At 62.3% G+C, this 114,339-nt stretch carries 104 protein-coding genes and 2 pseudogenes (2 of these 106 cut by a window edge); 48 read left to right on the forward strand and 58 right to left on the reverse strand.

Features of this window, described 5'->3' with window-relative positions; all coding sequences use genetic code 11:
• The 6 genes from exbB to ACODSK_RS00820 all read left to right on the forward strand — a co-directional run.
• Positions 1–434, forward strand: the final stretch of a protein-coding gene (gene exbB, locus ACODSK_RS00795) for a tonB-system energizer ExbB (protein ID WP_489013112.1). Its footprint begins 577 nt before the window's first position; the window shows 434 of its 1,011 coding nt (coding positions 578–1,011); its start codon lies beyond the left edge, outside the window; the stop codon is at positions 432–434.
• 3 nt (positions 435–437) lie between these two features.
• A complete protein-coding gene (exbD, locus tag ACODSK_RS00800) occupies positions 438–866 on the forward strand; it encodes a TonB system transport protein ExbD (protein ID WP_489013114.1) in 429 nt (142 codons plus the stop codon).
• Positions 863–1,603 carry an energy transducer TonB gene (locus ACODSK_RS00805; RefSeq protein ID WP_489013115.1) on the forward strand — a complete coding sequence of 247 codons (741 nt, stop codon included), beginning with the start codon at positions 863–865 and terminating at the stop codon, positions 1,601–1,603. Before exbD ends, ACODSK_RS00805 begins: the two co-directional genes overlap by 4 nt.
• A 139-nt stretch (positions 1,604–1,742) precedes the next feature.
• The gene (locus tag ACODSK_RS00810) at positions 1,743–2,663 is read left to right on the forward strand and encodes a hydrogen peroxide-inducible genes activator (RefSeq protein WP_489013116.1); all 921 of its coding nucleotides are present in this window, start codon (positions 1,743–1,745) and stop codon (positions 2,661–2,663) included.
• A 9-nt stretch (positions 2,664–2,672) separates the two neighbouring features.
• On the forward strand, positions 2,673–4,751 hold the full coding sequence (recG, locus tag ACODSK_RS00815; protein WP_489013117.1) for an ATP-dependent DNA helicase RecG: 2,079 nt from the start codon (positions 2,673–2,675) through the stop codon (positions 4,749–4,751).
• Positions 4,752–4,830: 79 nt separating this feature from the next.
• Positions 4,831–6,231: an aminoacyl-tRNA deacylase and HDOD domain-containing protein gene (locus tag ACODSK_RS00820; RefSeq protein WP_489013118.1), complete on the forward strand. Its 1,401-nt coding sequence runs from the start codon at positions 4,831–4,833 to the stop codon at positions 6,229–6,231.
• Between the two features lie 101 nt (positions 6,232–6,332).
• On the opposite strand, the gene ACODSK_RS00825 is transcribed toward ACODSK_RS00820, so the two are convergent.
• The 4 genes from ACODSK_RS00825 to ACODSK_RS00840 form a co-directional block, all read right to left on the reverse strand.
• Positions 6,333–6,704 (reverse strand): helicase, encoded by a 372-nt coding sequence (locus ACODSK_RS00825; protein WP_489013120.1) that lies wholly within the window; start codon positions 6,702–6,704, stop codon positions 6,333–6,335.
• 153 nt (positions 6,705–6,857) lie between these two features.
• Positions 6,858–7,130: an HU family DNA-binding protein gene (locus ACODSK_RS00830; protein ID WP_489013121.1), complete on the reverse strand. Its 273-nt coding sequence runs from the start codon at positions 7,128–7,130 to the stop codon at positions 6,858–6,860.
• Positions 7,131–7,317: 187 nt separating this feature from the next.
• Entirely contained in the window at positions 7,318–8,466 is a 1,149-nt protein-coding gene (locus tag ACODSK_RS00835) for an NAD(P)/FAD-dependent oxidoreductase (protein WP_489013122.1), read from the reverse strand.
• Positions 8,467–8,499: 33 nt separating this feature from the next.
• Positions 8,500–8,667, reverse strand: coding sequence for a rubredoxin (locus ACODSK_RS00840; protein WP_009394419.1), 168 nt, complete (start codon positions 8,665–8,667; stop codon positions 8,500–8,502).
• Between the two features lie 117 nt (positions 8,668–8,784).
• Here ACODSK_RS00840 and ACODSK_RS00845 point away from each other — a divergent pair, with 117 nt between their 5' ends.
• Both ACODSK_RS00845 and ubiA read left to right on the forward strand, forming a co-directional pair.
• Positions 8,785–9,396: a chorismate--pyruvate lyase family protein gene (locus tag ACODSK_RS00845; protein WP_489013123.1), complete on the forward strand. Its 612-nt coding sequence runs from the start codon at positions 8,785–8,787 to the stop codon at positions 9,394–9,396.
• Positions 9,396–10,286 (forward strand): 4-hydroxybenzoate octaprenyltransferase, encoded by an 891-nt coding sequence (gene ubiA, locus ACODSK_RS00850; protein ID WP_489013124.1) that lies wholly within the window; start codon positions 9,396–9,398, stop codon positions 10,284–10,286. Before ACODSK_RS00845 ends, ubiA begins: the two co-directional genes overlap by 1 nt.
• 107 nt (positions 10,287–10,393) lie before the next feature.
• On the opposite strand, the gene ACODSK_RS00855 is transcribed toward ubiA, so the two are convergent.
• Positions 10,394–10,762 carry a COG4315 family predicted lipoprotein gene (locus ACODSK_RS00855; RefSeq protein WP_489013125.1) on the reverse strand — a complete coding sequence of 123 codons (369 nt, stop codon included), beginning with the start codon at positions 10,760–10,762 and terminating at the stop codon, positions 10,394–10,396.
• 151 nt (positions 10,763–10,913) lie between these two features.
• Here ACODSK_RS00855 and phoB point away from each other — a divergent pair, with 151 nt between their 5' ends.
• The 3 genes from phoB (at position 10,914) to ACODSK_RS00870 (ending at position 14,452) form a co-directional block, all read left to right on the forward strand.
• The gene (gene phoB, locus ACODSK_RS00860; RefSeq protein WP_489013126.1) at positions 10,914–11,603 is read left to right on the forward strand and encodes a phosphate regulon transcriptional regulator PhoB; all 690 of its coding nucleotides are present in this window, start codon (positions 10,914–10,916) and stop codon (positions 11,601–11,603) included.
• A gap of 119 nt (positions 11,604–11,722) precedes the next feature.
• A complete protein-coding gene (gene phoR, locus ACODSK_RS00865; RefSeq protein WP_489013327.1) occupies positions 11,723–12,997 on the forward strand; it encodes a phosphate regulon sensor histidine kinase PhoR in 1,275 nt (424 codons plus the stop codon).
• A 114-nt stretch (positions 12,998–13,111) separates the two neighbouring features.
• Positions 13,112–14,452 (forward strand): hemolysin family protein, encoded by a 1,341-nt coding sequence (locus ACODSK_RS00870; protein ID WP_489013127.1) that lies wholly within the window; start codon positions 13,112–13,114, stop codon positions 14,450–14,452.
• A 6-nt stretch (positions 14,453–14,458) separates the two neighbouring features.
• Here the strand turns inward: ACODSK_RS00870 and ACODSK_RS00875 are convergent, their stop codons facing one another.
• The 11 genes from ACODSK_RS00875 to ACODSK_RS00925 form a co-directional block, all read right to left on the reverse strand.
• A complete protein-coding gene (locus tag ACODSK_RS00875) occupies positions 14,459–15,355 on the reverse strand; it encodes a peptidoglycan DD-metalloendopeptidase family protein (protein WP_489013128.1) in 897 nt (298 codons plus the stop codon).
• 249 nt (positions 15,356–15,604) lie between these two features.
• Positions 15,605–16,492, reverse strand: a complete 888-nt coding sequence (locus ACODSK_RS00880; RefSeq protein ID WP_489013129.1) for a response regulator — start codon at positions 16,490–16,492, stop codon at positions 15,605–15,607.
• A 164-nt stretch (positions 16,493–16,656) separates the two neighbouring features.
• The gene (gene phoU / locus ACODSK_RS00885) at positions 16,657–17,412 is read right to left on the reverse strand and encodes a phosphate signaling complex protein PhoU (protein WP_489013130.1); all 756 of its coding nucleotides are present in this window, start codon (positions 17,410–17,412) and stop codon (positions 16,657–16,659) included.
• Positions 17,413–17,501: 89 nt separating this feature from the next.
• The gene (gene pstB / locus ACODSK_RS00890; protein WP_075805823.1) at positions 17,502–18,335 is read right to left on the reverse strand and encodes a phosphate ABC transporter ATP-binding protein PstB; all 834 of its coding nucleotides are present in this window, start codon (positions 18,333–18,335) and stop codon (positions 17,502–17,504) included.
• Between the two features lie 84 nt (positions 18,336–18,419).
• Positions 18,420–20,090: a phosphate ABC transporter permease PstA gene (gene pstA / locus ACODSK_RS00895; RefSeq protein WP_489013132.1), complete on the reverse strand. Its 1,671-nt coding sequence runs from the start codon at positions 20,088–20,090 to the stop codon at positions 18,420–18,422.
• A 17-nt stretch (positions 20,091–20,107) separates the two neighbouring features.
• Positions 20,108–22,396 (reverse strand): ABC transporter permease subunit, encoded by a 2,289-nt coding sequence (locus tag ACODSK_RS00900; RefSeq protein WP_489013133.1) that lies wholly within the window; start codon positions 22,394–22,396, stop codon positions 20,108–20,110.
• Positions 22,397–22,533: 137 nt separating this feature from the next.
• Positions 22,534–23,532 (reverse strand): phosphate ABC transporter substrate-binding protein PstS, encoded by a 999-nt coding sequence (locus ACODSK_RS00905; protein ID WP_489013134.1) that lies wholly within the window; start codon positions 23,530–23,532, stop codon positions 22,534–22,536.
• A gap of 171 nt (positions 23,533–23,703) precedes the next feature.
• Positions 23,704–25,230 (reverse strand): S-type pyocin domain-containing protein, encoded by a 1,527-nt coding sequence (locus tag ACODSK_RS00910; protein ID WP_489013135.1) that lies wholly within the window; start codon positions 25,228–25,230, stop codon positions 23,704–23,706.
• A gap of 62 nt (positions 25,231–25,292) precedes the next feature.
• A complete protein-coding gene (locus tag ACODSK_RS00915) occupies positions 25,293–25,754 on the reverse strand; it encodes a DUF6392 family protein (RefSeq protein ID WP_489013137.1) in 462 nt (153 codons plus the stop codon).
• Complete coding sequence (locus ACODSK_RS00920) at positions 25,751–28,372, reverse strand: S-type pyocin domain-containing protein (protein WP_489013138.1); 2,622 nt, start codon at positions 28,370–28,372, stop codon at positions 25,751–25,753. Before ACODSK_RS00920 ends, ACODSK_RS00915 begins: the two co-directional genes overlap by 4 nt.
• Positions 28,373–28,518: 146 nt before the next feature.
• Complete coding sequence (locus ACODSK_RS00925) at positions 28,519–29,808, reverse strand: MFS transporter (protein ID WP_489013139.1); 1,290 nt, start codon at positions 29,806–29,808, stop codon at positions 28,519–28,521.
• A gap of 348 nt (positions 29,809–30,156) precedes the next feature.
• On the opposite strand from ACODSK_RS00925, the gene ACODSK_RS00930 reads away from it, so the two are divergent.
• Both ACODSK_RS00930 and ACODSK_RS00935 read left to right on the forward strand, forming a co-directional pair.
• Positions 30,157–30,558, forward strand: a complete 402-nt coding sequence (locus ACODSK_RS00930; RefSeq protein ID WP_009402429.1) for an acyl-CoA thioesterase — start codon at positions 30,157–30,159, stop codon at positions 30,556–30,558.
• A 72-nt stretch (positions 30,559–30,630) separates the two neighbouring features.
• A complete protein-coding gene (locus tag ACODSK_RS00935; protein WP_489013141.1) occupies positions 30,631–31,527 on the forward strand; it encodes a D-hexose-6-phosphate mutarotase in 897 nt (298 codons plus the stop codon).
• A 106-nt stretch (positions 31,528–31,633) separates the two neighbouring features.
• Here ACODSK_RS00935 and ACODSK_RS00940 read toward each other — a convergent pair whose 3' ends face one another.
• The 4 genes from ACODSK_RS00940 to purE all read right to left on the reverse strand — a co-directional run bounded on the left by ACODSK_RS00940 (position 31,634) and on the right by purE (position 34,134).
• Positions 31,634–32,167: a DUF3299 domain-containing protein gene (locus tag ACODSK_RS00940; protein ID WP_489013143.1), complete on the reverse strand. Its 534-nt coding sequence runs from the start codon at positions 32,165–32,167 to the stop codon at positions 31,634–31,636.
• A gap of 50 nt (positions 32,168–32,217) precedes the next feature.
• Complete coding sequence (locus ACODSK_RS00945; protein ID WP_489013145.1) at positions 32,218–32,463, reverse strand: GlsB/YeaQ/YmgE family stress response membrane protein; 246 nt, start codon at positions 32,461–32,463, stop codon at positions 32,218–32,220.
• 86 nt (positions 32,464–32,549) lie between these two features.
• Complete coding sequence (locus tag ACODSK_RS00950) at positions 32,550–33,632, reverse strand: 5-(carboxyamino)imidazole ribonucleotide synthase (RefSeq protein ID WP_489013146.1); 1,083 nt, start codon at positions 33,630–33,632, stop codon at positions 32,550–32,552.
• Positions 33,633–33,642: 10 nt separating this feature from the next.
• Positions 33,643–34,134, reverse strand: a complete 492-nt coding sequence (gene purE, locus ACODSK_RS00955) for a 5-(carboxyamino)imidazole ribonucleotide mutase (RefSeq protein WP_009402441.1) — start codon at positions 34,132–34,134, stop codon at positions 33,643–33,645.
• Between the two features lie 259 nt (positions 34,135–34,393).
• Between purE and ACODSK_RS00960 the strand changes: the two genes are divergently transcribed.
• Positions 34,394–35,026: a zinc metalloprotease gene (locus tag ACODSK_RS00960; protein WP_489013147.1), complete on the forward strand. Its 633-nt coding sequence runs from the start codon at positions 34,394–34,396 to the stop codon at positions 35,024–35,026.
• Here the strand turns inward: ACODSK_RS00960 and ACODSK_RS00965 are convergent.
• A complete protein-coding gene (locus ACODSK_RS00965; protein ID WP_489013149.1) occupies positions 35,007–35,936 on the reverse strand; it encodes a LysR substrate-binding domain-containing protein in 930 nt (309 codons plus the stop codon). The genes ACODSK_RS00960 and ACODSK_RS00965 overlap by 20 nt on opposite strands.
• Before the next feature lie 182 nt (positions 35,937–36,118).
• Between ACODSK_RS00965 and aspA the strand changes: the two genes are divergently transcribed.
• The 5 genes from aspA (at position 36,119) to ACODSK_RS00990 (ending at position 42,092) form a co-directional block, all read left to right on the forward strand.
• Positions 36,119–37,543: an aspartate ammonia-lyase gene (gene aspA, locus ACODSK_RS00970; protein ID WP_489013151.1), complete on the forward strand. Its 1,425-nt coding sequence runs from the start codon at positions 36,119–36,121 to the stop codon at positions 37,541–37,543.
• Positions 37,544–37,722: 179 nt separating this feature from the next.
• On the forward strand, positions 37,723–38,706 hold the full coding sequence (locus ACODSK_RS00975) for an asparaginase (protein ID WP_489013152.1): 984 nt from the start codon (positions 37,723–37,725) through the stop codon (positions 38,704–38,706).
• A 52-nt stretch (positions 38,707–38,758) separates the two neighbouring features.
• Complete coding sequence (locus ACODSK_RS00980; protein WP_489013154.1) at positions 38,759–39,736, forward strand: AraC family transcriptional regulator; 978 nt, start codon at positions 38,759–38,761, stop codon at positions 39,734–39,736.
• 209 nt (positions 39,737–39,945) lie between these two features.
• Positions 39,946–40,992: a histone deacetylase family protein gene (locus tag ACODSK_RS00985; protein ID WP_489013156.1), complete on the forward strand. Its 1,047-nt coding sequence runs from the start codon at positions 39,946–39,948 to the stop codon at positions 40,990–40,992.
• A complete protein-coding gene (locus ACODSK_RS00990; protein WP_489013157.1) occupies positions 40,989–42,092 on the forward strand; it encodes a polyamine ABC transporter substrate-binding protein in 1,104 nt (367 codons plus the stop codon). The genes ACODSK_RS00985 and ACODSK_RS00990 overlap by 4 nt, the downstream gene beginning before the upstream one ends.
• 111 nt (positions 42,093–42,203) lie before the next feature.
• On the opposite strand, the gene pdxR is transcribed toward ACODSK_RS00990, so the two are convergent.
• Positions 42,204–43,733, reverse strand: a complete 1,530-nt coding sequence (pdxR, locus tag ACODSK_RS00995; RefSeq protein ID WP_489013159.1) for a MocR-like pyridoxine biosynthesis transcription factor PdxR — start codon at positions 43,731–43,733, stop codon at positions 42,204–42,206.
• A gap of 93 nt (positions 43,734–43,826) precedes the next feature.
• Here pdxR and ACODSK_RS01000 point away from each other — a divergent pair, with 93 nt between their 5' ends.
• Genes ACODSK_RS01000 through ACODSK_RS01010 form a run of 3 tightly spaced genes read left to right on the forward strand, consistent with a single transcriptional unit; the run spans position 43,827 to position 45,602 of the window.
• Positions 43,827–44,456, forward strand: coding sequence for an FMN-binding negative transcriptional regulator (locus tag ACODSK_RS01000; protein WP_489013161.1), 630 nt, complete (start codon positions 43,827–43,829; stop codon positions 44,454–44,456).
• 13 nt (positions 44,457–44,469) lie between these two features.
• Complete coding sequence (locus tag ACODSK_RS01005; protein ID WP_489013163.1) at positions 44,470–44,919, forward strand: GNAT family N-acetyltransferase; 450 nt, start codon at positions 44,470–44,472, stop codon at positions 44,917–44,919.
• A gap of 14 nt (positions 44,920–44,933) precedes the next feature.
• The gene (locus tag ACODSK_RS01010; protein ID WP_489013164.1) at positions 44,934–45,602 is read left to right on the forward strand and encodes a GNAT family N-acetyltransferase; all 669 of its coding nucleotides are present in this window, start codon (positions 44,934–44,936) and stop codon (positions 45,600–45,602) included.
• Between the two features lie 138 nt (positions 45,603–45,740).
• Here ACODSK_RS01010 and ACODSK_RS01015 read toward each other — a convergent pair whose 3' ends face one another.
• On the reverse strand, positions 45,741–46,640 hold the full coding sequence (locus ACODSK_RS01015) for a homocysteine S-methyltransferase family protein (protein WP_489013166.1): 900 nt from the start codon (positions 46,638–46,640) through the stop codon (positions 45,741–45,743).
• Between the two features lie 106 nt (positions 46,641–46,746).
• Here ACODSK_RS01015 and ACODSK_RS01020 point away from each other — a divergent pair, with 106 nt between their 5' ends.
• The gene (locus tag ACODSK_RS01020) at positions 46,747–47,568 is read left to right on the forward strand and encodes an ABC transporter substrate-binding protein (protein WP_489013168.1); all 822 of its coding nucleotides are present in this window, start codon (positions 46,747–46,749) and stop codon (positions 47,566–47,568) included.
• Positions 47,565–48,386 carry an amino acid ABC transporter permease gene (locus ACODSK_RS01025; RefSeq protein WP_489013169.1) on the forward strand — a complete coding sequence of 274 codons (822 nt, stop codon included), beginning with the start codon at positions 47,565–47,567 and terminating at the stop codon, positions 48,384–48,386. The genes ACODSK_RS01020 and ACODSK_RS01025 overlap by 4 nt, the downstream gene beginning before the upstream one ends.
• 106 nt (positions 48,387–48,492) lie before the next feature.
• On the opposite strand, the gene ACODSK_RS01030 is transcribed toward ACODSK_RS01025, so the two are convergent.
• From ACODSK_RS01030 to ACODSK_RS01045, 4 genes are all read right to left on the reverse strand, one after another.
• The gene (locus ACODSK_RS01030) at positions 48,493–48,771 is read right to left on the reverse strand and encodes a helix-turn-helix domain-containing protein (RefSeq protein WP_489013171.1); all 279 of its coding nucleotides are present in this window, start codon (positions 48,769–48,771) and stop codon (positions 48,493–48,495) included.
• Positions 48,768–50,093, reverse strand: coding sequence for a type II toxin-antitoxin system HipA family toxin (locus tag ACODSK_RS01035; RefSeq protein ID WP_489013173.1), 1,326 nt, complete (start codon positions 50,091–50,093; stop codon positions 48,768–48,770). Before ACODSK_RS01035 ends, ACODSK_RS01030 begins: the two co-directional genes overlap by 4 nt.
• A 191-nt stretch (positions 50,094–50,284) precedes the next feature.
• Complete coding sequence (gene oadA / locus ACODSK_RS01040; RefSeq protein WP_075805799.1) at positions 50,285–52,093, reverse strand: sodium-extruding oxaloacetate decarboxylase subunit alpha; 1,809 nt, start codon at positions 52,091–52,093, stop codon at positions 50,285–50,287.
• Positions 52,094–52,103: 10 nt separating this feature from the next.
• The gene (locus ACODSK_RS01045; RefSeq protein ID WP_009402468.1) at positions 52,104–53,519 is read right to left on the reverse strand and encodes an acetyl-CoA carboxylase biotin carboxylase subunit; all 1,416 of its coding nucleotides are present in this window, start codon (positions 53,517–53,519) and stop codon (positions 52,104–52,106) included.
• 204 nt (positions 53,520–53,723) lie between these two features.
• On the opposite strand from ACODSK_RS01045, the gene ACODSK_RS01050 reads away from it, so the two are divergent.
• Entirely contained in the window at positions 53,724–54,671 is a 948-nt protein-coding gene (locus tag ACODSK_RS01050) for a LysR family transcriptional regulator (protein WP_489013174.1), read from the forward strand.
• Here ACODSK_RS01050 and ACODSK_RS01055 read toward each other — a convergent pair.
• Both ACODSK_RS01055 and hexR read right to left on the reverse strand, forming a co-directional pair.
• Complete coding sequence (locus ACODSK_RS01055) at positions 54,613–54,831, reverse strand: PA3496 family putative envelope integrity protein (RefSeq protein WP_489013175.1); 219 nt, start codon at positions 54,829–54,831, stop codon at positions 54,613–54,615. The genes ACODSK_RS01050 and ACODSK_RS01055 overlap by 59 nt on opposite strands.
• A gap of 214 nt (positions 54,832–55,045) precedes the next feature.
• On the reverse strand, positions 55,046–55,912 hold the full coding sequence (gene hexR / locus ACODSK_RS01060) for a transcriptional regulator HexR (RefSeq protein WP_489013177.1): 867 nt from the start codon (positions 55,910–55,912) through the stop codon (positions 55,046–55,048).
• Between the two features lie 103 nt (positions 55,913–56,015).
• Here hexR and zwf point away from each other — a divergent pair, with 103 nt between their 5' ends.
• Positions 56,016–57,458, forward strand: a complete 1,443-nt coding sequence (gene zwf / locus ACODSK_RS01065; protein ID WP_489013179.1) for a glucose-6-phosphate dehydrogenase — start codon at positions 56,016–56,018, stop codon at positions 57,456–57,458.
• A gap of 3 nt (positions 57,459–57,461) precedes the next feature.
• Here zwf and ACODSK_RS01070 read toward each other — a convergent pair whose 3' ends face one another.
• Positions 57,462–60,332 (reverse strand): putative bifunctional diguanylate cyclase/phosphodiesterase, encoded by a 2,871-nt coding sequence (locus ACODSK_RS01070; RefSeq protein ID WP_489013180.1) that lies wholly within the window; start codon positions 60,330–60,332, stop codon positions 57,462–57,464.
• Between the two features lie 236 nt (positions 60,333–60,568).
• Between ACODSK_RS01070 and uvrD the strand changes: the two genes are divergently transcribed.
• The 4 genes from uvrD (at position 60,569) to ACODSK_RS01090 (ending at position 65,399) form a co-directional block, all read left to right on the forward strand.
• Positions 60,569–62,749 carry a DNA helicase II gene (gene uvrD / locus ACODSK_RS01075; protein WP_489013182.1) on the forward strand — a complete coding sequence of 727 codons (2,181 nt, stop codon included), beginning with the start codon at positions 60,569–60,571 and terminating at the stop codon, positions 62,747–62,749.
• A gap of 189 nt (positions 62,750–62,938) precedes the next feature.
• The gene (locus tag ACODSK_RS01080; RefSeq protein WP_489013184.1) at positions 62,939–63,787 is read left to right on the forward strand and encodes a Tim44 domain-containing protein; all 849 of its coding nucleotides are present in this window, start codon (positions 62,939–62,941) and stop codon (positions 63,785–63,787) included.
• 119 nt (positions 63,788–63,906) lie between these two features.
• Positions 63,907–64,314: an SMI1/KNR4 family protein gene (locus ACODSK_RS01085; protein ID WP_075805790.1), complete on the forward strand. Its 408-nt coding sequence runs from the start codon at positions 63,907–63,909 to the stop codon at positions 64,312–64,314.
• Positions 64,315–64,613: 299 nt separating this feature from the next.
• Positions 64,614–65,399 (forward strand): alpha/beta hydrolase, encoded by a 786-nt coding sequence (locus ACODSK_RS01090; protein WP_489013186.1) that lies wholly within the window; start codon positions 64,614–64,616, stop codon positions 65,397–65,399.
• Here ACODSK_RS01090 and ACODSK_RS01095 read toward each other — a convergent pair.
• Positions 65,390–67,150, reverse strand: a complete 1,761-nt coding sequence (locus ACODSK_RS01095) for a cation:proton antiporter (RefSeq protein ID WP_489013188.1) — start codon at positions 67,148–67,150, stop codon at positions 65,390–65,392. The genes ACODSK_RS01090 and ACODSK_RS01095 overlap by 10 nt on opposite strands.
• A 319-nt stretch (positions 67,151–67,469) precedes the next feature.
• On the opposite strand from ACODSK_RS01095, the gene ACODSK_RS01100 reads away from it, so the two are divergent.
• A complete protein-coding gene (locus ACODSK_RS01100; RefSeq protein WP_489013190.1) occupies positions 67,470–67,961 on the forward strand; it encodes an acyl-CoA thioesterase in 492 nt (163 codons plus the stop codon).
• A 120-nt stretch (positions 67,962–68,081) separates the two neighbouring features.
• On the opposite strand, the gene pdxY is transcribed toward ACODSK_RS01100, so the two are convergent.
• The gene (gene pdxY, locus ACODSK_RS01105) at positions 68,082–68,948 is read right to left on the reverse strand and encodes a pyridoxal kinase PdxY (RefSeq protein WP_489013191.1); all 867 of its coding nucleotides are present in this window, start codon (positions 68,946–68,948) and stop codon (positions 68,082–68,084) included.
• Positions 68,949–69,065: 117 nt separating this feature from the next.
• Between pdxY and ACODSK_RS01110 the strand changes: the two genes are divergently transcribed.
• Positions 69,066–69,458, forward strand: coding sequence for a DUF3301 domain-containing protein (locus ACODSK_RS01110; RefSeq protein ID WP_489013192.1), 393 nt, complete (start codon positions 69,066–69,068; stop codon positions 69,456–69,458).
• Here the strand turns inward: ACODSK_RS01110 and ACODSK_RS01115 are convergent.
• Genes ACODSK_RS01115 through zigA form a run of 3 tightly spaced genes read right to left on the reverse strand, consistent with a single transcriptional unit; the run spans position 69,452 to position 72,323 of the window.
• Positions 69,452–70,429: a CobW family GTP-binding protein gene (locus tag ACODSK_RS01115; RefSeq protein ID WP_489013194.1), complete on the reverse strand. Its 978-nt coding sequence runs from the start codon at positions 70,427–70,429 to the stop codon at positions 69,452–69,454. The two genes, ACODSK_RS01110 and ACODSK_RS01115, sit on opposite strands and share 7 nt — an antisense overlap.
• Positions 70,430–70,473: 44 nt before the next feature.
• Complete coding sequence (locus ACODSK_RS01120) at positions 70,474–71,109, reverse strand: DUF1826 domain-containing protein (RefSeq protein WP_489013196.1); 636 nt, start codon at positions 71,107–71,109, stop codon at positions 70,474–70,476.
• Positions 71,109–72,323: a zinc metallochaperone GTPase ZigA gene (gene zigA, locus ACODSK_RS01125; protein WP_489013197.1), complete on the reverse strand. Its 1,215-nt coding sequence runs from the start codon at positions 72,321–72,323 to the stop codon at positions 71,109–71,111. The genes ACODSK_RS01120 and zigA overlap by 1 nt, the downstream gene beginning before the upstream one ends.
• Positions 72,324–72,441: 118 nt before the next feature.
• On the opposite strand from zigA, the gene ACODSK_RS01130 reads away from it, so the two are divergent.
• The 3 genes from ACODSK_RS01130 to ACODSK_RS01140 all read left to right on the forward strand — a co-directional run bounded on the left by ACODSK_RS01130 (position 72,442) and on the right by ACODSK_RS01140 (position 74,363).
• A complete protein-coding gene (locus ACODSK_RS01130; RefSeq protein WP_489013198.1) occupies positions 72,442–72,822 on the forward strand; it encodes a glutamine synthetase in 381 nt (126 codons plus the stop codon).
• Positions 72,823–72,896: 74 nt separating this feature from the next.
• The gene (gene folE2, locus ACODSK_RS01135) at positions 72,897–73,784 is read left to right on the forward strand and encodes a GTP cyclohydrolase FolE2 (protein ID WP_489013200.1); all 888 of its coding nucleotides are present in this window, start codon (positions 72,897–72,899) and stop codon (positions 73,782–73,784) included.
• Between the two features lie 18 nt (positions 73,785–73,802).
• Positions 73,803–74,363: a gamma carbonic anhydrase family protein gene (locus tag ACODSK_RS01140; RefSeq protein WP_489013202.1), complete on the forward strand. Its 561-nt coding sequence runs from the start codon at positions 73,803–73,805 to the stop codon at positions 74,361–74,363.
• On the opposite strand, the gene ACODSK_RS01145 is transcribed toward ACODSK_RS01140, so the two are convergent.
• Positions 74,360–74,887, reverse strand: a complete 528-nt coding sequence (locus ACODSK_RS01145; RefSeq protein WP_489013203.1) for a DUF3617 domain-containing protein — start codon at positions 74,885–74,887, stop codon at positions 74,360–74,362. The genes ACODSK_RS01140 and ACODSK_RS01145 overlap by 4 nt on opposite strands.
• Positions 74,888–75,159: 272 nt before the next feature.
• Between ACODSK_RS01145 and cls the strand changes: the two genes are divergently transcribed.
• The gene (gene cls / locus ACODSK_RS01150) at positions 75,160–76,599 is read left to right on the forward strand and encodes a cardiolipin synthase (protein ID WP_489013205.1); all 1,440 of its coding nucleotides are present in this window, start codon (positions 75,160–75,162) and stop codon (positions 76,597–76,599) included.
• On the opposite strand, the gene cfaB is transcribed toward cls, so the two are convergent.
• Positions 76,600–77,781: a C17 cyclopropane fatty acid synthase CfaB gene (cfaB, locus tag ACODSK_RS01155; protein ID WP_489013207.1), complete on the reverse strand. Its 1,182-nt coding sequence runs from the start codon at positions 77,779–77,781 to the stop codon at positions 76,600–76,602.
• Between the two features lie 196 nt (positions 77,782–77,977).
• On the opposite strand from cfaB, the gene lpdA reads away from it, so the two are divergent.
• Positions 77,978–79,378: a dihydrolipoyl dehydrogenase gene (gene lpdA, locus ACODSK_RS01160; RefSeq protein WP_489013209.1), complete on the forward strand. Its 1,401-nt coding sequence runs from the start codon at positions 77,978–77,980 to the stop codon at positions 79,376–79,378.
• A 123-nt stretch (positions 79,379–79,501) separates the two neighbouring features.
• On the opposite strand, the pseudogene ACODSK_RS01165 reads toward lpdA, so the two are convergent.
• Both ACODSK_RS01165 and ACODSK_RS01170 read right to left on the reverse strand, forming a co-directional pair.
• A pseudogene (locus ACODSK_RS01165) lies at positions 79,502–80,041 on the reverse strand (methyl-accepting chemotaxis protein); the annotation flags it as partial.
• A gap of 318 nt (positions 80,042–80,359) precedes the next feature.
• Positions 80,360–81,469, reverse strand: a pseudogene (locus ACODSK_RS01170) (cache domain-containing sensor histidine kinase); the annotation flags it as partial.
• A 416-nt stretch (positions 81,470–81,885) separates the two neighbouring features.
• Between ACODSK_RS01170 and ACODSK_RS01175 the strand changes: the two are divergent.
• From ACODSK_RS01175 to ACODSK_RS01185, 3 genes are read left to right on the forward strand one after another with little or no spacing between them, the layout of a single operon-like run.
• Positions 81,886–83,475: an MFS transporter gene (locus ACODSK_RS01175; RefSeq protein WP_489013211.1), complete on the forward strand. Its 1,590-nt coding sequence runs from the start codon at positions 81,886–81,888 to the stop codon at positions 83,473–83,475.
• 34 nt (positions 83,476–83,509) lie between these two features.
• Positions 83,510–84,133, forward strand: coding sequence for a DedA family protein (locus ACODSK_RS01180; RefSeq protein WP_489013212.1), 624 nt, complete (start codon positions 83,510–83,512; stop codon positions 84,131–84,133).
• 39 nt (positions 84,134–84,172) lie between these two features.
• Positions 84,173–84,577, forward strand: coding sequence for a DoxX family protein (locus tag ACODSK_RS01185; protein WP_489013214.1), 405 nt, complete (start codon positions 84,173–84,175; stop codon positions 84,575–84,577).
• 76 nt (positions 84,578–84,653) lie between these two features.
• Here ACODSK_RS01185 and ACODSK_RS01190 read toward each other — a convergent pair whose 3' ends face one another.
• Entirely contained in the window at positions 84,654–85,763 is a 1,110-nt protein-coding gene (locus ACODSK_RS01190) for a DmpA family aminopeptidase (RefSeq protein ID WP_489013216.1), read from the reverse strand.
• A 12-nt stretch (positions 85,764–85,775) separates the two neighbouring features.
• Positions 85,776–87,137 carry an APC family permease gene (locus ACODSK_RS01195; protein WP_489013218.1) on the reverse strand — a complete coding sequence of 454 codons (1,362 nt, stop codon included), beginning with the start codon at positions 87,135–87,137 and terminating at the stop codon, positions 85,776–85,778.
• Positions 87,138–87,332: 195 nt separating this feature from the next.
• Here ACODSK_RS01195 and ACODSK_RS01200 point away from each other — a divergent pair, with 195 nt between their 5' ends.
• Together ACODSK_RS01200 and ACODSK_RS01205 are read left to right on the forward strand one after the other, a co-directional pair.
• Positions 87,333–88,106 (forward strand): helix-turn-helix transcriptional regulator, encoded by a 774-nt coding sequence (locus ACODSK_RS01200; RefSeq protein ID WP_489013220.1) that lies wholly within the window; start codon positions 87,333–87,335, stop codon positions 88,104–88,106.
• 83 nt (positions 88,107–88,189) lie between these two features.
• Positions 88,190–88,711 carry a hypothetical protein gene (locus ACODSK_RS01205; RefSeq protein WP_489013222.1) on the forward strand — a complete coding sequence of 174 codons (522 nt, stop codon included), beginning with the start codon at positions 88,190–88,192 and terminating at the stop codon, positions 88,709–88,711.
• 274 nt (positions 88,712–88,985) lie between these two features.
• On the opposite strand, the gene ACODSK_RS01210 is transcribed toward ACODSK_RS01205, so the two are convergent.
• Positions 88,986–89,729, reverse strand: a complete 744-nt coding sequence (locus ACODSK_RS01210; protein ID WP_489013223.1) for a helix-turn-helix domain-containing protein — start codon at positions 89,727–89,729, stop codon at positions 88,986–88,988.
• 528 nt (positions 89,730–90,257) lie between these two features.
• Between ACODSK_RS01210 and ACODSK_RS01215 the strand changes: the two genes are divergently transcribed.
• Complete coding sequence (locus ACODSK_RS01215) at positions 90,258–91,538, forward strand: hypothetical protein (RefSeq protein ID WP_489013224.1); 1,281 nt, start codon at positions 90,258–90,260, stop codon at positions 91,536–91,538.
• A gap of 144 nt (positions 91,539–91,682) precedes the next feature.
• Positions 91,683–92,669, forward strand: a complete 987-nt coding sequence (locus ACODSK_RS01220; protein ID WP_489013226.1) for a hypothetical protein — start codon at positions 91,683–91,685, stop codon at positions 92,667–92,669.
• A 311-nt stretch (positions 92,670–92,980) separates the two neighbouring features.
• On the opposite strand, the gene ACODSK_RS01225 is transcribed toward ACODSK_RS01220, so the two are convergent.
• The 16 genes from ACODSK_RS01225 to ACODSK_RS01300 form a co-directional block, all read right to left on the reverse strand.
• Positions 92,981–94,408, reverse strand: coding sequence for a UvrD-helicase domain-containing protein (locus tag ACODSK_RS01225; RefSeq protein ID WP_489013227.1), 1,428 nt, complete (start codon positions 94,406–94,408; stop codon positions 92,981–92,983).
• Entirely contained in the window at positions 94,401–96,107 is a 1,707-nt protein-coding gene (locus ACODSK_RS01230) for an ATP-dependent nuclease (RefSeq protein ID WP_489013229.1), read from the reverse strand. Before ACODSK_RS01230 ends, ACODSK_RS01225 begins: the two co-directional genes overlap by 8 nt.
• Positions 96,108–96,366: 259 nt before the next feature.
• Positions 96,367–96,915 (reverse strand): arsinothricin resistance N-acetyltransferase ArsN1 family B, encoded by a 549-nt coding sequence (locus ACODSK_RS01235; RefSeq protein ID WP_489013230.1) that lies wholly within the window; start codon positions 96,913–96,915, stop codon positions 96,367–96,369.
• Positions 96,908–97,990 (reverse strand): ArsO family NAD(P)H-dependent flavin-containing monooxygenase, encoded by a 1,083-nt coding sequence (locus ACODSK_RS01240; protein WP_489013232.1) that lies wholly within the window; start codon positions 97,988–97,990, stop codon positions 96,908–96,910. The genes ACODSK_RS01235 and ACODSK_RS01240 overlap by 8 nt, the downstream gene beginning before the upstream one ends.
• 25 nt (positions 97,991–98,015) lie before the next feature.
• Complete coding sequence (locus tag ACODSK_RS01245; protein ID WP_489013234.1) at positions 98,016–98,519, reverse strand: cyclin-dependent kinase inhibitor 3 family protein; 504 nt, start codon at positions 98,517–98,519, stop codon at positions 98,016–98,018.
• Positions 98,520–98,523: 4 nt separating this feature from the next.
• Positions 98,524–99,237 carry an arsenical resistance protein ArsH gene (gene arsH / locus ACODSK_RS01250; protein ID WP_489013236.1) on the reverse strand — a complete coding sequence of 238 codons (714 nt, stop codon included), beginning with the start codon at positions 99,235–99,237 and terminating at the stop codon, positions 98,524–98,526.
• A gap of 23 nt (positions 99,238–99,260) precedes the next feature.
• Entirely contained in the window at positions 99,261–99,731 is a 471-nt protein-coding gene (locus tag ACODSK_RS01255) for an arsenate reductase ArsC (RefSeq protein ID WP_489013238.1), read from the reverse strand.
• A 14-nt stretch (positions 99,732–99,745) separates the two neighbouring features.
• Positions 99,746–101,029 carry an arsenic transporter gene (locus ACODSK_RS01260; RefSeq protein WP_489013239.1) on the reverse strand — a complete coding sequence of 428 codons (1,284 nt, stop codon included), beginning with the start codon at positions 101,027–101,029 and terminating at the stop codon, positions 99,746–99,748.
• A 29-nt stretch (positions 101,030–101,058) separates the two neighbouring features.
• Complete coding sequence (locus ACODSK_RS01265; RefSeq protein WP_489013241.1) at positions 101,059–101,415, reverse strand: metalloregulator ArsR/SmtB family transcription factor; 357 nt, start codon at positions 101,413–101,415, stop codon at positions 101,059–101,061.
• A gap of 108 nt (positions 101,416–101,523) precedes the next feature.
• Entirely contained in the window at positions 101,524–102,768 is a 1,245-nt protein-coding gene (locus ACODSK_RS01270; protein ID WP_489013243.1) for a hypothetical protein, read from the reverse strand.
• A gap of 9 nt (positions 102,769–102,777) precedes the next feature.
• Positions 102,778–105,909 (reverse strand): outer membrane lipoprotein-sorting protein, encoded by a 3,132-nt coding sequence (locus tag ACODSK_RS01275; RefSeq protein ID WP_489013244.1) that lies wholly within the window; start codon positions 105,907–105,909, stop codon positions 102,778–102,780.
• A gap of 84 nt (positions 105,910–105,993) precedes the next feature.
• The gene (locus ACODSK_RS01280; RefSeq protein ID WP_489013246.1) at positions 105,994–107,517 is read right to left on the reverse strand and encodes an AMP-binding protein; all 1,524 of its coding nucleotides are present in this window, start codon (positions 107,515–107,517) and stop codon (positions 105,994–105,996) included.
• 125 nt (positions 107,518–107,642) lie between these two features.
• Complete coding sequence (locus ACODSK_RS01285; protein WP_489013247.1) at positions 107,643–108,494, reverse strand: phosphate ABC transporter ATP-binding protein; 852 nt, start codon at positions 108,492–108,494, stop codon at positions 107,643–107,645.
• A 2-nt stretch (positions 108,495–108,496) separates the two neighbouring features.
• On the reverse strand, positions 108,497–109,366 hold the full coding sequence (gene pstA, locus ACODSK_RS01290; RefSeq protein ID WP_489013249.1) for a phosphate ABC transporter permease PstA: 870 nt from the start codon (positions 109,364–109,366) through the stop codon (positions 108,497–108,499).
• The gene (pstC, locus tag ACODSK_RS01295) at positions 109,363–110,256 is read right to left on the reverse strand and encodes a phosphate ABC transporter permease subunit PstC (protein ID WP_489013251.1); all 894 of its coding nucleotides are present in this window, start codon (positions 110,254–110,256) and stop codon (positions 109,363–109,365) included. Before pstC ends, pstA (ACODSK_RS01290) begins: the two co-directional genes overlap by 4 nt.
• Positions 110,257–110,285: 29 nt before the next feature.
• Positions 110,286–111,146: a phosphate ABC transporter substrate-binding protein gene (locus ACODSK_RS01300; protein WP_081430285.1), complete on the reverse strand. Its 861-nt coding sequence runs from the start codon at positions 111,144–111,146 to the stop codon at positions 110,286–110,288.
• Between the two features lie 181 nt (positions 111,147–111,327).
• Here ACODSK_RS01300 and ACODSK_RS01305 point away from each other — a divergent pair, with 181 nt between their 5' ends.
• The 4 genes in view from ACODSK_RS01305 to ACODSK_RS01320 are tightly spaced (at most 40 nt apart) and all read left to right on the forward strand, a layout consistent with a single transcriptional unit that may run on beyond the window.
• Positions 111,328–112,176 (forward strand): ferritin-like fold-containing protein, encoded by an 849-nt coding sequence (locus ACODSK_RS01305; RefSeq protein ID WP_489013252.1) that lies wholly within the window; start codon positions 111,328–111,330, stop codon positions 112,174–112,176.
• 40 nt (positions 112,177–112,216) lie between these two features.
• Positions 112,217–113,146, forward strand: a complete 930-nt coding sequence (locus tag ACODSK_RS01310; RefSeq protein ID WP_330076112.1) for a permease — start codon at positions 112,217–112,219, stop codon at positions 113,144–113,146.
• A 24-nt stretch (positions 113,147–113,170) separates the two neighbouring features.
• Positions 113,171–113,599, forward strand: coding sequence for a hypothetical protein (locus tag ACODSK_RS01315; protein ID WP_489013253.1), 429 nt, complete (start codon positions 113,171–113,173; stop codon positions 113,597–113,599).
• Positions 113,596–114,339 carry the 5' portion of an SDR family oxidoreductase gene (locus ACODSK_RS01320; RefSeq protein ID WP_489013254.1) on the forward strand. The gene runs 465 nt beyond the window's last position, so 744 of the gene's 1,209 nt are visible here — the first part of the coding sequence; the start codon lies at positions 113,596–113,598; its stop codon lies beyond the right edge, outside the window. Before ACODSK_RS01315 ends, ACODSK_RS01320 begins: the two co-directional genes overlap by 4 nt.

A 114,339-nucleotide genomic window follows, 5' to 3' on the forward strand; every position in this document is an offset into this window, starting at 1 on the left:
CGGCCAACGCCCGCGAGAAGGAAGGCATCAAGGAGCGTGTCAGCTTCCGTCTGGAGCGCCTGGTCGCCGCCAGCGGCCGCAACATGTCCAGCGGCACCGGCGTACTGGCTACCATCGGTTCCACCGCGCCGTTCGTCGGTCTGTTCGGTACCGTGTGGGGCATCATGAACAGCTTCATCGGCATCGCCAAAACCCAGACCACCAACCTCGCCGTCGTTGCTCCCGGCATCGCCGAAGCCCTGCTGGCCACCGCACTGGGTCTGGTCGCCGCGATTCCTGCCGTAGTGATCTACAACGTCTTCGCCCGCTCCATCGCCGGCTACAAGGCCCAGGTGTCCGACGCCTCGGCGCAGGTTCTGCTGCTGGTCAGCCGCGACCTGGACCATCAGCCAGGCGAGCGCGCTGCTCAGCCGCACATGGTGAAAGTGGGGTAAGCCATGGGCCTGCATCTTAACGAGGGTGGCGACGATCTCGCCGAGAACCACGAAATCAACGTAACGCCGTTCATCGACGTGATGCTGGTGCTGCTGATCATCTTCATGGTCGCGGCACCGCTGGCAACGGTCGACATCAAGGTCGACCTGCCCGCCTCGACGGCGAAACCCGCGCCGAGGCCGGAGAAACCGGTGTTCCTCAGCGTCAAGGCCGACCAGAAGCTTTACCTCGGTGACGATCTGGTCCCGCAGAGCGACCAGTTGGGCGCACTGCTGGATGCCAAGACCAAGGGCGACAAGGAAACCACGATCTTCTTCCAGGCCGACAAGGGCGTGGACTACGGCGATCTGATGGAAGTCATGAACATTCTGCGCGCAGCCGGCTACCTCAAGGTCGGCCTGGTCGGGCTTGAGACGGCAGCGAAGAAATGATCGAGACCCGGGACACACTGTTGCGTTACTGCGGTGGTCTGGTCTTCGTACTGGCGGTGCATGCCTTGGCTATCTGGGTCGCGCTGAACTGGTCAAGGACGGAGGCAATCGAATTGCCGCCCGCGGCCATGATGATCGCGATGCCACCGATGCCGGAGCCAGCGCCGCCGCCACCGCCCAAGGTAGTGACGCCGCCACAGCCGCCGGCACCGGTGGAGGAGCCGCCACTGCCGAAGCTGGTCGAAGCACCGAAGCCCAAGATCGCCATTCCCAAGCCCGCCAAGCCCAAGGCCAAGCCTCAGCCGCCGAAGCCGGTGCAGAAGGAAGAGCCGAAGGAAACGCCGGTCGATCAGGAAGTCGCCGATGCACCGCCAAGCCCGGCCCCGGCAACGCCAGCAGCCGCACCGGCGCCGAGCGTGCCGAGCAACAGCGAAGCGAAAGCGACCTGGCAGAGCGAACTGCTGAATCACCTGGCGAAGTTCAAGCGCTACCCGGAAGACGCGCGTCGCCGTGGCCAGACCGGTATTACCCAACTGCGCTTCGTGGTCGATACCGAAGGTCGGGTGGTTTCGTACGAGCTGGTAGGCAAGTCCGGCAGCGCCTCGCTGGACCGTGCGACCCTGGAGATGATCCGCAAGGCTCAACCGCTGCCCAAGCCGCCCAAGGAGATCCTTTCCAACGGCGTCATCGACCTGAAGGCACCGTTCGTCTTCTCGCTCGAAAAGAGCAGGCGCTAACCACGCACCAAGAAAGCCGGCCGCTGATGCGGCCGTTTTTCTTGCAATCATCGTTTCTGTCGTACGCACGCAAGTCTGATAACGTGCGTCTATCGGTTGCAGCCGCTATGCTGGGGCCGCTACTTCATGGACGCACGTTATGACCCTTACAGAATTGCGCTACATCGTCACTCTTGCCCAGGAACAGCATTTCGGCCATGCCGCCGAACGCTGCCATGTCAGCCAGCCGACCCTGTCGGTGGGCGTGAAAAAGCTCGAGGACGAACTCGGCGTACTGATCTTCGAACGCAGCAAGAGCGCGGTGCGCCTGACCCCGGTCGGCGAAAGCATCGTCGCCCAGGCACAGAAGGTCCTTGAACAGGCCCAGGGCATCCGCGAGCTGGCCCAGGCCGGCAAGAACCAGCTGACCGCGCCACTCAAGGTCGGCGCGATCTACACCGTCGGCCCCTACCTGTTCCCGCACCTGATCCCGCAACTGCACCGGGTCGCCCCGCAGATGCCGTTGTACATCGAAGAAAACTTCACCCACGTGCTGCGCGACAAACTGCGCAACGGCGAGCTGGACGCGGTGATCATCGCCCTGCCCTTCAACGAAGCCGACGTGCTGACCCTGCCGCTCTACGACGAGCCGTTCTACGTGCTGATGCCCAGCGGCCATCCGTGGACCCAGCAGGAGACCATCGACGCCAGCCTGCTCAACGACAAGAGCCTGCTGCTGCTCGGCGAGGGCCACTGCTTCCGCGACCAGGTCCTGGAAGCCTGTCCGACCCTGGGCAAGGGCAGCGACAGCGCCAAGCACACCACGGTGGAGTCCAGCTCCCTGGAAACCATCCGGCACATGGTTGCCTCCGGCCTGGGTGTTTCGATCCTGCCGCTGTCGGCGGTGCACAGCCATCACTACGCTCCGGGCGTCATCGAAGTACGGCCGTTGAGCCCACCGACACCCTTCCGCACCGTCGCCATCGCCTGGCGTGCCAGCTTCCCGCGGCCCAAGGCCATCGAGATCCTCGCTGACTCGATTCGCCTCTGCTCCGTGGCCAAGCCGCCTGCGAGCGAGTAGGTCGTCGTCATGACCGAGTTGTCCCATGTGTCGGTTACGGCACTGAAAGGCGTAGGTGAAGCCCTGGCCGAGAAACTGGCCAAGGTCGGCCTGGAAAACCTCCAGGACGTGCTGTTCCACCTGCCCCTGCGCTATCAGGACCGCACTCGCGTGGTGCCCATAGGTGCCCTGCGCCCGGGCCAGGATGCGGTGATCGAAGGCGTGGTCAGCGGCGCCGACGTGGTCATGGGCAAGCGCCGCAGCCTGGTGGTGCGCCTGGGTGACGGCAGCGGCGTGCTCAGCCTGCGCTTCTATCACTTCAGCATGGCGCAGAAGGACGCGCTCAAGCGCGGCACCCATGTGCGCTGCTACGGCGAGGCACGCCCTGGCGCCTCCGGCCTGGAGATCTACCACCCGGAATACCGCACCCTCAACGGCAACGAACCGCCGCCCCCGGTGGACCAGACCCTGACACCGATCTACCCGACCACCGAAGGCCTGACCCAGCAACGCCTGCGCCAGCTGAGCCAGCAGACCCTGACCCTGCTCGGCCCGCGCAGCCTGCCGGACTGGCTGCCGGAAGAGCTGGCCCGGGACTACCACCTCGGGCCGCTGGACGAAGCCATCCGCTACCTGCACCAGCCGCCGGCGGATGCCGATGTCGACGAGCTCGCCGAGGGCCAGCACTGGGCCCAGCACCGCCTGGCGTTCGAAGAACTGCTGACCCACCAGCTCTCGCAACAGCGCCTGCGCGAAAGCATGCGCTCCCTGCGCGCGCCGGTACTGCCCAAGGCCAAGCGCCTGCCCCAGCAATTCCTTGCCAACCTGGGCTTCCCGCCGACCGGTGCGCAGCAGCGGGTGGGCAACGAGATCGCCTACGACCTGAGCCAGCAGGAACCCATGCTGCGCCTGGTGCAGGGCGATGTCGGCGCCGGCAAGACCGTGGTCGCCGCCCTGGCCGCCCTGCAGGCCCTGGAAGCCGGCTACCAGGTGGCGCTGATGGCGCCGACCGAGATTCTCGCCGAACAGCACTACCTCACCTTCAAGCGCTGGCTCGAACCGCTGGGCATCGAAGTCGCCTGGCTGGCCGGCAAGCTCAAGGGCAAGGCCCGCACGGCGGCACTGGAGCAGATCGCCACCGGCACGCCGATGGTGGTCGGTACCCATGCGCTGTTCCAGGAGGAGGTGAAGTTCCACAACCTCGCCCTGGCGATCATCGACGAGCAGCACCGCTTCGGCGTGCAGCAACGCCTGGCCCTGCGCCAGAAAGGCGTCGGCGGCCGCTTCTGCCCGCATCAGTTGATCATGACCGCGACGCCGATCCCGCGGACGCTGGCCATGAGCGCCTACGCCGACCTCGACACCTCGATCCTCGACGAACTGCCGCCCGGCCGGACCCCGGTGAACACCGTGCTGGTCGCCGACAGCCGGCGCTTCGAAGTGGTCGAACGGGTCCGCGCCGCCTGCGCCGAAGGGCGCCAGGCCTACTGGGTGTGCACCCTGATCGAAGAATCCGAGGAACTGACCTGCCAGGCAGCCGAGACCACCTTCGAAGAGTTGTCGATGGCCCTGGGCGAACTGCGCGTGGGCCTGATCCACGGGCGCATGAAGCCTGCGGAAAAAGCCGCGATCATGGCTGAATTCAAGGAAGGCCGCCTGCAATTGCTGGTGGCGACGACGGTGATCGAGGTCGGCGTGGACGTACCCAACGCCAGCCTGATGATCATCGAAAACCCCGAGCGTCTGGGCCTGGCCCAGTTGCACCAGTTACGCGGCCGGGTCGGACGCGGCAGCGCAGTGAGTCACTGCGTGCTGCTCTACCATCCGCCACTGTCGCAGATCGGTCGCGAACGCCTGGGAATCATGCGCGAAACCAATGACGGTTTCGTCATCGCCGAAAAAGACCTGGAGCTGCGCGGCCCCGGGGAAATGCTCGGCACCCGCCAGACCGGCCTGCTGCAATTCAAGGTCGCCGACCTGATGCGCGACGCCGACCTGCTGCCCGCAGTGCGCGACGCAGCCCAGGCCCTGCTGGCACGCTGGCCCGATCATGTCAGCCCGCTATTGGAACGCTGGCTGCGTCACGGCCAACAATACGGCCAGGTGTGACGTGTTCGGCGGAATTGGATCCAGGCCGCCAGTCAAGCTGGTTATACTCTCGCCACTGTAAAGAATTTGGATACAGACCATGATTGAAGTTGCCCTCGATACCGCAACCCCACAGGTTCCGTCTGTTATCCGGCTGCTGCTCGACAAGCTGGGCGTCGCCTACCGCGAAGTGGCCGACCACCCGCAGCTGCCGCCCGAAACCCGCGTCCAGGCCGTGCTGCTCGATGACACGGTCGGCGCCCTCATGGTGCTGTTGCCGCAGAGCCAGTTGCTCGACCTCAGCCGCCTCACCGAGCTGACCGGACGCAAGCTCGCCGCCGTACCGCTGGAGCGCCTGCAACTGATGCTCGACAAGCATGGGCTGAAGATTCTCCCCGGTATCCCGGCGCTGACCAGTTCGCCATGCCTGTACGAAGACAGCGTGCTCAAGCCCGACGCCCTGCTGGTGCAGTCGGGAGAAGCGGGCCTGCTGCTGGAGATCGAGCGCGACGACTTCCGCAAGATGCTCAGCAAGGCCAGCGCCGGCCAGTTCGGCGAGCTGCTGAGCAAGATCCACCCCAACCTCGACCGCCCGCTGGACGACCGTGACGAGATCACCCAGGCGGTCCAGGCCTTCACCGCACGGCGCATCCAGCAGCGTCTGGAGTCGACCATCGAGATTCCGCCGCTGGCCGAGACCGCGCAGAAGATCATCAAGCTGCGGGTCGACCCCAACGCCACCATCGACGACATCACCGGCGTTGTGGAAACCGACCCGGCGCTGGCGGCCCAGGTGGTCAGTTGGGCGGCGTCGCCCTACTACGCCTCGCCCGGCAAGATCCGCTCGGTGGAAGACGCGATCGTCCGCGTGCTTGGCTTCGACCTGGTGATCAACCTGGCACTGGGCCTGGCTCTGGGCAAGACCCTCAGCCTGCCTAAGGACCACCCGCAACACACCACGCCGTACTGGCAGCAATCGATCTACACCGCCGCGGTAATCGAGGGCCTGACCCGCGCCATGCCGCGCGCCGAGCGCCCCGAAGCCGGCCTGACCTACCTGGCGGGCCTGCTGCACAACTTCGGCTACCTGCTGCTGGCCCACGTCTTCCCGCCGCATTTCTCGCTGATCTGCCGGCACCTGGAGGTCAACCCGCATGTCTGCCACAGCTATGTCGAGCAGCACCTGCTGGGTATCAGCCGCGAGCAGATCGGTGCCTGGCTGATGCGCTTCTGGGACATGCCGGAAGAACTGGCCACCGCCCTGCGCTTCCAGAACGACCCGCACTACGCCGGCGACTATGCGCCGTTCGCCAATCTGGTCTGCCTCTCGGTGCGCCTGCTGCGCGCCCGTGGCATCGGCTCGGGCCCGGACGAGGCGATTCCGGACGAGCTGCTCGACCGCCTGAGCATCAGCCGCGAGAAGGCAGAGGACGTGGTGAACAAGGTGCTGGAAGCGGAAGTGATGTTGCGCGAGCTGGCGTCGCAGTTCAGCCAGCACTAAAGGGATTTACGGCCTCATCGCTGGCAAGCCAGCTCCCACACCCCCTGTGGGAGCTGGCTTGCCAGCGATGAGGCCAGCTGCATCAGCACTGTACTGATGCCCTACTTCTTCTTCGGCTTCAAATACTTCATCAAGCCCTGAAACCAGATCACCAGCGCCGGGTTGCCCTTGATCTGGATGGTCTTGTCCTGAATCCCCTGCATGAACGCCAGTTGCTTGTTCTTCGCCTGCAGCGTCTCGAAGCCGAAGGCCGCGTCCTTGAAGGCGATGGCGAAGGCCGGCGCCGGATGGGTGCCGCCACTGCTGCTGATGCGGCTGTCCTTGACGACAAAGTGACGTGCCGCCTTGCCGTCCAGGGTCTGCAACTGGAACACCAGGTCCTTGTCCTTCAGCTGTTGCTGGAACGCCGGATTCTTGCGACTGGCCCGGGCCATCAACAGCCCCATGGCCCAAAGGAGAAAGCGGAACTTCATGAATGCGCCTCGGTGAAAAAGTGACTGGCGCGCGCAGTTTATCCTTTTAATGAACGAAAGCTACTGATCCAGCGGTATTTCTTGCACGTTCGCCACAAAACAAAACGGGCATCCCCAGATGCCCGTTTTGCCTGCACTCGATGGATCACACCATCAGTTGACGCTTTCCTTGAGGGCCTTGCCTGGCTTGAACGCCACGGTATTGCTGGCCTTGATTTTCACCGGCTCGCCGGTTTGCGGGTTCTTGCCGGTACGAGCGCCCCGGTGACGCTTCTCGAAGGTGCCGAAACCGACCAGTGTCACGGGGTCCGCATTGCCCAGCGACTTGCTGATTTCTTCCAGGATGACATTCAGTACCTGGCCGGCCTTGTCTTTGGTGAGGTCGGCCTTTTCAGCGATGGCTGCGGCGAGATCGGATTTGCGCATGGTGAAGCCTCTTTGACGGGATTTTTGTTGTTATGCCGTGCTGCCCTCGAAGGCAGCGCCCAAGGCACCGCAGGCTCTAGTCTGCGGCAGACGGGAGTGAGGATGGCACGCCGTCCGGGGCCGCGCCAGTCTCTGCGCGGCCATTGAGCGGGCAATGGAAGGGTAAATCCGACAGAACGACCGGTATTTACGCCAGCAAGGCCGGAAGCTGGCGATTCAAGGCCAACTTCTCCATCACCGCACTGCCGGTAAGGGCATAGCCGAGCAACTGGCCCTGAGCATCGTGGCAGAGCACTTTCAGGTCGCCGCCCTGGCCTTCCACACTCCAGCTTCCTTCGCTTCCAAGGGGCGGTGGCGACACCACCAGCGGGCAGACCGGGGTCTTGACCGTGATCGGCATCGGCCCGTAGCCGACCGCCGTCGGCTTGCCAGCCAGGGTCTGCGCCAGTGCCCGGGCGCCGCTCATCAAAGGCATCACGTAGAGCAGATTGAGGCCATCGACCTCGGCGCAGTCGCCCAGGGCGAAGATATTGGCGTGGGAGGTGCGCAGTTCCCGGTCCACCACCACGCCGCGATTGATGCGCAGCCCCGCTGCGGCGGCAAGATCGGTGCGCGGGCGCAAGCCGACCGCCGACACCACCAGGTCACAGGCGATCAGCGTACCGTCCGACAGGTGCGCCTCCAGGCCGTCTCCAACCCGTTGCAGACGGGTCAGCACCGGCCCCAGGTGGAAACGCACGCCAAGCCCTTGCAGACCCGCCTGCACCGCCGCAGCCGCCGCCGGATGCAGCAAGGTCGGCATGACCTGTTCGCACGGCGCCACGACCTCCACCTCGAAACCACCCAGGCTCATATCGTTGGCGAACTCGCAGCCAATCAGCCCGGCACCTAGGATCAGCACCCGGCGCTTGCCCGCCGCTGCTGCACGAAAGCGCGCGTAATCCTCCAGGTCATTGATCGGGAACACCGCGTCGCTGGCGTCGCCTTCCATCGGTACCCGCACGGTCTCCGCCCCCCAGGCCAGCACCAGGTCGCGATAACGCACCTGTTCCTCGCCGATCCACAGGCGCTTGTGGCCCGGGTCGATGCCGCTGATGCGCGTGTGGGTGCGGATCTCGGCCTTGAGCTGCTCGGCCATGGCGCCCGGCTCGGCCATGCTCAGGCCGTCGGCGTCCTTGTTCTTGGCAAAACCGGTGGAGAGCATCGGCTTGGAATAGGAGCGGCCGTCGTCCGCAGTGATCAGCAGCAACGGCGTCTCGCCATCGAGCTTGCGAAATTCGCGGGCGAGGTTGTAGCCCGCCAGTCCGGTGCCGATTATCACTACGGGATCGGTCATGCCTTGAGAGTCCTTGTCAGGGTTAAAAACGGATCAGCCGATGGCGATCATTTCGAAATCGGTCTTGCCTACGCCGCAATCCGGGCACAGCCAGTCTTCCGGGACGTCTTCCCAACGGGTGCCGGGGGCGATGCCGTCATCCGGCCAGCCCTCGGCCTCGTCATAGATCAGGCCACACACCACGCACTGCCACTTTTTCATTGCTGCATCTCCTCGGGTTCAGGCCAGGCACGATCATGGAATTATGGAAATGGCGATCGGCCGTCAGCGGGCTTTGTACTGAGCCCGGCCTGGCGATGCAAGTCGCCCGGGGCAAACATGTTAAGCTTCGCCGCTTCACTGGCCTGTAACCCCATACCTACCGTGCCAAACGAATCCCCGCAATATCCCGCCGTGCACTGGGCGCCGCATGACGCGCGGCTCGCCGCCAGGACCCAGGCGCTGACCCTCGACTGGCTGTTCGACCAGGGCTCCCTGACCCGCCGCCTGATCCGTCTGTCCGCCGATCATTTTTCCGTTACTCCACTGTTCGAAGGCTGGCAGCCCCTGCGCGATGACGAGTGCCTGGCCCTGGGCCTGGCAGCCGGCAGCGAAGGCTGGGTGCGCGAAGTCTATCTGCGTGGTCACGGTGAGCCCTGGGTATTCGCCCGCAGCGTCGCCGGCCGCCAGGCCCTGCGCAACGACGGCCTGGACCTGGAAGCCCTGGGCAGCCGCTCGCTGGGCGAACTGCTGTTCTGCGACCAGGGCTTCGTCCGCCAGGCCATCGAAGTCTGCCATTACCCCTCGGCCTGGCTGCCTGCCGAACAGGCCGCCGATAACCTGTGGGGCCGGCGCTCGCGCTTCGATCGCGGCGCCCTCGGGGTGCTGGTGGCGGAAGTGTTCCTGCCCGGCCTGTGGCACGCCACCGAAGCGTTCAAGGAGGTCCGCTGATGTACCTGAACCTGCTCAAGTCGCTCAACCGCCTGCATCCGCGGGCCTGGGACTTCATCCAGCTGAGCCGCATGGACAAGCCGATCGGCATCTACCTGCTGCTGTGGCCGACCCTGTCTGCGGTGTGGATCGCCGGCAACGGCTCGCCGAGCGTCGCCAACGTGCTGATCTTCCTGTTCGGCGTGGTCCTGATGCGCGCCGCAGGCTGTGCGATCAACGATTTCGCCGATCGTAAGGTCGACGGCCACGTCAAGCGTACCGCCGAGCGCCCGCTGGCCGCCGGACGGATCAGCGCCCGCGAAGCCCTGGCGCTGTTCGCCCTGCTGGTGGGTATCAGCTTCCTGCTGGTGCTGTGCACCAACCAGAAGACCGTGCTGCTGTCATTCGGCGCGGTGGCGCTGGCGGCCTGCTACCCGTTCATGAAGCGCTACACCTACTACCCGCAGGTGGTGCTCGGCGCGGCGTACTCCTGGGGCATTCCCATGGCCTTTACCGCGGCCAACGGCGAGCTTCCGGCGATCGCCTGGCTGCTGTACATCGCCAACCTGCTGTGGACGGTGGGTTATGACACCTACTACGCCATGGTCGACCGCGACGACGACCTGAAGATCGGCGTGAAATCCACCGCGATCCTGTTCGGCGAGGCCGACCGCATCATCATCCTGTCGTTGCAGGGCGCATCGTTGCTGTGCCTGCTGCTGGCGGGCAACCAGTTCGGCCTGGGGGGCTGGTTCCACCTGGGGCTGCTGGGTGCGGCGCTGTGCTTCGCCTGGGAGTACTGGTCGACGCGAGGGCTGGAGCGGGAAGCCTGCTTCAAGGCGTTCCTGCATAACCATTGGGCGGGGTTCATCATCTTCGTCAGCATCGTGATCGATTACGCCACCCGCTGATTCTGTGTTGTTGCTGATGGCCTCATCGCTGGCAAGCCAGCTCCCACAGTTACGGTGTGCGCCGATCCTGTGGGAGCCGGCGTTGCCGGCGATGAGGCCAGTGAAGCCTACGGCTTGGCCACGTGCCAGACGTCCTTCATGCCGTCACCGGTCATCTCGCCGGCCTTCTTGTCCTTGACGAAGGTGTACAGCGGCTTGCCGTCATAGGCCCACTGCATGCTGCCATCGTCGCGCTTGATCTGCGTCCACTTGCCCTCGGCCTTGTCGCCGGCCGTGGCCATCAACGGCGGCCAGTTCTTGGCACATTCACCGGCACACATCGACTTGCCACCACTGTCCTTGTCGAAGGTGTAGAGGGTCATCCCGGCATGGTCCACCAGCATGCCGTCCTTCTCCATGGCCGGCGCGGCCAGTGCCACTCCCGGCAGGGCCAGGGCTGCGCAAAGCGCCATCCAGTTCAGCGTATGTCGTGTCATTGGATTCACCGTCTTGTTGTTGAAGTGCGGGATTTAAAGCCTAGCTCAGTAACAGAATGTTGCTGCAACGGCCCCCGACTTGTCACACAGCTGCAATAATTCCGTTATCTAATGCGGGCCAAGACACCTGAAGCTGGGAAGAGGTTTGAGCATGGTTGGCAGGAACATTCTGATCGTCGACGACGAAGCGCCCATTCGCGAAATGATCGCCGTTGCCTTGGAAATGGCCGGCTATGACTGCCTGGAGGCGGAGAACTCCCAGCAGGCCCACGCCATCATCGTCGACCGCAAGCCGGACCTGATCCTGCTCGACTGGATGCTCCCGGGCACCTCGGGCATCGAGCTGGCCCGCCGCCTGAAGCGCGACGAGCTGACCAGCGACGTACCGATCATCATGCTCACCGCCAAGGGTGAGGAAGACAACAAGATCCAGGGCCTGGAAGTCGGCGCCGACGACTACATCACCAAGCCGTTCTCGCCGCGCGAGCTGGTCGCCCGCCTCAAGGCGGTACTGCGCCGCGCCGGTCCTACCGATGGCGAGGCCCCGATCGAAGTAGGCGGCCTGCTGCTCGACCCGATCAGCCACCGCGTCACCATCGACGGCAAGCCGGCCGAGATGGGCCCCACCGAATACCGCCTGCTGCAGTTCTTCATGACCCACCAGGAACGCGCCTACACCCGTGGCCAGTTGCTCGACCAGGTCTGGGGCGGCAACGTCTACGTCGAGGAACGCACCGTCGACGTGCATATCCGTCGCCTGCGCAAGGCGCTGGGTGAGGCCTACGAAAATCTGGTACAAACCGTTCGCGGTACCGGCTACCGTTTCTCGACCAAGAGCTGAGCCGCCCAGCGCAAGGCTTCAAGCAAGAGCACAAGGAGATCGGCTCCAGCCCCTGACCTGGAGCTGATCCGCAAGGATTCCAATTGAACCAGAACTGGCACGGCACCCTGATTCGCCACATGCTGCTGCTGATCACCGCCTGCCTGCTGGTCGGGCTGGTCAGCGGTTACTACGGCTGGGCCCTGGCCCTCGGTCTGGCGGTCTACCTGGGCTGGACCCTCAAGCAGATGCTGCGCCTGCACCACTGGCTGCAGGAGCACAAACCCGACGAACCGCCACCGGACGGCTACGGCCTGTGGGGCGAGGTGTTCGACAGCATCTATCACCTGCAACGCCGCGACCAACGCGTGCGCGGGCGCCTGCAAGCGGTGATCGACCGTGTCCAGGAGTCCACCGCCGCGTTGAAGGACGCGGTGATCATGCTCGACAGCGAAGGCAACCTGGAGTGGTGGAACCGCGCCGCCGAAACCCTGCTGGGCCTGAAGACCCCGCAGGACAGCGGCCAGCCGGTGACCAACCTGGTCCGCCATCCGCGCTTCAAGGAATACTTCGAGCAGGAAAACTACCTGGAGCCGCTGGAAATCCCCTCGCCAACCAGCGACCGCGTGCGCATCCAGTTCCATATCACCCGCTACGGCAACAACGAGCACCTGATGCTGGTGCGTGACGTGACCCGCATCCACCAGCTGGAGCAGATGCGCAAGGACTTCGTCGCCAACGTCTCCCACGAGCTGCGCACCCCGCTGACGGTGATTGCCGGCTACCTGGAGACCCTGCTGGACAACGTCGAGGACGTGAACCCGCGCTGGACCCGCGCCCTGCAGCAGATGCAACAACAGGGCGGGCGCATGCAGACCCTGCTCAACGACCTGCTGCTGCTGGCCAAGCTGGAAGCCACCGACTACCCCTCGGACAATCACCCGGTGACCATCGACAGCCTGCTGACCTCGATCAAGGGCGATGCCCTGGCGCTGTCCGGCCAGCGCAACCAGCGCATCAGCCTGGAGGCCGAGCCTGGCCTGCGCCTCAAGGGCAGCGAGGCGGAGCTGCGCAGCGCATTCTCCAACCTGGTGTTCAACGCGGTGAAGTACACCCAGGACGGTGGCAATATCCGTATCCGCTGGTGGGCCGACGAACAGGGCGCGCACCTCAGCGTGCAGGACTCCGGGATCGGCATCGACGCCAAGCACCTGCCGCGCCTGACCGAACGCTTCTACCGGGTCGACTCCAGCCGCGCTTCCAATACCGGCGGCACCGGCCTGGGCCTGGCCATCGTCAAGCATGTGCTGCTGCGCCACCGCGGCCGCCTCGAAATCAGCAGCGTGCCCGGCCACGGCAGCACTTTTACCTGCCATTTCCCGACGGCCCAACTCGCTGCTGCAAAGGCTTACTGATCCAGCGGACTTTGCATTTGCGCGACCAGCCGCTACATTGGCGGACCGTGCCAGCACAAGCTGGCACCTATTTCTTCCTATTTCAAAAAAGACGGAACCCCGTAAAACCCCATCATGGATCCTTCCTCTAGTATTTCCCTCGCCTCGCTTTTCGCCGATTTCGGCATGATTCTTTTCGCTCTGCTGCTGGTCCTGCTCAACGGCTTCTTCGTTGCCGCCGAGTTCGCCATGGTCAAGCTGCGCTCGACCCGGGTCGAAGCGATTGCCGAGCAACACGGCTGGCGCGGCAGCATCCTGCGCACCGTGCACAGTCAACTCGACGCCTACCTGTCCGCCTGCCAGCTGGGTATTACCCTGGCCTCGCTGGGCCTGGGCTGGGTCGGCGAACCGGCCTTCGCCCACCTGCTCGAACCGCTGCTGGCTGCCGTTGGCGTGCAGTCGCCGGAGATCATCAAGGCGGTGTCGTTCTTCAGCGCCTTCTTCGTGATTTCCTACCTGCATATCGTGGTCGGCGAGCTGGCGCCAAAATCCTGGGCGATCCGCAAGCCGGAACTGCTGTCGCTGTGGACGGCCGTGCCGCTGTACCTGTTCTACTGGCTGATGTACCCGGCCATCTACCTGCTCAACGCCAGCGCCAACGCCATCCTGCGCATCGCCGGCCAGGGCGAGCCGGGCCCGCACCACGAGCACCATTACAGCCGCGAGGAGCTGAAGCTGATCCTCCACTCCAGCCGCGGCCAGGATCCGAGCGACCAGGGCATGCGCGTGCTGGCCTCGGCGGTGGAGATGGGCGAGCTGGAGGTGGTCGACTGGGCCAACTCCCGCGAAGACATGATCAGCCTCGACGTCAATGCGCCGCTGAAAGAGATCCTGGCGATGTTCCGCCGGCACAAGTTCAGCCGCTATCCGGTGTACGACGCCGAGCGCGGCGAGTTCGTCGGCCTGCTGCACATCAAGGACCTGCTGCTGGAACTGGCCGCCCTGGATCACGTTCCGGAGTCGTTCAACCTGCTGGAGCTGACCCGGCCGCTGGAGCGCGTGTCCCGGCACATGCCGCTGTCGCAGCTGCTGGAGCAGTTCCGCAAGGGCGGCGCGCACTTCGCCCTGGTCGAGGAAGCCGACGGCAAGGTGATCGGCTACCTGACCATGGAAGACGTGCTGGAAGTGCTGGTCGGCGATATCCAGGACGAACACCGCAAGACCGAGCGCGGCATCCTCGCCTACCAGCCGGGCAAGCTGCTGGTGCGGGGTGATACGCCGCTGTTCAAGGTCGAGCGCCTGCTGGGCATCGACCTCGACCATATCGAGGCGGAAACCCTCGCCGGCCTGGTCTACGAGACCCTCAAGCGGGTTCCGGAAGAGGAAGAAGTGCTGGAAGTCGAAGGCTTGCGCATCATCATCAAGAAGATGAAAGGGCCGAAGATCGTTCTGGCCAAGGTGCTCAAGCTGGATTGAGCCGCGTCAGGGGTTGCCGGCGGTGAAGTTCGGCAACCCGCCGATGGGCTGGCTGAACTGGTAGGGAATCGACTCCACCGCCAGCCCGACATTGCGCTGCACCACGAAATGCAGGTGCGGCGCAGTACTCCTCCCGGTATTGCCGGACCGCGCCAGCGGCGTGCCGTAGACCACCTGCTGGCCCTGGCGCACCAGCACCGAGCCGCGCATCAGGTGCAGGTACACGCCCATGGTGCCGTCGTTGTGCAGGATCCTCACGAAGTTGCCCGAGGGCTGGGTACCCCGCCCGCTCTGCTGGTTTTCCACCTTGACCACCACACCGGCCCGCGCGGCGATGATCGGCGTGCCCTCGGGCATGGCGATGTCCATGGCATAGCGGCCTTTCGGACCAAAATGGCTGAAGCGACCGTTGGGCCCCTGGGTCAGGCGGAAGGGCCCGCCACGCCAGGGCAGCGGATAACGATAGGCCTGGGGCCGCAATGACGGATCGCCAAGGGCGGTGCGCAAGGTTTCCTTGTAGCTGACCTTCTGCCCCGGCCGAAGCGCCGTAAGGCCGGTCAGGGCCACCGTGGCACGGGGCGCGATCACCCGTCGCACCACCCGCGGCCCGGCCTCCCGGGCATTGCCCAGGCGCTCCAGGCGCAGCTCGACCTCCACCGGGGCGTACAGCTCGTTGTACACGGAGAAATGCACGCCGCCGGGATGGGGCGTGGCCTGCAGATGGACCTGGCTGTCGAGTTTCTCGTCCATGCGATCGCGGAAGATGAACGGACGTGCGCCGACGATCGGCCGATCGGAGTAGGTGACGACGCCATAGGCGTCCCTGCTCTGGTAGATGGTCATGGCCAGCGCCGGTCCGGCGGATAACAGCAGTGCACAGAACAGCAGCAGGCGAGCGGGCATGACGGACGGCCCTCTGACGACGGTGTTTTTCAGGTATGTCGTCGAAGCCTAGCAGCGCGAACGGGCGCCAGAAGCCGTGGAAACCGCTTGAGACGGTTGCAGCCGATCAGCGGTGGCAATTTGCCGCTAAACGGCCATATATCGCTGGCAAGCCAGCTCCCACAGGGTCCGCAGCGACACCGAACCCTGTGGGAGCCGGCTTGCCGGCGATAGGGCCAGCAGCAACGACACACAAGGTCCGGAAAGCGATCACGCGCCCGGAATGTACTGCTTCTGCGCAGTCCCGCGAGCAATCAGTCGCGACAGGTAGTCGAGCTTCTGCGCGTCCTGGTCGACGAAACGGAAGATCAGTTGCAGCCAGTCGCTGTCCGGCTTCGGCTCCATGGCCGCGACCGAGTGCAGGTAGCCGTTGAGGCGGGCGATTTCCGAGTTCTCGCCCTGTTCCAGGTCGAGCACGGCGCCCTCCAGCACTTGCGGCAGGGCATCGCTGCGACGCACCACCAGCGAGGCTTCCTTGAGGGTCAGGGCCTTGATGATGCACGGCTGGTTGCCACTGGACAGGCGCAACTGGCCCTGGCCACGGCCAGTCGGCGATGCCGGCGCGGCAGGTGCCGGCGTCGGGGCGTTGATCAAGGGCTTGGCGGCAGGAGCAGCGGCAGCAGGCTTGGCGGCATTGGCAGTCAGCGCCGACAGCGAGTCATTGGCAAAGCCGGTGGAAGAACGTGCCGGACCACCCGCCATGGCGGCGTCCAGCTTGCCGACCTTGTGCAGGGCTTTCTTCACCTTGGTCAGCAACTGCTCGTTGGTGAACGGCTTGCCGACATAGTCCGAAACGCCGGCATGGATCGCCTGGACCACGTTCTCCTTGTCGCCACGGCTGGTCACCATGATGAACGGCAGGGCCTTGAGCGCGTCCTGCTGGCGGCACCAGGTGAGCAACTCGAGACCGGACATCTCCGGCATCTCCCAGTCGCACAGGACCATGTCGAAGACATCCTTGGTCATCAGGGTCTGGGCCTTGCGCCCGTTGACCGCATCTTCGATGACCATGCCGGGGAAATAGTTACGCAGGCATTTCTTTACCAGGTCACGGATGAACGGCGCATCATCCACAACAAGCACACTGACTTTACTCATCGCCACTCCTTCCTGATCCCGACTAGCATAACGTCGACTGATGGCCATTTGCCAAAACTTCGGCCACGCCGGGACAACAACACATTCGTTCGCGGGTGCCTTCTATTGCGCTGCCGCAAACGAAAACGCCCGGTCAAGGCCGGGCGTCAGTTCTCGGGGCAGTCTTATTTATCGTCAGTTTCGGCCGGAACATTAGCCTTTTCGACACCCTGGACTTCTTCTTTCATGCGCTTGAGGCCCATGTGCCGCACGTCGGTGCCACGCACCAGGTAGATCACCAATTCGGAGATGTTGCGCGCGTGGTCGCCGATCCGCTCCAGCGAGCGCAGGGCCCAGATCACGCTGAGCACCCGCGAGATCGAGCGCGGGTCTTCCATCATGTAGGTGACCAGCTCGCGCAGGGCGGTCTTGTACTCGCGGTCGATGGTCTTGTCGTACTGGGCCACGGACAGGGCCAGCTCGGCGTCGAAGCGGGCGAAAGCGTCCAGCGCATCGCGGACCATGTTGCGCACCTGGTCGCCGATATGGCGGACTTCAACGTATCCACGCGGCGACTCGCCTTCCTCGCACAACTGGATGGCGCGGCGGGCGATCTTGGTCGATTCGTCACCGATCCGCTCAAGGTCGATCACCGACTTGGAAATGCTGATGATCAGGCGCAGGTCGGAAGCGGCCGGCTGGCGGCGGGCGAGGATGCGCACGCATTCCTCGTCGATGTTGCGTTCCATCTGGTTGATCTGCTCGTCGACTTCACGCACCTGCTGGGCCAGGCCGGAGTCGGCCTCGATCAGCGCGGTGACGGCGTCGTTGACCTGCTTCTCGACCAGCCCGCCCATGGCCAGGAGATGGCTGCGCACCTCTTCGAGCTCGGCGTTGAACTGCTGGGAGATGTGATGGGTAAGGCTGTCTTTATCGATCATGCTTTCGCTCCGCAAAGCTGCCGGCTCCGAGCCGCAAGCTTCAAGTCATTCGTATCTGTCCCGGGCACCGCCTGCGCTGACGCCTGTTCCTAGCCGTAGCGACCGGTGATGTAGTCTTCGGTCTGCTTCTTGGCCGGGTTGGTGAACAGGGTGTCGGTGTCGCCGAATTCCACCAGTTTGCCCATGTACATGAACGCGGTGTAGTCCGAGACGCGCGCCGCCTGCTGCATGTTGTGGGTAACGATGACGATGGTGTACTTGGACTTCAGCTCGTAGATCAGCTCTTCGACCTTGAGGGTCGAGATCGGGTCGAGTGCCGAGCAGGGTTCGTCGAGGAGCAGGACTTCCGGCTCGACGGCGATGGTCCGGGCGATCACCAGACGCTGCTGCTGACCACCGGAAAGGCCCAGGGCCGAGTCGTGCAGGCGGTCCTTCACTTCGTCCCACAGGGCGGCGCCCTTCAGGGCCCACTCGACCGCTTCGTCGAGTACGCGCTTCTTGTTGATGCCCTGGATGCGCAGGCCGTAGACCACGTTTTCATAGATGGTCTTGGGGAACGGGTTGGGCTTCTGGAACACCATGCCGACGCGGCGACGCAGCTCGGCAACGTCTTCGCCCTTGCGGTAGATGTTGTTGCCGTAGAGGTTGATGGCGCCCTCGACGCGGCAGCCGTCGACCAGGTCGTTCATGCGGTTGAAGGTGCGCAGCAGGGTCGACTTGCCGCAGCCGGACGGGCCGATAAAGGCGGTCACGCGCTGTTTCGGGATATTCATGCTGACGTCGAACAGGGCTTGCTTGTCGCCGTAGAACAGGCTCAGGCCCGGCACTTCGATGGCCACGGTTTCTTCGGCCAGGCGCAGGCTCTGCTTGTCGCGACCCAGGGCCGACATGTCGATGCCGTGGGAGTGGGATTCATGCTGCATGGTCAGACTCCATACGCTATCAATTTCGTTTCATCGAACCGCCCGGCGCTTGGCGCGGGCGGTACTTGCAAATAAGGGGGCGGATCAGCTGTCCAGCGCCTTGTACTTCTCGCGCAGGTGGTTGCGGATCCACACGGCCGACAGGTTCAGGGTGGCGATCACCAGTACCAGCAGCAGCGCGGTGGCGTACACCAGCGGGCGGGCCGCTTCGACGTTCGGGCTCTGGAAGCCGACGTCGTAGATGTGGAAGCCCAGGTGCATGATCTTCTGGTCCAGGTGCAGGTACGGGTAGTTGCCGTCCACCGGCAACGACGGCGCCAGCTTGACCACGCCCACCAGCATCAGCGGCGCCACTTCACCGGCGGCACGGGCCACCGCGAGGATCATGCCGGTCATCATCGCCGGGCTGGCCATCGGCAGGACGATCTTCCACAGCGTCTCGGCCTTGGTCGCGCCGAGGGCCAGGGAGCCTTCGCGCACGGTCCGCGGAATCCGCGCCAGGCCTTCCTCGGTGGCCACGATCACCACCGGCACGGCCAGCAGCGCCAGGGTCAGCGAGGCCCAGAGCAGGCCCGGGGTACCCAGGGTCGGCGCCGGCAACGCTTCGGGAAAGAACAGGCGGTCGAGGGAGCCACCCAGCACGTAGACGAAGAAGCCCAGGCCGAACACGCCGTAGACGATCGCCGGAACACCGGCCAGGTTGTTCACCGCGATGCGGATCAGCCGGGTCACCGTGCCCTGGCGCGCATATTCGCGCAGGTACACCGCCGCCAGCACGCCGAACGGGGTGACGATCACGGCCATGATCAGGGTCATCATCACGGTACCGAAGATGGCCGGGAAGATACCGCCCTCGGTGTTGGCTTCACGCGGGTCGTCGCTGAGGAATTCCCAGACCTTGGCGAAGTACACGCCGAGCTTGGTGAACAAGCCCATGCCGTTGGGCTGGTAGGCGTGGACGATCTTGCTCAGGTTGATCTCGACTTCGCGACCGTTGCCGTCACGGGCCACCATGGCATCACGGGCGAAGTCCTGGTGCAGGGTGCCGAGACGATCCTCGATGGCCTTGTAGCGGTTGTTCAGTTCAGCGCGCTCGGCTTCGATGTCGGCCTGGGCGGCAGCATCGAGCTTGCCTTCCAGTTCCAGCTTGCGGCTGTGCAGGCGCAGGCGTTCAAGGCCATGGTTGATGGCACCGATGTCTTTCTTTTCCAGGGTCTGCAGGTCGCTGGCCAGCTTGTCGGCACGGGCCAGGCGGCTTTGCAGTTCGTTCCAGGCCGCCGCGCCTTCGGCGACCACCTTGCCGTTTTCCTTGACGCTGACCAGGTAGCCGTAGAAGTTGCCCCACTCGCGGCGCTCCAGGGCGATCAGGTCAGCCGGACGCTGCTCGTCGGCCAGCCACTCACCGACCACCCAGGTGAAGTCGCTGCCGTTGAGATCACGGTTGCCGACCTTGATCAGCTCGCGGGTCATGAATTCCGGGCCGTCATCCGGCACCGGCAGGCCGGCACCTCTCAGACGGGCGCGGGGGACTTCTTCCTGCTGTACCACCTCGCCAACCACTACATGGGCGGGCTGGCCCGGTACGTTGTAGCTGGCCTGGATCAGGTCGGCGGGCCAGAAGTGCCCCAGGCCGCGCACGGCAATGACGGCGAGCAGGCCGATGGTCATGATCACCGCGATGGCCACCGAGCCACCGCTGATCCACACACCCGGGGCGCCGCTCTTGAACCAGCTTTTGAGGGAATCCTTTTTCACGGATCTCTACCTTTCTATCAAAGCGACGAGTATTTCTTGCGCAGACGCTGGCGAATCAGCTCGGCCAAGGTGTTCATGACGAAAGTGAACATCAGCAATACCAGCGCAGCGAGGAACAGCACGCGGTAGTGGCTGCCGCCGACTTCCGATTCGGGCATTTCCACCGCGACGTTGGCCGCCAGGGTGCGCATCCCTTCGAACAGGTTCATTTCCATCACCGGGGTGTTGCCGGTCGCCATCAGCACGATCATGGTTTCGCCCACGGCGCGGCCCATGCCGATCATCAGCGCCGAGAAGATGCCCGGGCTGGCGGTGAGGATGACCACCCGGGTCAGGGTCTGCCAGGGCGTTGCGCCGAGCGCCAGCGAGCCCAGGGTCAGGCTGCGCGGCACGCTGAACACGGCGTCCTCGGCGATCGAGTAGATGTTCGGGATCACCGCGAAGCCCATGGCGATACCAACTACCAGGGCATTGCGCTGGTCGTAGGTGATGCCCAGGTCGTTGGTGATCCACAGGCGCATGTCGCCGCCGAAGAACCAGGTCTCCATGAACGGGCTCATGTACAGGGCGAACCAGCCGGTGAAGAGGATCACCGGGATCAGGATCGCCGCCTCCCAGCCATCCGGCACGCGCAGGCGGATCGACTCGGGCAGGCGGCTCCAGGTGAAGCCGGCGACCAGGATGCCCAGCGGCAGGAGCAGCAACAGGCTGAACACGCCCGGCAGGTGACCTTCCAGGTACGGCGCCAGGAACAGGCCGGCGAAGAAGCCGAGGATCACCGTCGGCATCGCCTCCATCAGTTCGATCACCGGCTTGACCTTGCGGCGCATGCCCGGGGCCATGAAGTAGGCGGTGTAGATCGCTGCGGCGATGGCCAGCGGTGCGGCCAGGATCATCGCGTAGAAGGCTGCCTTCAAGGTGCCGAAGGTCAGCGGCGACAGGCTCAGCTTGGGTTCGAAGTCGGTGTTCGAGGCGGTCGACTGCCAGACATATTTAGGCTCGTCGTAGTTCTCGTACCAGACCTTGCTCCACAGCGCACTCCAGGAAACCTCGGGGTGCGGGTTCTTCAGGGTCAGCGGCTGCAGCTTGTTGCCGGCCTCGATGAACACGCGGTTGGCCCGTGGCGACAGGGCCAGGATGCCCGGGCCGTCGACGGCCTGTTCGATCAGCAGGGTACGGTGCGCGGTGCTATGGAACACGCCGAGCTGGCCGCTGGCGTCCAGGGCGATGAAGCCCTTGCGGCGCTCTTCGGCATCGATCTGCACGATCGGCGCGCTACCCATCTTGAAGTCGCGGATCAGCTTGAGGCGGTGCTCGCCATCCGGGTCTCGGGCCATGAACCATTGCGAAAGCACGCCCCGGGAATCACCGATGATCAGGGAGATACCGCCGACCAGCTGGGCGCTGGCGGTGATCTCGGTGCTGCCGTCCTCGGCCAGCTTGTAGCGACCGTTGAGGCTCTTTTCACGCAGGTTGAACACGTCGGCCTGGGCGCGCCCGTTGATCACGTACAACCACTGCTGGCGCGGGTCGACGAAGATCTGCTTCACCGGCTCGGTCATCTGCGGCAGGTCGATGCGGTTCTGCTCGTTGGTGACTTCGCCGGTCATCATGTTTTCCGAGCGGCTCAGTTCCAGCACTTGCAGGTGCGCGCCGACGGAGCCGGTCAGCAGCAGGGTGTCGCCGTTGACGTTGAGGCTCACGTGTTCCAGCGCACGCCCCTGCTCGTCCAGGGCGATGGGCTCCTGGCCGTAAGGGAAGTCGATGGCGGGGGTGATGGTTTTCTTGTTGTCCGGGTAGGTGATCTTGTAGGTGTGGTGGAACACCAGCACCTGGCCATTGGACAGGCCCAGCGCGATCAGCGGGCTGCCCGGCTGGTCGGCACCGATCGAGGCCACCTGGACGCCGGCCGGCAGGGGCAGGTCGACGCGCTTGATCTCGGCGCCGCTCTTGGTATCGAAGAACAGGGCCTGGCCTTTGTCGGAGACGCGCATGCCGACCAGGTTCTGTTCTTCCAGGGCGATCATCAGCGGCTTGCCCGCATCCTGCTGCAACCAGGTCGGCTCCAGGGCTGGCTTGCTGGTCAGGCTGGCGCCCTGGAACAGCGGCACCACCACATAGGCCAGATAGAAGAAGATCAGGGTAATGGCCGCCAGCACGGCGAGCCCGCCCACCAGTACATACCAGCGGGTCAGGCGATCCTTGAGGGCGCGCAGGCGGCGCTTGCGTTGCAGCTCGGGCGTATTGAAATCAATCCGCACCGGGGGGGAATTTGGGGTCATTGTGGAATTGGCCAGATCATTCATGCGCACACCCTAGCGGTCCCGTATGACAGAAACATGACAATACAGTGACGCAAAAAAGCCCGCCGCGCAGAAGCTTCTGGCAGCAGACTGGAAATTTGCGGCGGGGCCCGGATCCTCCGGGCCCCGCCTGGTCACACTTAGTTCTTGGCGACGCCGGCGGTGTGGGTCAGACCCAGGTCAGCCAGGGCTTTCTCGGCCACCTTGGCTGGCAGCGGGATGTAACCGTCCTTCACCACGACCTGCTGACCGGCCTGGGACAGGACCAGCTTGACGAACTCGGCTTCCAGCGGGGCCAGAGGCTTGTTCGGCGCCTTGTTGACGTAGACGTACAGGAAGCGCGACAGCGGGTAGGTACCGTTCAGGGCGTTGGCTTCGTTGTCTTCAACGAACTCGCCGCCTTCTTTCTTGGCCAGGGCTACGGTCTTGACGCTGGCGGTCTTGTAGCCGATGCCGGAGTAGCCGATGCCGTTCAGCGACGAGCTGATCGACTGGACCACGGAAGCCGAACCTGGCTGCTCGTTGACGTTAGGCTTGAAGTCGCCTTTGCACAGGGCTTCTTCCTTGAAGTAGCCGTAGGTGCCGGATACCGAGTTGCGGCCGAACAGCTGCACTGGCTTGTTGGCCAGGTCGCCGGTCACGCCCAGGTCGCCCCAGGTCTTGACGTCGGCTTTGCCACCGCACAGACGGGTCGACGAGAAGATCGCGTCAACCTGGGCCATGGTCAGGCCTTTGATCGGGTTGTCCTTGTGCACGAACACGGCCAGGGCGTCGACGGCAACCGGGATGGCGGTTGGCTTGTAGCCGTATTTCTGCTCGAAGGCCTGCAGCTCGACGTCCTTCATCTTGCGGCTCATCGGGCCCAGGTTGGCGGTGCCTTCGGTCAGTGCGGGCGGCGCGGTGGAGGAGCCGGCGGCCTGAATCTGGATGTTTACGTTCGGGTATTCCTTTTTGTACGCCTCAGCCCACAGCGTCATCAGGTTGGCCAGGGTGTCGGAACCAACGCTGGACAGGTTGCCCGACACACCGGTGGTCTTGGTGTAGGTCGGAATAGCTGGGTCAACAGCGGCAACCGCATTGGCGGTGGCAACGCCAGCGGCGACAAAGGTCAGGGCCGCCATCAAACGCTTCAGTTTCATGCCTTGCTCCTAGCAGGAATTCGGGGGTGAGATGGATCGGGCCCCAGTATCTGTAGGCCGGATGACTAATCTATGACTCGATTATGACAATTAGATGAAAGGCCATCAGTCGCCAGGTGCGCAAATTGATTTGCGCGCCAATCATCCGGATCGGCTCGTTTCAGCGTCCTTTTATAGCGGCAGTCCCCTGCCCCGCTTGAACATGAGGTACAGCGGCGCGAGCCCGCTGTCTGCCGGGAAGACCAGAATGCAGTCGTCGAAACTCACTGGGTCAATCGCTGCAAGGGATTCCAGCAAGGGCGTTTCGGGCAGATCGACCACGCCGCCCACCTGGCGCCGGGCGGGCGGTGCGGGAGTCAGGGAAAACGTCGATGCCGTGCTCCAGCGTAATTCGATGGAGGGAGAACCGGACGCCACGTAACCGAGTGCTGGCTGCGCGGCCACGACCTTGACCTTCGCCGACAAACCGTTGCCGTTCGTCGGGGTCAGGCATATCTGCTGCATCGCAGTGATCTCCTGCAATCCGACGGATATCTTCCGACGCTCGACCGGAGCGGTTCGAGAGAACAGACGATACGGCAGATCGATCTCGCCACCTGACCGGGCCAGCCCCTGCCAGTCATGACCGTCGGTGGGCATCAGATCAACCAGCGGTACGCTGGCGACATACCAGCTGCGCGCCTTCCAGTGTTCGAAGAAGAAGCTGGCGACGCCTATGAAGGAGCCCGGATGCTCATCCTTCAATGAAGTCGCTTGCCAACTGAATTCGGCCACGGCCGAGCGGATCGTTTTTTTCATGGCGATCAGGCTTCGAGGGTCGGCGACCGCGATCGGGTCGGCGAACATCAGGCCCGGGCGCAACTGGGATGCGCGCGCTGAGAGCGAGACAAGGGTAGCCGGCCTGCCGGACGCGGCACCGGGGGCAGACAAGCGGCGGACAAGGTGTTCCTCTGCTGCCGCGAACAGCGCAGTGCAGCGTTCGTGGACCTGCCGATGGCGTTGTTCGGCATCGGCTACGGCGGCCAGATAGTCGTTGTTGCCTTGGGTGATGATGCCGAGGACACGGGCCTGTACGGTGGGGTCGCGGAAAGGACTGGAGAGGTTTCGCTGCGCACCGGACATGGCGAACTCGACCTTCAACTTCAGGGGTCCCAGCGCCTTTACTGTCCGGACCATTTTGGATTGCGCTGTTTCCAGCGCACTCATTTCTTCGATATGCCCGTCGATGGTCCGCGAATCCAGCGGTTGGGCCTGCCATTTGTCCAGCAACAGGCCGACCTGGAGCAGGCCGTCGCTTGCCGACTTCGCGGCGGCACTGATCTGGTCGACGAGTTGATTGACCTTTTCCAGCTCCTTGTTCGACTCGGCGACCTTGCGCTCCTGTTGGCTCAGGCGGGCCGGTGGCTTGGACGGTGGTACTGGTGCTGGGACCGGCTCGTCGTGGAAGGCAGCCTGACCCTTGGCGTTGTGCCACCGCTTGACGTGAAACACGACACTGTCGACGGAGTGGGCGTTGCCTGTCGCGAGGTCGGGTGGATAGAACAGTAGGTCGGCGCCGATAGGGTCGCCGATGATCCGGTCGAAGTGGTCGATCAACTGGGTGTGGGTCGAGTTGTCGAGGTCGGCGCTCCAGATGGCCGAGACCAGGGATTTGAATTCTTCCTGGGTGTAATCACGTAGTGTTGATTTGAATTCCATTTCAAAGCTCCTGCCATTTTTAAAAAGCCACCATGCTGCAAGTACACGGTGGCTAGAACCTACTATTTCAATGCAAAAACAACAGCTTTTACCTGCATATCGGCGGCGTACTGGAATTGCAAATAAACGCCCGGAAATAGTTCCTCGTCGTACAAGTAGAATGCCCATCCTCCCGTTTGTCCGATAGGCGCAGGCAGTAATACCGGTGCCCCAGAGGAGACCGGTTCACCGAACAAATCGAGAACCATCTCCTGATCCATACCCGGGAAAAATATTTCGGGGAGTTCACCCTTGTATACGGAAGTACCTTCGTATGTTTTTTTCAGCGTTATGTTCAATGCCGTCAGCACTTTATTCTCCGCCAGGAAGTCTAACTCAAGGCCTTCCTCCGGAAGCATGTAAACGCTGTCGGACCCAGGGTAAATTTCGATGAATTCTCTCTCTGGAAAAATGTTCTCCGCAGCGAAATCTGCGTAGGATCGACCAAGATATCCAACGATTTTATCGATATCTTCCATCTTCATTTTATCCACCCCTGCTGCCTTTGAAGATCATGTATTTTTTGTCTGGCCTGTTCTATCTTTGATTCTTCAAGTCCATATTCAATAAGCCCAGGCTTTATAGCATCAAAATTTCTGTCGACAGCGGCGTTCAAATCCAGAGCATCCGCATGCTGCTGTTCTTTGGTATTTCGTCCACCATAGGTTTCGCTGAATTTCCTGTGAACTTCGGCTGGGATCGCAATACCAGGAGCCTTGGAGAGAACCGCTTTTATATCCGCATCAGCCATGCCCGGGAACGTCCGGGATAGATACAGCTGCAGCGCTTTCTTCGAAACAATATGATCGATATCCAAACCGTCCTTGTTACTGTCTCTCTGTAATTGATCAGCAGGCCCGACATCCAACGGCTCCGAGAACACCAACCCCGGCGACGGCAAATCACGTCCATCTCCATACCCTGGAAGCCTGGACCCGATCTCGCCTTCTTCCAGCCCTGGAAGTGTTTCGATTTGCGGCCGGTAGGGATCCAGCTCCGCGCCCGGGATCGTTCCTGGCAGCGTCGGCCCTTGGGGCAGTTCCGTCGAGCCAAGGAGATCGCTACCCGGCGGCACCAGCGGCGTCCAGGTCCGCCGCCCACCAGAGGAATGCGCGAGCGACTTGGCTTCGGCGAGGGAGATCGGCTCGCCCAGTTTCAGCCAGGGTGCGAAGGGCTCGGTCTGTGGCCGTACGCCAAAGGCGCTGGCCGGACTGTGCAGGCTGAGGCGATCCAGATCATACGGCGCAGTGCCTAGCGCGGCGCTTTGCGAGTAACGCACCTCGAATTCGCGGCGCGTTCCCACCCAGGTGCTTTTCGGCGCAAAGGGCGCAAGTCCATCGGCGATACGCCGCTGGTTGATCTCGCTGAATGCGCCACCGAGTGCCGCCTCCTCCCCAATGGAGCGCCACAGCGCCTGCTCGAAGCCGGCGAACGACGCGAATTCCCGCCCCCGCAAGGTGCTCGCCGCCTGCGCCGGAATCGCGGCCCCGCTTGCCTGGGTGCTGGCCTGCCACCAGCCCGCAGCGGCAACCTGCCCGCCACCGCTGACAACTCCGCTCCCGGCAGGTGGTACATCGAACGAAAAATAGAGAGGCGCCCTACCGGGGATACAGACGATGCAGTCGTTAATCCGAGTGTCTGCACCTGCAGGAATCGCGAATACCTCCGGCTCGGCAGAAAGCAGTCCCGAGGCCGTTGGTGTTTCCGGGCTGGGCATCTGCGCAAGCGCGGCATCGGACGTGAACACCAGGTCACGATCCATGGCCGTCTGTCCTTCGGCCCGATAGGTATTGGTCGTTGCATCGAAAACCGCGTTTCTCACCGGGACACGGGTTGAAATCTCATCACCGGTACCGGCAACGATGACGGCGGTGCTATTACCCTGCGCTTCCAGCCTGACCCGGTAATCGACCTCGGCCATTTCTCCGCGCTCGGCAAGGGCCTGGAAATCCTGCCCAGGCTGACCGCCCAGTACATCAACAGGAAAACCGACGCCCTGGATGCGCTGGCGCTGCTCCGCACTCAGTTCGCCATTGCCGAGTTCGGAGGAATAGAAAAAGGCGACTACTGCGGGATGCCTGAGTGCGACCGTCAGCGGCAACGCTCTAGCTCGGGTCATCACCAAGGCCGCGCTGCCAACAAGCCGCCCGATATCCTTGGCCAGCCGCTCGGCAACCTCTGTTCCACCCCACGTCAGCACCCCTCCGCCAACGGTGGCCGACATCGGCATCGTCAGCGAATTGGCCTCGCGGATCCGCATCAGCCGCAGGTTTTCATCCGCCAGTTGCTTGAACCGGACCCGCGCCTCACGCAATTCCTTGTACTGCTTTTGCCGCTCCCACTCCTCCTCGCGCGCCTTCCAGACCACTTTCTGCTCGGCATGACGGGCCGCCAGGGCAGTGGATCGTTCAGTCAACTGGCGAATGGCTTCGGACAGCAGCTGCGCGTCCTGCGCCGCGAGGTAGGCGGCCTCCCAGGCCTGGTGAAGTTGCTGGAACGCCTCGCTGGTGCCCTGTTGGGCAAGACGTTGTGCGTAGTCCTGCGCAGTGCGCTGGAGCGGGTCCTGTCCGTCGAAGGCCCGGGCCATCTGGGTCTGGCGCTGAAGCTCGGCGGTCTTCGCCGCGATCATCGCCTCGACCACCTGCCTTTCCCGGGTGATCAGATGCAGTTGCCAGCGCTCGCTGCCGTCATAGGCGGGATATTGGCGCACCGCGTCCAGCTCGGTCTTCAGCGCTTGCCCGACGTTCTGCCGTTGGGCGGTGTAATGCCGGTCGATGGTGGCCTGGGTGGCCTGCTGGGTCTGCGAGAAGTGCGCCACCCATTGCCGGTGGGCCTCGGCCCGGGCTGCCGCCTGGGCAGCGAGCTGTTGCTGATAGGCCGCTTCGGCTGCGGCCTGTTGTTCGGCGCGGCGCTTGGCGATGGCTTCTGCCCGGGCCCTGGCGCGCTTCTTCGCCCGCTTGCGGCTCGATCCACCGAAACCACCGGAAAATCCGCTGCCCCCGCCGATGTCGAAAAACCCGGCGTCCCTCGGTCCTTGCGTCTCGACAGTGCCATCGCGGATAACCACGTCGCCCGTCGATTTATCGGGAAATAACTTGTCCATACAGAGTCTCCTTGTCTGTATGGCGCAGGGTGTCGGGTGGGGCGGAGGCGGCTGAGGTAGATCTTTATGGCCGGGTGATGGCCAACTGAATCAGCATGTTACGAAGGTGCCGCCACCGGATTGCCCGGCAGCGGCGAGCAGTCAGGTCAGCGTTTGGTCGCCAGCAGGTACAGGCCGACCAGGAAGCCGATGGTGCAGATCCCGGCGACGTACAGTGCCGGCGCCATGGGGCTGAACTTGAGCAGTGCGGTCACCGCCATCGGGGTCAGGCCGCCGAAGATGGCGTAGGCGACGTTGTAGGAGAACGACAGGCCGCTGAAGCGCACCACCGGCGGGAAGGCGCGGACCATGACGAAAGGCACGGCGCCGACGATGCCGACGCACAGGCCGGTCAGGGCGTACATCGGGAACAGCAGGTCCTTGTGCTCGGCCAGGGTGTGGTAGAAGGTCCACGAGCTGACCAGCAGCGCCAGGCTGCCGACCACGAACACCCGGCCGGCGCCGAAGCGGTCGACCAGCTTGCCGGCGCCGATGCAGCCCAGGGTCAGCAGGACGATGGCCAGGCTGTTGGCCTGCAGCGCCACGCTCGGGGTGAAGCCGTAGACGGTCTGCAGCACGGTCGGGGTCATCAGGATGACCACGATGATGCCGGCGGAGAGCAGCCAGGTCAGCAGCATCGACAGGACGATGGCGCCACGGTGGTCACGCAGGACGGCGCGCAGCGGCACTTCTTCGGCCAGGGCCTTGCGCTGTTGCAGTTCGGCGAATACCGGGGTCTCGTGCAACCAGCGGCGCAGATAGACCGAGAACAGGCCAAACACCCCGCCCAGCAGGAACGGGATGCGCCAGGCGTAATCGGCCACTTCTTCGGCGCTGTAGACGCTGTTGATCAGGGTCGCCACCAGCGAGCCAAGCAGAATGCCCGCCGTCAGGCCGGCGGTCAGGGTGCCGCAGGCAAAGCCGGTATTGCGCGCCGGCACGTGCTCGGACACGAAGACCCACGCCCCCGGTACCTCGCCGCCAATGGCCGCGCCCTGGATCACCCGCATCAGCAGGAGCAGGATCGGTGCCGCCATGCCGATCTGCGCGTAGGTGGGCAGCAGGCCCATGATCAGGGTCGGCACGGCCATCATGAAGATGCTCAGGGTGAACATCTTCTTGCGCCCCAGCAGGTCGCCGAAGTGGGCCATGACGATGCCGCCCAGCGGCCGCGCCAGGTAGCCCGCGGCGAAGATGCCGAAGGTCTGCATCAGGCGCAGCCACTCCGGCATGTCCGCCGGGAAGAACAGCTTGCCGACCACCGTGGCGAAGAACACGAAGATGATGAAATCGTAGAACTCCAGCGCACCGCCAAGGGCGGACAGTGACAGGGTCTTGTAGTCGTTGCGGGTCAGCGGCCGGGCGGGCTGCTCGATACTGGAGGGCACGGAGGTCATGGATGTTCTCTTATTGGCCAGGCAGCCAGATTGTCATGGGCCTGAAATGAACTCCGAACGATAACAAATTGTCCGAAAGCGACACAGATCTACATATTCCGCGCAGATAATCATGACTGCATGGTCGTCGCTGTCTGCGAGGCTCTATATACTGGGCCCCTCGTCGAAACCGGTTGCGTCCAAGGTGGGATATTGTGCGAAAACGCTGCCAAGTAAACTTGGTCGGTTTCGCAGAGTTTCCCTCCGCCGCCCTTCGAAGCGAAATCAGTGTTGTGAGTGAGCTGGATCGTTTTTTGCGGCGTTATTGCGTCAACCAACGAAGCGTTACGGGTCAGAGGCACCCCCGGCATGATTGAACTCGAACAAGAAGATCCCATCCCGCAAGGCGACCTGGCCTTGCAAATCACCGCACTACCCCGTGAAACCAACGGTTTCGGCGATATCTTCGGCGGCTGGCTGGTCGCCCAGATGGACCTGGCCGGCACGGCCATGGCCAGCCGCGTCGCCGGCGGCCGCGTCGCTACCGTGGCGATCGACCGCATGGCCTTCCTGGTGCCGGTCGCCGTGGGTGCGCAATTGTCCTTCTATACCCAGACCCTGGAAATCGGCCGCAGCTCGATCCAGATGATGGTCGAAGTGTGGAGCGACGATCCGCTGTCCAGCGAATGGCGCAAGGTCACCGAAGCGGTCTTCGTCTTCGTCGCCATCGACGGCAGTGGCCGCACCCGTTCGGTCCCGCCTCGTCGCTGATCCGGCTGCGCGGTAAACTCGCGGGTCTGTAGAGGGTCGAAGACCTTACGGCACACCCAACGAGATCAGCGCATGTCCACACCCAAGGTCGAATCGGAACAACACGGCGAACTCAACTGCTGGCGCATCACCAGCGACCACGCCGAGCTGCTGGTAGCGCAGCAGGGTGCCCAGGTGCTGAGCTACCAGCGACTGGGCGAACCACCCCTCCTCTGGCTGAGCGACCAGGCCCTGTTCAATCACGGCAAGTCGGTACGCGCCGGCGTGCCGGTGTGCTGGCCGTGGTTCGGCAACCTGCAGCGCAACCCGCAATCCGTTCAGCAGCAATTCCAGGGCAGCGAAGCCCCGGCCCACGGGCTGGTGCGCGGTCGTGACTGGCAGTTGCTCGGTATCGACAGCAGCGGCGCCGAGGTGCAACTGGCGTTCAGCCTGCCGGAAACCCAGGGCGACTTGCCTGGCTGGCCCCATCAGGTCGAACTGGTCCTCGAAATCCGCATGGGCGAGCAACTGAGCCTCAACCTCACCAGCCGCAACCTGGGCGATGAGAAGGTCACCCTGAGCCAGGCGCTGCACAGCTACTTCGCGGTGAGCGATGTGCGTTCGGTGCAGGTGGAAGGGGTCAAGGGCCGGGACTACATCGAGACCCTGGCGGACTGGGAGCAGCGTACCCAGCAGACCGACCTGGGCTTCAGCGGCGAAACCGACCGGATCTACCTGGATACACCGGCAGAACTGAGCATTGTCGATCAGGCCTGGGAACGGCGTATCCGCATCAGCAGCAGCGGCTCGCGCTCGGCGGTGATCTGGAATCCCTGGACCGAGCGCGCCGCACAATTGCCGGACATGGCGGATGACGGCTGGCAGCGCATGCTGTGCATCGAGACGGCGAATGTGTGGGATGACATCGTCGAGCTGGCGCCAGGGGCCAGCCATACCCTGGGCCTGACCCTCTCCAGCGAACGTCTCTGACCAAGAGCAACACTGCCCCCTGTGGGAGCTGGCTTGCCAGCGATAGCTATAGTGAATTCACCATTGCAATCGCTGGCAAGCCAGCTCCCACAGGGGGCAGTGTCGTTTATAGATCCGCGTCCTCCACCACCCGCACCTTCACCGCATCCATCGCATACGCCGCATCAGCCATGTCATTGCTGACCGTCTCGATCTTCAAAGGCCCGCTGACCCACAGCGGCGTATAGATATCCGCCAGCTTCACGCCCTTCGGATAGCGCACCAGCACCAGCTGGTTCGGCGGTGGCGGCGGCACGTGGATGCAGGCGCCCGGATAGGGTACGAGGAAGAACAGCGTGCTGTTGCCCTTGGCATCGGCTTCCAGCGGCACCGGGTAACCGCCAAGGCGGATGGACTTGCCGTTCATGGCCGCCACGGTCTTGCTCGAATACATCACCGCCGGCAAGCCTTTGCTCTGCTTCAGGCCGCCCTTGGCGGTGAAGGTGCCCTGGGCTTCCGGGGAGTTGTGGTCGATTTCGGGCATCGCTTCCAGGGCCTTCTGGTCCGACTTGGGCATCAGCTCCAGCCAGTCGGTTTCAGGCAGCTCGGCCCGGGCGAGGGTGCTGCACAGCAGCAGGGGAACAAGGAAAAGCGCGCGCATGAAAAAGCTCGGCAACCGTAGGAAAAGTTGCCGAGCATTCTATCCCGCAATCAGCTTTTTTTGATGAATCCGTAGATCACCAGCAGGATGATCGCGCCCACCACCGCGCCGATGAAACCGGCTGCCTGACCGGCCTGGTAGATGCCCAGGGCCTGGCCACCGTAGGTCGCCGCGAGCGAGCCGCCGATGCCCAGCAGAATGGTCATGATCCAGCCCATGCTGTCGTCACCGGGCTTGAGAAAGCGCGCGATGAGTCCGACGATCAGGCCGATGAAGATGGTTCCGATGATTCCCATGGCAATCCCTCTGAGTGAGTGCACCACCAAAAGCCTAGTCAGCGCTTCGGTGTCCTGCCATCAGAGGGTTGCCGGGGGAGAGAGGTTCAACCCGCGATCAGGGCTTCGACCTGCTGGATCTTCTGCTCCAGCGTGGCCGCGTCGGCGCAACGCAGGGTGGCGTGGCCAACCTTGCGACCGATCTTGAAGGCCTTGCCGTAGTGGTGCAGGTGGCAGTCATCGATGGCGACGACCTTGTCCACCGCCGGCACTTCGCCGATGAAGTTGAGCATGGCGCTTTCGCCGACCTTGGCGGTCGAACCCAGCGGCAGGCCGGCCACGGCACGCAGGTGGTTCTCGAACTGGCTGCACTCGGCGCCTTCGATGGTCCAGTGCCCCGAGTTATGCACTCGCGGGGCGATCTCGTTGGCCTTCAGGCCGCCATCGACTTCGAAGAACTCGAAGGCCAGCACGCCAACGTAATCCAGCTTCTCCAGCACGCGGCCGGCATAGTCCTCGGCCAGGGCCTGCAGCGGGTGATCGCTGCTGGCCACCGACAGGCGCAGGATGCCGCTCTCGTGGGTGTTGTGCACCAGCGGGTAGAAACGGGTTTCACCATCGCGGGCACGCACGGCGACCAGCGAGACTTCGCCGGTGAAGGGCACGAAGCCTTCCAGCAGGCATGGCACGCTGCCCAGCTCGGCGAAGGTGTCGACCACATCGGCAGCGCTGCGCAGGACCTTCTGGCCCTTGCCGTCGTAACCCAGGGTGCGGGTCTTCAGCACGGCCGGCAGGCCGATGCTGGCCACGGCGGCGTCCAGGTCGGCTTGCGACTGGATGTCGGCAAAGGCCGGGGTGGGGATGCCCAGGTCCTTGAACATGCTCTTTTCGAACCAGCGATCACGGGCGATGCGCAGGGCTTCGGCGCTCGGGTAGACCGGGACGAACTGCGACAGGAAGGCGACGGTTTCCGCCGGCACGCTTTCGAACTCGAAGGTCACCAGGTCGACTTCGTCGGCCAGTTGGCGCAGGTGGTCCTGGTCGCCGTAGTCGGCCCGCAGGTGCTCGCCCAGCGGGGCGGCGCAGGCGTCTGGCGCAGGGTCGAGGAAGGCGAAGTTCATGCCCAGCGGAGTGCCCGCCAGGGCCAGCATGCGGCCGAGCTGGCCGCCACCGATTACACCGATCTTCATGGCTGCGACCTCAGGCCTGGCGCGGGTCTGGATTGTCCAGAACGCTGTCTGTCTGCTCTGCGCGGAACTGCTTCAGCACAGTGTGGAACTGCGGATGCTTGGCGCCGAGGATGCTCGCCGACAGCAGCGCGGCGTTGATCGCGCCGGCCTTGCCGATGGCCAGGGTCGCCACCGGGATACCGGCAGGCATCTGCACGATGGACAGCAGCGAGTCGACACCGGACAGCATCGACGACTGCACCGGCACGCCCAGTACCGGCAGGTGGGTCTTGGCGGCGCACATGCCCGGCAGGTGGGCAGCGCCACCGGCTCCGGCGATGATCACCTCGATCCCGCGGCCTTCCGCCTCTTCGGCGTACTGGAACAGCAAGTCCGGTGTGCGGTGGGCGGAAACCACCTTCACTTCGTAGGGAATGCCGAGTTTTTCCAGCATATCGGCGGTGTGGCTAAGGGTGGACCAATCGGACTTGGAGCCCATGATCACGCCAACCAGTGCACTCATCGTCGAGCCTCTCCTGCAAGCGTCTTGTGACGCGCCAAAAGCAACGAGCCACGCAGGGGACCTGCGTGGCTCGTCATACGGATTCTGAATCGGCCTGACCGGCCGAAGGCGCGGGATTATAGCGCAGTCAAGGTAAATGCGCCCAGCCCCGTTGGTAAGGTCGGGGGATGGCCCACTGAGAGGCTTCCAGATGCTTTGCCGCGTGCCTTGGGGACTACTGTCAGGGCGCAATCCGCAGCCGAACGTCAAGGAAGACCTTATGCGCAAACGACTCCGCACCACCCTGCCCCTGGCCATTGCCGCGCTCTACCACGCCGCCTTCGTCAATGCCGCCAGCGGCCTGACCGTCTGGATATTCCCCCACGACGAACTGGCCGACATCTCCAACGAACAACTGCAACTGGACTACTTCGATTTCTGGCTGATAGAGATGCGCGAGATCATCGATCTGCCCGTGCATATCCGCTTTCAGCGCAACATCCCGGGGCTCACCGACCTCGATTATCGCCGCGACGATCCCTCCAAGACCCTGGCCGCCTGGTCCGACGCCGCCTGGACCTGGCGCCGGCAACAGAACGCACCCGGCGGCATCATCGACAACAAGTACCTGCTGCTGACCCGCCAGCAACTGGACACCTCCGGCGAGACCCTGGGCCTGGCCCACCAGACCGGGCATGCGGCGATCGCGTCGATCTACTCCTACGCCACCCCCGGCCACGAACTGGGCCACACCCTGAGCGCGACCCACGAAGCGTCCGAAGTCAATTTCAATGGCTGGTTCTGCGAAACCTACATGTTCCCGACCCGCCTGAACGTGCGCTCGAACTGCTATCGCTACTCCGAGGAAAACCGCGCCAACATCGCCCGCTACCTCAGGCGAGCGGGGAACTGAGCGGTGCCGGCTCCTGCATGCCCGACTCCAGCTTGCGCCAGAGCAGGCGCACATTGGCCTTGCGCACCAAGGCACACCGATAGAGGCGGATCTCCAGTGGCACATGCCACTGGGGGCCGCCGCAGATCACCAACTCGCCCCGCTCCAGCTCGGCCCGCGCCGAAAGCCGCGGCACCCAGGCGATCCCCAGGCCTTCCAGGGCCATGCTCTTCAGGCTATCGGCCATGGCGGTCTCGTACACCGTGGTAAAGCGCAGATTGCGCTGACGCAGCAGCAGGTTCACCGAACGCCCAAGGAACGCACCGGCACTGTAGGCCAGCAGCGGCACGCTGCCCTCGCCTTCCAGGTCGAACAACGGCTTGCCATCGGGACCTGCGGCACACACCGGGAGCATTTCGGTGTGGCCCATATGCAAGGAAGGGAAGATCTCCGCATCCATCTGCAACGCGGCATCCGGATCGTAGAAGGCCAGCATCAGGTCGCAGCCGCCTTCGCGCAGGGCATGCACGGCATCGCCGACGTTGGTCGCCACCAGCCGCGTGGCGATATTCAGGCCGTCGTTGCGCAACTGGGCGATCCAGCGCGGGAAGAATCCCAAGGCCAGGGAGTGCGCTGCGGCAACCTGGATGACTTCTCCCTGCCCGCCCTCAAGATGATGCAAATGGCGGAGAACTTCGCTCAATTGGTCGACAACGGTACGGGCCGTAACCAGAAACAATTGCCCGGCAGCGGTGAGTTCGATAGGGGTCCGCGAGCGGTTGACCAGGGTCAGCCCCAGTGCCGCCTCAAGGCTGCGAATGCGCCGGCTGAAGGCCGGCTGGGTGACGAAACGGCGCTCGGCGGCCTGGGAAAAGCTGCGGGTCGCGGCCAGCGCACTGAAGTCTTCCAGCCACTTGCTTTCAAGGTTCATGAAAATCTCTCCGAAAGCATGCACCAAAATGGAACACGCTCGATCAATGCAAAACGTCACATGGGGCGTTATGCCGTTTGTGCATAGGTTAGCGTGCAACAGCATTGGCCGCCAAAGGGCTTGCGCCCCTAGGATTGGCGCCATTCCGGCATGTGCCGGGTTAATTCGAGATGATACTCATCATGTCCGCTGCTGCATCGTTCCGCGTCGAAAAAGACCTGCTTGGTACCCTGGAAGTCCCTGCTGATGCCTACTACGGCATCCAGACCCTGCGCGCTGCCAACAACTTCCACCTCTCCGGTGTTCCGCTGTCGCACTACCCGAAGCTGGTCGTGGCCCTGGCCATGGTCAAGCAGGCCGCTGCCGACGCCAACCGTGAGCTGGGTCACCTGAGCGATGCCAAACATGCCGCCATCAGCGAGGCCTGCGCCCGCCTGATCCGTGGCGACTACCACGAGCAGTTCGTGGTGGACATGATCCAGGGCGGTGCTGGTACTTCTACCAACATGAACGCCAACGAAGTCATCGCCAACATCGCGCTGGAGGCCATGGGCCACCAGAAGGGCGAGTACAAATACCTGCACCCGAACAACGACGTGAACATGGCGCAGTCGACCAACGACGCCTACCCGACCGCGATCCGCCTGGGTCTGCTGCTGGGTCACGACGCGCTGCTGGCCAGCCTCGACAGCCTGATCCAGGCCTTCGCGGCCAAGGGTGAAGAATTCAACCACGTACTGAAGATGGGCCGTACCCAGCTGCAGGACGCGGTACCGATGACCCTGGGCCAGGAATTCCGCGCCTTCGCCACCACCCTGACCGAAGACCTGAACCGCCTGCGCACCCTGGCTCCGGAAGTACTGACCGAAGTGAACCTGGGCGGTACCGCCATCGGTACCGGCATCAACGCCGACCCGGGCTACCAGGCCCTGGCCGTTCAGCGCCTGGCCACCATCAGCGGCCAGCCGCTGGTACCGGCTGCCGACCTGATCGAAGCTACCTCGGACATGGGCGCCTTCGTCCTGTTCTCCGGCATGCTCAAGCGTACCGCGGTCAAGCTGTCGAAGATCTGCAACGACCTGCGCCTGCTGTCCAGCGGCCCGCGCACCGGCATCAACGAGATCAACCTGCCGGCACGCCAGCCAGGCAGCTCGATCATGCCAGGCAAGGTCAACCCGGTAATTCCGGAAGCCGTCAACCAGGTGGCCTTCGCCATCATGGGCAACGACCTGGCCCTGACCGTCGCCGCCGAAGGTGGCCAGCTGCAGCTGAACGTCATGGAACCGCTGATCGCCTACAAGATCTTCGACTCCATCCGCCTGCTGCAACGCGCCATGGACATGCTGCGCGAGCACTGCATCGTCGGCATCACCGCCAACGAACAGCGCTGCCGTGAACTGGTCGAACACTCGATCGGCCTGGTCACCGCCCTGAACCCGTACATCGGCTACGAAAACGCCACCCGTATCGCCCGCGTTGCCCTGGAAACCGGCCGCGGCGTACTGGAACTGGTGCGTGAAGAACAGCTGCTGGACGAAGCGATGCTCAACGACATCCTGCGTCCGGAAAACATGATTGCTCCGCGTCTGGTTCCGCTGAAGGCGTAACCCCACGCAACACCCGTCTCACCAGGTCGAGGGACTAGACACCTCTCACCTTTGAGGGCCCAGGGCTTACACCCCGGGCCCTTTTTTTATGCGCGCCATTCGGCGCCAGGCCTGACAGACCGCCAGCGGATGTCGTAGTGTGCCCGGCTACGAACAAGATCGACCATGGAGAATGGCGCATGAATCCGGCGTCCCCCCGCCCCGCCCGCAGCATCATGGTGCTGTACACCGGTGGCACCATCGGCATGCAGGCCAGTGCCGACGGCCTGACCCCCGCTTCCGGCTTCGAGCAGCGCATGCGCGCGGAGTTATCCACACGCACCGACCTGGCGCCGTGGCGCTTCCGTGAAATGACCCCGCTGATCGACAGCGCCAACATGACCCCGGCGTACTGGCTGAGCCTGCGCGCGGCAATCATCGAAGCCGTGGACGCCGGCTGCGATGCGGTGCTGGTGCTGCATGGCACCGATACCCTGGCCTACAGTGCGGCGGCCATGAGCTTCCAGCTGCTCGGATTGGACGCACCGGTACTGTTCACCGGCTCGATGCTGCCGGCGGGCGCGGAACACAGCGACGCCTGGGAAAACCTGAGCGGCGCCCTGCAAGCGCTGACCGTCGGCCAGCCGGCCGGGGTACAGCTGTACTTCCATGGCGAATTGCTGCCGCCCCGGCGCACTGCCAAGGTGCGCAGTTCTGGCCGCAATCCCTTCATCGCCCTGACGCGCAATGCCCTGCCGGAAAACACCTCTCCCCTGCCCGCCGCGCTGGACTATCGGCAACCGCAGCAGCCTGTGGATATCGCCGTGCTGCCGCTGGTCCCGGGCATTTCCGCGGACTTCCTGCGCGCAGTTGTCCGCAGCGGCACCCGGGGCCTGATCCTCGAATGCTTCGGCAGTGGCACCGGCCCGAGCGACAATCCGGACTTTATCCACAGCCTCAAACAGGCCCGCTCCCTCGACCTGGTGGTGGTGGCGATCACCCAATGCCATGAGGGCGGCGTCGAGTTCGATATCTACGAGGCCGGCAGCCGCTTGCGCCGAGCGGGCGTGGTGTCCGGTGGCGGCATGACCCGCGAAGCAGCCTTGGGCAAATTGCAGTGGCTGCTCGGCAGCGGCCTGGCGGTCGATGAGGTACGCCGCCTGGTTGGACTGGAACTGGCCTGAAGGCATGCAATTTGCTCGTTTTCCGCACCGTCCTTCAGCCCGGTAACCGAGCATGCTGCATTCGCACCTGACCACGCTGCACGCGGTGTCCCTGGTCCTGCAGACCTTCCGCGACGAGGCCCTGCTCCAGGGCAGCGGCATCAGCGCGGCCGACCTTGACCGCGCCGATTCGCGCATCACCACCCGCCAGGAGATGCTGGTCTGCGCCAACGCCGTGGCCCGACGCCGGGATATCGGCCTGGAACTGGGACGGCGCATGCACGTGTCGTCCTACGGCATGCTCGGCTATGCCCTGCTCTCCAGTGCCACTTTGGGTGACGCCCTGCACCTGGCGCTGCGCTACCCCGCGCTGCTGGGAACACTTTTCCGCCTGCGCCTGATCGAGGATGGCCAGCGCATCTGGTTCAGCGCCAGCGACTATCGCGAAGAACCGGCACTGGCGGCGTTCAATGCCGAATTCTGCCTGGTCTCGCTCAAGGTGATCTGCGACGACCTTCTAGGGCGGCCATTGCCGCTGCTCGGCGCACGTTTCGCCCATGGCGAGCCGGATTACCGTCAGCAATACACGGAAACCTTCACCTGCCCGCTGCAGTTCGAGGCCGAGGACAACGCCTTCGCCTTTGACCGCGCCTGGCTGGAGCAGCCATTGCCGCTGGCGGACCAGGTGACCCACGGGACCATGGCCGAACGTTGTCGGCAACTGAACCTGGAGTTCACCGGGCGTCAGGCGTGGCTGGGGCGGATTCGCCAGCTACTCGCCGATCAACTCGCAGCACCGCCCGGGCTGGAGGGGCTGGCGCGGCAGATGAACTGCTCGTCGCGCACCCTGCGTCGGCACCTGGGCGAAATGGGCAGCAGCTACCAGCAACTGCTGGACGAGCTACGCTTCGAGCGGGCCAAGCAGTTGCTCGGTGAAGGGCAGATGCCGATCTACCGGATCGCCGAAGTGCTGGGGTTCAGTGAAACCGCAAGTTTCAGGCATGCGTTCATGCGCTGGAGTGGGGTCGCCCCGAGCCATTTCAGAGTCTGAACGGGCCTCATCGCTGGCAAGCCAGCTCCCACAAGGGCCACGGTGCACGCAATCCCTGTGGGAGCTGGCTTGTCGGACCGCCGCACCGCAGCGATTGAGGACACCACCCTTGGCCATATCGATCCCCTTTTGGCCATTTGTGCCGTTCAGCCAGATCGCAATGCCCCGCAACATCCGGGAAAAAACGCCAGTGCTCCGGAGAACAACAAATGCTGACGATCTATTCCGATGACCACCGCCTGCATCACGGCCGCTGCGAGCTGATCGACGGGCAGCTCAAGCCCTGCTTCGAGATGCCGTCCCGCGCCGACCACGTCCTCGATCGGGTCAAGGCCCGCAATATCGGCCCCATCAGCGGCCCCACCGACTTCGGCCGCGAGCCGCTGCGCCGGGTCCACAGCGACGACTACTTGAATTTCTTCGAAGGCGCCTGGGCGCGCTGGGCCGAACTGGAGCGCGACGGCGACCTGCTGCCGTTCACCTGGCCGGCCCGCACCCTGCGCCAGGTCAAACCTACCAGCCTGCTGGGCGAGCTGGGTTACTACAGCTTCGATGCCGGCGCGCCGATCACCGCCGGCACCTGGCAGGCCGCCTATAGCGCGGCGCAGGTCGCCCTGACCGGCCAGGCCGCGATCCAGGCCGGCGCCCATAGCGCCTTCGCCCTGTGCCGCCCGCCGGGACACCACGCCGCCAGCGACGTGATGGGCGGCTACTGCTACCTGAACAACGCCGCCATCGCCGCCCAGGCCTTCCTCGACCAGGGCCACCAGCGCGTGGCCATCCTCGATGTCGACTACCACCACGGCAACGGCACCCAGGAAATCTTCTACACCCGCAGCGACGTGCTGTTCGCTTCGATCCACGGCGACCCGCAGGCGGAGTTCCCGTTCTTCCTCGGCTATGCCGACGAGCACGGCGAAGGCGATGGCGAGGGCTACAACGTCAATTACCCGTTGCCCGCCGGCAGCGACTGGGCCACCTGGAACGCCGCCCTGGAACAGGCCTGCGCGCGGATCGACGCCTACGCCCCGGACGTAGTGATCGTGTCCCTCGGCGTGGACACCTTCAAGGACGATCCGATCTCCCAGTTCAAGCTCGACAGCCCCGACTACCTGGCCATGGGCGAGCGCATCGCACGCCTGGGCAAGCCGACCCTGTTCGTGATGGAAGGCGGCTACGCGGTGGAAGAAATCGGCATCAACGCCGTCAACGTTCTCGAAGGTTTCGAACGCGTCCAACAGGAAGCCCAAGCATGACAACACTCAAGCGCCTGCTCGCCCCCCTGCTGTGTACCACCCTGCTTGCCGGCAGCCTCCAGGCCGTCGCCGAGCAGCGTACCCTGCGGGTCTACAACTGGTTCGACTACATCACCCCGCAAACCCTCACCGATTTCCAGAAGGACGGCCAGGTCAAGCTGGTCTACGACATCTTCGACACCAACGAGGCGCTTGAGGCCAAGCTGCTCACCGGCAACTCCGGCTATGACGTGGTGGTGCCATCCAACGTGTTCCTCGCCAAGCAGATCGAGGCCGGGGTGTTCCAGCCGCTGGACCGCAGCAAGCTGCCGAACTGGCAGCACCTCGACCCGGCGCTGATGAAACTGATCGAAGCCAACGACCCGGGCAACAAGTTCGCCGTGCCGTACATGTACGGCACCGTGCTGATCGGCTTCAACCCGGCCAAGGTCAAGGCGGCGCTGGGCGACAACGCGCCGGTGGACAGTTGGGACCTGATCTTCAAGGAAGAGAACATCGCCAAGCTCAAGCAGTGCGGCGTGGCGCTGCTCGATTCGCCGTCGGAGATCATGCCGCTGGCCCTGCAGTACCTCGGCCTGCCGCCGAACAGCAGCAAGCCGGCGGACTACAAGAAAGCCGAAGAGCTGATGCTGAAGATCCGTCCGCACATCACCTACTTCCACTCCTCCAAGTACATGGCCGACATCGCCAACGGCGATATCTGCGTGGCGGTGGGCTATTCCGGCAGCTTCTCGCAGGCGGCCAACCGTGCGCTCGAAGCGAAGAACGGCGTGGTGGTGGACATGCGCCTGCCCAAGGAGGGCGCGCCGATCTGGTTCGACATGCTGGCGATTCCGAAAGGCGCGGCGAACCCGGAGGACGCCCATGCCTTCATCAACTACCTTCTGCAGCCCAAGGTGATTGCGCCGATCAGCGACTTCGTCGGCTACCCCAACCCGAACAAGGACGCCACCGACCTGGTCGCCCCGGCGATCCGCAACAACCCCAACCTGTACCCGACGGCGGAGGCGATGACCAAGCTGTATACCTTGCAGCCTCTGGGCCGGGATGCGGAAAGGGCGCGGACCCGGGCCTGGACCAAGATCAAGGAGGGGACCTGAATCTTCGTTGTTGCTGATGGCCTCATCGCGGGTAAACCCGCTCCCACAGGTTCCGCAATCTCTGTGGGAGCTGGCTTGCCAGCGATAGGGCCCTAAAGAACAGCAGAGAATTCAACCCTTCCAGGCCTTCTTCAACTTGCCGAGAGCCTCGGTAATCCCCGCCTCCCCCACCGCCGCAAACCCCAGCACCAGCCCCGCCTTCTTATCCACAGCCGCGGGCGTATCCGGCAACCAGTAATCCCCCAAGCCGTTCAGCTCTACCCCCACTTCCAGAGCCTTCTCCACCAGCCAGCGCTCCCGCGCAAAGTTATCCACATCCACTTTGACATGCAGCCCGGCGACCATCTCCGGCAAGCTGCCGACCCCGGGAATATCCACAGGCCAGCCCGCCATCAACGCATTGCGCCGGCTCAGTGCCGCGCGGCGCATACGGCGGATATGCCGCTGGAAATGCCCCTGGGCCATGAATTGCGCCATTACCGTCTGGGTGCCTACTTCCGAGTGCCGCACCATCAGCGCCCGCCCGCGGGAGAACGGTTCCACCAGCTGCCGGGGCAAGACCAGGTAACCCAGGCGCAATGCCGGGAATGCCACTTTGCTGAAGGTACCGACGTACAACACCCGGCCGTTGCGATCCAGCGCGGCCAAAGGCGCCAGGGGCGCGCCGCTGTAGCGGTACTCGCTGTCGTAGTCGTCTTCGACGATCCAGCCATCATTGCGTTCGGCCCAGGCCAGCAGCTCCAGGCGCCGGGCCAGGCTCATCACCACGCCGGTAGGGTACTGGTGCGACGGCGTGACATAGGCCATGCGGCAATCCGGCAAAGCCGCCAGCGCCGCACAATCCAGTCCGTCGTTATCCACCGCCACGCCATGCACCGTCGCCCCGGTCACACCAAAGGCACAACCGGCCGCGCGATACCCGGGGTTTTCCACAGCCACGCCCACCCCAGGCTCCAGCAGCAACTGTGCACAAAGGCTGATGGCCTGCTGTGCGCCGGTGGTGATCACAATTTGCTCAGGCGTGCAGGAAAGCCCCCGCGAACGTCGCAAATAGGCGGCAATCAGTTCCCGCAGCAGCGGTTCGCCAGCCGGATCGCCATAACCGAGCATCGCCGCCTGCGGATTTCGCCAGAAACCCGCCTGCAGCTTGGCCCAGACCTCGAACGGGAACAGATCGAAGGCCGGTACACCGACGCGAAATGCCCGGGGTGGACCGGTTCTTGGCGTAGGCAAATGGTGGTTTTCCAGACGAAAAAGCGGACCGGTGTGGATAACTTTACTGGATGAATTGCCAGTATTTTCTGACGAAAATGTGGATAAGCCTGTTGATAAACCCCCGGATAACCCTGTGGATACTTTTGTGGATAGTTTCGGCAGCTGGCTGACATAGGTCCCGTCGCCCACCCGGCTTTCGATGAAGCCCTCGGCGTAGAGCTGGTCGTAGGCGCGCACCACACTGTTGCGCGACAACCCGAGGATCGCCGCCATGTCGCGGCTGGCCGGCAGGCGCGTGCCGCTACCGAGGCGGCCATCCAGCACCCGCGTCCGCAGGGCCTGGTAAAGCTGGCGGGTCAGGCCCTGGCGGCGGTCGAGGACGATACCGGAGGGATCGAAAGGCAGGGAAACGGAAGGCTCGACCATGGCGATTGGACCCAGAAAATTGGCCTGAAATGGCTCTTACACTGAGCCAATAGCCTGCCTAGGATGAGGCCATTCGCCAAGGAAAAATTCTCCATGTACACACCCAGCGCCTTCAAGGTCGACGACCTGCCGTTTCTCCACGAGCACATCGCCAATACCCGACTGGCCGTATTGATCAGCCAGGGTGAGCAGGGCTTGCAGGCGACCCACGTCCCCCTGCTGCTCGATCCGCACGCCGGCGCCAAGGGCACGCTGTACGGCCATATGGCACGGGGCAACAAGCAATGGCGCGAGCTGGAGAGCGGCGCCGAAGTACTGCTGGTGTTCCCAGGCGCCGACGCCTATGTCAGCCCCGGCTTCTACCCGAGCAAGGCCGACGACCCGCGCACCGTGCCGACCTGGAACTACGTTGCCGTGCATGCCTGGGGCGTGCCGAAAGTTATCCACAGCGCCGGGCCGCTGCTGGACATCGTCCGCCGCCTGAGCGACCGCCATGAGCAGGGTCGCGAGCGTCCCTGGTCGGTGGATGACGCTCCGGCGGACTACCTGGACGGCATGCTCAAGGCCATCGTCGGCTTCGAGATTCCCATCGAGCGCCTGCAATGCAACCGCAAGCTGAGCCAGAACCGCTCGGCCATCGACCACGAAGGCGTGCGCAGCGGCCTGGCCGCCAGTGCCGACCCGCTGGACAACCACCTCGCTGCGCTGATGCAGCAACCCTGAAGGAACGCTTCACATGTCCAACGTTCAGATCCTCCCGGTTACCGCCGCCAGCCACGATGCCTGGTACCCGCTGTGGCAGGCCTACCTGCGCTTCTACCAAACCTCGCTGGCCGACGCGGTCAGCGAGGTGACCTGGCAGCGTTTCCTCGATCCGGCCGAGCCAACCAATGCCGCCCTGGCCTGGGTCGATGGCGAGGCGGTGGGCATGGTCCATTGGATCTACCATCGTTCCAACTGGTCTGTGGAAAACTCCTGCTACCTGCAGGACCTCTACGTCGACGGCCAGCAGCGCGGACTGGGCATTGGCCGCAAGCTGATCGAACATGTCTACGCCGTGGCGGCCGAGGCCGGCTGCGTCAAGGTCCACTGGCTGACCCACGAAACCAACGCCACCGCGATTTCCCTGTACGAGCAGGTCGCCGAGCGTCCAGGCTTCATCCAGTTCCGCAAACAGATTCCTTGAGCCGAGGTGCATCGATGAGCAGCAATCTGAACTGGCATCCTGCCAGGGAACCCCAGGCCGAGCCGTTGACCGGCCGCTTCATTCGCCTGGAAAAACTCGATCCGCGCCAGCATGGCGACGATCTCTGGGAAGTCCTGCAAGGTCGCGACGCCGACGCCGCGCTGTGGGATTACCTGCCTTACGGCCCGTTCACCGAACGTGCGCCCTTCGATCAATGGCTGGAAGGCAATGCCGCCAGCCGTGATCCACTGTTCTACAGCGTGATCGACTTGGCCAGCGGGCAGGTCCAGGGGATTCTCAGCCTGATGTCCATCGTCCCGGCCCAGGGCCGCATCGAGGTCGGACATATCGCCTTCGGCGCGGCCATGCAGCGCACGCCCAAGGGCACCGAGGCGGTGTATCTGCTGGGCAAGCTGTCGTTCGAGCTGGGCAACCGCCGCCTGGAGTGGAAGTGCAACAACGCCAACGCGCGCTCCAAGCGGGCCGCGGAGCGGTTCGGCTTCAGCTACGAGGGGGTGTTCCGCAAGCATATGGTGGTCAAGGACCAGAACCGCGATACCGCCTGGTACTCGATTACCGATGATGAGTGGCCGGCGATTGCGGCTGGCTTCGAGCGTTGGTTGAGCGAGGAGAACCAGCGGCCCGAGGGTCAGCTCAGGACGCTGGAGGAGTGCCGCGTCTAGTATTTAGGACCAACAAGGTCCACAAGAGCGGCGCGGCCCCTGTGGGAGCTGGCTTGCCAGCGATGAGGTCGGTGAGTTCACTACCGCTATCGCTGCGGTTCGGCGCCCCGACAAGCCAGCTCCCACAATGAGGAAGACTTACTTCAGTTGCTTGGCCAGAAGCTCGATATGCTCCGGCCCGATACCACAGCAACCACCCAGCAGACTGGCGCCGCGTTGGCGCCAGTTCTGCGTCCAGTGCAGGTAACCCGGCGGATCCAGGTCTTCGCGCAGTTCGTCCAGGCCATCGTTGGCAGTGGCGTCCTTCGGCTGCGGCGGGAAGGCGTTGGCATAGGCGCCGACAGAGATATCCACAGCCAGGCGCTGGAAGGTCGCCAAGGCTGCATCGATGGCGTCGCCAATCACTTCCGGCTGGCTGCAATTGAACAGCAAGGTCTGCACGCCCAGCGCCGCAACGGCTTCGGCCGCTTCGCTGACCGGTTCGCCGGAACGCAGGCGCGGCACGTTATCCACATCCTCGTCCTGCAAGGTGAACGACACCCAGAACGGCTTGCCGTCCTGCGGCAGACCGGCGCGAATCGCCCGGACTTCAGCGATGGCACTCTGGGTTTCCGCCAGCCACAGATCGACATGCTCGGAAAGACCTTCCACCAGCGGGGTCAGCACTTCGGCAACGCGCTCGGGCTGATAGAGGTCCGGGCGATAGGAGCCGAACAGCGGCGGCAGCGACCCGGCGACCCGGACCTGCTGCGGGCCGGCATCCGCTGCGGCACGGGCCAGTTGCCCGGCGGTGCTGGCCAGGGCGCGGCCTTCGGCCTTGAAACGCTCTTCACCAATATGGAAAGGCACCACCGCATAGCTGTTGCTGGTGATCACCTGCGCACCCGCCTCGATATACGCGCGATGCACTGCCACCACCGCCTCCGGCGCCTCGCTCAACGCGAGCGCCGACCACTCCGGCTGACGGAATGGCGCACCACGGCGCGCCAGCTCCCGTCCCATGCCGCCATCGAGAATGACCAACGACTTTTCGCCCATATAACACTCGCTTCTATAAATATAAATAAAACGTATTAGTGCCTTATTACTTATAACTATTTAATACCTGTCACGTTTTGTCTTACAACTTTTTCCGGTGATTCCCATGCAACTTTCCTCCCTGTTGGGCGCGGGCCTGCTGGCCCTGACCGCCGCTACCCAAGCCTTCGCCGGCGCCACCCTGGACCGTGTGGAATCGCGCAAGGAACTGGTCAACGTGTTGATGGAAAGTTATCCACCGTTCTCCTTCCTCAACGAGCAGAACCAACTGGATGGTTTCGACGTCGACGTAGCCAAGGCCGTGGCCGACAAGCTGGGCGTCAAGTTGCGCCTGGAAACGCCGTCCTGGGACGTGATCGCCGCCGGCCGCTGGAGCGGTCGCTACGACATCTGCATCTGCTCGATGACCCCGAGCAAGGCCCGCGCCGAGGTCTTCGACTTCCCGGTGGAGTACTACGCTTCGCCAGCGGTCATCGTGGTCAACGCCAAGGATGATCGCATCCACTCGGCCAAGGACCTGAACGGCCTCAAGGTCGGCCTGACCAGCGCCTCCAGCTACGAGAGCTACCTGAACAAGAACCTGGTGATCGAGGGCGCCGAGGACCAGAAGATCGACTACCCGTTCGAGGCCGTGCAGATCGCCCCGTACGACACCGACAACGTCGCCTTCCAGGACCTCGGCCTGGGCGCCGGCAAGCGCCTGGATGCCATCCTCACCAACCTGGTTACCGCCCAGCCGCGCCTCGATCAGGACCAGCGCTTCAAGCTGGCCGGCGCGCCGCTGTACGAAGAGCCGAACTCGGTGGCCATCGAAAAAGGCGACGCCGAATGGGATGCCAAGGTCCGCGAGGTCTTCGCCCAGCTCAAGGCCGACGGCACCCTGGCGAAGCTGTCGAACAAATGGATCGGCGCCGACATCAGTAAATGAGTGCTCACGAACCCTCGCCAAAGCCCGCCGCCACCGGCGCGGGCCTGCCGCTACCGGGCTTCCGGACGCGGCTCTACCTGACCTGGCTGGTGCTGCTGGCGATCTTCGTCGGCTTCTTCCTGAGTTTTGATCTGAAGTTTTCGATCATCGTCGAGAAGTTTCCCAACCTGGCCGGCTTCAAACTGGGCCCCAATGGCTTCCTCCAGGGCGCGGCGCTGACCCTGTTCCTCTGCCTGTGCTCGATGGTCTGCTCGGTGGCGCTGGGCTTTGCCGCAGCGCTGGCGCGCCTGTCGAAGAGCGCGGTGCTGCTGGGTGTGGCCAGCTTCTACACCTCGTTCTTCCGCGGTACGCCGCTGCTGATCCAGATCCTGTTGATCTACCTTGGCCTGCCGCAGATCGGCCTGGTGCCGGGGGCAATCAGCGCCGGGATCATCGCCCTGTCGCTGAACTACGGCGCCTACCTCAGCGAAATCTTTCGCGCCGGCATCCTCGGCGTCGCCCCAGGCCAGCGCCAGGCGGCCCTGGCGCTGGGCATGAAGCCGGCGACCATCTTCTGGCACATCACCCTGCCCCAGGCCATGCGCACCATCATCCCGCCGGGCGCCAACCAGTTCATATCGATGCTCAAGGACTCGTCGCTGATTTCGGTGATGGGGGTGTGGGAAGTGATGTTCCTCGCCCAGTCGTATGGGCGTTCGAGCTATCGCTACCTGGAAATGCTGACTACGGCGGCGCTGATCTACTGGCTGCTGTCGGTGGCGCTGGAGTTGGTGCAGGCGCGGTTGGAAGGGTATTTCGGCAAGGGCTTCGAGCGGTAACCGCGCCGCCTGCATCGCTGCGGTGCGGCGGTCCGACAAGCCAGCTCCCACAGGGACTGCATGCACCGTACCTGTGGGAGCTGGCTTGCCAGCGAAGATCTCAAGATCACCTCAATCTGTCAGGCCGCCGCAAAACGCCCATCTGCAACCCGAACGGCCGGAACACCGCATTCAACGAATTGAGCGTCGGATTACCCTCGCCCTGCTCAATCTGGATCAGGGTGCGAACGGAAATCTTGCACATCCGCGCAAACTGGGTCTGTTGCAGCTTCGCCACTTCAACCCGTAACTTGCGCACCGCGGCCCCCAGTTCCATCGAACCATCGGCGATTCCCTGCAAGACACCTTCGATCAGCAAGGCACGGATCTCGATCGAAAGCGTCATAGCAATCCCCAGTCCTTCATACGTTGTTCAAGGTTCTTCAAAGCGATGGCCGGGTGGTTCATGACCGCATCCGGCAAGCCTGAATCCGCCAACAGGTCCGGCAGCGCCAGCAGACCGCGAGCATCCTGGCGCAAACGCTCAAATGCCTGCTGCGGGTCCATCAACGGCTCCAGCAGGTTACAAGCCGCTCGCCAGTCGACCTCTCCCCCACGCTCCACGGGTGAAGCCCATTTGGTCGTACGGGTGATGCCCTCCGCGTCCATGACCATAGGTGCCAGGTCATAGATCGGCGCCAGCCGCAGTTGCTCGTCACTGCGAATGATCGCGGTGTTGCGGCCATGGTTGTCGGAGTTGCCGAGGATCTTGTTGATCAGGTCACGTCGCAGGTATTCCGCCACCAGGTCTGGCACCTGATCCTTCTGCCCGGCATTTATCCACAGCCCGGCGAGTGCCTGGATAACCTCCAGGTGATCCATGCGGCTGCCCGGTTCAGTCACGCCAGCCAGTGAATACACCGATTCCACTGCCAGTCGCTCGACACCCGCAGCACCGATTCGTCGGTCGAAGCGCTTCATCCACAGGCTCGGTTTATCGCCCTCTTTCAGCGCCAGCTCAGCACTGGCAACCGTGTCGATGCCGAGGATTTCCAGCGCTTTGTAGTACAGATACTCGGCCCGCAGGATCGTCTGGTCGTTACCCAGTGCCTGATTGCGAGCGAACTTCACGAACCAGTGGCGGGTAGCCCGGTCATCCGTCAAGACTGCGTCGGGATAGAGTTGCCCGTCTCCCGCTTCGGTCAACAGCAGCTTGGGCGCTTCACCGCCAGCCCCAGTCGCACCGCCGATGGCTGCGCCTTGCTCGTAGGCGTATTCAAGGAAGCGTTGATCGCGGCTGACGACATCCTCGAAGCTGAATCCCATGGGGGCCGAGGTGTCCAGGGTGTCCATCGACTCCTTGATCCGCAGATTGCCGATCGGCGCCGGTGTGCTGCGGGCAAGCAGGAAGATATCGTCGGCTACCCCCTCCGGTTTTTCCCGTCCCATGTACTTGAGCAGGAAACGCTTGGCAGCTCCGGAGGGGGCGATGTCATATAGAAAGGCCGGCGCCTTGCTCGACCGTTGGGGATCGAAATCGACCGGTAGCCTGACGCTGACAGCCTTTTCGAACGTGCTTTCGTAAGCATCCAGATTGCCCCCCACGTAAGCCGAGATATAGCCGAACTGGCAAGCGCCTAGAAAGCCATTTTCAGGCTCGGCAAAGTTCAAGGTCATGGCGTCCTGCCATTTGCCTTGGGCGTAGAGCTGGAGGGTCAACGGATACATGGCGGCCTCTATCAGCTGTAAACAGACTGATCTGCAATATAGTGCAACTTAGCCAGACAAGCACATGAGAAATCTGCATTAAAGTGCAGAAAATCAAGGGAATCAGCAGAAAAACTGCACTTTAATGCAGATAAAAAAAGGGGAGCAATCCGCTCCCCAATGAGGTTAACCGTTTACAGTCGAGGGCTTTTTCAGCCCTCGATCTCGATCAGGATCTCGCCCGGGTTGACCCGGTCGCCCTTGGCGATGTGGATGGCGGCAACCTTGCCGGCGATCGGCGATTGCACTTCGGTTTCCATCTTCATCGCTTCGGTGATGAGCACCGCCTGACCGGCCTTGACCACGTCGCCTTCCTTGACCAGCACATCGACGATGTTGCCCGGCATGGAGGTGCTGATATGGCCCGGCTCGCTGGCCTGCTTGCGCTTGCTGCCGCCACCGCCGACGAATTCGTTGAGCGGCTCGAACACCACTTCTTCCGGCATGCCGTCGATGGACAGGTAGAAGTGACGCTTGCCTTCAGCCTTGACGCCGACACCAGTGATGTCGACGCGGTAGGTTTCGCCGTGGACGTCGATGACGAACTCGGTCGGTACGCCTTCGCCACCGGCCGAGGCCACTGCACCGGCTTCCGGGATCGGCAGCAGCACTTCAGGGGTCAGGGTGCCGGCTTCGCGTTCTTCGAGGAACTTGCGCCCGATGTCCGGGAACATGGCGAAGGTCAGTACGTCTTCTTCCGACTTGGCCAGGCTGCCGATATCGGCGCGCAGCTTGGTCATTTCCGGCTTGAGCAGGTCGGCCGGGCGTACGTCGATCACCTCTTCGCTGCCGATGGCCTGACGCCGCAGTTGTTCGTTGACCACGCCTGGCGCCTTGCCGTACCCACCTTGCAGGTACAGCTTCACTTCGTTGGTGATGGTCTTGTAGCGCTCGCCGGCGAGCACGTTGAAGAAGGCCTGGGTGCCGACGATCTGCGAGGTCGGGGTAACCAGCGGCGGGAAGCCGAGGTCTTCGCGGACCCGCGGGATTTCCGCCAGCACTTCGTTCATGCGGTTCAGCGCACCCTGCTCCTTGAGCTGGTTGGCCAGGTTGGAAATCATGCCGCCCGGGACCTGGTTGACCTGAACGCGGGTATCGACCGAGGTGAATTCGCTTTCGAACTGGTGGTACTTCTTGCGCACGGCGTAGAAGTACAGGCCGATTTCCTGCAGCAGTTCCAGGTCCAGGCCGGTGTCGAACTCGCTGCCCTTGAGGGCGGCGACCATCGATTCGGTACCCGGGTGGCTGGTGCCCCAGGCGAAGCTGGAGATAGCGGTGTCGATGTGGTCGGCACCGTTCTCGACGGCTTTCAGCTGGCACATGGCGGCCAGGCCGGCAGTGTCGTGGGAGTGGATGAACACTGGCAGCGATTGCTCGGCTTTCAGCGCCTTGACCAGCTCGCCGGTGGCGAACGGGGTCAGCAGTCCGGCCATGTCCTTGATCGCCACCGAGTCGCAACCCATGGCTTCCATCTGCTTGGCCTGGGCAACGAAGGCGTCGATGGTGTGCACCGGGCTGGTGGTGTAGGCGATGGTGCCCTGGGCGTGCTTGCCGGCGGCCTTCACCGCTTCGATGGCAACGCGCAGGTTACGCACGTCGTTCATGGCGTCGAAGATGCGGAATACGTCGATGCCGTTGACCGCCGCCTTGGCGACGAAGGCCTTGACCACGTCATCGCTGTAGTGGCGGTAGCCCAGCAGGTTCTGACCGCGCAGGAGCATTTGCAGGCGGGTGTTGGGCAGCGCGGCGCGCAGTTTGCGCAGGCGCTCCCACGGGTCTTCCTTGAGGAAGCGCACGCAGGCGTCGAAGGTGGCGCCGCCCCAGACTTCCAGCGACCAGTAGCCGACTTTGTCGAGCTTGTCGCAGATCGGCAGCATGTCTTCGGTGCGCATGCGGGTGGCCAGCAGGGACTGGTGGGCGTCGCGCAGGATCGTGTCGGTTACGAAAATTTTCTTGGACATTATGGGTTCCTCACAGGCCTGCATGCGCGGCAATGGCGGCGGCGATGGCCAGCGCCAGCTCTTCGGGTTTGCGCTTGATCGAGTAGTTGGTCAGTTCCGGATGGCTTTCCACGAAGCTGGTGTTGAACTGGCCACTGCGGAATTCCGGATTGCGCAGGATTTCCTGGTAGTACGCGGCGGTGGTCTTCACCCCTTGCACGCGCATGTCGTCCAGGGCGCGCAGGCCGCGGTCCATGGCTTCTTCCCAGGTCAGCGCCCAGACCACCAGTTTCAGACACATGGAGTCGTAGAACGGTGGAATGGTGTAGCCGGTGTAGATCGCCGTGTCGGTACGCACGCCGGGGCCGCCGGGAGCGTAGTAACGGGTGATCTTGCCGAAGCTGGGCAGGAAGTTGTTCTTCGGGTCTTCGGCGTTGATGCGGAACTGCAGGGCGAAACCGCGGTGCTGGATATCTTCCTGCTTGACCGACAGCGGCAGGCCAGAGGCGATGCGGATCTGCTCGCGAACGATGTCGATACCGGTGATTTCCTCGGTGATGGTGTGTTCCACCTGCACCCGGGTGTTCATTTCCATGAAGTACACCTCGCCCTCGGCGAGCAGGAACTCCACGGTACCGGCGTTTTCATAACCGACCGCCTTGGCCGCACGCACCGCCAGGTCGCCGATGTAGGCGCGCTGTTCCGGGGTGAGCTGCGGGCTCGGGGCGATCTCGATCAGCTTCTGGTTGCGGCGCTGGATCGAGCAGTCGCGCTCGAACAGGTGCACCACGTTGCCAAAGCTGTCGCCAATGATCTGGGCTTCGATGTGCTTCGGATTGACGATGCACTTTTCCAGGAAGACTTCCGCCGAACCGAAGGCCTTGGTGGCCTCGGAAATCACCCGCGGGAACGCTTGTTCCAGTTCTTCGCGGCTGTTGCAGCGACGGATACCCCGGCCGCCACCGCCGGAGGTGGCCTTGAGCATTACCGGGTAACCGATGCGGTCGCCCTCGTTCAGGGCCTCGTGGATATCGGCGACGTTGCCTTCGGTACCGGGGGTAACCGGAACGCCGGCCTTGATCATGCTGCGGCGGGCTTCGGTCTTGTCGCCCATGCGGCGAATGACTTCAGCGGCCGGGCCGATGAACTTGATCCCACGTTCAGCGCAGATATCCGCCAGTTCGGCGTTTTCCGAGAGGAAACCATAACCGGGGTGCAGGGCGTCGCAACCGGTTTCCACGGCAAGATTCACCAGCTTGCGCGGGTTCAGGTAGCCGGCCAGGGGCTCGGCACCGATGCTGTGGGCCTCGTCGGCGCGCTTGACGTGCAGGGCGTGACGGTCGGCGTCGGAATAGATCGCCACGGAGCGAATGCCCATCTCGGCGCAGGCCCGCACGATCCGAACTGCGATTTCACCCCTGTTGGCGATCAGGATTTTTTTTATCACTGGAGTCTTCCCAAAGCCGCTGGACAAACGACCCGGAAATGCGGGTCGGCGCGTGACCAGAATCAACTGGCCAGTCGTGTAATCACCCTAGCGCCGTGTGTGAATAAACAAAAATCAATAATTATTAGGGGCTCCATTAGCAATTGCTTATAGTGCCGTAACAAGGTTTTTCACAGGGCTGGGGATAACGTGCGTAAGTCATTGATGCGTATGACATTGCGTCAATTGCAGATCTTCAATGAAGTGTGTGATTTGCGGTCTTACAGTCGGGCAGCGGAGGAGATGGCGCTGACGCAACCCGCCGTTAGTCTACAGATCCGCCAGCTGGAAGAACTGGTCGGCCAGCCACTTTTTGAATACGTCGGCAAAAAGCTCTACCTCACCGAGGCTGCAGAAGCCTTGCAACGGGCCAGCCGGGACATCTTCGGTCGCCTTGAAAGCCTCGACATGCAGCTCTCGGACATGCAGGGCTCGCTACAGGGCCAGTTGAAGCTGGCGGTGGAGTCCAGCGCCAAGTACTTCGTGCCGCATCTGTTCGCGGCGTTCAAGAAGCTTCACCCGGAGGTCAACCTGACCCTGACGGTGGTCAACCGTGCCCAGGCGATCCGCCGTCTCTCGGACAACCGCGACGATCTGATCATCATGTCCATGGTCCCGCAGGACATGGGCCTGGAGTTCTTGCCGTTCCTCAACAATCCGATCGTCGCCGTCGCTCCGCCGGATCATCCGCTGTGCCGCCTGGAACGTCTGCGCCTGCAGGACCTGGAGCCACACACGCTGCTGGTCCGCGAGCAGGGCTCGGGCACGCGCAAGGCCTGCGAGGAATACTTCAAGGAGAAGCGCGTGCACTTCACCCAGACGCTGGAAGTGGCGTCGGCCGATGCTCAGCGCGAGTGCGTGATTGCCGGGCTGGGCATTGCCCTGCTGACCCGTCATGCGCTGAACCTGGAACTGGCCACCGGGGTGTTGCGCGAGTTGCCGGTCGAGGAATTGCCGCTGTATCGCAGCTGGTGCGTGGTGCAGTCCAAGGCCAAGCGGCAATCGCCGGTGGCCTTGGCGTTTCTTGCATTCATTCGCAGCGAACGTGCGCAGATCAGCGGGCTTGTTGAGCGCTTCTCCGGGGTTCTGCCGCCGACACCTGCCATACGTTGAAGCTCTGCAGATCGCCGAAATCGGTGATCTCCTGGAGCAGGCGGCGCTGTTCGGAATAGCTTTCGATCGCGCGGCGGTATTCCATGCGGCGCTGGTCCTTTTCCTGCTGCTTGCGGGATTTGGCGCTGGGTTGGTACGTACCTTCGTAGTCACGAGCCATTGCATGTCTCCCTGATCGATTGCGGGAGCTTCAGACTGAATCGCGAAGTTGACGGTTTGACTGCGGCAGGGTGACAGGGGTGTTAAGGGTGATGAAATGCTGATGGCCTCATCGCCGGCAATGCCGGCTCCCACAGATTTCGCGGCGCCCGCTGGACCTTGTGGGAGCTGGCATTGCCAGCGATGAGGCCATCAGGAACAACACTGGATGACGATCAGTCTTCCATGTTCTTCAAGGACTTCGGAGAGAGTCGCAGACTGCGCAAACTGCGCTTCACACTCTTGAGGTGATTGACCAGGCTCGGACCGCGGGCCATGGCCACGCCCATCGCCAGCACGTCGATCACTACCAGGTGGGCGATACGCGAGGTCAGTGGGGTGTAGATCTCGGTGTCTTCATGCACGTCGATGGCCAGGTTGACCGTCGACAGTTCGGCCAGCGGGGTCTGGCTCGGGCACAGGGTGATCAGGTTGGCGCCGCTTTCCCGGACGATGTTGGCGGTGATCAGCAGGTCCTTGGAACGGCCGGACTGGGAGATGCACACCGCCACGTCGCCAGGCTTGAGGGTGACCGCCGACATCGCCTGCATGTGCGGGTCGGAATAGGCCGCCGCGCTGAGCAGCAGGCGGAAGAACTTGTGCTGGGCATCCGCCGCCACTGCACCAGAGGCACCGAAGCCGTAGAACTCGACGCGCTGGGCCTGGGCCATGGCGGTCACTGCGCGTTGCAGGGCGACGGGATCCAGATGCTCGCGCACTTCCATCAGGGTATGCAGGGTGGTGTCGAAGATCTTCAGGCTGTAGTCGGCGACCGAGTCGTCTTCATGGATCGCGAACTGGCCGAAACTGGCACCGGCGGCCAGGCTCTGCGCCAGTTTGAGTTTCAGGTCCTGGAAGCCCGAGCAACCGATGGCCCGGCAGAAACGCACGATGGTCGGCTCGCTGATGCCGACGCTGTGGGCCAGGTCGGCCATGGAGCTATGCATGACCGCCGCGGGGTCAAGCAATACGTGGTCGGCGACCTTGAGTTCCGACTTGCGTAGCAGATGCCGCGACTGGGCGATGTGTTGCAACAGATTCAATGGCAGGACTCGGTTATGATCGGCTGGCCGGTTGTAGCAATCTTGTAGTTATACTACATGACTGGCGAACCGCCCAGCTAAACGAGACAGGAGTGTGGTGGGTTTGACTATTCCTTGTGACATTCTGGTCTTCGGCGGCACCGGTGATCTGGCCCTGCACAAACTGCTTCCGGCGCTCTACCACCTGTATCGCGAGGGTCGTCTGCACCCGGCGGTACGCATCGTCGCCCTGGCCCGCAGCCCGATGCCGCGCAATAGTTTTCAAAAGCTTGCAGAACGTCGCTGCCGCGCCCAGATCGCCCGCAACGACTTCGACGACGACACCTGGGACCGCTTCGCCACCCGCCTCGACTACTTCTCCATGGACGCCTCGCAGAGCGCCGACTTCGGCCGTCTCTCGCACTTTCTCGGCGAGCCTGGAGGCCTGGCGCGGATCTACTACCTGGCCACCGCGCCGAACCTCTTCGTGCCCATCGTTACCCACCTGAATATCGCCGGGCTGGTGGACAGCGAGTCGCGCATCGTCCTGGAAAAACCCATCGGCCATTCCCTGGAATCCGCCACCGCGATCAACAGCGCCATCGGCGCGGTGTTCGACGAGTCCCAGGTGTTCCGCATCGACCACTACCTGGGCAAGGAAACCGTGCAGAACCTCATGGCCCTGCGCTTCGCCAACGCCCTGCTGGAGCCGGTATGGCGCGCCAGCCAGATCGATCATGTGCAGATCAGCGTCTGCGAGACCCTTGGCGTGGAAAACCGCGGCGCCTACTACGACCGCGCCGGCGCCACCCGCGACATGCTGCAGAACCACCTGCTGCAACTGCTCTGCCTGGTGGCCATGGAGCCGCCGGCACAGTTCGACGCCGAGGCCGTGCGCGACGAAAAGGTGAAGATCCTCCGCGCCCTCAAGCCGATCACCGACCAGGACGTGCAGGACAAGACGGTGCGCGGCCAGTACAGCGCCGGCAAGATCGGCGGCCAGGAAGTGCCGGCCTACTACTTCGAGAAGGATGTGGACAACGACAGCGACACCGAGACCTTCGTCGCCGTCGAAGCCCATATCAACAACTGGCGCTGGGCCGGCGTGCCCTTCTACCTGCGCACCGGCAAACGCCTGGCCAAGCGCTCGTCGCAGATCGTCATCCAGTTCAAGCCGGTGCCGCACCGCCTGTTCGAGGGCGACCGGGCCAACCAGCTGCTGATCCAGCTACAACCGGATGAACGCATCAGCCTGCAGATGATGACCAAGAGCCCGGGCAAGGGCATGCGCCTGGAGCCGGTGGAGCTCAACCTGAACCTGGCCCAGGTATTCGGCCAGACCCGCCGCTGGGAAGCCTACGAGCGCCTGCTGCTGGATGTCCTGGATGGCGACTCGACGCTGTTCATGCGCCGCGACGAAGTGGAAGCAGCCTGGGCCTGGATCGACCCGATCCTCAATGGCTGGCTGGAGCACTTCCAGACTCCGCGCCCCTACCACGCCGGCACCAACGGCCCGGACCAGGCCCATAGCCTGCTGGCGCGCCACGGCCGCGAGTGGCACGGCTGAGGTCTACCAGACCATCTCCTCGCGCAACAGCCGCGCCAGTGCATCGGCCTGCACCGGCCGGCTGATCAGGTAGCCCTGCACTTCATCGCAGTCCTGCTCGCGCAGGAAGCGCAGCTGATCCTCGGTTTCCACCCCTTCGGCGACCACCATCAGGTCGAGGCTGTGGGCCATGATGATGATCGCCCGGGTGATCGCGGCATCTTCGCTGCCTTCCTTCAGACCGCGGATAAAGGCCTGGTCGATCTTTACGTAGTCCACCGGCAGGCGCTTCAGATAACTGAGCGAGGAATAGCCGGTACCGAAGTCGTCTATCGCCAGCTTCACCCCCAGTTCGTGCAGTTGCTTGAAGGTCGCAATGATGTGCTCGACGCTGTCCAGCAACTGGCTTTCGGTCAGCTCCAGTTCCAGCAGGTGCGGGGTCAACCCGCTTTCCTCCAGGACCTGACGCACCAGGCTGACCAGCTTGCCCTGGCGCAACTGATAGACCGACAGGTTCACCGATACCCGGATCGGCTCCAGTCCCTGGCGCTGCCATTCGCAGGCCTGCCAGCACGCCTGGCGCAGGACGAATTCGCCCATGGGCGCGATCAGGCCGGTTTCTTCCGCCAAGCCGATGAAATCCCCCGGCGGCACCATGCCCATGGTTGGATGGTTCCAGCGCACCAGCGCCTCGGCGGCGTCCATGCGCCCCGTCGCCAGGCATACCTTGGGCTGGTAGTAGACCTCCAGCTGACCTTCGTCGATGGCCTTGCGCAGCTGGTTTTCCAGTTGCAGGCGGTCGAGGGTGCTGGCCTGCAGGCTCTCGGTATAGAACTGGAAGTTGTCGCCGCCCAGGTGCTTGGCGTGCTGCATGGCCATGTTGGCCTGGTTGACCAGCAGGTTGAGGTCGAGGCTCATGTCCGACAGCAGGGCGATGCCTACCGAGGCGCTGATCACCAGTTCGTGATTGTCGAAGCGCACCGGCACCCGCAGTTTTTCCAGCAGACGGGTGGCCACCCGGACCAGGCTGGACAGGTTGCTGTAGCCATCGAACAGCACCACGAATTCATCGCCGGACAGGCGCGCCACGGTATCCGCCTCGGGCATGGCATTGCCGACGCGCATGGCGATCTGCTTGAGCAACTGGTCGGCAACTTCATGCCCGAGGCTGTCGTTGAGCAGCTTGAAGCGGTCCAGGTCGATATGCATCAACGCCAGGCTGCGTCCGCTGGTGCGCAGGCGCTGGCCGGCTTCCAGCAGGCGCAGGCGGAACAGCGCACGGTTGGCCAGGCCGGTCAGTTCGTCGTAATGGGCGAGGTAGCGCAGCCGCTCCTCGGATTCGCGGCGCTCCGACAGATCGCTGAAGAAGCCCACCACATTGCTGATCTTGCCCCGGCCATCGAATACACCATTGAGTTGCAGCCACTGGGGATAAAGCGTGCCGTCCTTGCGCGCCTCGACCAGTTCGCCCTGCCAGCGACCGTTCTGCTCCAGCGCCTGGTCGATCGCCCCGTAATGCCGCCGGGCATCGAGGCTGCACGGCAACTCCAGGGCATTGCGGCCGAGCAGTTCGTCGCGGCCGTAGCCGGTCATGCGGCAGAACGCCTGGTTCAAGGCGAGCAGTTCATAGTCGGGGCCGAGGATGGCGATGCCTTCGCTGGCCGCCTCGAAGACCGTCGCCGCCAGTCTTTGCTGCTCTTCCTGGGCGCGTCGCGCGCTGATATCACGGCGGGTACCGATCATCCGCAGCACCCGGCCCTCTGCGTCGCGCTCCACCGCCCGCCCGCGGTCCTCGATCCAGCACCAGTGGCCGTCGTTGTGACGGAAGCGGTATTCGATACGGTAGTCCTCGGTGCGACCCTTGAGGTGTTCGACCAGGGTGCGCTTGAGCGGCAGGACATCGTCCGGGTGCAACCGCGGCTTGAGGTGCACCAGCATGGCCTTGACCGCATCCGGGTTGAGGCCGAACAGCTCGCGCAGTTGGGTGTGGTGGACTTCGTCGGTTTGCAGGTTCCAGTCCCACAGGCCCAACTCACTGGCCTCCAGGGCCAGGGCCAGACGCTGTTCGCTCTTGCTCAGGGCCTGATTGGCCGCGTCCAGCTCGGCGCTGCGCTGGGCGACCCGGGTTTCCAGGCCGATCTGGGCCTGGCGCAACTGCTCCTCGGCGCCACGGCGCTGCTCGACTTCATCGGCCAGCGCCCGGTTGAGTTGCTCGCTGCGGGCGTGGGCCGCCTGCAAGTGCTCGATCAGCGCCTGGTTCTGAAAGCGCCGCAGCAGGCTGTTCTCGATCAGCCGGTTGACCTGCCAGGCCACGACCAGCAAGGCACCCAGCAATAAAAGACCGAGCAGGCCCCAGCCCTGATGTTGTGGATCGCCGCTCCAGAACAGGAAGGCGATCGGCGGCAGCAGGCAGGGCAGGACGAAACTGAGGAAGGCCGGAAGGCTCACGGCATAGGCGACGCTGGCGGAGAGCGCCGCAGCCCCGAGCAGGCCGAAGACCCAGGCCTGCTGCACGAAGTTATCCACAGGGACCAGGGCAATTGCCGCGCTGGCCAGGGTCAGGCCGCTGAACGCCGAGCCGAGCAGGAACATGCGCCGCCAGTGCGGCTTGGCCTGGCGCTCGGGCATCGCCGCATCGAACGCCGCAACCTGGATCACCCGCAGCGATACTAGGGCCATCAGCCACACCACCCAGACACTGACCAGCAAGTAACGCTGCGGACTCCACAGCAGCCAGGCACAGACCAGGCCGTTCAACAGCATGAACAGGGTCGGCAGCAGGGAGCCTTGGTACAGCAGACGGGTACGCTCAACCGCCAGCTGCGTGGCAAATTGCTTGCGAATGCCGCGGCGTGCCTCGATTGGCACGCCGACGGGTCCAGATGCGAGTGTCATGGGCAGTGTTCTTGTAATGGTTAGCCGCAAACGTGGACGGAGCATACACAAGCAAGGCGCGGTGCCAAACTGCTCTGTGTCATAAATTCGTGCCCCGGATTTCTCATTCCTTCGTACAAGCCGACCGCTCAAGCACGCGGGCCAAGGACTCCAGCCGATGACCGGCCGGTCGCAGCGCCGGGACTTTTTTCCGAGCGGGTTTGCCCAGGGATCCGTTGCCCCCATAGAATGGGCGGATGCACGATGACCTCTCTCTCCTTCTGAATTCCCTCAACGATGCCCAGCGCCAGGCAGTAGCCGCGCCGGTCGGGCGTCAGTTGGTCCTGGCCGGTGCCGGCTCCGGCAAGACCCGTGTGCTGGTGCACCGCATCGCCTGGTTGATCCAGGTCGAGCAGGCCTCGCCGCACTCGATCCTGTCGGTGACCTTTACCAACAAGGCCGCCGCCGAGATGCGCCACCGCATCGAGCAACTGCTGGGCATCAGCCCGGCGGGCATGTGGGTCGGCACCTTCCACGGCCTGGCCCACCGCCTGCTGCGCGCGCACTGGCAGGAAGCCGGGCTGAACCAGAATTTCCAGATCCTCGACAGCGATGACCAGCAGCGCCTGGTCAAGCGGGTGATCCGCGACCTCGGCCTCGACGAACAACGCTGGCCGGCGCGCCAGGCGACGTGGTTCATCAACGGGCAGAAGGACGAAGGCCTGCGGCCGCAGCATATCCAGGTCAATGGCGACCTGTTCCTCGGCACCATGCGCAGCATTTATGAGGCCTACGAGGCCGCCTGCCAGCGTGCCGGTGTCATCGATTTCTCCGAACTGCTGCTGCGCGCCCTGGACCTGTGGCGCGACCACCCGGGCCTGCTGCAGCATTATTCGCGGCGTTTCCGCCACCTGCTGGTGGACGAGTTCCAGGACACCAACGCCGTGCAGTACGCCTGGCTGCGCCTGCTCGCCCAGGGTGGCGACAGCCTCATGGTGGTGGGCGACGACGACCAGTCGATCTACGGCTGGCGCGGCGCGCGGATCGAAAACATCCAGCAATTCTCCAGCGACTTCCCGGACGCCGAGCTGATCCGCCTGGAACAGAACTACCGCTCCACCGCCGGCATCCTCAAGGCCGCCAACGCCCTGATCGCGAACAACAGCGGACGCCTGGGCAAGGAGCTGTGGACCGAAGGCGGCGACGGCGAACCGCTCAACCTGTACGCGGCCTTCAACGAACACGACGAAGCCCGCTACGTGGTGGAAACCATCGAGAGCGCGCTGAAAACCGGCCTGGCGCGCAGCGACATCGCCATCCTGTACCGCTCCAACGCCCAATCGCGGGTACTTGAAGAAGCCTTGCTGCGCGAACGCATCCCGTACCGCATCTATGGCGGCCAGCGCTTCTTCGAGCGCGCCGAGATCAAGAACGCCATGGCCTACCTGCGGTTACTGGAAGGCCGTGGCAACGATGCCGCGCTGGAGCGGGTGATCAACGTGCCGCCCCGCGGGATTGGCGAAAAAACCGTCGAAAGCATCCGCGAGCATGCCCGGCACGCCCAGCTGTCGATGTGGGAAGCCATGCTCCAGCTGCTGGCCAACAAGGCTCTGAAAGGCCGCGCCGCCAGCGCCCTGGCTGCCTTTATCGAACTGATCGAGAACCTCTCGGCCAAGACCCTCGACATGCCACTGCACCTGATGACCCAGACGGTCATCGAGCAGTCCGGGCTGATCGTCTATCACCAGGAAGAAAAGGGTGAAAAGGGTCAGGCACGGGTAGAAAACCTTGAAGAACTGGTCAGCGCCGCGCGCAACTTCGAGACCAGCGAGGAAGATGCCGACCTGTCACCGCTGTCCGCTTTCCTCGGGCATGCTTCGCTGGAAGCCGGCGATGCCCAGGCCGACGAGCATGAAGACAGCATCCAGCTGATGACCCTGCACAGCGCCAAGGGCCTGGAGTTCCCCTACGTGTTCCTGGTGGGCATGGAAGAGGGCCTGTTCCCGCACAAGATGAGCCTGGAAGAGCCCGGCCGCCTCGAAGAGGAACGCCGCCTGGCCTATGTGGGCGTGACCCGGGCCATGCAGCATCTGGTCATGACCTACGCGGAAACCCGCCGGCTGTACGGCAGCGAGACCTACAACAAGGTGTCGCGCTTCGTCCGCGAGATTCCTGCCGGGCTGGTTCATGAAGTACGCCTGTCCAACAGCGTCAGCCGCCCGTTCGCCGGAGCCAAGCAGACCGTGAGCAGCCTGTTCGCCAATGCCAGCATCCCGCAGACCAGCTTCAACCTTGGCCAGCGCGTGCAACACGCCGTGTTTGGCGAGGGCGTCATCCTCAACTTCGAAGGCTCCGGCGCTCAGGCCCGGGTCCAGGTGAATTTCTCCGAGGGCAGCAAGTGGCTGATGCTCGGGTACGCCAAGCTCGAAGCTATCTAGTCTAACCAGTCGAATAATCCGACCACCGGAGTAGGCCTTTCCTTCACCCAGTGAAGAAAGGGCCTACATCCCATTTCATGGGTCGTCGGAATTTTCAGGCAAAAGATGGAAACATCTTGTCGCTGTCATGCGTCCCTGAACTTGTGCAACATGGCGCGCGTGTAATCCACAAAACGGGAATACCCTTCTATGCAACGTTTTCTCAGCATCGCCCTGGCGCTGTGCATCGGTCTCACCATGAGCCTCGACGCCAACGCCAAGCGCTTCGGCGGCGGCAAAAGCTCTGGCGCCGCGCCGACGCACCAGGCCCGTCAGGCCACTCCTGCCAACCCTGCCGCGACACCGAACGTGCCAGGCCGTGCTCCTGCCGCTGCCAGCGGCGCCTCGAAGTGGCTCGGCCCACTGGCCGGCATCGCTGCCGGTGGCCTGCTGGCCTCGATGCTGATGGGTGATGGCTTCGAAGGCATGCAGATCTTCGACATCCTGATCATGGCGCTGATCGCCTTCCTGGTGTTCCGCTTCATTGCCGCACGCCGTCGCAAGCAGCAGCCACAAATGGCCGCCGCTGGCCACCCGGCCTACCAGCGTGAAACCTTCCAGCAGCCAGCCCAGCCTTCGATCTTCGGTGGTTCCGCTGCGCCTGCAGCCCGTCCGGTGATCAACGCTCCGGCCTGGTTCAACGAGCAGAACTTCCTGGCTGCCGCGCGCAACCACTTCCAGACGCTGCAACAGCACTGGGATGCCAATGAAATGGACAAGATCGCCGAGTTCGTGACGCCGCAACTGCTTGAGTTCCTCAAGCGCGAGCGTGCCGACCTGGGTGACGGCTTCCAGTCCACCTACATCGACAATCTCGATGTGCAACTGGAAGGTGTCGACGATCGCGCCGACAAGACCATCGCTACCCTGACCTTCAGCGGTGTGTCGAAAACCTCCCGGTTCGACCAGGGCGAAGTGTTCAGCGAGAGCTGGAACATGGAACGCGCCCAGGGCGAAAACCAGCCTTGGCTGGTCGCGGGGATCCGCCAGAACGGCTGATCTTGAGGCGTTTGCAGAAAAAACCCCGGGCTTGCCCGGGGTTTTGCTTTTAGCGCACCGTCCTACTAGGGTATAACGCGCAACATTTGCACAAGGTCAGGACAGAGAGGACGCGAACCGTGGAAGAAGTCATTGAACAGCTTCGTGAAGCCAACGAGCCGGTACCGGTACCGCTCGAACTGCCAGACGAAGACACGCTGGTCGAGATCGAAGAGCAGTTGTTCATCAACATCCCGTTCGTCTTCAAGGAATTCCTCCTCACCGTCAGCGACGTGGTCTACGGCAGCCTGGAGCCGGTCACCGTCACCGACCCGCAATCCCACACCTACCTGCCGGAAGTGGCCGCCAACGCCTGGGACGCCGGTGTACCGCGCGACCTGATTCCACTGTGCCAGGACGGCGACGATTACTACTGCGTCGAGGAAGACGGCACCGTGGTGCTGTGGTCCGGCGAGGAAGAAATCGTCACCGAGGAAAGCTGGGAATCGGTCTGGCACTGGGCACGGGATGTCTGGCTGGAAAGCTGAATCGATATCCTTCGCAAAAATAATGGCCTAGAGCCATCAATGTTCGTAGAATCGCCACGCCTTCCTGTGCGTGGCGGGCCGCTACCGCTCCATCCCCTCGGACATATGTCCCGCTCGCACAAGAAGCCTATCCACCCTGTGGGAGATCCTTGGTGGCAGGCAACAGAATTGATGCTGTCAGTAATCGCCTCATCGCTGGCAAGCGAGCTCCCATAGCCACTCCGCTGTCCTCGAGAGCGACGCGGTCCCTGTGGGAGCTGGCTTGCCAGCGATGGCGTCTTCCCGCTTTATTGATCCCGATGTTGCTTACCGGCTGCCAGTCACCACTGACCCAGCTCGAGCAACTCAGCAACCAGAATGCCCACCAGGTCAGCATCCAGCCCACCCGGCCGTTCCCCCTGGCCCTGAGCGAACCGACCGTCAAACCCGGCAGCGCCCGCCTGCGGGTCTACCTGGAAGGCGACGGCCACGCTTGGGCCACCGCGTCGCAACCAAGCCTGGACCCCAGCCCGCGCACTCTGCTGATGGCCCGCCTTGCAGTCACTGATCCACAGCCCAGCCTCTACCTCGCCCGTCCCTGCCAGTTCGTCGGCGCGCCCGCCTGCAACCCGCAGGTGTGGACCGACCAGCGCTTCAGCCAGGCCGTGGTCGACAGCCTCGACCAGGCCCTGAACCGGATCCGCAAGGCGTATGGCAATCGGGATTTCGAACTGATCGGCTACTCCGGCGGCGGCGCCCTGGCCCTGCTGCTGGCCGCGCAACGCAACGATATCGCCGAGGTGCAGACCCTCGCCGGCAATCTCAGCCCGCGGCAGTGGGCGCAGTCGCTGAACCTGACGCCGCTGAGCGGATCACTGGAGCCATTGGACCGCGCCGAACGCCTGCGCCATGTGGCCCAGCGGCACTTCATCGGCGACGACGACCGCACCGTGCCGCCCATCCTGTACCAGCACTACCGGCGCACCCTGGGACCGACTGACTGCCTGGAAGTGGTCCGGCTACCCGGGGTCGACCATGCCGACGGCTGGATCGAAGCCTGGGCGCAGTGGCGTTACAAGCCACTGCGCTGCACACCTCAGTGGTGATGTTCCTTCTGGTTTTCCAGGGTCTCCAGCAATGCGATCTGCATCCGCGTATGCACCCGGATGAACCAGCGCCATAGCAGCGCCACCACGCCGGCCGCCACGACGGCAATCAGCAGCAGCAGCTCGCTGGTCGGCAGGATGCTCGCCGACAGCGCCGAGAGCAGCAGGAAGATCACCAGCAGCGAGATCAGCGGGATCACTTCGGCGATCACCCGGCGTACCCGCTGGGTATGCCGCCCGGCCATTTCCGGCTTGACCCCCATCTCCGCCAGCAGCATCGACAGCGCCTTGAGCTTGCGGTACGCGGCAATCAGGAACGGCAGCGACAGCAACAGCGCCAGGCCCCAGATCAGCGCCTTCTGCTGGCCGATGTCGGCGATCCAGTCGCTCAGGTAGGCGCCGATCTGCGCCGCGAAATAACCACCGCTGAAGAAGATCGCCACCACCAGCGCCAGGTTGACGCCCACTTGCAGCAGGATGCGCCGGATCATCGAGGCCAGCATCGCCCCTTCGCCCTGCGGCTGGATACTGCGCAACCACTCGCCGTACAGCGACAGCACCCGTGACAGACGGCTCGGTACCACCTTCGCCAGCTTCAGCGACAGCGGATCGGCGGCGCGGATCAGGTAAGGAGTGAGCAAGGTGGTGATAGCGGAAACGGCCACTGCCACCGGATAAAGGAAGTCGCTGGTGACCTGCAGGGTCATGCCCAGGGCCGCGATGATGAAGGAGAATTCGCCAATCTGCGAAAGACCCATCCCCACCCGCAGCGAGGTGCGTCCGTCGTTGCCGGCGATAAAGGCGCCCATGCCGCAGGACAGCATCTTGCCCAGCACCACGGCGATGGTGATCACCACGATCGGCCAGATGTACTCCACCAGCACGCCCGGATCGATCATCAGGCCGATGGCGACGAAGAAGATCGCGCTGAACATGTCGCGCACCGGCTCGATCAGGCGCTCGATCTTCATCAACTGGCGCGACTCGGCCATGATCGCGCCGATCAGGAAGGCGCCAAGCACCATGCTGTATTCCAGCTTGACCACCAGCAGGCAGAAGCCGAAGCACAGGCCGAGCACAGTGATCAGCAGCATTTCATTGCTTTCGAACTTGGCCACGTAGGCCAGCAGCCGCGGCACCAGGAGAATGCCCACCACCAGCGCGACGATCATGAACAGCGACAGCTTGCCCACCGTGGAAAACACTTCGCCGGAGCTGACCGTGCCGCTGACGGCGATACCCGACAGCAGCGCGATGATGCCGATGCCGAGGATGTCCTCGACGATCAACACACCGAAGATCAGCTGGGCGAAGCGCTCGTTCTTCATCTTCAGGTCGTTGAGCGCCTTGACGATGATGGTGGTCGAGGAAATCGCCAGGATCGCGCCGAGGAATAGCGAATCCATGGTGCTCCAGCCGAACCAGCGGCCGATCTCGAAACCGATCCAGATCATCAGGACGATTTCCAGGAACGCGGCGATAAAGGCCGTCGCGCCGACCTTGAACAACTTGCCGAGGCTGAACTCCAGGCCCAGGCAGAACATCAGGAAGATCACCCCGAGCTCGGCCAGGGTCTTGATGGTGTCTTCGTCGTGGATCAGGCCGAACGGCGGGGTGTGCGGGCCAATGATGAAGCCGGCGACGATGTAGCCGAGCACCACGGGCTGCTTGAGGCGGTGGAAGAGAATGGTGACCACACCGGCAACCAGCATGATCACCGCCAGATCCTGGATAAAGCTGATGGCATGCACGGCGGGACGCTCCTTACTCCACGACGAAGACAAAAGCGCAGCCCGGTCGTCAGGTGTGACCGGGCCGCGGAAATTTCTGATTTAAATGTAGGAAACGGCCTCACTTCCGGGCCGCTTCCGCAGGTTAACATCGACGCTTCGTGCAAAATGGCCGTGCAATATGTAGAAACAGATCGGCACTTTCCTCGCCGCGAATGGCATGAACCACGTGACGAGCAACCCGCTGTCAGCGTCCCGTTTTGAACATGGCAACCCACATGGGGAAGAAGCGCGAGCACCGCGCCGCCCCGCCTTAGCGCAATCTCACCGTGAGTACACTATGGAACCCGGAAACGCCCAGCTGTCGATGACCGTCCTGATGACACCGGATATGGCCAACTTCTCCGGCAATGTCCATGGCGGCACCTTGCTCAAGTATCTCGATGAAGTGGCTTATGCCTGCGCCAGCCGCTATGCCGGTCGCTACGTGGTGACCCTGTCGGTGGACCAGGTGGTGTTCCGCGAGCCGGTGCATGTCGGCGAACTGGTGACCTTCCTGGCGTCGGTCAACTACACCGGCAATACCTCGATGGAGGTGGGTATCAAGGTGGTGACGGAGAACATCCGCGAGCGCTCGGTGCGCCACAGCAACAGCTGTTTCTTCACCATGGTGGCGGTGGACGACGACCGCAAACCGGTAGCGGTACCGCCGCGCCAGCCGCAGACCAGCGAGGAGAAGCGCCGCTTCCTGCAAGGCAAGCAGCGCCGACTGATCCGTCAGGAGCTGGAGAAGCGCTACCAGGAACTCAAGACCGAGACCGACACGATCTAGGGCTGACATACAACCCTGTGGGAGCCGGCGTTGCCGGCGATGGCGTCAGACCAGACAACATCGTTGCCAGTGCCGGCCCCATCGCTGGCAACGCCAGCTCCCACAAGGATTTCGTGGTACCTAGAGCTTGTGCGCCTCGAAGCGCAGCCGCGGATGCACGATACGATCCTGCGCCCGCACCACTTCCAGCTCGTAGCTGCCGCAGGCCTGGGTTTCCAGCAGCACTTCATGCACGGCCGCAGCGGTGAACTCGAAGGCCGCGACTGGTTCATCCCCCAGCAGCAACCGAGCCAGGAACAGCCCCGCCGTCAGGTCGCCAACGCCCACCGGCTGACGCGGAAACGCCAGCAGCGGGCGCTTCAGGTGCCAGTTGCCATCTGCGGTCACCAGCAGCATTTCGAAGTCATCCGGGTTTTTCCCGGCATAGGCCAGGTGCTTCACCAGCACCATCTTCGGCCCGCGCACCAACAGCTCCCGGGCCATGCCGACACAGTCCTCCAGCGACTGCGCGCGACGCCCGGCAAAGCTGTCCAGCTCCAGCTGGTTCGGGCACAACAGGTCCGCCGCCGCCACAGCCTCCTCCAGCAGGAATTCACTGACCTGCGGCGGCACGATGCAACCCTTCTCCGGATGGCCCATCACCGGGTCGCACAAGTACAGCGCCCGCGGGTTGGCCTGCTTGATCCGTTGCACCACGCCAAGGATCTCCCGACCCTGCTCGGCGCTGCCGAGATAGCCGGATAGAACTGCGTCGCAATTGCCCAACTCACCGATATTGCTAATCCCTTCCACCAACGCGGGAATTTGCCCGGGAGCAAGCACTTCGCCATTCCACTGGCCATACTGAGTGTGATTGGAAAACTGCACGGTATTGAGTGGCCAGACATTCACCCCGACCCGCTGCATGGGGAACACTGCGGCGCTGTTGCCGGCGTGGCCAAACACGACGTGGGACTGGATCGCAAGCAGGTGCGGTGTGCGTTTCATGCGGGACGTCCAAACCAAAGGAATGACAAACAAGGCGCGCAGTATGGCGCCAAATGCCACCTGTACGACAGACCGCAGTGGCAGTTAAGCTGGCACACCTCGTTGGAGCACGTGTAGATGGTTACCCTCGAAAACATCCTGGTGTTGATGGTCCTGGCCACGGCAGGCGCCTGGCTGTGGCACAACCATGGATTGCGGGAAAAGGCCCTGGACCGGGTCAAGCAGCATTGCGCCAAGCTCGACCTCGAACTGCTCGACGGCGCCGTGGCCCTGAAGAAGATCGCCTTCGTCCGCGATGCCAACGGCCGCAAACGCCTGGCGCGGATCTACAACTTCGAATTCACCGTGACCGGCGAGCAACGCCATCCCGGCACCGTCACCCAGTTTGGCGCCCACAGCGTGCAGATCGAACTGGCGCCCTACCCCTTCGAGATCAAGCCGCCGGTGCATGCCGACAACGTGATCGAGATGAAGCAGTGGCGCCAGGAGCACAACCGCTGGCGTCAGTGATTCTCTTGTATGCGGCAGGCCAGCATCCCTTGCTCCAATACCGCATGATCCTGGGCAGTGGCGAAGATCAATTCGATCCGTGAATCCCGCCGCCAGGCACTGTCTTCCCATACCAACGCCTGCCCCGCCAAGGCATTGGCCGATTGCCAGCCGTGCGCCGTGTGCACCACCATCTTGGCCCGCCGCCACTCCAGACCTTGTAGAAATGCCTGTAATAGCGCGCTGTCGAGGCGCTGCCGGGGATGAAAACGCCAGCCGATGCTCCAGCCTTCAGCAGCCTGTTGATAACTACACAGGGGCAAGGTCGGATCTGTCCACAGGGCCGAAATAGCCGGGTTTCCGCTTGGAATGGAATTATCCACAGCGGATTTATCCACTGATGAGGGTGGACCAACAGGCAAGTCACTTAGCGAAATTCGCCCCTGATCGACCCAATACAACGGCACCCGGGGTAGTTGCGAGGTTATCCACAGGCGCTTTTCTTCATCCACAGCGGACGCTTTGTTCAGGACTAGCAGGCCCGCACTATCCAGCGCTTGTTGCTGTGCGTCGGGCAACACGACACCCGCCGCCATGGCCTCGGCATCCAGCACCAACACCGCCGGCTGTACCGCCAGCACCCCGCGCCACGGCGGCAGTTGCAGTTGCGCCAGCAATTGCGCCGGATGACCCAGGCCGGACGGTTCGATAAACAGCCGGTCCGGTCGCGCCTTGCGCAGCAGGCGGCCAAGCCCCACCTGGAACGGCGCGCCATTCACGCAACACAGGCAACCGCCCGCCACTTCGCCCAGACTGATGCCATCGTCGTCGGTACTGAGCAGCGCCGCGTCCAGGCCGATCTGGCCGAATTCATTGATCAGCACTGCCCAACGTTCATTGGCCGGGCGCTGGCCGAGCAGATGACGGATCAGGCTGGTCTTGCCGGCCCCGAGCGGGCCGCCAATCAGGTGGGTCGGAATGTTCTGCAGCATAGGGCGCCATATTGCCTGGGAAACTTCGCCACTATGCTCCGGGCTCACGCCAGCCAGTCAAGCGTCAGTATCAGCCGGCGCTCACCGTTGGCGGGCGAAGGCGAGCGATGGACCAGGCCGGCGCCCTCGTTGCCCAGCCATTTCTCGCCCTTGAGCAGCGCCACGTCACCGCAGGCCAGGCGCTGGACATGGGCCTCATCGACCACCTCGTGCGCCAGGCGACGGCGATCAATCACACCTTCCTCCAGCCACTCGCTGGCCGGGCCGGCATAGGTGGTGATCAGCCGCAGCGGCACATGATCGACATGAAAACGCGGGCACATGGCATTTTCCAGCACCCGCAGGCGCAGACCCACGCTGCGCGCATCGAGCAGGCAGGCGTAGGCGCCAACCAGCCAGCTCAGGTCGGCGATAAAGCCTTCGTAACCGGCCAGGTCGGCGTAGGCGCTGGCGATCCCGTCCAGCACCGGCACCTCGCCATCCTTGCCGATCGCCAAGGTGCGGGCATCAGCCAGCGGCTCGCCGAGCGACAGCAGCAGCCGGGCGAAGTCCTCGATATGCAGTGGCAACCGACGCTGCCAGACCGCCAGGTTGACGCCATCTTGCAGCGCTTCGGTCAGTACCGCCGGCGTCTGGCCAAAGGCCTGGTGCACCGGGGTCAGCAACTCGGCTACGTGCATCAGGCCACCTCGTCTTCGTCGCCGTGCCAGGAGCCGAACGGATCCGGCAGCCGCCGCCAATTGGCGGCGCCCAAGGCCATTTCTTCGTCGTCGAGCAAGCAGGCGTCCAACTCGGCATGCAGCCGCGGCACGTCGATATGCTGACCGATAAACACCAGTTCCTGGCGGCAGTCACCGCATTCCGGGTCCCACTGCTGGAGGATCGCCGCAGTGCTCTGCGGATCCTGCGGCCAGTGCGCCTTGGGCACGAAACGCCACCAGCGTCCGGCAAAACCATGACGCATCATGCCGCCGGCCTGGGACCAGCTACCGGCTTCCTGATATTTGCTGGCCAGCCAGAAGAAACCCTTGGAGCGCAGCAGGCGGCCGTTCTCCCAGGGCTTGTGGATAAAGTCGAAGAAGCGCTGCGGATGCAGCGGCCGGCGGGCCTGCCAGACGCTGGCGGCGATGCCGTATTCCTCGGTTTCCGGTACATGTTCGCCGCGCAGCTCCTGCAACCAGCCCGGAGCGCTGGCGGCACGCTCGAAATCGAACAGGCCGGTGTCGAGGATGTCCTTGAGGTCCACCTGGCCCATCACCATCGGCACGATGCGGGCGTGGGCGTTGAGGCGGCGGAGGATGGCGGTCAGTTCTTCACGTTCGTGGCTGCTGATCAGGTCGATCTTGCTCAGCAGAATGACGTCGGCGAATTCGACCTGGTCGATGAGCAGATCGCTGATCGAACGCTCGTCGTCTTCGCCGAGGGTCTCGCCACGGGACGAGAGGCTTTCGGCGGCCTGGTAGTCGCGCAGGAAATTCAAGCCATCGACCACCGTGACCATGGTGTCGAGGCGCGCCATCTCGGCCAGGCTGCGGCCCTGGTCGTCGCGGAAGGTGAAGGTTTCGGCCACCGGCAACGGCTCGGCGATACCGGTGGACTCGATCAGCAGGTAGTCGAAACGGCCTTCGCCGGCGAGACGGGTGACCTCTTCCAGCAGGTCTTCGCGCAGGGTGCAGCAGATGCAGCCGTTGCTCATCTCCACCAGTTTTTCTTCGGTACGGTTGAGGCTGACGTTGCGCTGCACCTCGGTGGCGTCGATATTGATCACGCTCATGTCGTTGACGATGACCGCCACCCGCAGATTGTCGCGGTTGCGCAGCACATGATTGAGCACCGTGCTCTTGCCAGCACCTAGAAAGCCGGAGAGCACGGTTACGGGAAGACGATCGGGCATGGCGCGGTTCCTCATCAGGGCGGCAAAGTGCATTCGAACGATGCATCGACGAAATGTTACATTATAACAATGCACTTTAGTCAACCGACTGTCCGCACCCTGAGGTGAAGAGATGTTCATGAAGTCATTGAAACGAGGGCTGTGGATAACCCTGCTGTGTGCCCTCGGCAATGCCCAGGCCATGCCCCGCGCCGAATTGGCCAACTGCACGCGCAGCGCCAACCTGCTGGCCTGCGCTGATCGCCAGGGCAGTTACTACAGCGTGCAGACCTCGGGCTCGACCATTTATCTGCGCGGCTACGACGCACCCAGTGCACGGCGCTGGGCGCAAACCAACAGCCGCTACGGCCAGCTGAATTTCTATACCGGTATCGCCAGCGACGGCGAAGCCTGGGTGGGATACAGCCGCAAAGTGGGTTGGACCACCCTCAACCGCGTCTCCAGTTCCAGCGGCCAACGCTTCAGCCTGCGCTGCAATCGGCTGAACGGTTGCCAGTGAGCAACGGAAAAAGTGCTGGCAATCGAATTGTTATAATGTAACGTATTGCGACTTCATTGCTGATGGTTCGCAACATGACCGCCCTGACCCTACCCGATATCGCTGCCCAAGCCAGCGGGCAATCCCTGCCCCTGGACTGGGTCGGCATGTGCGCTATCGCCCTGCCGATCCGCCTCGACCAGCAGCATCTCCACGCCATGGCAGATGCCGGCGTCGATCTGGCTGATGGCAATTCCCGTGGCATCCATATGTCGCGCCTGTATCTGGCGCTGGCTGCGTTCAAAGAGGAAGGACTGTCGGTGCCATTGATCCGTCGGGTGCTGCGGCAATTTCTGGATAGCCATGCCGGGCTGTCCACCACGGCCCACCTGACCCTGCGCTTCGATATGCAACTGGAGCGCCCCGCCCTGGTCAGCACCGAGTCTGGCTACAAGCGCTACCCCGTGGTCATCGAAGCCAGGCTTTCCGACGAAATGTTCCACGTGGAACTATCCACGGACGTGGTCTATTCCTCGACCTGCCCTTGCTCGGCCGCCCTCGCCAGGCAGTTGATCCAGCAGCAGTTCCTCAGCGATTTCGCCAACCGCAGCCTGACCCACGAAGAGGTCCTCGGTTGGCTCGGCAGTCCTCAGGGCATCGTCGCCACCCCTCACAGCCAGCGCAGTACTGCGAAACTACGGATACGCTTGAGGAAGGACTGCAATGAGCTACCCATTCGGGACTTGATCGATCAGGCCGAAGCCGCATTGGGCACCGCCGTGCAAACGGCGGTGAAGCGCGCCGACGAACAGGCGTTCGCCCTGGCCAACGGGCAGAACCTGATGTTCTGCGAGGACGCCGCACGGCGCCTGAACCTGGCATTGCGACGCCTGCCTGCGGTGGCCGGCTTCCAGTTGCGTGTGGAACACGCCGAAAGCCTGCATGCCCACGACGCTGTCGCGCAAAGCCAGTGGAACTGGTAACCGAACGGAGAGACCTCGATGATCCGCAAGAACCCGACCGGCGACCTGCCGGTGATTGCCGAATCCGCCTACATCGATCACACCGCGATCATCTGCGGCAAGGTGGTGATTGGCGAGAATGTATTCGTTGGCCCCTATGCGGTCATCCGCGCCGATGAGGTGGATGACAGCGGCTCGATGCAACCGATCACCATCGGTTGCAACTCGAATATCCAGGATGGTGTGGTGATCCACTCCAAGTCCGGCGCGGCAGTCACCATTGGCGAGTTCACCTCCATCGCCCACCGCTCCATCGTCCATGGGCCCTGTGTGGTCGGCGACCGGGTGTTCATCGGTTTCAACAGCGTGCTGTTCAACTGCGTGGTCGGCAATGGCAGCGTGGTCCGGCACAACTCGGTGGTGGACGGCCGCGACCTGCCGGAAAACTTCTACGTCCCCTCCACCACCCGCATCGGGCCGCAGACCGACCTGTCCCAGTACCCGCCGGTGAGCGTCAGCGCCTCGGAGTTTTCCGAGGACGTCGCCCATACCAATATCGACCTGGTGAAGGGCTACAAGGCGCTGCAGAACGAGTTCTAGGTTCGCGGCTTGACCGTGCCACAATCGGCCCCCAGCCACACCGCCCGGGTGTTCATGCTGCCCTGCTGCTGAACCCCGGAGGCGTTAAACGTGCCCTGGACCTTGGTCAGGAACTCGCGATCGCTGAGGAACTGCGCCTGGCCGGTCCCCTGGGCCTTGGGACAACTGAACTCGAAGTTCCACACCTTGCCGTTGCGCGCGGTAATGCGCTGGGTGCAGCCGGACTGCGGGTCCTGCAGGGGAATGTCATCGGTCTTCACCTGCTCCGGGGTCAGGCACGAGCGCACACCTTTGCCGGCGACGCTGATACCCTGCTTGGCCAGCACTCCTTCCATCATCGCCCGCTGTTCCGGTGGCAGGTTCTTCAGTTGGCCGAGCATGAACTCCATGTCCGGCAGCGGTTTGCCATCGACCTGCATATTGCTGGTGGTCAGTTCCCACAGGCCTGGTTGCAGCATCTGCGCTTGCACCAGGGGGCTCGACAGGCCAAGCAGCAGCGCCAGCGCCGACACACGAATGTTCATCTAATGACTCCTGAAATGTCCGGCCCATTGCCGGCCTGTGGCTTAGACGTCGAAATGCCGTCCGGGTTGCAAGACGGGTGCTGAACATGCTCTGTTAGGTTCTGTATGAAAAGCCTTGAGACGAAGGTCAGGCAAGGCGAAAACAGCCGAGGAAGCGGAGTTTACTGGTTGTAAATGAGCATTCCGAGGCTGTTTTCAACGCAGCATCACCGAGTATCAAGGCTTTTCATACAGAACCTAGGCAACTGCTCGGCGGACGGCACAGGACGTGTATGGATTATCACAGCCCCCAGTTCTTCGCTTACCTGATCGGCGCGACCCACTTCATCGGCGCCATCGCGGCCCTGCATGCGGTGTTCACCGTGCGCACGGCGCAAGGCTCGATCGCCTGGGCGCTGTCGCTGCTGTTCATCCCCTACCTGACCCTGATCCCCTACCTGGTGTTCGGCAGCCGCACCTTCGACGCCTACATCCAGGCACGCCGCCAGGCCAACCAGGAAATGCACGTGGCCATGGCCGACCTCAACTGGCGCCCGTGGGTCGAGGAAGCCCTGGCCGCCAGCAACTCCCCTGCCTACGCCGGCCTGCGCGCCCTGCCCAAGCTCGGGCGCATGCCTTGCCTGGCGAACAACCGGGTCAGCCTGCTGGTCGACGGCAAGGCCACCTTCGACGCGATCTTCAAGGCCATCGAGCAGGCCCGCGATACGGTGCTGGTGCAATTCTTCATCATCCATGACGACGCCCTCGGCCGGCAGATGCATACCCTGCTGCTGAGGAAGGCCGCCGAAGGCGTGAAGGTCTATGTGCTCTACGACAGCGTCGGCAGCCACGCCCTGCCCGCCCGCTACAGCCAGAGCCTGCGCGAGGGCGGCGTGGAGATTCGCGCTTTCGCCACCAAGCGCGGCTGGTTCAATCGTTTCCAGGTCAACTTCCGCAACCATCGCAAGATCGTGGTGGTGGATGGCGTTGTGGGATTCCTCGGCGGGCACAACGTCGGCGACGAGTACCTGGGCAGCAAGCCGCCGCTATCGCCCTGGCGCGATACCCACGTCCAGGTGACGGGCCCGGTACTGGCCTGCCTGCAGGAGTCCTTCGCCGAGGACTGGTACTGGGCTGCGCGGAAACTGCCGCCGTTGATCCTGCCGGAAACCTACCCGGACAACGGCGTGCTCTGTCAGGTACTCGCCAGTGGTCCGGCCGACCCGCAGGAAACCTGCTCGCTGTTTTTCGTCGATGCCATCCAGGCGGCCCAGCACCGGGTGTGGATAACCAGCCCCTACTTCATCCCCGACGAGGCGGTATTCGCCTCGCTGCGCCTGGCGGTGATGCGCGGGGTGGATGTGCGCATCCTCATCCCCTCGCGCCCCGACCACCGCATCGTCTATGCCGCGTCCAGCCTGTTCGCCTTCGAGGCGGTGCGCGCCGGGGTGCGCATGTTCCGCTACCAGCCCGGCTTCCTGCACCAGAAGGTCATGCTGGTAGACGACGACGTCGCAGCGATCGGCAGCGCCAACCTGGACAACCGCTCGTTCCGCCTCAACTTCGAGATCACCCTGGTGACCATCGACGCCGAGTTTGCCGCGACGGTAGAGAGCATGCTGAGCAATGACTTCGAACAGGCGCGGGAAATCACCGCGGAAGACAGCCGCGATACGCACCGCCTGCAGCAGCTGGGGATGCGTATCGCGCGTTTGATTTCGCCGATTCTCTGATCAGCGATAGAGGTCTTCGCGGGTCAGCGGCAGGTCATGGCTGCCATCGGCCTTGGGTTTGACCGCGAGGATCTGGTGCAGATTGATCCAGCCGCGGGAGAACGCATAGGAGCAGCCGGCCAGGTACAGGCGCCAGATGCGCAGGGCCTTTTCCGGGACCATGGTGGCCGCCTTGGCGAGGTTGCCTTCGAGGTTGTCGCTCCAGAATTTCAGGGTCCGCGCGTAGTGCAGGCGCAGGCTTTCGACATCCACCACTTCCAGCCCGGCCTCGCTGAGGAAGCCGCTGATCATCGACATATGCGGCAGCTCGCCGTGGGGGAAGACATAGCGCTCGATGAAGTTGCCGGCGCCACGCCCTACCGGACGACCGTCGGTGTGCTTGGCGGTGATGCCGTGGTTCATTACCAGGCCACCCTCACGCACGGCGCCGAACAGACGCTGGCTGTACAGCTCCAGATTGGCGTGGCCGACATGTTCGAACATGCCGACGCTGACCACCTTGTCGAAACGACCATCCTGGGGCAGATCGCGGTAATCGAGGATCTGCAGGTCGACCTGCTTCTGAAGTCCTTCGGCTTTTACCCGCTCACGACCCAGCTTGAGCTGTTCCTTGCTCAGGGTGATACCGAACACCTTGGCGCCGTATTCACGCGCGGCAAACCGCGCCAGCCCGCCCCAGCCACAACCGACATCCAGCAGGTAGTCACCCGCTTGCAGGCGCAGCTTGCGGCAAAGGTGATCGAATTTATTCTGCTGGGCCTGATCGAGGCTATCGTCAGGTGTCTTGAAGTAGGCGCAGGAGTACGCCATGTCGCGGTCAAGCCACAGCTGGTAGAAGGCATTGGAGAGATCGTAGTGGTAGGAGATCGCCGCCGCATCGGTGGCCTTGTCATGCTTGCTGCGTACCGGCAGCGCCTCCTCTTCATCCTTGAGCAGCGCCTCGCTGAGCTCGTCGCACAGGCGGATGACCTCGCTCATGGTGCCTTCCAGTTCCAGCTTGCCTTCGACGAAGGCCGCGCCAAGCTCGTCCAGGCCCGGATGGGTCAACTGGGAGATCAGGCTCGGGTCCTTGAGCATGATGGTGACCTGTGGCTGCGGGCCCAGATCGAACTCATGGCCGTCCCACAGACGCAGACGGAGCGGAAGATGCAGGCTTTGCAGAACCGAAAGTTGCGCAAGCATGAAGTGAGCCTCCCCATTTATAAGATGGACGTCAAAAAATGAGGGTAGTTCATACGTAGGATCTTTCCGGCTATCGAGACCATAGTCGAGGGCTATCACCAAAACTTGAAACAGAAAGGCTCTTGAATTGTATACAACCAAAGACCCGACCCATTAATCTTGGCGCCATTCGATTCTTCATCCGGGAGCACAAACAATGAAAAGCTACGACGTCATCATCATCGGCGGCGGTCCCGGCGGCTACAACGCCGCCATTCGCGCCGGCCAGCTGGGCCTGAGCGTGGCCTGCGTCGAAGGCCGTTCGACCCTCGGCGGCACCTGCCTGAACGTCGGCTGCATGCCGTCCAAGGCGCTGCTGCATGCGTCGGAGCTGTATGAAGCGGCAGCCAGTGGTGAGCTCGGTCATCTGGGCATCGAGGTCAAGCCAAGCCTGAACCTGGCGCAGATGATGAAACAGAAGGATGAGAGCGTGACCGGCCTGACCAAGGGCATCGAGTTCCTCTTCCGCAAGAACAAGGTCGACTGGATCAAGGGCTGGGGCAAGCTGGACGGTGTCGGCAAGGTCAAGGTGACCGATGCCGAGGGCAACGTCAGCGACTACCAGGCCAAGGACATCGTCATCGCCACCGGCTCCGAGCCTACGCCACTGCCCGGTGTGACCATCGACAACCAGCGCATTATCGATTCCACCGGTGCCTTGTCGCTGCCGGAAGTCCCCAAGCACCTGGTAGTGATCGGTGCTGGCGTGATCGGCCTGGAGCTGGGCTCGGTGTGGCGCCGCCTGGGTGCCGAAGTGACGGTGATCGAATACCTCGACCGCATCTGCCCGGGCATCGACGAAGAAACCGCCAAGACCCTGCAACGCTCCCTGGCCAAGCAAGGCATGACGTTCAAGCTGGGCAGCAAGGTGACCCAGGCCACGCCATCGGCCGACAGCGTCAGCCTGACCCTGGAGCCGGCTGCCGGCGGCGAAGCGCAAACCCTGCAAGCGGACTATGTGCTGGTCGCCATCGGCCGCCGTCCCTACACCCAGGGTCTGGGCCTGGAAAGCGTCGGCTTGAACACCGATAAGCGCGGCATGCTGGAAAACAACGGCCACGCCACCGGCGTGCCGGGCGTTTGGGTCATCGGCGACGTCACCTCCGGGCCGATGCTGGCGCACAAGGCCGAGGACGAAGGCATCGCCTGCATCGAGCTGATCCACGGCAAGCCGCACCAGGTGAACTACGGCCTGATTCCGGGGGTGATCTACACCAAGCCGGAACTGGCCACGGTGGGCAAGACCGAGGAGCAACTGAAGGCCGAAGGCCGCGCCTACAAGGTCGGCAAGTTCCCCTTCCTGGCCAACAGCCGGGCCAAGATCAACCACGAGACCGAAGGCTTCGCCAAGGTCATCGCCGATGCCAACACCGATGAGGTGCTCGGCGTGCACCTGGTCGGCCCGAGTGTCAGCGAGATGATCGGCGAGTACTGCGTGGCCATGGAGTTCGCTGCGTCGGCGGAAGACATCGCGCTGATCTGCCACCCGCACCCGACCCGCTCCGAGGCCCTGCGCCAGGCGGCGATGAATGTGGATGGGATGGCGATGCAGATCTGATTTTCGGGGTGTCAGTAGCGGCCTAATCGCCGGCAACGCCGGCTCCCACAAGGTTGGAGGTGTATACAAAACCTGTGGGAGCCGGCGTTGCCGGCGATTAGGCCAGTCCTGAAAAAGAAAGAATCAGGTCCTGAACCGCGACACCAGGCTCCTGAACTCCTGCGACAACTCCTTCAACTGCCGCGAATCGGCCTGTGCCGACCCGGCCAGTTCCTCGATCAACTGCGCATCCGCCTGGATCTGGATGATGTGCTGGTTGATGTCCTCGGCCACCTGGTGCTGCTCTTCCGCCGCCGTGGCGATCTGGTTGCTCTGGTCGCGGATGGCATCCACCGACGAACGGATATCGTCGAAGCTGTCCCGCGCTTCACGGATCGAGCTGACGCTCTGCTGCGACATTTCCAGGCTGCTGTGCATCTGCTGGGTGACGTCCTGCGCCCGCCGCGCCAGCCCGCCGAGCAGGCCATCGATCTCGCCGGTGGAGTCGGCGGTGCGCTTGGCCAGGGCCCGCACCTCATCCGCCACCACGGCAAACCCGCGTCCCTGTTCGCCAGCGCGCGCAGCCTCGATCGCGGCGTTCAGCGCCAGCAGGTTGGTCTGTTCGGCAATGGACCGAATGGTACCGAGGATGGTGTTGATGTCCTGGCTTTCCCGCTCCAGTTCCTGCATCGCCTCGGTGGCCTGCAACAGGTTGTCGCTCAGCCGCGCGACGCTGCTGGTGGCCTGCTCGATCTGCTGCTGGCCGGCGCTGACATGGCGCTGCCCGGCGTCCGCCGAGGTGGCCGCGTGGCTGCAGGACTTGGCCACCTCGTTGGCGGTGGCGACCATCTCGTTGAATGCCGTGGACACCAGCTCGACCGCCTGGCGCTGGCGCCCGGTGGCGTCGCCCATGTTCGAGGCGACCTGACTGTTGGTTTCCGACGCGGTCTGCAGATCGGCAGAAGCGTGGCCGATACGCTGCACCAGCGAGCGGATGCGCTCGACGAACTGGTTGAACCAGCCGGCCAGCGCGGCGGTTTCATCGTTGCCCTTCACTTGCAGGGAACGGGTCAGGTCGCCTTCGCCCTGGGCGATGTCTTCAAGGCTGCCGGCAACCCCCTTGATCGGGTTGACGATCAGGTTCGAGAAGGCCGCGCCGAGCACCGCGAACAGCACCGCAAGCACCAGGGCGATGACTGCGATGGACCAGGTCAGGCTGGTGACGCCAGCCATCACTTCGCTCTTCTCGATCAGGCCGATGAAGCGCCAGCCCAGGGTCGGCGAGGTCCAGACGTTGGCCATGTAGCGCTTGCCGCCCAGTTCCACCTCGATCAGCCCCTTGCTGGTGTTGGCCAATTGGGCGTAATCACCGCCGAGGTCCTTGATCTGCTTGAAGGCATGGGACGGATCGCTCGGGTCCACCAGCACTGCGCCGGTGTCCTCGACCAGCATCAGGTAGCCACTTTCACCGAGCTTGGTCTTGCCGATGAAACCGGCCAGTTGTTCAAGGGACACGTCGGTGCCCATGACCCCGATCACCTCGCCATTGGCGCCATGCACCGTGCGTACGGTACAGATCAGCGGCTGGTTGCCCCACAGGTAGGCACTGGTGCGCATGACCTTGCCGGGATTGGCCATGCCGAGCTGATACCAGGGCCGCTTGCGCGGCTCGTAGTTCTTCAGACCCGGCTCATCGGGCCAGGCCACATAGCTGCCATCTTCGTTGCGCGCGAAGGAAACGAAGGCGGTGCTCGGATGCGCCTTGGCGTAGCGGGTAAAGCGATCCAGAAGCTGGCGGCTACCTTCCGGCAGCGGTGTGTTCGGTGCGTCTGCGCCGATGTAGACCTTCAGGTCCCTGGCGTTGACGATCTGCGGATCGTCGGCCCATTGCGCGACGTTCTGGGCGATGGAATCGAGGAACACATTGACCGTGTTGTCGATCTGCCGGATCTCCCGGCTCGAGGTTTCCACAAAGCCTTCACGGGCCTGTTGGTTGAGGTTGTACACCACCAGGCAGGCGATCAGCGCCACCGGGATGACGGCGATAACGCCGAATGCACACGTCAGCTTCTTTTTTATATTCATTCGAGGGCTTCCGATACGACGTGCCATGAGCCTGCGCTCATGGGGCTTTGGGATCTGCTCAAGCGCTCTGCTGAGCGTTTCAGCAAACCGCAGAATGGCAACTTGATGTTGCCCACGCAAGACACCGAAAAGGCGCCAGGCCCCCGAATTTACGGGGTTTTTGGCAAAGCTGATCGTATGGACAGGACAGTTTCTTGTCTGTTTTCACTGTTTTTGCATGACAGATCGTTTCTGCTGGAAGCCGTTCGCAACGCGGCCGGCTGTGCCGCGCAACGTCTTGAGAAAAAAGGAAAAAGACCTGGACAAAAAATAATTGTCATCCTTGAGAGGACAGTCATTCCACGAAACCGCTATTTGTGCACGCCAATAGCGACAGTAAAGTGGCCGCCATAACGCCGGGCCCCGCCTGGACCAAGACTCCCCCTCTCGAAGGCGACAACGGAATGACCACATCGACATCAGGCGCCTGGAGCCCCCTGCGCAACACCACCTTCCGCATGCTGTGGATCGCGACCATCGCCTCCAACATCGGCACCTGGATGCACGAGGTCGGCGCCGGCTGGCTGATGACCACGCTGTCCACCAATCCGTTGCATGTCGCGCTGATCCAGGTCGCGGGCTCGCTGCCCATGTTCTTCCTGGCCCTGCCGGCCGGCGCAGCGGCCGATATCGTCGACAAACGCCGCTACCTGTTGCTGGTCCAGCTATGGATGTCGGCGGTGGCCGTGACCCTGGCCAGCCTGACCCTGCTGGGCCTGATGAACGTGCCCCTGCTGCTGACCCTGACCCTGGCGTTGGGCATCGGCACCGCCTTGATGATGCCCGCCTGGAGTGCGCTCACCCCCGAGCTGGTGGGCAAGGAAGACCTGCCCAATGCGGTGGCGATTTCCAGTGTCGGCATCAACGTGTCGCGGGCGATCGGGCCGGCGCTGGCAGGTCTGGTGGTCAGCCTGGTCGGTCCGTGGCTGACCTTCGCCCTCAACGCCATCTCGTTCGCCGGTGTCATCCTGGTGCTGTTCACCTGGAAACGCGAAGTGAAGGAACCGCTGCTTCCTGCAGAGCGCTTCCTCGGCGCCATGCGCACCGGACTGCGCTTTGCCCGCAGCTCCCGGCCGCTGCAGGCGGTACTGGTTCGCGCCCTCGCCTTCTTCCTGTTCGCCAGCGCCGGAACTTCGCTGCTGCCATTGATCGTGCGCGGTGAAATGCACGGCACGGCCGCCGACTTCGGCATGCTGCTCGCGGCCATCGGCATCGGTGCCGTCGCCGGTGCGACCCTTCTGCCACGTCTGCGGGAGCGCATCAGCCGGGATCGCCTGGTCATGCTCGCCAGCCTGGTCTACGCGGTGTTCCTGCTGGTGCTGGCTTCGGTGCGCAACTTCTATGTGCTGATGCCGGCGATGCTGCTTAGCGGCGCGGCCTGGATCGCCGTGCTCTCCAACATGCAGGTCGCCGCCCAGACCGCGGTACCGGCCTGGGTCAGGGCACGAGCGCTGTCGGTGTACATCCTGGTGTTCTTCGGTGCCATGGCCGGTGGCGGCCTGCTCTGGGGCACCCTCGCCAGCCACGCCTCGATCACCCTGAGCCTGCTGCTCGCCGCGGCCGGTCTGACCGTCGGCACTCTCGTCACCTGCAAGGTGGCGTTGCCCGAGACCGAAGCCGAGGAGCTGGCACCTTCACTGCACTGGCCAACGCCGCTGCTCAGCGCCGACCAGGACCAGGAACGCGGCCCGGTCATGGTGACCATCGAGTACCACATCGATCCCGACCAGGCCCACGCCTTCCTTGAAGCCGCCCGCGACCTGGAAGCGATGCGCAAGCGCAATGGTGCCTTGTCCTGGGGGCTGATGCAGGACAGTGCCGAACCTGCCATCTGGCAAGAGTTCTTCTTCGAGGAATCCTGGCTCGAACACCTGCGCCATCACCACCGGGTCACCCGTGGCGAACTGAAGATCGAGGCCCGGGCCAGGGCGTTTCAAACCGACGGTGTGCCGGTGCGGATTCGTCACCTGCTGGCTGAAAGGCATTCCCACTGAATCTGCTTTCATCCCTTTTGCCAGAGGTGTCGCCATGGGTCTTGTCGAGAGCTTCGCAACCAATCATCCGTTGTCACTGCTGGCCCTGAACGTATTCGGCGATCAGCTCGGCCTGCCGGTGCCGTCCTACCCGTCGCTGGTGCTGGCCGGAGCCTTCGCCAGCGAGCAGGGCTCCCCGGATCCCGCGCTGATCGTCGCGCTGGCGATGCTCTGCTGCCTGCTGGCCGACAGCCTCTGGTACTGCCTCGGCGCACGCTTCGGTGACGCCCTCACCCGCCACATCGGGCACAGCTCGCCAAGGATGAGTGCCGCCCTGGCCCGGGGGCGAAAAGCCTACCTGCGGCATGGGCCGGTGGTGCTGGTGTTCGCCAGGTTCATCCCGGGAGCGGGCGCGGTTTCCACCTTGCTGGCGGGGCAGATCGGCATGAGCAAGGCGCACTTCGTTACCTGCAGCCTGCTGGGTTCAATGCTCTGGAGCAGCAGTGCACTGGCTCTGGGCGCTGGCTTCGGCGAAGCGATCCTCCATGCCTTCGACAGCCTCAAGGACTACCTGGAGATTGGCCTGGTGACACTGGGGGCTGGAGTGCTTGCTTTGCTGATTTTCCGGGTGGCCCCCTCGGCGTTGAGGCATGCCATGGGGCGTCCGCTCAGCCGCTAGGTATCGACACTTTCACTTCTCGAAACAAGGTCTCATCGAATGAATATCCAACGCCTCACAAAAGACCTCTCGTTGCCCCTCGGCCTGCTCTTTCTGAGGGTTTCGGCGGCCGTGCTACTGCTGCAGATCCATGGTTTGCCGAAGCTGCTCAACTGGAGCGTCGAGCTGCAGCGGATCGAGGATCCGTTTGGACTGGGGGCAACACTGACCCTGGCAATGGCGGTGTTTGCCGAGGTGGTTTGTCCGCTGTTGCTGATCCTCGGTGTGTTTGCCCGACTGGCTTGCCTGCCGGTACTGGCCGTGCTCGGTGTGGCGCTGGTGGTGGTGCACCCGGAGTGGACACTGGGAGAGGCGCAGTTCGCCTGGCTGTTTGCCGTGCTGTATGCGGGGTTGGCCATTACCGGGCCGGGGGATTGGGTCGTCAGGCTGCCCAAGTCACTGTGATGAAGCGGACGCCAGGGAGAGCCGCGCCAAGCATGGCGGCCTGATTGAAAGCCGCCTTGCCATCTCTCCCGGCGGCTCAGTCCTCGGGTTTTGCTTGCCAGCCCACTTGCTCCAGCGCATGCAGCAAACGAGAGCCGCTCAACGCGGGAACTTCCCTCCCATCAGCCGCATGCATGGTCCGCCCGGCCAGCAGCGCATTGATGATCGCCTCTTCGACCGCTTCCGCCGCCGCCCCGAACAGGGAGGAGATGTGATCGTTGTTGACCATCTCGACCCTGGCGGTCCTGGGCAGGTCGCGACGGTTGTAGTCGGCCTGGGCCAATCCGGTATTGCCCGTGGAGAACGCCAGGAAGATGTCCCCACTGGAGTCATCGGTGCCGCCCCCGGTGCGGGCGATGCCCAGCGAGGCACGCTGGGCCAGTCGCTGGCACTGGTGCGGCAACAACGGAGCGTCAGTGGCCAGTACCACGACGATCGAGCCCATGCCGGGGGTATCCTGCCGGGCAAAGGGCGACGGGATATCGAGCAGTGCCCGCCCGACAGGGTAGCCATCCACGCGCAGTTCCCGGCGTTGACCATGGTTAGCCTGCACGAATGCGCCAACGGTCCATGCGCCTTGCTCCTCCGGCAAGCGCCGAGAGGCCGTGCCGATGCCGCCTTTGAATTCGTGGCAGATCATGCCGGTGCCGCCACCCACGGCACCTTCGGCCACGGGTCCGGAGGCCGCAGCCGCCAACGCCTGCCGGACCAGCCCGGCATCCACATGCTGTCCCCAGATATCGTTGAGCACACCGTCATAGGTCTCCATGACCACCGGCATGCACCAGTACACCGACGGGTCCGCCAGCGTTGCATGCTCGTGGGCGATGAGTGCATCACGCACCACGCCGACACTGTGGGTGTTGGTGGTCGCGATGGGGGTGGTCAGCAGCCCCGCCTCGCGGATCCACTCGAGCCCCGTGGCATCGCCATTGCCGTTGAGCACATGGCAGCCCGCGAAGCACGGCTGGAAACGTGCCGCACCGTCTCGTGGCTCGATCACGCTGACGCCTGTACGCACCGGCTTGCCTTCGTGGGTTGTTTCCAGGCTCGCATGGCCGACACGCACGCCTGGCACATCGGTAATGGCGTTGTGCGGACCGGGTTGGCCAAGCCCCAGGGTGATGCCTAAATCACGTGCTCGCATGCTGTATCTCACTCAGAGTTTTTGGAACGCAGGGCTCAGCTTGCCGTAGGTGCCGTAGAGCACCAGGGACGAAACCAGGATTCCAAGGAGGACGAATATATCGCGGGCGGATGCACTGCCCAGCAATGTCACCAGCAGGTAGCCGGCCCCGATCACCGCCACCATTGCAGGCAGAGGCCACAACGGCATGCGGTACGGATGCTCGCGATCGCGGCGCAGCACACGGCTGAACAGCGCGCACAAGCCAACGACAAGGTAGACGCAGAGAATCAGCAGGACGGTGAAGGACGTCAGTTCCGAAAGGTTCGAGCTAAAGGTCAGCGCTGCTGACGGAACGGCCAGGAACAGCGTGGCCAGCCACGGAGAATCCCACTTGGGATGGATACGGGTGAAGGCACGATTCATTGCCGGCATCCACAGTTCATCCCGACCGCTGCTGTAGATCACCCGCCCGATCTGGATGACCAGGGCAATGATGGCGTTGAACACCGACAGGAAGATGCCTGCGCTGACCAGCCTCGACAGGGTTTCATTGCCATGGGCGGTCAGCAGGTAGCCGATCGGGTCGGGGCTGGCCAGCATGTCTTCCAGGGACGGTGCGCCCACCAGCAGGGCGACCAGGGGAATGACCTCGATTGCGAGCACCAGCACGAGGGACCACAGCACAGCCTTGGGGATACCGCGGCCGCCGCACTTCATGTCCTCGCTGAGAAGCACCGCCCCACCGTAGCCGTTGAAGGAAAAAAGCGCCGTTCCTATCGCACCGACGACCAGGGCCCAGGGCGCCGCCTGCAGGATCCCGTGGTCCACCATCAGCGGATTGATCAGGGTGCTCACCGGCTGCTGGGCATGACCGAAGCCCAGCACCACGATCACCATCAGCGCCGCAACCTCGAGGAACAGGCAAGCGCCGGTGACCCAGGCGTTCAGCTTGATATTCAGGATGCCCAGCAAATAGCTCAACGCGACGATCACCAGCGCCACGGTCTGGCCGTCGAACCCGGTTCCCAGCGCAGCATTGAGGTAGGTCGCGGCGCCTGTCGCCAGGACCGGCGGGATGAACAGCAGCATCGCCAGCACGGTCAGGAAAGTGGCATACCCCGCCATTCCGCCGAATACCCGCTTGGCAAAGACATACTCGCCACCTGCCGCAGTGTGGGCACGCCCCAGCTCGGCGTAGCACAGCGCGAACATCAGGGCCAACACACCGCCCAGGACGAAGGCCCAGATCACGCCGGTGCCGGCCTGGGCGATCGCGAACGGGGCGATGACGAAAACGGAACTGGCGGGTGTGACGGACGATACGGTGATTGCCACCACATCGGGCACGCTGAGCGTGGGCTTCAGTTCAGGGGGAGCATTACGGGACGTCATGTGTTCATCCTCACGTTGTTGTACGAGTTAGGGGAGGCAGAACGGAAATGAGTTTTTTTGCGGGCTCGTTGGCGCGCTTGATGACGCCGACTGTAGGCAGCGGCCTGCGGGTGAACAATTCCCCGATGGGGGTACCCCCGTTGACAGTCACCGGGAATCACGTACCAATGCCGGACCCCAGCAGAGGAATCCGCCGTGGATAGCCTGTTTCATGAAGTCATCCGTCACGCCGCTCTGGCGAGAACCATCGAGCACATCGGCGGCCCGCGCTTCTGGCGGCAATTCATCCTTTTGCTGCGCCAGCTGGTGCCCTTCGACAATGCGCTGGCTATCCACTTCCCCGCGCAAGGCGCACCCCAGGCCCTGGAGGAATACGACGCGGCACCGGCGGCAACGGCCAGTGCGCTGTACCTCGACGGACTCTATCTGCTGGACCCGTTCTACCAGGCCGCTCACGAAGGCCTGGCGAGCGGCTTCTACCACCTTGAAGAAGTTGCCCCGGATCACTTTCGGCAGAGCGACTACTACCTGAACTACTTCCAGGACCATGTGCTGGTCGACGAAGTGCAATACCTGCTGCAGGTGCCAGGCGGCGTCCTGTCGCTATCCCTCGGCATGAGCAGGGCATTCGACCCGGCCGAGCTGGGCAAGCTGGCCCTGGCGAGCGCATGGGTACTAGCCCTGCTGGGACAGCACTGGACCAGGGCCGCCATACCTGATAATCCACAGCCCCACGTCAGCGATGCGCTGGCGAGATTCGGCGAAGGCGTGCTGTCGGAACGAGAGCTCGAGATCGTGCGCCTGGTCCTTCGTGGCTACTCCTCCAAAGCCATGGCGCAGCGCCTGGGCATCTCACCCGAGACCATCAAGGCCCATCGTCGGCATCTCTACGCGAAACTGGATATCTCGTCGCAACCCGAACTGTTTTCACTGTTCATTCGCGGGCTTGGATTTTCCGAGGAGGGCTAGGCGGGATACGACGGCATTGCCCTTTGAAATCTATGCTTGGCTCAAGTTGTTCGCCGCAGGCGAATGGAAAGGAGCGACAAGCCATGTTCAAGATCAGGGACGACCTTTTTGCGGGCAACAAATGGTTGGTGTCGAGCGTTGTTTTCGCCCTGGGTTTTCTAATGTTCCTGGGGTTTTATGTTTACGCCCGGGCGAATGAGCCTGCTGTTTCGGATGGCGTGTTATTGCGAACCGAAGGCAGGTTCGTCGCCATTGCATCCAGTACGCAAAGAAGCACCACTTTCGTTGTAGAGGTGGGTGATTCGGGCAAACTTTTGAAGTTCAGTGCGGTGGAGGGCTACACCAGAGTCCGGAGCGGTTTCAGCAAGGGCATTGGGCAGAATATCGTGCTGCGGCACTATGGACGGTCGGTTGTTGCTTGCTGGATTGACGGTGTCGAGTATTGCACTGCGATTTGTCGTCGGCAGTATGAGTGCGAACTCAATCTGTACCGGGCCAGTATCTCGACCTTCGAGAACTCTCTGTATACGGCGTTTGGGTTGGCTGTTATCTGCCTGGTGGTTTATTTCTTGAAAAGGCAAGGCGCTGATTCAGGGGCTAGCTAGGTCCTTCAACTTGAATCGCTGTGGCCGCCCTCCGTAGGGAGAGCAGCCACAGGTAACCGCTTCTATTTTTTGGTAACGGGCTGATTTCCGACAATAAAGTCTGTCATCTCAGAAGCCTGCATTCCGGGGGTTCTGGAGTCATCCGACAACTCGGTAAAGCTGTCACAGCCAGCAAAATTCCACGCTCACGGCGAGGCAACAAACAATAAAGACTGTCACCTATTAGTATCTTATTGATAAATATAGAAATTCTACATTTCGCCGCCCTCAGCACTCACATCGCCCAACTGTGAATTCGGACACCGGACTCTTCGCACCATCGTCTCCAGATCTCCATACATTCCCAATCCGAGCAGCGGAGGTGGACATCTGCCGTCTTCAATTGGTAACAGTCAAATCGCGCGGCCTCCCAGGCGCGCGACGACACCCGGTAGATCTTGACCGCTGAGCCTAGAAGACCCACGTGTTCCAAGGCATGAATAAGGTACTGAAGGTTCAGCCTGCCACCGCCGTTAGAATTAAACGAGCACAACAGATTGCCTACGTGAATTTCTCGATAGCCTGCAGCCTCGCGCTCAAAGGTAATGTAGCTATACAAATCTCCCCGCTCGGATGGATTGCAGATCACTACAGGCGAAAACCCCTGTGCCAAATACTGGGCACAGGTGGGTGTGTCCACGCTAAATGACCTGAAAACTGAAGCGGTGCCACCGTCGAGAAAATCGGGGTTAAGGAAGAACCTCGCTTCCAGCTCGCGCGTGAGCTGTAAGGGAAACTCCTGCGCGCCGGCCTCAAAGGCTTCCAACTGCGATACCTGAGACAAGCCAATCACCTCACACATCTGGCGCATACTCAGCCCCAGCAGATCCTGCCGCAGAATACGGATGCGGTGGCCAACATCCACAGCGTAACTTTGCGATTCCGGCGCCGCTGGTGCGGAGGGCTTACGGGTGAGCATTCGATCAATCAGTGCTTTAACTATCGCCTGAATTGCGGCCGTTCCTGCAGTTTCCAGCATGGGTCTCATCCTCCGATGGGGTACTGGCTTTGAATATCTATACCCTTGGACGCCCTGGTGTATATGCATACAGCATCTCAAACATGACGCTCGCTTTCCTCTTCGGTCAGGGAAACGAACAAGACGTTTGCAGGGCAAGGTGTGATTTTCGTAATCTCACTTTGATACTACTGAAATGGAAGTCGACCTATGATTACGCTAAAAACTGCCATCATCCATAGCTTAAAAAATTGGCTCATACCGAGTTTGTATGCGAAAGCAGGAATACGCGCCCTCCCAAAAAATCGAGGGGGCATAGTTAAGTCGAGTCGATGTCACCATCGATCCTTTAAAAATAGATGCAGTCAGAAACACATCATAATAGATAAATTTAGACGGCTTATTGACTGCCCCTAGTTAAAGATAGCCTATTCGAAGCAGCGGTGAATTTAATCATCCAAAGTCACTTGAAAGATATAGCGTAAAACCAAATAACGCGTCTACTTTAATACATGAAACTCTTAACGAAACAAAAAAGGAAATAGAGCAATGGATGAACTCGACACTAAAAAAATCCATCTAATAAACCAGAAGCGCTTAACACAAGAGCTTAGATCTTTGCTTCCGAAATATATCGAACACCTTAAGACAAAAGATGATCCTACCTATGAAGGTTCCTTTCATGTTTTTGAGGAAAGCGAGAGGTTGTACGATGCTCTTTTTTCCACCGACTATTCGAAAAGGCACCTAGACTGGGAATTCTTTCAATCAGTGCTCCACGAACTTATTTGCCAAGAAGAAATTTATGACGCCGCGGAAATAGCTAGGCGTGTCGCCACTTTCATTGAAGATTATAAAGACTCGCTAGACTGGGTGGCCATCAACCCCATACGAACACCACCTTCACTATTTAAAATGTTTCGAAATTACTCACTGACCAGAGTAAAAAAATTTGGTCGATTTCATTTGATTCCCGCCACAAAAAGCGCCAAAGAACTTGAGTCACGACTGAAAAGAATATATGGCGTAAAAAATGTATGCTCTACAAGTTTCTCACACAAAAGCGATGAAGGAACAAGTAGTGGAGCATTGAAAAAACTTCCACTCTTGACGTTCGAGGTTCATGGCTCTGAAGAATCCAGAAATGAAAGCTCTGAATCAAAGCGCAGTTATTTCTTCAGCCTGCTTGAGGTTTATGCTGTTCTGAACGGCGGACGACGCAACCCGTGGCCTAGGGGAGTCGAGCCCGTTTACCACTCCTTCTTTGTTGGAAAGAATGACGGGGAAGTAGCTCGGACCACATTAGATTTCCAATGTTTTTTGAGCACCAATCTTTCTGACGATCTTTTTAAATATCTCAGAAAGCATCAATTCGAAAGCTTCGTTAATCAAATATTTTCTCGAAGAGATAAAATATTTTCGAGAATCAGAAGCGCCTTATATTTCTTCACAAAAGGCTTATACACAAACGACAAAGTGCTCGAGTTTGTTAGCTATGTAATCGCTCTTGAGGCATTATTCTCTAGAGACAAAAATACGCCAATAAAAATCACATTGGCAGAATACACAGCGTTACTTTGCTACCCTAAGGCCAAGCGTTTAGAAATGCACAACTCCATAAAAAACATATACGACGTCCGCTCAAGACTGGTTCACACAGGAAAATTTAGACTAGAGCACTCTATGATAGATGAGACCAGAAACATTGCCGCAACTGCGATTTACCACTATTTTAAACTTTACAAGAAGTTGTTAGACTCCAACAGTCATGGTGACATTGAGAATCAGTTATTCGACCATTTGAGGGATTTACGCCTAGGAATAGCTTGAGAATTTAACCCTCGCTAGCACATACAAGCTACCGCTATAAATATCCACAGGGAAATTATGAGTATTTACAAAATTCTGTTTCGAGTCTTGCTCCCACTGAGTATATTGGTCCCCGTGATCATATTACTTCAGTACAGACTGCACATGAGTGGAGAAATATCAAGCGACCCGCAACATTGGGGCGTTTTTGGTTCCATTTTGGGCGGGGTGTTCACACTGGTCGGTGGACTGGCTACGACTCTGACATTGTTATTCTTAAACCAGCAGCAGAAACTAAACGCAGAAGCTATTAATAGACAGGTTAGCACACTAACATTTGATCAATATGTAAAGCATCTAGAGCACTTCAAAATCTTCATGGAAACTGTGGGAAAGCGAAACCGTATTAAATTTTCAGATATAGATAGGCTTTACCATTTTATTTTCCCTGAAAATAGACCTACCTCATGCACGTTTAAAGTAGATCTAAACAAGCCAGGCAAAGAAAATGCACTAGACGAATTATCCAAAAACCTAAAAGACCTAATCTTACATCTTGAAAACCCAAAACAACAGACACCAGCGGAAAATGCGATTATCTGCTTAGCGCAATTACAAAAAACACTAATTATAAAATTCGACGAACATTTCAGTGGTAATGGCAATGTAAAACTAACCAAACAAAAAACAGGACTATTCCTAGACAAACTAGAGACCCAAACCAAAGCCATTGAAAGCGTCGTTGATGAGATAATGTATTTTTCAGGAAATGAAAGAATTTCAGCCTCAAGAAGCATTACGGACTGGTTGACACCAACGAGAGAACTTATAAAAGTAATTTCATATGCAGAGGCAGACACGATAGCCCTAGAGCATTCTAACCGTGGTGCACAGGGCTTATTAAAACTACATAAGCTAGTCCATAGCGCAAATATAATCGAAGAGCTGAAAACTGAAGTTAACAACCTCTACAGTGGCGAAAAACTCGTACAAATGCTCCAATTGGACTATGCAAAATCTCAGGGGCAAAAAATCGCGTCTACTTTAAGAATAATTTCAAATCAGCAAGAAACACAAAATGACTCACTCATTGATGAAGCAAAGGAAATTGTCGTTGAATTTTTTGATTACGACTATCGCTATTTCAACTAAATTTAGCTTTAGCACAAAACACAAGCCAATAATCCAGCGTCGCAAATCAACATAACTCTATGAAAAGTCAAAACGGGCTCGCTGAACCTGTATCACCTCGACCTTATTTCCTATAAGCAGGCCGATTACTACGACCTGGGAAACCAGATGGACCGAACCAATCGGTATCTGGTTCGTGGACTGAGAGATAGATGGCCAGCGTTCAATCCTGACCGCTCAAACGGCAAGCCCAGCAAGCCAAGCAAGGCGAAAGTCGCCGCCGCAAACAGCTTCGTGGCAGGATAGTCCGCTCAGCGTAACAGCGGACTCAGCTATCTCACGGGCAGGTGTCTACTGGACCCGATTATCGTGAGGGACTTGGTACCCCGCGTCATTGCAACGTACAGGTCTTTCGCATCAAGAGAGTCCGCATCCAGGATGACCGCGTGGTCGAACTCCAACCCCTTAACCAGCAGGGTGGTCCCGATGAGTTTTTTGTGGCGTACAGGACGACCCGAATGCCGCATGTCACGTTGATAGATCTTCCCTGCCTCAATAAGCGTCATCCCTTGGTTTTCACCATGCAGCTTCAGAATCTGAAGCAGCCGGTTTAAAAGATCACGCCGGTAGGCTCCGGTTTCAGGATTGGCTTTCAGCTCCAGGAAAAAGCTCATCAGATGTGAGCTGGTGGAGTCTTCAAGGTAAGCATTCGCTGCCTCTAAGAGTGCTGGATGCTTAGTGGTTTTCCGCAAGCCTGTAACCTCGCCACGCTTGGTGCCGGCTGTCAGCACACCAGCTACCCCAGTGAAACACTTCTTCGCAAACTCAACCGCCAAGAGAAAGCCTTTCTGGGTGGTTTTCGCCCCCTGCAACTGCTTGAGAAACGAGTGGAGACCTTTACCCTCGATTTCTTCTATTGAAGAAAATTTCCCAGCCATCCGACGGGCCAGTGCATGTGTCTTGTTCTTCGATTGCTGGTCCCCACCGTGCAGTGCGATAACACTTTCGTTGTGAGCCAGCAATTCATAGAGCGATGAGAATTGCTTGGCCTCCAAGAATTCAGGATCGGTCCGATACCGGACTACACAAGGTGGCCGATTGCCCAGCAAATCTATGTTTTGTCCCGCCTGGATCCTGTTGCGTACGTCTTTGAGCCAAGCGCCAAGCTGCGGATTATTAGCCCAGCGCCAAGGAATGTTCAGCTCACCCAAACATTCGAAGGTGGGGTAAATGCTCGCCTCCCAGTCCACCGGCTTCGAGCCGTCGAAATCAAAAATGGCCAGCATCGGATCACCGAGCACTCGGCAGGGCAGAAATTCGGCCAAGGCGCAAACAAGTGAGTGCTGAAGGTCTGAGCAATCTTGGTACTCGTCGACATAAACACCTGCGTAGGTGCTGGCGACGGCACGGCGAATGAACGACTTCCCAAGAAGGGCGGAGCAACTCACGTATAGCTGATTCCACTGTTCATCAGTCGGGTTGTCTGTAACCCATCCCGAGGTCTTCGGATACGCCAAGCACAAACGCAGTGACCAGCTCGCGATCGTGTCCACCTGGTACATTGAGGACGGCACGCCCAACGCATTCATTTTCGTCTTGATCGAGTTCACACCCGCAAAGGTGTGGGTCAACACGAGTTGTCTACCGGTAGATGCACGCACTGCCAACGCAATGAGTTGCGTCTTCCCATACCCCGCAGGGGCAATGACGTACCCTCTGCCAGCACAACCGTTCAGCTTGATGACCAATTCTTCAGACATGCTCGATCCACGCCCACAGTTGATTGAGCTGGATGGCAAGATTCGTCTTCGCGAACGCCTCGTCCTTGAACGCAGGCCTGATGGCCTTGAACCAGAGATCACCGCGGGTGATGTCTTTGAACCAGTTAGATTTCTTGGCCGTGTCGCCGATCGCCGTCCTCAATTCAGGACTGTCTTTCCAAGTGCCGAGATCGCTGTCGAGTGCACTGCCAAACTTGGACACGACTTGGTCACGAACGGAGTATCCGAAGCTGTCTCTTGCAAGCTGGACGCTCACAACAACATCAGCCCAAGGCAAATCGCGGAAGGCCCGTTGTTCTAGCGAGAGCTTGTCGCTCCACATGAAAACTGTAATTTCCAACGCAGTGAGTTCATCTGCATCAGCTTGGGAAAACTGGTCGTCAGCGTCAGCATCAGCAAATGCGGCGACGTGGTAGTGAAGCGCGTTAAAGGCCTTGGCAATTGCTTTCACCTTCGAGCCCCCACCGACGTCCAGCAACGCCACCCCATGGAACGACAGCGGATCCTTTGAGCTGTCGACCTGATAGTCATCAAATCCACGGAGGAAGCCGACCTCTGTGGCGCCTTCACATACGACGACCTTTTTTGCCAGGAAAGCATCGGAGCTCGAGCGAACCTTTCCTTGCAACCCGTGCTCTTCGAGACCTTTACCCGCTACGGGGGTGACCTGCACCACCCCATCTGCACGGTGTACAACGTAAAGCTCCTCCACGGTCAACTCGCGGAGCACCGTCGGTGAGTGGGTCGTCAGGAAATACTGGCCTTGGTCATCCTCTCTGATGTGTTTGATCAGTCGAGTGATCCGGTGAGGCTCCAAGCCAAACTCCACTTCGTCAAACAGAGTGATGTGGCCTTCCTCAAGCCCGACTTTCTGGATCCCGCACAACAGCATGCGCCTAGATCCAAGCCCCAGCTGCCGCAACGGAATTTCGCCGTCATGCAACACTAGCCCGCCCACCCTCAGATTGATGGAGTTCAGATCCAGATGCGCCTTGTATGCGTCGGTGACCGGTACCCCCAGGAGCTTGGCAATTTGTTGCGACTTCAATGCTGCAGCATCGAAATTCTTCAACGTCTCTGTCCGGTTAGCATCCAGTGACGATCGAGCATTCCTGGAGGCGTCTGCCAACAGTTCATTCAGGCTCTGTGTTTCAGTCAGCTTCGACAGGGCAGTACCCGTGGCCCAGGAAAGTTGCCGCTCGCTGAAAGCCCCGATCAAGCCGACACTGACCTTGTTTCTATCAGCCTGCTTGAACTGAACACCTTCCGGAGTTCGATCGCAGGTCACGACCCATTGAGGCTCAAGGTCCTTCCCAACGGTGAGCCTGACGGTGAGGACGCTCTCCAGGTGATCGTCAGGCTCATCTGCAATCGTGAGCGTGTCTTTGTCCCAACCCCTCAGGTACTGACCGTACTTCTTGAACGAGCAGAAATCATCGACTAGGTCGCCAATTGTCGCCTCAATGACAATGGACTCCTCGATGTTGCCCTTATGGAAGTCAGAATCACTGAGAGTGAGGTTCCACTGGGGATAGAACACATACCGTATCGCGTCCAGAATCGTCGACTTAGCCGAATCACCTTTGCCGATCAGGCAAAAGACGTGCCCCTCCGGTAGGTTCCACTCCAGCTCGCTGATACCTCGAAAGCTCTTGATATTCAGTCTTCTAATCTTCACTGACCAGCGTCTCCTTGAACCTCACCTATAGAAGCAGGGCCAGCCATTTGTGCAGCGCTGATGCTTAGCCTCCCACCACAGTCGATCATGACCATCACCCCGAGCCCCGAAACAACTCGCCATGGCCACCATCATGATGGCCACCAAGATAAGCACGAAACTAGAAAAGCAGCCACTGGGAGGGGGCCGATCCCGGAGAGGGCAAAACAAGTACGCTGAAAGACCAGCGTTTCGCACCGCAAGCCCCAGATCTACCTTTTCAGCAGATTGCTTGAAAACGCGCGGGATCATCAGGACGAAGGCTGTCACCACCCAGCTCAAACCTCCAATACCCCACGTCATGCCAGGCATCGAGCTTGAACCCGACCTGGGGAAACGTCCCGATGTGCTGGAAACCGAGTCGCTCGTGCAGCCCGACACTGCCTCCATTCGGCAAGGCAATGCCGGCATACGCCGAGCGATACCCCAGACGCTTCAAAACCGGCAGCAGCACGTCATAGAGGTGCCGACCAACCCCACTGCGGCGCTGACCCTCGGCGACATACACCGTCACATCCACCGCCCAGCGATACGCCGCACGCGCCCGGTGCTGGCTGGCGTAGGCATAGCCAATTACCCGGCCCTGCTGCACCGCCACCAGATACGGGTAGGTTTGCAGCGTCGTGGCGATCCGCTCCCGCATCTGCTCCACGCTCGGCACTGCCTCTTCGAATGAGATGGCCGTGTTGAGCACGATGGGTGCGTAGATAGCCTGGATCTCTTCTGCATCCTCTGGTCTGGCGACACGAATCTCGATTCCGCTACGCATCCGGCTGCTCCAAGCTGTTCAGATATTCGACTACTTCGTTGACGGTGCTGCGCGCGGTACGGGTGACTCCGATCAGCGTCGCTGAGGCCAGGCCGGTCCAGTCGCCATATCCGACCAGCCAGAGGCGCGGCTCACGAATAGAACGCGAACCGTCCACCTCGACCCTGCCGTCGTCATCCAGCACGCCCAGCGGCAGCAAGTGATCCAGCGCCGGCCGGAATCCGGTACACCAGATCACGGCATCGACCTGGGTTTTCTCACCGTTGGGCCAAGCGACCCCATCCGGCGTGAATGAAGCGAAAGGCCTTACAGCAAGAAGAGCCCCGCGCTCGCGAGCACGAACCACCGAGGGCACCATGACGATATCGCCAAGCCCGCCGACCGGTGCGTCGATAACACGGCCTTCCTGTTGAGCCTTGAGGCGCTCGGTAGCGCGTTCGAACAGCACCCGACCATCAACATCATCTGGCAGAAACGCCGGCTCCTCCGTGGTTACCCACGTAGCGTCGGCGACCTCGGACAGCTCCGCATAGATTTGCGCCCCCGAGTTGCCACCACCAACGACCAGCACCCGCTTTCCTTCGAAAGCCTCTGGTGACTGGTAATGAGCGGAGTGAATCTGCTGCCCCCGGAACAGCTCTGTCCCCGGATAGGCCGGAACATAGGGTTTGCTCCAGGTCCCCGTCGCGCTGATGACGGCACGGGCTTCCCAGTCGCGGTCCTTCGAGCGAACACGAAGGCCACGCCCGGTTCGCTCCACCGACGTGACGCTGACGGGGCGAGCGATTGGAAACCCGTAGCGCGCCTCGTACTGCTCCAGATAGCTGACCACGTGATCCCTATCGGGATTGCCTTCGGTGACTGGCGGCATCGGCCAGCCCGCGATCGAGCTCCATGCGGAGGGCGAGAACAGCGTCAGCGATTCCCAACCATGGCGCCACGCCCCGCCCGCAGCCTCTTCGGCGTCGAGCAGCAAGAACGACAGCTTGGCCCGCTTGAGAAAATAGGCCACCGTCAGCGCGGACTGCCCGCCGCCAATCACGATGACATCGAGTAGTTCGCCTTCGGTGGCCATGGTTTCTCCTGTCTGGCTGGAGCGCTCAGCCTTCGCCGAACTGGTTGATGTAGTTGATGTGCGCCGGCTTCTGAATCGCCCGTGGGCGAAGCGCCTGCACCCATGCGATCGCCTCGCGGCGCGGCATTCCGGATTCGATCAGCAGACGGGCAGCGAACAGCCCGGTGCGGCCGGAGCCGCCCTTGCAGTGGATGGCCAGGGCCTTGTTGGAAGCGAGCAAAGCGTCCAACTGGTGGCGAATCTCTCCTAACCGAGCCTCGAAGCTTTGATCAGGAGCCTGATCATCCTCGATCGGCAGCTGATACCACTCCAAGCCATGCTGCCTGGGCGCGACGCCAAGCTCGGCAACGCCGTTTTCCTGAAGCTCTGTATCCGACATCAGTGTCACCAGCGCCACGGCGCCAGCCTGCTTCAGCGTCTCCAGGCTTTCAGCAAGATCGCTGACCTGCGTGCCCGGGCAGGGTGTGAAAATCAGCGCTCCCGGGGCATGGGGCAGCGATTTCATCGAGTAGGGATGCGACATGCTCATGACCTCAAATGGACCGCTGATTGACTCGCCTGGACAGCTCTTCCGCCGACTCCTTGCGCTCGGAGTAGCGGTCCACCAGGTAATCCTGGCGATCGCGCAGCAGCAGGGTGAACTTGGTCAGCTCTTCCATCACATCGACCAGACGATCATAGAAGGAAGACGCCTTCATCCGCCCGGCGTCGTCGAACTCCAGGAACGCCTTGGGTACCGAGGACTGGTTGGGGATGGTGAACATCCGCATCCAGCGGCCCAGCACACGCAATTGGTTCACCACGTTGAACGACTGCGAACCACCGCAGACCTGCAGCACAGCCAGAGTCTTGCCCTGGGTTGGACGAACGGCGCCCATGGCCAGCGGTACCCAATCGATCTGTGCCTTGAACACGGCGCTCATCGAGCCGTGGCGCTCAGGCGAGCACCACACCTGGCCTTCGGACCATTGCATCAGCTCGCGCAGCTCCAGCACCTTCTCGTGTGAGTCCGGAGCGTCATCCGGCAGCGGCAGGCCGGAAGGATCAAAGATACGGGTTTCGGCACCGAACTCTTCCAGCAGGCGCGCAGCCTCCTGGACCATCAAGCGGCTGAACGAGCGCTCACGGGTCGATCCGTACAGCAGCAGGATGCGCGGTTTATGCGTGGAAGGATCCTTCGGTTCCAGCCGCTCCAGTGACGGCAGATCAAGCAGTTCTGGCTGGACATTGGGCAGATGGTCGTTCATTTCGGTCTCCATTGATCCAGGTCCTACAGCGCGCCGATGCGGGCAAGCTCGGCTTTCAGCTCGTCCTGGCTCAGTTGCGGGAAAGGCAGCGCAATGAAGGCGCGCACGCGCACATCGATCTTCGCCAGCGTGTTCTGGAAAGCCTCTTCGATCTCCGCTTCGCTCCCGCTGACTGCCGAAGGGTCGGCCAGGCCCCAGTGGGCTTTGAGCGATGGGCCGAAGAAGATCGGGCAGGCTTCGCCGGCAGCGCGGTCGCACACGGTGACGACAATGTCGGGAGGAGAGTTCTCGAAGGCATCCGAGGCCTTGCTCGACAGGCCAGCGGTGGAGATACCGGCGGCTTCCAGGGTCTTCAGTGCCCGCTCATTGACCTTGCCGCTTGGGAAGCTGCCCGAGCTCACAGCTTCCATACCCTCGGGGGCCAGGTGATTGAACAGCGCCTCGGACAGGATGCTGCGGCAGCTGTTGTGGGTGCACATGAACAAGACTTTCATCAGGTATCTCCGGTTCAAAAGCTCAGGCGGATGGCCAATGCGGCCAGGGTGGCAAGCAGGATCGGCAGCGTCAGGACGAAGCCGGTGCGGAAGTAGTAGCCCCAGGTGATGACGATGTTCTTGCGGGCCAGCACGTGCAGCCACAGCAAGGTGGCCAGGCTGCCGATGGGGGTGATTTTCGGGCCGAGGTCACAGCCGATGACGTTGGCGTAGATCATGGCCTCGCGCACGATGCCGGTGGCCTCGGCGGAGTGGATCGACAGCGCGCCTACCAGCACGGTGGGCATGTTGTTCATGACCGACGACAGGCCAGCGGCGAGCAGCCCCGTTCCAAGGGAAGCGCCCCAGATCCCGTAGCCGGCAAAGACATTGAGGATCTGCGTCAGGTAGTCGGTGAGGCCAGCGTTACGCAGCCCATAGACCACGAGGTACATGCCCAGCGAGAACACCACGACCTGCCAGGGCGCTTCCTTGAGCACCTTGCGAGTCGAAATCACATGCCCGCGAGCGGCGATCAGGTAGAGGATCAGCGCACAGGCGGCAGCGATGGCACTGATCGGAACGCCCAGCGGCTCAATGGCGAAGAAGCCGACCAGCAACAGCGCCAGCACCCACCAGCCGGCAACGAACGTCGCCTTGTCACGGATAGCGGCTTCGGGAGCCTTCAACTGGTCGAGTTCGTAGGTACGCGGCAGGTCCTTGCGGAAGAACCACAGCAGCATGCCCAAGGTGGCGGCGATACTGACCAGGTTCACCGGCACCATGACCGAGGCGTACTCGCTGAAACCGATGCCGAAGTAGTCGGCGGAGACGATGTTCACCAGGTTGGACACCACCAGCGGCAGGCTCGCGGTGTCGGCGATGAAGCCCGCCGCCATGACGAATGCCAGCGTCGCCGCCGGGGAAAAACGCAGGGCCAGCAACATGGCGATGACGATCGGGGTCAGGATCAGTGCCGCACCGTCGTTGGCGAACAACGCCGAGACGGCGGCGCCCAGCAGGATGATGAAGGCGAACAGCTTGCGGCTGCTGCCCTTGCCCCAGCGCGCCACGTGCAATGCCGCCCACTCGAAGAAGCCCGCCTCATCCAGCAACAGGCTGATGATGATGACGGCGATGAAGGTGGCGGTAGCGTTCCACACGATCTGCCAGACCACGGGGATATCGGACAGGCTCACGACGCCCGCCAGCAGTGCCACAACGGCCCCCAGTGCGGCGCTCCAGCCCACGCCCAGGCCTTTGGGCTGCCAGATGACGAGAAAGATCGTCACCAGGAAAATCAAAAATGCGATCAGCATGACTACAACTCAATCAGCGACGGGAGGGATCAAGCACAAGCCGCAGGGCTCTGCGGCCGCTCGCCCATTTCGGCGAGGCGCAGCGCATCGGGGCTCAACCATTCCTGGTTCGCATCGACCACGCCCTTCAGCATCACGTCCACCCACTGCGGCAGTTCGGGATGCAGTCGGTAGTACACCCACTGGCCTTTGCGGCGATCCATCAGGATTCCAGCCTCGCGCAACTGGGCCAAATGCCGGGAGATCTTCGGCTGGCTCAGTTCAAGCGCGTGGGTAAGTTCGCAGACACAGAGTTCGCCTTCGCGGGCGATCAGCAGGGTCATCCGGACCCGGGTGTCGTCAGCCAGGCATTTGAAAACGATGGGGGGAGTCAGGGCTTCCGGCATGTAGCCTCCTGGAGGCCGCCCACCGGGCGGCTGAAATATCTGGAAATCCAAATATATGCCAATTCAAATATGCGGACTACCGGATATTTCTATCGCACCCATCGGACTTCACCAGAGATAGCTCGCCTCCACGAAGGTCAGCGAGTTCGTTCGCAGGTGCCCCAGGAATGAATCCTGAGGCCCCCGGAAAATGTCGAACCCGGTGCTGACCCGCCATGAATCGGTGATCGCGTACTTCAAGCGACCCCGAAGCATCCAGTCATTACGGGGTTCGGTCCACACGGCGAACAGGTCCAGGTCGGCCTTCGAATCGAACAGTGGCCTGGCATAGCGCAGCGTCAGTCCGTACTGGTCACGGTCCAGTTCGTTGCTGATCAAGGCTTGAGCCGCCTGCACCTGGGCCATCAGGGGATCGTTGGCGATGCTCGATACCGAGCGCAAATGCCGCCAGAAACCTTGCAGGGAAACGGTTTCGCGATCTCCGATGTACCACTCGGCGCCGCCGATCGCCGAGGTGTAGGGCTGCCGGCGTGCCACCGTTGGGTCGGACGACTGTTCGAAGTCCACCCAGGCAATTTCTCCCCGATAGGCCATTTCGCCGCGAACGATCGTGAAGTCGCCGCCGAACATCCGCATGCGGGTTGCATGCTGGCCGAGGGTCACGCCGGCAGTTGTGGCACTGCGCACCGCGAAGGTTGGAAACAGGTCGTGACCATCGATCACGCTGATCGACCAGTCCGCATCCGAACCCAGTACGTCGTACTTCACCGCCACCGTGGGGCGGACATCCGGGTCCTGCTCGCGGAAGGTCACGCCAGGCGTTTTCTCCAGCGGCACCTCGTTGAAGCGGAAACGGTCGAGGACATGGACCTGCAGCTTTCCGGCACCGGCGGCGCAGTCCAGGTGCAGCCCCCAGTTGCCGGTGCGCTGATCCGTTGTCTCCGGGGTCAGGCGCCTGTAGTTGCTGGGGGATACCTGGTCGGTGGGGTTGATCCCGTCGGCCCGGCCCCACATCACCAGCTTCTTGCCCAGTGCAGGGGCGCACAGGGTTTCGCTGCTTTTCACATACAACTCGTTGACCCCGGCATCCTCCCGCCTGCCGTCCAGCCGCTCAGGGGACGACAGGGCCCAGACCTCGCTGCTGAAGCTCAGGCTCTCGCTGGCTTGCCAGTCGAGTTTGAGCTTGGCGCGATTGGAGGAAATCGTGTGGCGGTCATCCAGCATCCGGTTCGATGACCAAACCCCTGCCGCAACTTCACCGGTGACTTCAGGCACATCGGCGAAGGCGCCCACCGAGAAAACCAGGGGCACGACCGCGCCAGCCCACCAGCCGGGGGAAAAAGACCCGCTCATGTCCTCTCCTTAGCGCGAAGCCATGTTGTTCGCCGAGAAGAGGCTGTCGCTCAACGCCTCACCCACCTTGAAGTTGGAGAAGGTGATGGTGGTGGTGTGACCGCTCTGCAGGTTCTTGCCCTCGGTCTTCATGGGCTGCCACTTGCCGTTGGCGGTATCCACCAGTTGGATATCAGTGAAGGAGAACTGCTTGTACGGCTCCCCGCTGACGTCGGCCGCCTCCACATAGGTGGTCGCGAAGTTGTCCTTGCGAATCCAGGTCAGGCGCTTCGCGTAGCCAGAGTTGGTGCGCACGCTGTCCTCGGCGGGCAGCGACTCGATGACGTAGTGTTCGACGCCGTCACGGGTCTCCTGCCTGAGCAGGGTGTGCTTCCAGTCACTGACCTTGTGGCCCATCACGTCGCCGTAGCTGAAGTCGGTACCGATGAAGCTGTCCTTCTTGTTCGAAGCTACCAGACGGCGCACCCGCTTCATCGCTGGCAGATAGACCCACATCTCGTCGTCCTGGGCAGTCCGCTCGACCAGCAAGGTGGTGGTTCCGCGAATATCCGCAGGCGCTTCGAAGCGCACCAGGCGCATGGTGTCCTGCCCGTTGTCCTGAAGCTTCGAGGCCATGTTGGACTTGCGGGTCCGCTGGCTGCCGTCCTTGGTCTGCAGCACGAACTCGGCATCGGCCTTGGAGGTGCTGAAGCGGGTGACCGCCGCGTTGCGCTCCATGATCTCTTTCGCCTCCAGTTCCGCAGACCAGCCGACCTGCGAATACGTCAGGAAGCCGATGGCCGCCAGGATGATCAGCAGCACGGCGCCACGGTCACCGGAGCGGCGCTGGAAGATGAAGCCGGGTTTGAAGGCCAGGATGGCGCTCGGGATCAGGGTCAGGGTTGCGAGAACGCTCGCCAGCATCGCCAGCACGATAAAGGTAGAAAGCCACATATGAACCTTGTAGTCGTAGGAGAACATGAGGACGGCATAACCCCCGGCCACGGCGGTGGCGACGAACAGGCAGGCCTTGCCGGCGGTTTTCATCGCCATTTCCACGGCCTCGGGCAACACCTTGCCCTGGGCCGTGTATTCGCTGATGCGGTAGATGAGGTAGATCGCGTAGTCGGCGCCGATACCAACCGCCATGGCCGAAATCAGCGAGTTGGGGATGTTCAGCGGCACACCGAAGTAGCCCATGACGCCAAACACCAGCGACAGCACCACCAGCAGCGGCGACAGCACCAGCAGGCCGGCGATCACCGAGCGGAACGCGATCACCGACACCGCGAAGATCACGCCGAGGATCTGGGCGATGTTGAGCAGCTTGCTGTGCACCATCACATCGGTGACCGCCAGGGTCTGCGCGACCTCACCTCCGAACGACACGGTGACATTGCCGGGGAAATGCTCGCTCGCGACCTGGCGCAGCTCGTTCACCAGGTGATCGATCTCGGCGTTGCTGTTGGTGCGCAACATGATCGCGATCTTTGCCCGCCGGTACTCGTAATCGACGTGGGCCGAGAAGTCCTCCGGATCCCCTGACATCGAGTAGAGGAACAGGTACTGGGCAATCAGCTCGCGGTCATCGGGAAGTGGCGTCACCGCTCCCGTGTCGCCCGACGCCGCTTCGTGCATGCGCTGGAGGAAGTCGTCGATGGACAGCGTCTTGCCCACGATCGGGCGCTTCGCCGCGTCCGCCTGCAGGTAGCGGATCGCATCCAGTACCCGAGGGTCCTTCACTCCGTCGGCTTCGCCGGTATCGACCATCACGTAGAGCACGTTGGTCCCGCCGGTCTGACTGTTCAGCAGGTTGTCATCACGCTGCAGGGGCAGCGAATCCGAGAAGAAGCTCTTGCTGGAGTTATCCACATGCACCAGCGGCCAGCCGGCAACCGCCACGCCAATCAGCACCACGAAACCGCCGAGAATCCAGTGCCGGCTGTGAGGGGTCACCACCAGGTGAGCGATGCGTGCGCTTAGGCGATCCCAGATCCGAGGTTTAGTCTCGGTATCGATCTGCGCGGCCGATGGCGGCTTGAGGCCGGCTCGCACTGCCGGGGTAAAGGTGAATTCCAGGAGCACGGCCGCCAGGATGCCGATGCCGGTGAAGATGCCGAATGCCCGCACGGTTTCCAGTTCGAACACCACCAGCGAAAAGAACCCGAGGGCCGCCACACCGCCAGCGATCACCAGCACCGGGCCCACCGCCGCCAGCGACTGGATCGTCGCCAGCCGGTTGGCCACCACAGGGTCCATCTGCTGACCGTTCACCAGCTCGATGAAGCGTTCGTAGTAGCGCTTGAGCAACTGCACCGCGTGTCCCGCCGCCACGGCGAGGATCAGGATCGGCGTCGGCGAGTTGAAGATGTCCATCGGGACCTTCATCAACCCCATGATCCCAACACCCCAGACTACCGACAGCAGCGCCGTCACCAGCGGCAGGATCAGCCCCTGGCGGGTCCGGAATGCTTCGTAGTGCAGCAGGCCGATAACCAGTACCGCGATCGGGAACAGCCAGTTGATCCGGTCGGCAAAGACCTCCGCCTGATGCAGGAACACCGGGTTACCACTCATGGAGATCTCGATGCCCGGCGTGTTCTCCTGGCTCAGGATCTGGTGGACATCGGACAGCATCGCGCCGAAGCCGTTGGGGTTCTCCTTGAGCTCCAGCATGATCGTCGCGGTGCGCCAGTCACTGGAGATCACCGTATCCCGATACACCGGGTTAGCGTTGATCGCAGCCTTCAGCTCCTCGATCTGCACCGCACCGGACGGCAACTGGTCACCCAACAGCGGTCTGGCCTCGAAACCGTCGGCGTTGCCGCGAATGCTCTTGGCCTGCCGCGAGGACAAGCTGAGCAGCGTCTGCTTGGTGACCGACGGCGCCGCATAGAGCTTGTCGGTGATGCGCTTCACCGCCTCCAGCACCTGGGGCTGCAGGGCGTCGCCCTGGGTCGGGGTAAGACCGATCACCACCAGGTACTTCGAGCCGAAGATCTTCTCGATGGTGTTGGTCGCCTTGATGTACGGGTGGCTCTGCGGCACCACGGCCGCCGGGTTGATGATGACCTGCTGCTTGGCGGCAAAGAACGCAAAGAACGCCGACAGCGCCAGCACGATGGCGATGACCCACCGCCGATGGTCCACCACCCAGGTCACGTACCGTTCCAGGGGCAGCGAGCTCTTCAGCCCGCTCGTATGAACAGAATCTACCGCTGCGGTTTTCGATATTTGCGTCATAAGTCAGGCATCAGCACGTGAAGGAAGGGTTGGGGCAACATCGCTTTCGTTCTTGGGAGCGATTTGTGCTTTGAGGAGGTGTTTCTGGACCTTCGCCGAGGCGGTGTAGGGGAGCGCATCCACGACGGTGCACCGGTTCGGGCACCAGCCCTCGAAGGCTTGCGCCAACACCGCCTGTAGTTCGGCAACAACGGTATCGGGCTCTGCATCAGGCGCCGCGACCCAGGCCAGAACGCTGCGGCCGCTGCCCGGCTCGCAGATCACCAGCGCCGCATCCGCGACACCCGGCACCTGTCTGGCGCGGTGCTCGACCAGGGCGGAACTGAGGGGAGCGCCACCGACCAGCAGCGAGTCGCTCAGCCGATCGCTGACATCGAGCCGCGCATCGACCTGAAGAGTCGCGAAGTCGCCGGTCGCCAGCCAGTCGTCCTGCTCGGCGCCGATGGCTACCCAGTGCCCACGTACCATGAGCTCGCCGGTGCCCTCGGCCGCGCATTCCGCATCGTCACCACGCACCGCCAGCTCGATGCCGAACACCGGCTGGCCATGTCCCAAGGCCGTCGCTCTGCTATCGAACCGTTCGATGGTGGCCAGCGGCGAGGTCTCGGTCATGCCCCAGGCGTGACACACCTCGACGCCCAGTCGCTCCTGAATGAAATACGCCACCTCGAACGGCAGGCGGGTTCCTCCGACAACGGTCCGCCGCAACGTGCTGAAACGCTGCCCGGTCGCCTGCATGTAGCGAGCAAGCGCCAGCCAGTGAGCCGACACCGCACCCAACACGGTGACCTGATGCTCTTCGATCCACTGGAACCATTGGGCCGGATCACGGGTTGGCGGAGCCAGAATCAGCTCGGCGCCCACCATCGGGCACACGAACGGAGCGCCCCAGGCGCTGGCATGGAAGTTTTGCATCAGCGGCATGACCCGGTCGGCGCCGGTCAGGCCCATGGCGTCCGGCAAGGCGCAAGCCCAAGTGTGCAGCAGCGTCGAACGGTGCGTGTATTCGACGACCTTCGGCGTGCCGGTGGTGCCGGACGAGTAACAAACGTGGGAAAGGCTGTCCTCCGGAAACTGTGCCGACACATAGCCAACCGCCCCCTCGGCGTTGCGATGGGTCATCGCGCGCACCGCAGAGCCTGGCAGCAGCCCCTGAAAAGCCTGAACCGCGCCGGCCGTAGCGGCGTCATGCAGCACCAGCTTCGGACGGATCTGTTGAAGGAAGAGCCCCAGGTCTTCGGGGCAATGCTGGGGGTTGAGCAGGTGAGTGACCACACCTTGGTCGAGCGCCCCGTAAAGCCAGGCCATCTGATCGAGCGAGCTCAGGCCAAAGCTGACGAGCGCATCGCCTGGCTGGAACCCGAGGGCATGGAGTTGCGCGGCGCAATCACGAGCGGTATCGGCCAGATCCGCGTAGGTCTGACGTTGGACGGCGCCATCGAGAGCGATGGAAGTTACTTTCGCTGCGGCGTGCACCCTTGCCGCATGCTTGAGCACATCATGGACATGAAGCGGGAGGGTTTTCACTCTCGCGGTCGGGTGTTGCACGGGTTTAGCAGAGATAGTGTTCATGCGGCCATGGTAGAAATCGCCGCGCTTTGCCCACAATGGAACCGATGTACCATGGCGTCCTGCCACGCCAACTGCTCGGTTCAGGCGAATTGAAGATAGGCCTGGGTCAGTTCATGACGGGGCCGCTCGAACACCTCCCGCGCCTTGCCGCATTCGATCAGCCGTCCCACGCCCTCGACCTTCCAGAACACCGCCACCTGATCGGCAACCCGGCGGGCCTGACTCAGGCTGTGGGTAACCAGGACGATGGTTCGCCGCTGCGACAGGCTTGAGATGAGCGCCTCGATGGTTTGCGTCGAAATAGGGTCGAGGGCACTGCAAGGCTCATCCATCAGCAGCACCTCCGGCCCGAGCACCAGCGCCCTGGCCAGACACAGGCGCTGCTGTTGCCCGCCAGACAGCGCCAGTGCCGGGCCATCAAGGCGGTCATGCACCTCATCCCACAGGCCCACTTCCTTGAGCGACGCCTCGATCCGCGCATCGATCTCGTCCCGCGCCTTGATTCCATGCTGCCGCAGCGCGAACTCAAGATTTTTGCGAATGGAGAAGGGAAACGGGTTGGGCCGCTGGAACAGCATGCCGACCTGGCGGCGCAACTGGGTCGGGTCCTTCAACAGGCGCTTGCCGTCCATCCAGCTGAAGCTGATCGAACCTGATACCGAGCACTCGGGAACCAGGTCGTTGAGGCGGTTCAGGCAGTGCAGCAAGCTGGACTTGCCGCAGCCGGAAGGACCGATCAGCGCCGTGACCGAGTTTCGCGGTACCCGCAGGTTCACCCCCTCGACCACCACCCGCTTGCCGTAGCTCACCGCCAGGTCCTGAATCTCGATATACCCTTCGGCCGCGGTATTCAGGTGCGTAACGGTGCCAGCGATGCTGGGCACGGCTCGCAGCGAGGATTCGAGCGTTGCCGCCCCGGTCTTGTTGGTCATGGTCAGTAACTCCCTGTCGTTGTGCCAGTCATGCGCCGCTGCATCCACCGGGTCAGGGCATGCACTGCGAAACTCAGCAGTGCCAGGAGCAGAAGCAGCGCGAGGGCCGATCCATAGGCGTTCGGCGTGCCGCCGGGTACGTTGGTGGCCAGATCGTAGATATGCACCGAGACACTGCGCCCCGAGTCGAGCAAGGACTCCGGCATCCGGTCCGAGTAACCGCTGGTGAACAGCAAGACCGCCGTTTCGGCCAGGGCCCTGGTCAGCGCCAGCACGATCCCGGCGCAAATCCCCGGTAGCGCCACCGGCACCATCACCCGCAACAGCACGGCCTGCCGCGACAACCCCAGTGCCGCACCACCCGCACGATGAGCGGTGGCCGCCGCTTCCAGCGAAAACGCCAGCGAGCGGGCCAGGGTCGGAAGGATCATGCAGGCCAGGGTCAGGCCACCGGCCAGGATGGAATAACCCAGCCCCAGCTGCCTACAGAACAGGCTGAGACCGAAGAGCCCGAACACCACGGACGGTACGCCGGCCAGGATGTCGAGGCTGCAGCGCACAACCGTTGCAGGCCAGCCGCCGGGTTTGAATCCTTCGGTCAGCATCACCGCCACCCCGAACGACAGTGGCAACGCGGCCGCCAGGCTGACCAACACGATGCCCAGCGTCGAAACCAGGATCGGCGCGATTCCGCCGCCACGACCGGCATCGACCGGACTGGACGACAGGAACTCCCAGCTCAAAACCTGGAGGCCGTGGCCGAACACCGTGAGCAACGGCCACAGCAGCATCGCGATCGCCCCGAGGGCCAGGCCGTAGAGCAATACCGTCCAGGCCAACTCCTTGAGTCGGGCCAAGCTGATCGACTTCATACGCCCATCTCCCGCTGACGCCGGCCAACCCATTCGCCGGCCGCCACCAGCACGCTGACCAGCAGCAACATCAGCAAGCCAGCCACGAACAGCGAGGCCCGGTGATCGCCCATGGCGTAGGGCATCTCCAGCGCAATGTTGGCCGTCAGCGCCCGAACGGGCTCGAACAACGAGGTGGGGACCTGCACGATATTGCCGCAAACCATCAGGACCACCATGGTTTCCCCAATGGCCCTGGCCGCGCCGAGCACCATGGCGGAGAAAATGCCTTGCCTCGCCGCCGGCACGACAATGCGCAGCAGGGTCTGATTCTCGGAAACACCCAGTGCCGCAGCGCCCTGCACATAGGCGACCGGGACCGTCTGGAGGGCTGATTGGGTCAGGACGGTAATGGTCGGGATGATCATCAGTGCCACCACCAGAACACCGGCCAGCAGGCTGGCCCCCGGAGGGCTCCACAGGTTGATGATCGGCACGATGGCACTCACGCCCCAGAGGCCGTAGACCACCGTCGGCACGGCCGCACTGAGCTCCACCAGATTGCGCATCAACCGCGCCAGTCCGGTGGGTGCCTTGAACGTGGTGACCAGCGATATCGCCAGGCTCAACGGCGTCGCCACCAGCAGCGCCCCGACCGTCAGGTAGAGGCTGGCCACGACCATCGGCGTCATATTGAAACTGGCATCCCTCGGCCACCAGCCTTCGTCGGTGAAGAACCGGGTGAAACCTCCCTTGCTGATCAGCGGGAGCGCTTCACCCAGGAGAAACGCGACGATCAGGAACACGATCGCCGCCCCGAGCAAGGCCAGCATGGTCATTGCCGACCAGAACGCCCATCCGCGCAGCGCCGACGGCGGCGGTGAGATCGACTCAACGATAGGTAGTGTCATGAAGCGGCCCTCGCCAGCAACGCCGGCCGTTATTTCACGACCGGGATGAAGTACATCCGCGTGACGAAGTCCTCGGCCTGCTTCGATTGCGCATAGGCCACGAAGTCCTGGACCTGCTCATTCAGCGGCGTCTTGTAGACCAGGTTCAGGTCACGGCTGATCGCATACTGCCCCGAAGCCACGGAAGCGGTCGAAGGCACCTGGTCACCCATGGGGATCAGGCGAATGGCCGCGCCTTGCCCGGCTTCGTATTCCGCCGAGCCGATGGAGACGTAGCCCACAGCGGCAGGCGATCCAGCAACGGTCTGAATCCCCTGCTGGTTGTCGCCGATGATGACGTGGGCCTTGATGTCCTTGTAGGGAATGCCGAAGAAGCTGCTGAAGATCTCCAGCGTGGAGCGGCCTTCGGCCTTGCTCACCACGGTGATGGGCGCGTCGTCGCCGCCTACTTCCTTCCAGTTGGTGATCTGGCCGGTGTAGATCCCGATGACCTGCTCCTTGCTCAGCCCGGCAACCGGGTTGCTCTTGTTGACGATCATGCCGATGCCGTCCTTGGCGATCAGTGCATGCTCAAGATCCTGCTCATCGGGCTTGAGGTCGCGAGAGACCATGCCAAGCACGGCGGTACCGCTGCGCACATCCATGATGCCGCGTGCACTTCCGCCTGCCTGCACCTCGATGCGAACGCCCGGATGCTCCTGCTCATAGGCCTTGGCCAGCTCGCTGATCAGTGGCGCGATAGTGCTGGCACCGACGACGCTGACGCGCATCGACTTGGTGTCAGCCTTCGGTTCTGCTTCGCGGTTACAGCCAGACAGGCAGAGCAACGCCCCCAGCATCCACAGCGCAGGCACACCAACGTGCCGGGCTGCCCAGGTTCTTGTTTTCATCATGTTCCCCAGCTTCTTCCATGAAACGCACCGAGTGACCGATGCGTCGTGATCTGACTCATGGTAGGGGGTAGCGGCCTGGGCTTTGAATAGAAGCTATGTACTATGGCTCGGCGCCAGCAGCCTCCCGACAATTGTCGCGGCAAGGGAATGCCCTTGAAGCCTAATGGGAGGACAAGAAATGCAAGAAGCATCTGTCGGCACTCAGCCAACTTCACACGCCCCGATCGACCTGCGCTCCATCAGCCGCCGCGAAGTGCTCGGCACCGAGCACAACAAGAGCGACGGCTACTTCAACCTGCTGGCCTACATCGCCTCGAACGCGATCGCAGGCGAGATCATGGCGGTGGAAAACTACTCGGAAATGGTCCCGCTGATGCCGGACACCGAGAGCAAGATCGAGACCGTCAAGCAGGCCCACGAAGAGTCCAAGCACATCCAGATGCTGGCCAGTCTGGGCAAGCGCCACGACTACAACGTCATGCGCGAGATCGTCGAACCGCAGTGGTTCAATATCCGTCGGCACTTCAGCACCGCCGTGCAGAACAAGGACCTGGCGGCCTGCCTGGTGATCCAGGACCTGATGACCGAAACCATGGCCATCGTGCTGTACCGCACCCTGGTGCGTCAGGGCGACCCGGACACCGCAGCACTGGCCAACAAGATCCTCGACGACGAGCTGGAGCACCTGGAAATCGGCCTGGCGCGCATCCGCAGTCTGATCGCCCAGGATCCGGAAGGCGTCCACGAGAGCCTGAAATGGGCTCACCACCGCGTCATGCCTGAGCTGTTCAGCATGGTCAGCACCGGCTGCCACTTCCTCTGCGACCGCCTGAACATCGATTGCGCTTCCCTATCGCTGGGCGACCTGAAGACCGACATCGACGAAATCCGCATCGAGGCGCTGGATACCTACGTCGAGACCCTCGACAAGGCCGACTTCGACCCGGTGGTAACTGCCGCCCTGATCGAGTCGATGCAGACCTACGGCGGTACCCCGTCCTTGAACGCAGGGCTGGCCAACGCCTAAGCGTTGTTCCAGCCCGCCCATCAGTAACGGCGGAGCTTGTATGTCCGATAACACGACCTTAGCGCAGGGTGTTCGCGCCTTCTTCGAGTTCCTGCTCATGGATGGTGCCCTGCTCATCGGGCTTTTCCTGCTGGTCACCTGGTCCGTGGTGATGTTGCAGCAGAAGATGCCCTTTCAGGCGACCCAAGGCTCGCTGCTTGGCTCATCTGGCTGGCGTTCGGCCTTTGCCGCCAGCGTGGGCGGCGTGATTACCCCGTTCTGCTCGTGCTCAACCATTCCCGTGCTGAGCGGCATGCTCAGGGCGGGGGTGGGTTTCGTTCCGAGCTTCGCCTTTCTGGTGGCGTCCCCGGTGGTCAACGAAGGCGTCTTCATCCTGCTGTTCCTGACCGTCGGTTTCATCCCTGGGGCGGTGTTCATCATCGCTGGCCTTGCCCTGACCTCGGCTGCCGGCGTGATCGCAGGCCGCCTGGGCATGGCCAGGCACGTCACCATCACCCCGGCGCCACAGAGCAGCGCAACCTTCCTGGGGCAGAAAGTCGCCGCCTGGCCGGGCTGGCAACCGGCAAGCCGCTTCGCCTGGCTGGCCGCCAAACAGGAACTGCGCACCGTAGCGCCGTACCTGCTGGTCGGCCTGCTGATCGGCGGCCTGATCTACGGCGCCGTGCCCAAGGACATGCTCATGGGCCTCGTCGATCGCTTGCCGGCCGCCTGGCTCTATCTCGCCTGCGCCCTGGTCGGCGTGCCGCTCTATATCTCGCCCATCGCAGCACTGCCCATCGGCTTCGCGTTGATCGAGAAGGGCTTCCCGGTCGGACCGCTGGTGACCTTCCTCGTGGCCGCGATCGGCACCAGCCCGCCCGAGGTGATGCTGCTGTTCAGGCTTTTCAGACTCCCGCTGGTGATAGCCCACACCCTGACCGTCGTTCTCTGCGCCCTGGCGCTGGGCCTGGCCGTCGCTCTCGTGCTGTAACCACTCAATCAAGAGGGACAAGACATGTTCGGTTTCTTCAACAAGGCCTCGGACGCAGATATCGCCCAGGTCAAACGCGCGCTGGGCAACGATGCCGTAGTGGTGCTCTCCGCCAGTTGCTGCATGCCCGGTACAAACGAAGTCGATGAGCAGATCGAGAAAGCTGCGCAGGCGGCTCTGGCTGCTGCCAAGCTCGACTGGCCGGTGCTGACCGTCACCGTGACCACGGCACAAACCATCCTGCCGAAGATCACCTCCGAGCTGAATGCAGCCGAAGGAGCGCTGGCTCAGCAGGTGTCCGAGCTGTTCATGGCCCACGGCCTAAGCGCATTCCCGATCGTCATCGTCGATCAGAAACTGCTGTCCTACGGCGGCGTGCCTGACCAGGCGATGATTCAAGGCGCGTTGCCCACTACCACGGTGCCCAACGTGGCAAGCGGAGGAGCCCGATGAACACGCCTCTCCAGACCGCACGCCATGGAGGGCGTGTCTTCCTCACTGGCGGTACCGGTTTCCTGGGAGCCTTGATGGCCGCCCAGATGCTCAGCGATGGATGGGCGGATCATCTGATCCTGCCGTCCCGCCGCGAAGTGGAAACCGGCAGCATTCCCGAGGAGGTCCAGCGCGAGCTGTTCGCCCTGGGCAAAAACCCGGACGACGCTGCCGGACAGATCACCACGGTTCACTGGCAAGGCGCCGAAACCGCCACGGTCGAGTTGCTGGAAAACACCCTGCGCGCGGGCAAGGTGGACACCATCGTTCACTGCGCTGGGTGCCTGGACTACTTCGACAACGACGCCCTGCAGGCAATGAACGTCGATTTCACCGAAAGGCTGACCATCGCGGCCAAGCGGGCCGGTGTGAGCTTCTTCATTTTCGTATCCACCGCGTACTCGGCGGGTTACTCCGGTGCACCCGTACCCGAAACCGCGCTGAGCGAGCCTGCCAAGGATCCGACCAACTACACCCTGACCAAGCGCGCTGCCGAGCGGGTCGTGGCTGAATGCGGCATTCCGTTCCTCGTCGTGCGCCCGTCTATCGTCATCGGCAGCTCGGTGGACGGACGCTACAGCGGCAAGCGCTATGGCCTGTATCAGCAGTGGATGGGCATCGAGCGGCTGCTGTCGGACCGGCACCACGCCGAGCTGCACACCGTGGCCACTGACCAGGCGCTCAACCTGCTGCATCAGGAC

It is taken from the genome of Pseudomonas sp. FG98 (assembly GCF_057808595.1).

Coding starts and splice junctions, on each gene's coding strand:
- ACODSK_RS00950 (WP_489013146.1), bottom strand. CDS start 33,632: ATGAAGATCGGTGTAATCGGTGGCGGCCAGCTCGGCCGCATGCTGGCC.
- ACODSK_RS00960 (WP_489013147.1), top strand. CDS start 34,394: ATGCGCAAACGACTCCGCACCACCCTGCCCCTGGCCATTGCCGCGCTC.
- ACODSK_RS00980 (WP_489013154.1), top strand. CDS start 38,759: ATGCTGCATTCGCACCTGACCACGCTGCACGCGGTGTCCCTGGTCCTG.
- ACODSK_RS01080 (WP_489013184.1), top strand. CDS start 62,939: ATGCAACGTTTTCTCAGCATCGCCCTGGCGCTGTGCATCGGTCTCACC.
- ACODSK_RS01305 (WP_489013252.1), top strand. CDS start 111,328: ATGCAAGAAGCATCTGTCGGCACTCAGCCAACTTCACACGCCCCGATC.
- cfaB (WP_489013207.1), bottom strand. CDS start 77,781: ATGCTTGCGCAACTTTCGGTTCTGCAAAGCCTGCATCTTCCGCTCCGT.
- ACODSK_RS01070 (WP_489013180.1), bottom strand. CDS start 60,332: ATGACACTCGCATCTGGACCCGTCGGCGTGCCAATCGAGGCACGCCGC.
- pstA (WP_489013249.1), bottom strand. CDS start 109,366: ATGAAGTCGATCAGCTTGGCCCGACTCAAGGAGTTGGCCTGGACGGTA.
- ACODSK_RS01050 (WP_489013174.1), top strand. CDS start 53,724: ATGCGTATGACATTGCGTCAATTGCAGATCTTCAATGAAGTGTGTGAT.
- purE (WP_009402441.1), bottom strand. CDS start 34,134: ATGAGTGCACTGGTTGGCGTGATCATGGGCTCCAAGTCCGATTGGTCC.
- folE2 (WP_489013200.1), top strand. CDS start 72,897: ATGACCGCCCTGACCCTACCCGATATCGCTGCCCAAGCCAGCGGGCAA.
- ACODSK_RS00840 (WP_009394419.1), bottom strand. CDS start 8,667: ATGAAAAAGTGGCAGTGCGTGGTGTGTGGCCTGATCTATGACGAGGCC.
- ACODSK_RS00900 (WP_489013133.1), bottom strand. CDS start 22,396: ATGAATGATCTGGCCAATTCCACAATGACCCCAAATTCCCCCCCGGTG.
- ACODSK_RS01265 (WP_489013241.1), bottom strand. CDS start 101,415: ATGCCGGAAGCCCTGACTCCCCCCATCGTTTTCAAATGCCTGGCTGAC.
- ACODSK_RS00805 (WP_489013115.1), top strand. CDS start 863: ATGATCGAGACCCGGGACACACTGTTGCGTTACTGCGGTGGTCTGGTC.
- ACODSK_RS00905 (WP_489013134.1), bottom strand. CDS start 23,532: ATGAAACTGAAGCGTTTGATGGCGGCCCTGACCTTTGTCGCCGCTGGC.
- ACODSK_RS01100 (WP_489013190.1), top strand. CDS start 67,470: ATGGAACCCGGAAACGCCCAGCTGTCGATGACCGTCCTGATGACACCG.
- ACODSK_RS01175 (WP_489013211.1), top strand. CDS start 81,886: ATGACCACATCGACATCAGGCGCCTGGAGCCCCCTGCGCAACACCACC.
- ACODSK_RS01260 (WP_489013239.1), bottom strand. CDS start 101,029: ATGCTGATCGCATTTTTGATTTTCCTGGTGACGATCTTTCTCGTCATC.
- ACODSK_RS01025 (WP_489013169.1), top strand. CDS start 47,565: ATGAGTGCTCACGAACCCTCGCCAAAGCCCGCCGCCACCGGCGCGGGC.
- ACODSK_RS01120 (WP_489013196.1), bottom strand. CDS start 71,109: ATGCACGTAGCCGAGTTGCTGACCCCGGTGCACCAGGCCTTTGGCCAG.
- ACODSK_RS00825 (WP_489013120.1), bottom strand. CDS start 6,704: ATGAAGTTCCGCTTTCTCCTTTGGGCCATGGGGCTGTTGATGGCCCGG.
- ACODSK_RS01090 (WP_489013186.1), top strand. CDS start 64,614: ATGTTGCTTACCGGCTGCCAGTCACCACTGACCCAGCTCGAGCAACTC.
- ACODSK_RS01020 (WP_489013168.1), top strand. CDS start 46,747: ATGCAACTTTCCTCCCTGTTGGGCGCGGGCCTGCTGGCCCTGACCGCC.
- ACODSK_RS01205 (WP_489013222.1), top strand. CDS start 88,190: ATGTTCAAGATCAGGGACGACCTTTTTGCGGGCAACAAATGGTTGGTG.
- ACODSK_RS00875 (WP_489013128.1), bottom strand. CDS start 15,355: ATGCCCGCTCGCCTGCTGCTGTTCTGTGCACTGCTGTTATCCGCCGGA.
- ACODSK_RS01300 (WP_081430285.1), bottom strand. CDS start 111,146: ATGAAAACAAGAACCTGGGCAGCCCGGCACGTTGGTGTGCCTGCGCTG.
- ACODSK_RS00870 (WP_489013127.1), top strand. CDS start 13,112: ATGGATCCTTCCTCTAGTATTTCCCTCGCCTCGCTTTTCGCCGATTTC.
- ACODSK_RS00985 (WP_489013156.1), top strand. CDS start 39,946: ATGCTGACGATCTATTCCGATGACCACCGCCTGCATCACGGCCGCTGC.
- ACODSK_RS01235 (WP_489013230.1), bottom strand. CDS start 96,915: ATGCGTAGCGGAATCGAGATTCGTGTCGCCAGACCAGAGGATGCAGAA.
- pdxY (WP_489013191.1), bottom strand. CDS start 68,948: ATGAAACGCACACCGCACCTGCTTGCGATCCAGTCCCACGTCGTGTTT.
- ACODSK_RS01015 (WP_489013166.1), bottom strand. CDS start 46,640: ATGGGCGAAAAGTCGTTGGTCATTCTCGATGGCGGCATGGGACGGGAG.
- ACODSK_RS01185 (WP_489013214.1), top strand. CDS start 84,173: ATGAATATCCAACGCCTCACAAAAGACCTCTCGTTGCCCCTCGGCCTG.
- recG (WP_489013117.1), top strand. CDS start 2,673: ATGACCGAGTTGTCCCATGTGTCGGTTACGGCACTGAAAGGCGTAGGT.
- ACODSK_RS00935 (WP_489013141.1), top strand. CDS start 30,631: ATGTCCACACCCAAGGTCGAATCGGAACAACACGGCGAACTCAACTGC.
- ACODSK_RS01140 (WP_489013202.1), top strand. CDS start 73,803: ATGATCCGCAAGAACCCGACCGGCGACCTGCCGGTGATTGCCGAATCC.
- ACODSK_RS01030 (WP_489013171.1), bottom strand. CDS start 48,771: ATGACGCTTTCGATCGAGATCCGTGCCTTGCTGATCGAAGGTGTCTTG.
- ACODSK_RS01255 (WP_489013238.1), bottom strand. CDS start 99,731: ATGAAAGTCTTGTTCATGTGCACCCACAACAGCTGCCGCAGCATCCTG.
- ACODSK_RS00855 (WP_489013125.1), bottom strand. CDS start 10,762: ATGACACGACATACGCTGAACTGGATGGCGCTTTGCGCAGCCCTGGCC.
- ACODSK_RS00965 (WP_489013149.1), bottom strand. CDS start 35,936: ATGAACCTTGAAAGCAAGTGGCTGGAAGACTTCAGTGCGCTGGCCGCG.
- ACODSK_RS00925 (WP_489013139.1), bottom strand. CDS start 29,808: ATGACCTCCGTGCCCTCCAGTATCGAGCAGCCCGCCCGGCCGCTGACC.
- oadA (WP_075805799.1), bottom strand. CDS start 52,093: ATGTCCAAGAAAATTTTCGTAACCGACACGATCCTGCGCGACGCCCAC.
- ACODSK_RS01000 (WP_489013161.1), top strand. CDS start 43,827: ATGTACACACCCAGCGCCTTCAAGGTCGACGACCTGCCGTTTCTCCAC.
- ACODSK_RS00820 (WP_489013118.1), top strand. CDS start 4,831: ATGATTGAAGTTGCCCTCGATACCGCAACCCCACAGGTTCCGTCTGTT.
- uvrD (WP_489013182.1), top strand. CDS start 60,569: ATGCACGATGACCTCTCTCTCCTTCTGAATTCCCTCAACGATGCCCAG.
- phoU (WP_489013130.1), bottom strand. CDS start 17,412: ATGATCGATAAAGACAGCCTTACCCATCACATCTCCCAGCAGTTCAAC.
- ACODSK_RS00830 (WP_489013121.1), bottom strand. CDS start 7,130: ATGCGCAAATCCGATCTCGCCGCAGCCATCGCTGAAAAGGCCGACCTC.
- zigA (WP_489013197.1), bottom strand. CDS start 72,323: ATGCCCGATCGTCTTCCCGTAACCGTGCTCTCCGGCTTTCTAGGTGCT.
- phoB (WP_489013126.1), top strand. CDS start 10,914: ATGGTTGGCAGGAACATTCTGATCGTCGACGACGAAGCGCCCATTCGC.
- ACODSK_RS01110 (WP_489013192.1), top strand. CDS start 69,066: ATGGTTACCCTCGAAAACATCCTGGTGTTGATGGTCCTGGCCACGGCA.
- ACODSK_RS01245 (WP_489013234.1), bottom strand. CDS start 98,519: ATGAGCATGTCGCATCCCTACTCGATGAAATCGCTGCCCCATGCCCCG.
- ACODSK_RS01315 (WP_489013253.1), top strand. CDS start 113,171: ATGTTCGGTTTCTTCAACAAGGCCTCGGACGCAGATATCGCCCAGGTC.
- ACODSK_RS01220 (WP_489013226.1), top strand. CDS start 91,683: ATGAGTGGAGAAATATCAAGCGACCCGCAACATTGGGGCGTTTTTGGT.
- ACODSK_RS01195 (WP_489013218.1), bottom strand. CDS start 87,137: ATGACGTCCCGTAATGCTCCCCCTGAACTGAAGCCCACGCTCAGCGTG.
- ACODSK_RS00845 (WP_489013123.1), top strand. CDS start 8,785: ATGTTAAGCTTCGCCGCTTCACTGGCCTGTAACCCCATACCTACCGTG.
- phoR (WP_489013327.1), top strand. CDS start 11,723: ATGCTGCTGCTGATCACCGCCTGCCTGCTGGTCGGGCTGGTCAGCGGT.
- ACODSK_RS01130 (WP_489013198.1), top strand. CDS start 72,442: ATGAAGTCATTGAAACGAGGGCTGTGGATAACCCTGCTGTGTGCCCTC.
- aspA (WP_489013151.1), top strand. CDS start 36,119: ATGTCCGCTGCTGCATCGTTCCGCGTCGAAAAAGACCTGCTTGGTACC.
- ACODSK_RS00880 (WP_489013129.1), bottom strand. CDS start 16,492: ATGAGTAAAGTCAGTGTGCTTGTTGTGGATGATGCGCCGTTCATCCGT.
- pdxR (WP_489013159.1), bottom strand. CDS start 43,733: ATGGTCGAGCCTTCCGTTTCCCTGCCTTTCGATCCCTCCGGTATCGTC.
- exbD (WP_489013114.1), top strand. CDS start 438: ATGGGCCTGCATCTTAACGAGGGTGGCGACGATCTCGCCGAGAACCAC.
- ACODSK_RS00810 (WP_489013116.1), top strand. CDS start 1,743: ATGACCCTTACAGAATTGCGCTACATCGTCACTCTTGCCCAGGAACAG.
- ubiA (WP_489013124.1), top strand. CDS start 9,396: ATGTACCTGAACCTGCTCAAGTCGCTCAACCGCCTGCATCCGCGGGCC.
- ACODSK_RS00910 (WP_489013135.1), bottom strand. CDS start 25,230: ATGGAATTCAAATCAACACTACGTGATTACACCCAGGAAGAATTCAAA.
- ACODSK_RS01055 (WP_489013175.1), bottom strand. CDS start 54,831: ATGGCTCGTGACTACGAAGGTACGTACCAACCCAGCGCCAAATCCCGC.
- pstC (WP_489013251.1), bottom strand. CDS start 110,256: ATGACACTACCTATCGTTGAGTCGATCTCACCGCCGCCGTCGGCGCTG.
- cls (WP_489013205.1), top strand. CDS start 75,160: ATGGATTATCACAGCCCCCAGTTCTTCGCTTACCTGATCGGCGCGACC.
- ACODSK_RS00835 (WP_489013122.1), bottom strand. CDS start 8,466: ATGACCGATCCCGTAGTGATAATCGGCACCGGACTGGCGGGCTACAAC.
- ACODSK_RS00990 (WP_489013157.1), top strand. CDS start 40,989: ATGACAACACTCAAGCGCCTGCTCGCCCCCCTGCTGTGTACCACCCTG.
- ACODSK_RS01215 (WP_489013224.1), top strand. CDS start 90,258: ATGGATGAACTCGACACTAAAAAAATCCATCTAATAAACCAGAAGCGC.
- ACODSK_RS01225 (WP_489013227.1), bottom strand. CDS start 94,408: ATGTCTGAAGAATTGGTCATCAAGCTGAACGGTTGTGCTGGCAGAGGG.
- ACODSK_RS01010 (WP_489013164.1), top strand. CDS start 44,934: ATGAGCAGCAATCTGAACTGGCATCCTGCCAGGGAACCCCAGGCCGAG.
- ACODSK_RS01115 (WP_489013194.1), bottom strand. CDS start 70,429: ATGCTGCAGAACATTCCGACCCACCTGATTGGCGGCCCGCTCGGGGCC.
- ACODSK_RS01310 (WP_330076112.1), top strand. CDS start 112,217: ATGTCCGATAACACGACCTTAGCGCAGGGTGTTCGCGCCTTCTTCGAG.
- ACODSK_RS01210 (WP_489013223.1), bottom strand. CDS start 89,729: ATGCTGGAAACTGCAGGAACGGCCGCAATTCAGGCGATAGTTAAAGCA.
- ACODSK_RS01005 (WP_489013163.1), top strand. CDS start 44,470: ATGTCCAACGTTCAGATCCTCCCGGTTACCGCCGCCAGCCACGATGCC.
- ACODSK_RS01270 (WP_489013243.1), bottom strand. CDS start 102,768: ATGAGCGGGTCTTTTTCCCCCGGCTGGTGGGCTGGCGCGGTCGTGCCC.
- ACODSK_RS00975 (WP_489013152.1), top strand. CDS start 37,723: ATGAATCCGGCGTCCCCCCGCCCCGCCCGCAGCATCATGGTGCTGTAC.
- ACODSK_RS00930 (WP_009402429.1), top strand. CDS start 30,157: ATGATTGAACTCGAACAAGAAGATCCCATCCCGCAAGGCGACCTGGCC.
- ACODSK_RS01145 (WP_489013203.1), bottom strand. CDS start 74,887: ATGAACATTCGTGTGTCGGCGCTGGCGCTGCTGCTTGGCCTGTCGAGC.
- ACODSK_RS00920 (WP_489013138.1), bottom strand. CDS start 28,372: ATGGACAAGTTATTTCCCGATAAATCGACGGGCGACGTGGTTATCCGC.
- ACODSK_RS00945 (WP_489013145.1), bottom strand. CDS start 32,463: ATGGGAATCATCGGAACCATCTTCATCGGCCTGATCGTCGGACTCATC.
- ACODSK_RS00940 (WP_489013143.1), bottom strand. CDS start 32,167: ATGCGCGCGCTTTTCCTTGTTCCCCTGCTGCTGTGCAGCACCCTCGCC.
- pstB (WP_075805823.1), bottom strand. CDS start 18,335: ATGCAGCATGAATCCCACTCCCACGGCATCGACATGTCGGCCCTGGGT.
- ACODSK_RS00915 (WP_489013137.1), bottom strand. CDS start 25,754: ATGAAGATGGAAGATATCGATAAAATCGTTGGATATCTTGGTCGATCC.
- ACODSK_RS01035 (WP_489013173.1), bottom strand. CDS start 50,093: ATGTATCCGTTGACCCTCCAGCTCTACGCCCAAGGCAAATGGCAGGAC.
- lpdA (WP_489013209.1), top strand. CDS start 77,978: ATGAAAAGCTACGACGTCATCATCATCGGCGGCGGTCCCGGCGGCTAC.
- ACODSK_RS01180 (WP_489013212.1), top strand. CDS start 83,510: ATGGGTCTTGTCGAGAGCTTCGCAACCAATCATCCGTTGTCACTGCTG.
- ACODSK_RS01285 (WP_489013247.1), bottom strand. CDS start 108,494: ATGACCAACAAGACCGGGGCGGCAACGCTCGAATCCTCGCTGCGAGCC.
- ACODSK_RS01240 (WP_489013232.1), bottom strand. CDS start 97,990: ATGGCCACCGAAGGCGAACTACTCGATGTCATCGTGATTGGCGGCGGG.
- arsH (WP_489013236.1), bottom strand. CDS start 99,237: ATGAACGACCATCTGCCCAATGTCCAGCCAGAACTGCTTGATCTGCCG.
- ACODSK_RS01190 (WP_489013216.1), bottom strand. CDS start 85,763: ATGCGAGCACGTGATTTAGGCATCACCCTGGGGCTTGGCCAACCCGGT.